The organism is Pseudohaliea sp. (assembly GCF_040217025.1).
Classification (GTDB): Bacteria; Pseudomonadota; Gammaproteobacteria; order Pseudomonadales; family Halieaceae; genus Pseudohaliea.
The window spans coordinates 1-110,923 of record NZ_JAVJOA010000007.1 but is presented as its reverse complement, the minus strand read 5'-3'; the positions used below and the strand labels follow the sequence as shown (position 1 = coordinate 110,923).

106 protein-coding genes and 5 tRNA genes (1 of these 111 cut by a window edge) are annotated in these 110,923 nt (G+C 69.7%); 67 read left to right on the top strand and 44 right to left on the bottom strand.

Annotation, left to right across the window (positions count from 1 at the left end; all coding sequences use genetic code 11):
• The 8 genes in view from RKE50_RS04055 to RKE50_RS04020 are tightly spaced (at most 28 nt apart) and all read right to left on the bottom strand, a layout consistent with a single transcriptional unit that may run on beyond the window.
• Positions 1-363 carry the 5' end (the start) of a VWA domain-containing protein gene (locus tag RKE50_RS04055; RefSeq protein WP_350034605.1) on the bottom strand. The gene continues 729 nt to the left of window position 1, outside the view, so only the first 363 of its 1,092 coding nucleotides appear in the window; it begins with the start codon at positions 361-363; its stop codon lies beyond the left edge, outside the window.
• Between the two features lie 7 nt (positions 364-370).
• Complete coding sequence (locus RKE50_RS04050; RefSeq protein WP_350034603.1) at positions 371-1,675, bottom strand: hypothetical protein; 1,305 nt, start codon at positions 1,673-1,675, stop codon at positions 371-373.
• Positions 1,675-2,475, bottom strand: a complete 801-nt coding sequence (locus tag RKE50_RS04045) for a MotA/TolQ/ExbB proton channel family protein (protein WP_350034602.1) — start codon at positions 2,473-2,475, stop codon at positions 1,675-1,677. The genes RKE50_RS04050 and RKE50_RS04045 overlap by 1 nt, the downstream gene beginning before the upstream one ends.
• On the bottom strand, positions 2,476-2,739 hold the full coding sequence (locus RKE50_RS04040) for a hypothetical protein (protein WP_350034600.1): 264 nt from the start codon (positions 2,737-2,739) through the stop codon (positions 2,476-2,478).
• Between the two features lie 3 nt (positions 2,740-2,742).
• Positions 2,743-4,818, bottom strand: a complete 2,076-nt coding sequence (locus RKE50_RS04035; protein WP_350034598.1) for a PEGA domain-containing protein — start codon at positions 4,816-4,818, stop codon at positions 2,743-2,745.
• Positions 4,815-6,356, bottom strand: a complete 1,542-nt coding sequence (locus RKE50_RS04030; protein WP_350034596.1) for a hypothetical protein — start codon at positions 6,354-6,356, stop codon at positions 4,815-4,817. Before RKE50_RS04030 ends, RKE50_RS04035 begins: the two co-directional genes overlap by 4 nt.
• A 28-nt stretch (positions 6,357-6,384) precedes the next feature.
• The gene (locus RKE50_RS04025; RefSeq protein ID WP_350034594.1) at positions 6,385-7,620 is read right to left on the bottom strand and encodes a hypothetical protein; all 1,236 of its coding nucleotides are present in this window, start codon (positions 7,618-7,620) and stop codon (positions 6,385-6,387) included.
• Positions 7,617-8,387 carry a hypothetical protein gene (locus RKE50_RS04020; RefSeq protein ID WP_350034593.1) on the bottom strand — a complete coding sequence of 257 codons (771 nt, stop codon included), beginning with the start codon at positions 8,385-8,387 and terminating at the stop codon, positions 7,617-7,619. Before RKE50_RS04020 ends, RKE50_RS04025 begins: the two co-directional genes overlap by 4 nt.
• Between RKE50_RS04020 and RKE50_RS04015 the strand changes: the two genes are divergently transcribed.
• Positions 8,320-8,970, top strand: coding sequence for a hypothetical protein (locus tag RKE50_RS04015; protein ID WP_350034592.1), 651 nt, complete (start codon positions 8,320-8,322; stop codon positions 8,968-8,970). The genes RKE50_RS04020 and RKE50_RS04015 overlap by 68 nt on opposite strands.
• Here the strand turns inward: RKE50_RS04015 and RKE50_RS04010 are convergent.
• Positions 8,863-10,098, bottom strand: a complete 1,236-nt coding sequence (locus RKE50_RS04010; protein ID WP_350034591.1) for a hypothetical protein — start codon at positions 10,096-10,098, stop codon at positions 8,863-8,865. The two genes, RKE50_RS04015 and RKE50_RS04010, sit on opposite strands and share 108 nt — an antisense overlap.
• Before the next feature lie 116 nt (positions 10,099-10,214).
• Here RKE50_RS04010 and RKE50_RS04005 point away from each other — a divergent pair, with 116 nt between their 5' ends.
• The 3 genes from RKE50_RS04005 (at position 10,215) to RKE50_RS03995 (ending at position 11,723) form a co-directional block, all read left to right on the top strand.
• Positions 10,215-10,517 (top strand): hypothetical protein, encoded by a 303-nt coding sequence (locus RKE50_RS04005; RefSeq protein WP_350034590.1) that lies wholly within the window; start codon positions 10,215-10,217, stop codon positions 10,515-10,517.
• Between the two features lie 101 nt (positions 10,518-10,618).
• Positions 10,619-11,257 carry a pyridoxamine 5'-phosphate oxidase gene (gene pdxH / locus RKE50_RS04000; protein WP_350034589.1) on the top strand — a complete coding sequence of 213 codons (639 nt, stop codon included), beginning with the start codon at positions 10,619-10,621 and terminating at the stop codon, positions 11,255-11,257.
• Between the two features lie 22 nt (positions 11,258-11,279).
• Entirely contained in the window at positions 11,280-11,723 is a 444-nt protein-coding gene (locus RKE50_RS03995; RefSeq protein WP_350034588.1) for a lipocalin-like domain-containing protein, read from the top strand.
• On the opposite strand, the gene RKE50_RS03990 is transcribed toward RKE50_RS03995, so the two are convergent.
• The gene (locus RKE50_RS03990) at positions 11,720-13,042 is read right to left on the bottom strand and encodes a CinA family nicotinamide mononucleotide deamidase-related protein (RefSeq protein ID WP_350034587.1); all 1,323 of its coding nucleotides are present in this window, start codon (positions 13,040-13,042) and stop codon (positions 11,720-11,722) included. The two genes, RKE50_RS03995 and RKE50_RS03990, sit on opposite strands and share 4 nt — an antisense overlap.
• Before the next feature lie 119 nt (positions 13,043-13,161).
• On the opposite strand from RKE50_RS03990, the gene RKE50_RS03985 reads away from it, so the two are divergent.
• The 4 genes from RKE50_RS03985 (at position 13,162) to asnS (ending at position 16,720) form a co-directional block, all read left to right on the top strand.
• Positions 13,162-13,953 carry a ParA family protein gene (locus RKE50_RS03985; protein WP_350034585.1) on the top strand — a complete coding sequence of 264 codons (792 nt, stop codon included), beginning with the start codon at positions 13,162-13,164 and terminating at the stop codon, positions 13,951-13,953.
• Positions 13,954-14,063: 110 nt separating this feature from the next.
• Positions 14,064-14,690: a phosphoadenosine phosphosulfate reductase domain-containing protein gene (locus RKE50_RS03980; RefSeq protein WP_350034584.1), complete on the top strand. Its 627-nt coding sequence runs from the start codon at positions 14,064-14,066 to the stop codon at positions 14,688-14,690.
• Positions 14,691-14,777: 87 nt separating this feature from the next.
• Complete coding sequence (gene msrC / locus RKE50_RS03975; protein WP_350034583.1) at positions 14,778-15,254, top strand: free L-methionine (R)-S-oxide reductase MsrC; 477 nt, start codon at positions 14,778-14,780, stop codon at positions 15,252-15,254.
• A gap of 68 nt (positions 15,255-15,322) precedes the next feature.
• Complete coding sequence (asnS, locus tag RKE50_RS03970; RefSeq protein ID WP_350034582.1) at positions 15,323-16,720, top strand: asparagine--tRNA ligase; 1,398 nt, start codon at positions 15,323-15,325, stop codon at positions 16,718-16,720.
• A gap of 33 nt (positions 16,721-16,753) precedes the next feature.
• Here the strand turns inward: asnS and RKE50_RS03965 are convergent, their stop codons facing one another.
• Positions 16,754-18,751 (bottom strand): RNB domain-containing ribonuclease, encoded by a 1,998-nt coding sequence (locus RKE50_RS03965; protein ID WP_350034581.1) that lies wholly within the window; start codon positions 18,749-18,751, stop codon positions 16,754-16,756.
• 373 nt (positions 18,752-19,124) lie between these two features.
• On the opposite strand from RKE50_RS03965, the gene RKE50_RS03960 reads away from it, so the two are divergent.
• Positions 19,125-20,573, top strand: a complete 1,449-nt coding sequence (locus RKE50_RS03960) for a PhoH family protein (RefSeq protein ID WP_350034579.1) — start codon at positions 19,125-19,127, stop codon at positions 20,571-20,573.
• Between the two features lie 56 nt (positions 20,574-20,629).
• Here the strand turns inward: RKE50_RS03960 and RKE50_RS03955 are convergent, their stop codons facing one another.
• From RKE50_RS03955 to RKE50_RS03945, 3 genes are all read right to left on the bottom strand, one after another.
• Entirely contained in the window at positions 20,630-22,078 is a 1,449-nt protein-coding gene (locus tag RKE50_RS03955) for a sulfotransferase family protein (RefSeq protein WP_350034578.1), read from the bottom strand.
• A 29-nt stretch (positions 22,079-22,107) separates the two neighbouring features.
• On the bottom strand, positions 22,108-23,913 hold the full coding sequence (locus tag RKE50_RS03950; protein WP_350034576.1) for a DUF5666 domain-containing protein: 1,806 nt from the start codon (positions 23,911-23,913) through the stop codon (positions 22,108-22,110).
• Positions 23,914-24,167: 254 nt separating this feature from the next.
• Positions 24,168-25,214, bottom strand: coding sequence for a hypothetical protein (locus RKE50_RS03945; RefSeq protein ID WP_350034575.1), 1,047 nt, complete (start codon positions 25,212-25,214; stop codon positions 24,168-24,170).
• Between RKE50_RS03945 and asd the strand changes: the two genes are divergently transcribed.
• Complete coding sequence (gene asd / locus RKE50_RS03940; RefSeq protein WP_350034573.1) at positions 25,213-26,064, top strand: archaetidylserine decarboxylase; 852 nt, start codon at positions 25,213-25,215, stop codon at positions 26,062-26,064. The two genes, RKE50_RS03945 and asd, sit on opposite strands and share 2 nt — an antisense overlap.
• Before the next feature lie 47 nt (positions 26,065-26,111).
• On the opposite strand, the gene rsgA is transcribed toward asd, so the two are convergent.
• Complete coding sequence (gene rsgA / locus RKE50_RS03935; protein ID WP_350034572.1) at positions 26,112-27,107, bottom strand: small ribosomal subunit biogenesis GTPase RsgA; 996 nt, start codon at positions 27,105-27,107, stop codon at positions 26,112-26,114.
• A gap of 86 nt (positions 27,108-27,193) precedes the next feature.
• Here rsgA and orn point away from each other — a divergent pair, with 86 nt between their 5' ends.
• A complete protein-coding gene (orn, locus tag RKE50_RS03930) occupies positions 27,194-27,745 on the top strand; it encodes an oligoribonuclease (RefSeq protein WP_350034570.1) in 552 nt (183 codons plus the stop codon).
• A gap of 32 nt (positions 27,746-27,777) precedes the next feature.
• Here orn and queG read toward each other — a convergent pair whose 3' ends face one another.
• Positions 27,778-28,848 carry a tRNA epoxyqueuosine(34) reductase QueG gene (queG, locus tag RKE50_RS03925; protein ID WP_350034569.1) on the bottom strand — a complete coding sequence of 357 codons (1,071 nt, stop codon included), beginning with the start codon at positions 28,846-28,848 and terminating at the stop codon, positions 27,778-27,780.
• A 97-nt stretch (positions 28,849-28,945) separates the two neighbouring features.
• Between queG and RKE50_RS03920 the strand changes: the two genes are divergently transcribed.
• The 12 genes from RKE50_RS03920 (at position 28,946) to RKE50_RS03865 (ending at position 41,820) form a co-directional block, all read left to right on the top strand.
• Entirely contained in the window at positions 28,946-30,436 is a 1,491-nt protein-coding gene (locus RKE50_RS03920) for an NAD(P)H-hydrate dehydratase (RefSeq protein WP_350034567.1), read from the top strand.
• Positions 30,436-30,900, top strand: coding sequence for a tRNA (adenosine(37)-N6)-threonylcarbamoyltransferase complex ATPase subunit type 1 TsaE (gene tsaE, locus RKE50_RS03915; RefSeq protein ID WP_350034565.1), 465 nt, complete (start codon positions 30,436-30,438; stop codon positions 30,898-30,900). Before RKE50_RS03920 ends, tsaE begins: the two co-directional genes overlap by 1 nt.
• Before the next feature lie 55 nt (positions 30,901-30,955).
• Positions 30,956-32,245 (top strand): N-acetylmuramoyl-L-alanine amidase, encoded by a 1,290-nt coding sequence (locus RKE50_RS03910; RefSeq protein ID WP_350034681.1) that lies wholly within the window; start codon positions 30,956-30,958, stop codon positions 32,243-32,245.
• Positions 32,246-32,279: 34 nt separating this feature from the next.
• Positions 32,280-34,100 carry a DNA mismatch repair endonuclease MutL gene (gene mutL, locus RKE50_RS03905; RefSeq protein WP_350034563.1) on the top strand — a complete coding sequence of 607 codons (1,821 nt, stop codon included), beginning with the start codon at positions 32,280-32,282 and terminating at the stop codon, positions 34,098-34,100.
• On the top strand, positions 34,100-35,071 hold the full coding sequence (gene miaA / locus RKE50_RS03900; RefSeq protein WP_350034561.1) for a tRNA (adenosine(37)-N6)-dimethylallyltransferase MiaA: 972 nt from the start codon (positions 34,100-34,102) through the stop codon (positions 35,069-35,071). The genes mutL and miaA overlap by 1 nt, the downstream gene beginning before the upstream one ends.
• Before the next feature lie 170 nt (positions 35,072-35,241).
• Complete coding sequence (hfq, locus tag RKE50_RS03895) at positions 35,242-35,496, top strand: RNA chaperone Hfq (RefSeq protein ID WP_350034559.1); 255 nt, start codon at positions 35,242-35,244, stop codon at positions 35,494-35,496.
• Between the two features lie 44 nt (positions 35,497-35,540).
• Entirely contained in the window at positions 35,541-36,806 is a 1,266-nt protein-coding gene (gene hflX / locus RKE50_RS03890) for a ribosome rescue GTPase HflX (protein ID WP_350034557.1), read from the top strand.
• A 150-nt stretch (positions 36,807-36,956) separates the two neighbouring features.
• Positions 36,957-38,117, top strand: a complete 1,161-nt coding sequence (gene hflK, locus RKE50_RS03885) for an FtsH protease activity modulator HflK (RefSeq protein WP_350034555.1) — start codon at positions 36,957-36,959, stop codon at positions 38,115-38,117.
• A gap of 1 nt (position 38,118) precedes the next feature.
• Positions 38,119-38,994: a protease modulator HflC gene (hflC, locus tag RKE50_RS03880; protein WP_350034553.1), complete on the top strand. Its 876-nt coding sequence runs from the start codon at positions 38,119-38,121 to the stop codon at positions 38,992-38,994.
• A gap of 134 nt (positions 38,995-39,128) precedes the next feature.
• A complete protein-coding gene (locus RKE50_RS03875; protein ID WP_350034551.1) occupies positions 39,129-39,320 on the top strand; it encodes a DUF2065 domain-containing protein in 192 nt (63 codons plus the stop codon).
• An 8-nt stretch (positions 39,321-39,328) separates the two neighbouring features.
• A complete protein-coding gene (locus RKE50_RS03870; protein ID WP_350034550.1) occupies positions 39,329-40,531 on the top strand; it encodes an ATP phosphoribosyltransferase regulatory subunit in 1,203 nt (400 codons plus the stop codon).
• Positions 40,528-41,820: an adenylosuccinate synthase gene (locus RKE50_RS03865; protein WP_350034549.1), complete on the top strand. Its 1,293-nt coding sequence runs from the start codon at positions 40,528-40,530 to the stop codon at positions 41,818-41,820. The genes RKE50_RS03870 and RKE50_RS03865 overlap by 4 nt, the downstream gene beginning before the upstream one ends.
• 288 nt (positions 41,821-42,108) lie before the next feature.
• On the opposite strand, the gene RKE50_RS03860 is transcribed toward RKE50_RS03865, so the two are convergent.
• From RKE50_RS03860 to RKE50_RS03845, 4 genes are all read right to left on the bottom strand, one after another.
• Positions 42,109-42,552 (bottom strand): helix-turn-helix domain-containing protein, encoded by a 444-nt coding sequence (locus RKE50_RS03860; RefSeq protein ID WP_350034548.1) that lies wholly within the window; start codon positions 42,550-42,552, stop codon positions 42,109-42,111.
• Between the two features lie 207 nt (positions 42,553-42,759).
• Positions 42,760-44,745 carry a M48 family metallopeptidase gene (locus RKE50_RS03855; protein ID WP_350034547.1) on the bottom strand — a complete coding sequence of 662 codons (1,986 nt, stop codon included), beginning with the start codon at positions 44,743-44,745 and terminating at the stop codon, positions 42,760-42,762.
• A 35-nt stretch (positions 44,746-44,780) separates the two neighbouring features.
• Entirely contained in the window at positions 44,781-45,377 is a 597-nt protein-coding gene (locus RKE50_RS03850; protein ID WP_350034545.1) for a LemA family protein, read from the bottom strand.
• Between the two features lie 40 nt (positions 45,378-45,417).
• Complete coding sequence (locus RKE50_RS03845) at positions 45,418-47,535, bottom strand: molybdopterin oxidoreductase family protein (RefSeq protein WP_350034543.1); 2,118 nt, start codon at positions 47,533-47,535, stop codon at positions 45,418-45,420.
• 193 nt (positions 47,536-47,728) lie between these two features.
• Here RKE50_RS03845 and RKE50_RS03840 point away from each other — a divergent pair, with 193 nt between their 5' ends.
• From RKE50_RS03840 to RKE50_RS03830, 3 genes are read left to right on the top strand one after another with little or no spacing between them, the layout of a single operon-like run.
• The gene (locus tag RKE50_RS03840) at positions 47,729-49,177 is read left to right on the top strand and encodes a circularly permuted type 2 ATP-grasp protein (RefSeq protein ID WP_350034542.1); all 1,449 of its coding nucleotides are present in this window, start codon (positions 47,729-47,731) and stop codon (positions 49,175-49,177) included.
• Positions 49,174-50,112, top strand: a complete 939-nt coding sequence (locus RKE50_RS03835) for an alpha-E domain-containing protein (protein ID WP_350034541.1) — start codon at positions 49,174-49,176, stop codon at positions 50,110-50,112. The genes RKE50_RS03840 and RKE50_RS03835 overlap by 4 nt, the downstream gene beginning before the upstream one ends.
• The gene (locus tag RKE50_RS03830) at positions 50,109-51,128 is read left to right on the top strand and encodes a zinc-binding metallopeptidase family protein (protein ID WP_350034540.1); all 1,020 of its coding nucleotides are present in this window, start codon (positions 50,109-50,111) and stop codon (positions 51,126-51,128) included. The genes RKE50_RS03835 and RKE50_RS03830 overlap by 4 nt, the downstream gene beginning before the upstream one ends.
• On the opposite strand, the gene RKE50_RS03825 is transcribed toward RKE50_RS03830, so the two are convergent.
• Positions 51,106-51,858 (bottom strand): proteasome-type protease, encoded by a 753-nt coding sequence (locus RKE50_RS03825; protein WP_350034539.1) that lies wholly within the window; start codon positions 51,856-51,858, stop codon positions 51,106-51,108. The two genes, RKE50_RS03830 and RKE50_RS03825, sit on opposite strands and share 23 nt — an antisense overlap.
• Before the next feature lie 190 nt (positions 51,859-52,048).
• On the opposite strand from RKE50_RS03825, the gene RKE50_RS03820 reads away from it, so the two are divergent.
• Positions 52,049-52,639 (top strand): carboxymuconolactone decarboxylase family protein, encoded by a 591-nt coding sequence (locus RKE50_RS03820; RefSeq protein WP_350034538.1) that lies wholly within the window; start codon positions 52,049-52,051, stop codon positions 52,637-52,639.
• A gap of 28 nt (positions 52,640-52,667) precedes the next feature.
• Positions 52,668-53,117, top strand: coding sequence for a hypothetical protein (locus RKE50_RS03815; RefSeq protein ID WP_350034537.1), 450 nt, complete (start codon positions 52,668-52,670; stop codon positions 53,115-53,117).
• Here RKE50_RS03815 and RKE50_RS03810 read toward each other — a convergent pair.
• Positions 53,096-53,182, bottom strand: a tRNA-Leu gene (locus RKE50_RS03810). The two genes, RKE50_RS03815 and RKE50_RS03810, sit on opposite strands and share 22 nt — an antisense overlap.
• Before the next feature lie 116 nt (positions 53,183-53,298).
• Here RKE50_RS03810 and rnr point away from each other — a divergent pair.
• From rnr to dnaB, 7 genes are all read left to right on the top strand, one after another.
• On the top strand, positions 53,299-55,893 hold the full coding sequence (rnr, locus tag RKE50_RS03805; protein ID WP_350034536.1) for a ribonuclease R: 2,595 nt from the start codon (positions 53,299-53,301) through the stop codon (positions 55,891-55,893).
• A 33-nt stretch (positions 55,894-55,926) separates the two neighbouring features.
• Positions 55,927-56,688 carry a 23S rRNA (guanosine(2251)-2'-O)-methyltransferase RlmB gene (gene rlmB, locus RKE50_RS03800; protein WP_350034535.1) on the top strand — a complete coding sequence of 254 codons (762 nt, stop codon included), beginning with the start codon at positions 55,927-55,929 and terminating at the stop codon, positions 56,686-56,688.
• A 192-nt stretch (positions 56,689-56,880) separates the two neighbouring features.
• Positions 56,881-57,351 (top strand): 30S ribosomal protein S6, encoded by a 471-nt coding sequence (gene rpsF, locus RKE50_RS03795; RefSeq protein ID WP_350034534.1) that lies wholly within the window; start codon positions 56,881-56,883, stop codon positions 57,349-57,351.
• Positions 57,352-57,384: 33 nt separating this feature from the next.
• Positions 57,385-57,612: a 30S ribosomal protein S18 gene (rpsR, locus tag RKE50_RS03790; protein ID WP_350034533.1), complete on the top strand. Its 228-nt coding sequence runs from the start codon at positions 57,385-57,387 to the stop codon at positions 57,610-57,612.
• A 31-nt stretch (positions 57,613-57,643) separates the two neighbouring features.
• On the top strand, positions 57,644-58,513 hold the full coding sequence (locus tag RKE50_RS03785) for a hypothetical protein (RefSeq protein WP_350034531.1): 870 nt from the start codon (positions 57,644-57,646) through the stop codon (positions 58,511-58,513).
• A 70-nt stretch (positions 58,514-58,583) separates the two neighbouring features.
• The gene (gene rplI / locus RKE50_RS03780; protein WP_350034529.1) at positions 58,584-59,033 is read left to right on the top strand and encodes a 50S ribosomal protein L9; all 450 of its coding nucleotides are present in this window, start codon (positions 58,584-58,586) and stop codon (positions 59,031-59,033) included.
• Positions 59,034-59,219: 186 nt separating this feature from the next.
• Positions 59,220-60,620 carry a replicative DNA helicase gene (gene dnaB, locus RKE50_RS03775; protein WP_350034528.1) on the top strand — a complete coding sequence of 467 codons (1,401 nt, stop codon included), beginning with the start codon at positions 59,220-59,222 and terminating at the stop codon, positions 60,618-60,620.
• A gap of 10 nt (positions 60,621-60,630) precedes the next feature.
• Here dnaB and RKE50_RS03770 read toward each other — a convergent pair whose 3' ends face one another.
• Complete coding sequence (locus tag RKE50_RS03770; RefSeq protein ID WP_350034526.1) at positions 60,631-61,311, bottom strand: replication protein P; 681 nt, start codon at positions 61,309-61,311, stop codon at positions 60,631-60,633.
• Positions 61,223-62,539, bottom strand: a complete 1,317-nt coding sequence (locus RKE50_RS03765) for a DnaT-like ssDNA-binding domain-containing protein (RefSeq protein ID WP_350034524.1) — start codon at positions 62,537-62,539, stop codon at positions 61,223-61,225. Before RKE50_RS03765 ends, RKE50_RS03770 begins: the two co-directional genes overlap by 89 nt.
• Positions 62,540-62,564: 25 nt before the next feature.
• Here RKE50_RS03765 and radA point away from each other — a divergent pair, with 25 nt between their 5' ends.
• Positions 62,565-63,941 (top strand): DNA repair protein RadA, encoded by a 1,377-nt coding sequence (gene radA / locus RKE50_RS03760; protein WP_350034523.1) that lies wholly within the window; start codon positions 62,565-62,567, stop codon positions 63,939-63,941.
• A gap of 54 nt (positions 63,942-63,995) precedes the next feature.
• Entirely contained in the window at positions 63,996-65,339 is a 1,344-nt protein-coding gene (gene gdhA, locus RKE50_RS03755) for an NADP-specific glutamate dehydrogenase (RefSeq protein WP_350034522.1), read from the top strand.
• Between the two features lie 25 nt (positions 65,340-65,364).
• Here the strand turns inward: gdhA and RKE50_RS03750 are convergent, their stop codons facing one another.
• Positions 65,365-65,739 (bottom strand): PilZ domain-containing protein, encoded by a 375-nt coding sequence (locus RKE50_RS03750; RefSeq protein ID WP_350034521.1) that lies wholly within the window; start codon positions 65,737-65,739, stop codon positions 65,365-65,367.
• A 68-nt stretch (positions 65,740-65,807) separates the two neighbouring features.
• Between RKE50_RS03750 and RKE50_RS03745 the strand changes: the two genes are divergently transcribed.
• Positions 65,808-67,052 (top strand): MFS transporter, encoded by a 1,245-nt coding sequence (locus RKE50_RS03745; RefSeq protein WP_350034519.1) that lies wholly within the window; start codon positions 65,808-65,810, stop codon positions 67,050-67,052.
• A complete protein-coding gene (locus RKE50_RS03740) occupies positions 67,049-67,909 on the top strand; it encodes a 2OG-Fe(II) oxygenase family protein (protein WP_350034517.1) in 861 nt (286 codons plus the stop codon). The genes RKE50_RS03745 and RKE50_RS03740 overlap by 4 nt, the downstream gene beginning before the upstream one ends.
• Before the next feature lie 26 nt (positions 67,910-67,935).
• On the opposite strand, the gene RKE50_RS03735 is transcribed toward RKE50_RS03740, so the two are convergent.
• Both RKE50_RS03735 and ettA read right to left on the bottom strand, forming a co-directional pair.
• Positions 67,936-68,898: a nucleoside hydrolase gene (locus RKE50_RS03735; RefSeq protein ID WP_350034515.1), complete on the bottom strand. Its 963-nt coding sequence runs from the start codon at positions 68,896-68,898 to the stop codon at positions 67,936-67,938.
• Between the two features lie 4 nt (positions 68,899-68,902).
• Positions 68,903-70,567, bottom strand: coding sequence for an energy-dependent translational throttle protein EttA (ettA, locus tag RKE50_RS03730; RefSeq protein ID WP_350034514.1), 1,665 nt, complete (start codon positions 70,565-70,567; stop codon positions 68,903-68,905).
• Between the two features lie 508 nt (positions 70,568-71,075).
• Between ettA and glyA the strand changes: the two genes are divergently transcribed.
• The 11 genes from glyA to ribA all read left to right on the top strand — a co-directional run bounded on the left by glyA (position 71,076) and on the right by ribA (position 79,553).
• A complete protein-coding gene (glyA, locus tag RKE50_RS03725; RefSeq protein WP_350034512.1) occupies positions 71,076-72,368 on the top strand; it encodes a serine hydroxymethyltransferase in 1,293 nt (430 codons plus the stop codon).
• Between the two features lie 21 nt (positions 72,369-72,389).
• Complete coding sequence (gene nrdR / locus RKE50_RS03720) at positions 72,390-72,866, top strand: transcriptional regulator NrdR (RefSeq protein ID WP_350034511.1); 477 nt, start codon at positions 72,390-72,392, stop codon at positions 72,864-72,866.
• A 16-nt stretch (positions 72,867-72,882) separates the two neighbouring features.
• Positions 72,883-74,010 (top strand): bifunctional diaminohydroxyphosphoribosylaminopyrimidine deaminase/5-amino-6-(5-phosphoribosylamino)uracil reductase RibD, encoded by a 1,128-nt coding sequence (ribD, locus tag RKE50_RS03715; RefSeq protein ID WP_350034510.1) that lies wholly within the window; start codon positions 72,883-72,885, stop codon positions 74,008-74,010.
• Positions 74,011-74,017: 7 nt separating this feature from the next.
• Complete coding sequence (locus tag RKE50_RS03710) at positions 74,018-74,680, top strand: riboflavin synthase (RefSeq protein ID WP_350034509.1); 663 nt, start codon at positions 74,018-74,020, stop codon at positions 74,678-74,680.
• A 12-nt stretch (positions 74,681-74,692) separates the two neighbouring features.
• The gene (gene ribB, locus RKE50_RS03705) at positions 74,693-75,829 is read left to right on the top strand and encodes a 3,4-dihydroxy-2-butanone-4-phosphate synthase (protein ID WP_350034508.1); all 1,137 of its coding nucleotides are present in this window, start codon (positions 74,693-74,695) and stop codon (positions 75,827-75,829) included.
• Between the two features lie 21 nt (positions 75,830-75,850).
• Entirely contained in the window at positions 75,851-76,321 is a 471-nt protein-coding gene (ribH, locus tag RKE50_RS03700; RefSeq protein WP_350034507.1) for a 6,7-dimethyl-8-ribityllumazine synthase, read from the top strand.
• Between the two features lie 2 nt (positions 76,322-76,323).
• Positions 76,324-76,776: a transcription antitermination factor NusB gene (gene nusB, locus RKE50_RS03695; RefSeq protein ID WP_350034505.1), complete on the top strand. Its 453-nt coding sequence runs from the start codon at positions 76,324-76,326 to the stop codon at positions 76,774-76,776.
• A 14-nt stretch (positions 76,777-76,790) separates the two neighbouring features.
• Positions 76,791-77,708, top strand: a complete 918-nt coding sequence (gene thiL / locus RKE50_RS03690) for a thiamine-phosphate kinase (RefSeq protein WP_350034503.1) — start codon at positions 76,791-76,793, stop codon at positions 77,706-77,708.
• A 41-nt stretch (positions 77,709-77,749) separates the two neighbouring features.
• The gene (locus RKE50_RS03685; RefSeq protein WP_350034502.1) at positions 77,750-78,256 is read left to right on the top strand and encodes a phosphatidylglycerophosphatase A family protein; all 507 of its coding nucleotides are present in this window, start codon (positions 77,750-77,752) and stop codon (positions 78,254-78,256) included.
• Positions 78,253-78,897 carry a retropepsin-like aspartic protease family protein gene (locus RKE50_RS03680; RefSeq protein WP_350034501.1) on the top strand — a complete coding sequence of 215 codons (645 nt, stop codon included), beginning with the start codon at positions 78,253-78,255 and terminating at the stop codon, positions 78,895-78,897. Before RKE50_RS03685 ends, RKE50_RS03680 begins: the two co-directional genes overlap by 4 nt.
• A 65-nt stretch (positions 78,898-78,962) precedes the next feature.
• Entirely contained in the window at positions 78,963-79,553 is a 591-nt protein-coding gene (gene ribA, locus RKE50_RS03675; protein ID WP_350034500.1) for a GTP cyclohydrolase II, read from the top strand.
• A gap of 41 nt (positions 79,554-79,594) precedes the next feature.
• Here the strand turns inward: ribA and RKE50_RS03670 are convergent, their stop codons facing one another.
• Positions 79,595-80,470: a polyprenyl synthetase family protein gene (locus tag RKE50_RS03670; RefSeq protein ID WP_350034499.1), complete on the bottom strand. Its 876-nt coding sequence runs from the start codon at positions 80,468-80,470 to the stop codon at positions 79,595-79,597.
• Positions 80,471-80,473: 3 nt separating this feature from the next.
• Positions 80,474-80,737, bottom strand: a complete 264-nt coding sequence (xseB, locus tag RKE50_RS03665) for an exodeoxyribonuclease VII small subunit (RefSeq protein ID WP_350034498.1) — start codon at positions 80,735-80,737, stop codon at positions 80,474-80,476.
• A gap of 192 nt (positions 80,738-80,929) precedes the next feature.
• Here xseB and RKE50_RS03660 point away from each other — a divergent pair, with 192 nt between their 5' ends.
• The 6 genes from RKE50_RS03660 to RKE50_RS03635 all read left to right on the top strand — a co-directional run bounded on the left by RKE50_RS03660 (position 80,930) and on the right by RKE50_RS03635 (position 87,308).
• Positions 80,930-81,571: a class II aldolase/adducin family protein gene (locus RKE50_RS03660; protein WP_350034497.1), complete on the top strand. Its 642-nt coding sequence runs from the start codon at positions 80,930-80,932 to the stop codon at positions 81,569-81,571.
• A 7-nt stretch (positions 81,572-81,578) separates the two neighbouring features.
• The gene (mtnA, locus tag RKE50_RS03655; RefSeq protein ID WP_350034680.1) at positions 81,579-82,667 is read left to right on the top strand and encodes an S-methyl-5-thioribose-1-phosphate isomerase; all 1,089 of its coding nucleotides are present in this window, start codon (positions 81,579-81,581) and stop codon (positions 82,665-82,667) included.
• A gap of 6 nt (positions 82,668-82,673) precedes the next feature.
• Positions 82,674-83,786 carry a hypothetical protein gene (locus RKE50_RS03650; protein WP_350034495.1) on the top strand — a complete coding sequence of 371 codons (1,113 nt, stop codon included), beginning with the start codon at positions 82,674-82,676 and terminating at the stop codon, positions 83,784-83,786.
• Positions 83,786-84,643, top strand: a complete 858-nt coding sequence (locus RKE50_RS03645) for a glycosyltransferase family 2 protein (RefSeq protein WP_350034494.1) — start codon at positions 83,786-83,788, stop codon at positions 84,641-84,643. Before RKE50_RS03650 ends, RKE50_RS03645 begins: the two co-directional genes overlap by 1 nt.
• Positions 84,644-84,741: 98 nt before the next feature.
• On the top strand, positions 84,742-86,055 hold the full coding sequence (locus RKE50_RS03640; RefSeq protein ID WP_350034493.1) for a flippase: 1,314 nt from the start codon (positions 84,742-84,744) through the stop codon (positions 86,053-86,055).
• Positions 86,052-87,308: a glycosyltransferase family 4 protein gene (locus tag RKE50_RS03635; protein WP_350034492.1), complete on the top strand. Its 1,257-nt coding sequence runs from the start codon at positions 86,052-86,054 to the stop codon at positions 87,306-87,308. The genes RKE50_RS03640 and RKE50_RS03635 overlap by 4 nt, the downstream gene beginning before the upstream one ends.
• A 36-nt stretch (positions 87,309-87,344) precedes the next feature.
• Here the strand turns inward: RKE50_RS03635 and RKE50_RS03630 are convergent, their stop codons facing one another.
• The 5 genes from RKE50_RS03630 to RKE50_RS03610 form a co-directional block, all read right to left on the bottom strand.
• Complete coding sequence (locus RKE50_RS03630; protein ID WP_350034491.1) at positions 87,345-88,430, bottom strand: helix-turn-helix transcriptional regulator; 1,086 nt, start codon at positions 88,428-88,430, stop codon at positions 87,345-87,347.
• Positions 88,431-88,692: 262 nt separating this feature from the next.
• Positions 88,693-89,760, bottom strand: coding sequence for a helix-turn-helix domain-containing protein (locus RKE50_RS03625; RefSeq protein WP_350034489.1), 1,068 nt, complete (start codon positions 89,758-89,760; stop codon positions 88,693-88,695).
• 193 nt (positions 89,761-89,953) lie between these two features.
• Entirely contained in the window at positions 89,954-90,385 is a 432-nt protein-coding gene (locus RKE50_RS03620) for an H-NS histone family protein (RefSeq protein ID WP_350034488.1), read from the bottom strand.
• Positions 90,386-90,798: 413 nt separating this feature from the next.
• Positions 90,799-92,739, bottom strand: a complete 1,941-nt coding sequence (gene dxs / locus RKE50_RS03615) for a 1-deoxy-D-xylulose-5-phosphate synthase (RefSeq protein WP_350034679.1) — start codon at positions 92,737-92,739, stop codon at positions 90,799-90,801.
• Positions 92,740-92,838: 99 nt separating this feature from the next.
• Positions 92,839-93,549 (bottom strand): GDSL-type esterase/lipase family protein, encoded by a 711-nt coding sequence (locus RKE50_RS03610; RefSeq protein WP_350034486.1) that lies wholly within the window; start codon positions 93,547-93,549, stop codon positions 92,839-92,841.
• Between the two features lie 147 nt (positions 93,550-93,696).
• Between RKE50_RS03610 and RKE50_RS03605 the strand changes: the two genes are divergently transcribed.
• A complete protein-coding gene (locus tag RKE50_RS03605; RefSeq protein ID WP_350034484.1) occupies positions 93,697-94,896 on the top strand; it encodes a GGDEF domain-containing protein in 1,200 nt (399 codons plus the stop codon).
• A 26-nt stretch (positions 94,897-94,922) separates the two neighbouring features.
• Here the strand turns inward: RKE50_RS03605 and RKE50_RS03600 are convergent, their stop codons facing one another.
• Positions 94,923-95,333, bottom strand: coding sequence for an RNA-binding S4 domain-containing protein (locus RKE50_RS03600; RefSeq protein ID WP_350034483.1), 411 nt, complete (start codon positions 95,331-95,333; stop codon positions 94,923-94,925).
• Complete coding sequence (gene yrfG, locus RKE50_RS03595; RefSeq protein WP_350034482.1) at positions 95,330-95,992, bottom strand: GMP/IMP nucleotidase; 663 nt, start codon at positions 95,990-95,992, stop codon at positions 95,330-95,332. Before yrfG ends, RKE50_RS03600 begins: the two co-directional genes overlap by 4 nt.
• A gap of 116 nt (positions 95,993-96,108) precedes the next feature.
• Between yrfG and cysQ the strand changes: the two genes are divergently transcribed.
• The 3 genes from cysQ (at position 96,109) to RKE50_RS03580 (ending at position 98,574) form a co-directional block, all read left to right on the top strand.
• Positions 96,109-96,948 carry a 3'(2'),5'-bisphosphate nucleotidase CysQ gene (gene cysQ / locus RKE50_RS03590; RefSeq protein ID WP_350034480.1) on the top strand — a complete coding sequence of 280 codons (840 nt, stop codon included), beginning with the start codon at positions 96,109-96,111 and terminating at the stop codon, positions 96,946-96,948.
• Between the two features lie 141 nt (positions 96,949-97,089).
• Positions 97,090-97,335 carry a YdcH family protein gene (locus RKE50_RS03585; protein ID WP_350034678.1) on the top strand — a complete coding sequence of 82 codons (246 nt, stop codon included), beginning with the start codon at positions 97,090-97,092 and terminating at the stop codon, positions 97,333-97,335.
• A 3-nt stretch (positions 97,336-97,338) separates the two neighbouring features.
• Positions 97,339-98,574 (top strand): sterol desaturase family protein, encoded by a 1,236-nt coding sequence (locus RKE50_RS03580; protein ID WP_350034479.1) that lies wholly within the window; start codon positions 97,339-97,341, stop codon positions 98,572-98,574.
• Here RKE50_RS03580 and RKE50_RS03575 read toward each other — a convergent pair.
• From RKE50_RS03575 to RKE50_RS03540, 8 genes are all read right to left on the bottom strand, one after another.
• A complete protein-coding gene (locus RKE50_RS03575; protein WP_350034477.1) occupies positions 98,564-100,141 on the bottom strand; it encodes a cation:proton antiporter domain-containing protein in 1,578 nt (525 codons plus the stop codon). The genes RKE50_RS03580 and RKE50_RS03575 overlap by 11 nt on opposite strands.
• Positions 100,138-100,503, bottom strand: a complete 366-nt coding sequence (locus RKE50_RS03570; RefSeq protein ID WP_350034476.1) for a hypothetical protein — start codon at positions 100,501-100,503, stop codon at positions 100,138-100,140. Before RKE50_RS03570 ends, RKE50_RS03575 begins: the two co-directional genes overlap by 4 nt.
• A gap of 89 nt (positions 100,504-100,592) precedes the next feature.
• Positions 100,593-101,489: a hydroxymethylglutaryl-CoA lyase gene (locus tag RKE50_RS03565; protein ID WP_350034474.1), complete on the bottom strand. Its 897-nt coding sequence runs from the start codon at positions 101,487-101,489 to the stop codon at positions 100,593-100,595.
• A complete protein-coding gene (locus RKE50_RS03560; protein WP_350034472.1) occupies positions 101,486-103,576 on the bottom strand; it encodes an acetyl-CoA carboxylase biotin carboxylase subunit in 2,091 nt (696 codons plus the stop codon). The genes RKE50_RS03565 and RKE50_RS03560 overlap by 4 nt, the downstream gene beginning before the upstream one ends.
• A gap of 1 nt (position 103,577) precedes the next feature.
• The gene (locus tag RKE50_RS03555; RefSeq protein WP_350034471.1) at positions 103,578-104,384 is read right to left on the bottom strand and encodes an enoyl-CoA hydratase/isomerase family protein; all 807 of its coding nucleotides are present in this window, start codon (positions 104,382-104,384) and stop codon (positions 103,578-103,580) included.
• Positions 104,385-104,875: 491 nt separating this feature from the next.
• Positions 104,876-106,483, bottom strand: a complete 1,608-nt coding sequence (locus RKE50_RS03550; RefSeq protein WP_350034469.1) for a carboxyl transferase domain-containing protein — start codon at positions 106,481-106,483, stop codon at positions 104,876-104,878.
• A 10-nt stretch (positions 106,484-106,493) separates the two neighbouring features.
• Positions 106,494-107,663, bottom strand: coding sequence for an isovaleryl-CoA dehydrogenase (locus RKE50_RS03545; protein ID WP_350034468.1), 1,170 nt, complete (start codon positions 107,661-107,663; stop codon positions 106,494-106,496).
• Positions 107,660-108,094 carry a MerR family transcriptional regulator gene (locus RKE50_RS03540; RefSeq protein WP_350034466.1) on the bottom strand — a complete coding sequence of 145 codons (435 nt, stop codon included), beginning with the start codon at positions 108,092-108,094 and terminating at the stop codon, positions 107,660-107,662. The genes RKE50_RS03545 and RKE50_RS03540 overlap by 4 nt, the downstream gene beginning before the upstream one ends.
• A gap of 132 nt (positions 108,095-108,226) precedes the next feature.
• Between RKE50_RS03540 and birA the strand changes: the two genes are divergently transcribed.
• The 7 genes from birA to RKE50_RS03505 all read left to right on the top strand — a co-directional run.
• Positions 108,227-109,201: a bifunctional biotin--[acetyl-CoA-carboxylase] ligase/biotin operon repressor BirA gene (gene birA, locus RKE50_RS03535; RefSeq protein WP_350034464.1), complete on the top strand. Its 975-nt coding sequence runs from the start codon at positions 108,227-108,229 to the stop codon at positions 109,199-109,201.
• On the top strand, positions 109,201-109,953 hold the full coding sequence (locus tag RKE50_RS03530; protein ID WP_350034462.1) for a type III pantothenate kinase: 753 nt from the start codon (positions 109,201-109,203) through the stop codon (positions 109,951-109,953). The genes birA and RKE50_RS03530 overlap by 1 nt, the downstream gene beginning before the upstream one ends.
• A 36-nt stretch (positions 109,954-109,989) precedes the next feature.
• Positions 109,990-110,065 (top strand) — tRNA-Thr (locus tag RKE50_RS03525).
• Between the two features lie 111 nt (positions 110,066-110,176).
• Positions 110,177-110,260: transfer RNA gene (locus RKE50_RS03520), tRNA-Tyr, on the top strand.
• 253 nt (positions 110,261-110,513) lie between these two features.
• A tRNA-Gly gene (locus RKE50_RS03515) sits at positions 110,514-110,587 on the top strand.
• A 16-nt stretch (positions 110,588-110,603) separates the two neighbouring features.
• Positions 110,604-110,679 (top strand) — tRNA-Thr (locus tag RKE50_RS03510).
• A 102-nt stretch (positions 110,680-110,781) separates the two neighbouring features.
• Positions 110,782-110,923 (top strand): GTP-binding protein (locus RKE50_RS03505; protein WP_350034460.1); only part of this gene is annotated, 142 nt, incomplete at its 3' end.

Below are 110,923 nucleotides of genomic sequence, written 5' to 3'. Positions count from 1 at the left end.
CTCGGACTTCAGCTTCTCGATGGCCTCGTCGTCCGTGTAGCCGTCTTCGGCGAGGTCGCGGATCAGGGCCTCGTAGCGGTCGATTTCCTCGGTGACGCGGGTGGCCCGGCCCTCGGCCTCGACGATGGCGAGGTCGGTGTCGTCGAGGGCATTGCGCAGGGCAACGAGTCCCTCCTCACCCTCGCGGATATCCTCCTCGAGCATGTTCACCTCGGAGAGGAGGTCGGCGTTCAGCTCCTTCGACTGCACCTCGATACTGTGGTCGATGATCAGGAAGACCAAGACGACCGCGCCGAAGCCGCAGGACATGATGTCCAGGAAGCTCAGGTTGAAGGTATTGAAGCTGCGCTTGCGCCTGGCCATGGGGACGCTACCCGCTGACCTCGATCAGCTGCCAGTGTCCGCCGCCGACGGCGACCCGGTCCCCGGCGGCCAGTGCCGTGCCGTTCCAGGGGCCCTCGTTCACGGTGGCCGTGCCGCGCCCCGGGGCGAGGCGCCAGCCGCCGTCGCCGTGCACCAGGGACCAGCCATCGGCCAGCGGCATGTTGTAGGCCAGGGGCTGGGCCCGGCCGCCTTCGAGCAGGTGGGTGGGCTCGGACCCGGCGGGCGCCGGCCGGCTTTCGGCCTGGGCGTTACCCGACCCCTGGGCGGCGGCGGGCGGCGCGTCCGCCTGCCGGCGGGCCGCGGCACTGCCGGGCGCTGAAGCCGGTGCAGCCGCGGGCAGCGCCCGCACCAGGTGCAGCGCCTCCCCGGGCTGGACGATGCGGTCGCCGTGGGCGGCGAGCGCCTCGGGCAGGTCCCGGCTGCTCGCCACCCGCGCGCCGGGGAACCCCTGGGTGAAACCTGGGAGCAGGTCCGCCAGCGGGTCCACGAGCAGGAGCGGCGCATCGCCACCCCGGCCCAGCTCCCGCGCGACGCCGTCGTGCAGGCTCCGGCCCGCCTCGCGGAGTGCGTCGTAGCCGATGCGCGAGCGGTAGCCGCCGACCTCCATCGTCGTGTCATCGGCATCGCGCAGCGCGGCCAGCGCGCCGCCGAGGCTGTCGTAAAGCTGCTGTTCCGTCTCTGCCTGGCGCCGCGGGTCGAAGCGGGTGTTCTCGATGAAGCTGCGCGCAATCGCCTCTACCAGGCTCTCCTGCAGTGCCAGCAGGCCGCAGCCGGGCAGAACCTGCTCGCCGGTAACGCGCAGCTCCTGCTCCTCGACCGCGAGGCGGGTGAGCAGGGCCTGGTGCAGCTGCAGCTCCAGGTGGCAGACGGGGCCGCTGGCGCCGTGGGCTGCGGCCACCAGCAGGCTGCGATTGGCGATGCCCACGGCGTCGAAGGGGCAGGCGCGGATGATGCCGAGGAGCAGCGACAGCTGTTCCTTGTGCAGGCTTTCCGGTACCGCGAGCACGAGTTCGCCGGGCTTGCCGGCTTCCTCGTGCAACGCCAGCAGGTGGCCGTGCACCAGGTCGGCGGTGTGCCGGGCCGGACCCAGCGCCGGCTGCAGCGGCCGGGTGCCGAGCTGCCACCAGTAGCGCGTGTTGACGTTGCGCGGCTGGCGCCGGGCGTTGCCCCGGGCGTCCTCCCCGTAGCGGTAGCTGTCGCCGTCGAGGAGCGCGTAGCCCGGGCTGCGCACGGCGCGGCCGTCGTGCCAGAGCCGGAGCTCGCTGTCGAGGATATCGAGGAGCGCCGCCATCAGTCCGGCGCCACCAGGTGGCGCATGAGCCGCTTGTCGGTATAGCGCTGCGCGTCGAGCACCAGGCGCTCCTGGGCCAGCTGCAACTGGTGCAGGCAGAACATGATGATGATCGACAGCACCAGGGCCACGAAGGTGCTGTTGAAGGCCACGCCGAGGCTGGCCGTGACCCCCGAGATGTCGCCTTCCACGGCCTCGTAGGCCTGGCCCAGGGCGTCACCGATACCGCGCACGGTGCCGATGAAGCCGATGGAGGGGATGGCCCAGGCGATGTAGCGCACCATGGAGAGTTCCGAGTCGAGGCGGTCCGATTCCACCTCCACCTGCTCGCGGATAGTGTCGGAGACCGCCTGGATCGAGCCCGTGGTGGCAAAGCGCTGCAGCGCGGCGAGGAGGGTCCGGGGCAACAGGTAGTCCTGCTGTTCGCCGGGCAGGGCCTCGATGCTGCGGCTGTATTCACGGGCATCGGGCGGCAGCACGCTGGTGCCTTCGGGAATGTCGATCAGCGATGCCTCGAGCAGGCGCCGCTCCTTCAGGTTCTGGCGGCCCTTGTAGCCCATGATGGCCAGCGCCCAGATCAGCAGGATGAAGCAGGCCTCCTGCTCGAAGTCGCGGATCACCACGGCGAGGGAGCGCTCGGGCACGGCCTCGGCGCCGGCGGCAATCGCCGCTGCCTGCTCCCGGAGCTGCGCATCGGCCACGGGCCGGATGGCGCCGACGTAGGCGCCGTGGACGACGATAATCGCCAGCAGGAGCGCCGCGACCTGGAAGAGGAATTCGCCGGAGAGCTGGTTCTTCATCTAGATATCCACCGGGAAGGAAACGGACAGGTCCTCGGAGATCTCCTCCGAGGACTGGTAATCGAAGGGGGAGCTGTCATCTGCTTCCGGAGGTGCGTCGGCGGCGCTGTCGTCCCCGTCCTCCGCGCCCGCCGCCGTATCCGCGGCAGCGGGCGCAGCGGGGTCGGCGTCAGCCTCCGCGGGCGGCTGTGCGGCGGCCGGGGGCGCGCCGAGCAGCAGCGACAGCAGCAGGGATGGCAGCAGGGATGCCAGCGCTTCCCTCATGGCTCACTCCGCATAACGTGCGATCCGGAATCCTACGTCATCGCGCCCGCGCTGCCCATAATCCCGGAAGGTAAGGCGCAGTTCGGCCAGCTTCGACAGCGCCCAGCTGGCGCCGCGGATCGTGTAGTTGTCACCCTCCGGTGTGCCGAGCGGGTCGGTCTTCACGATGGTGTTGGCCGGGGGGATGACGTAGACGTCGTTGACCCACTCGGCAGCGTTGCCGCCGAGGTCGTAGAGGCCGTTATGGTTCGGCGGGAAGCTGGCCACCGGGGCGCTGACCACGAAGCCGTCCTCGTAGCCGCCGAGGACCCGCCCGGTGACATAGGCGGACGTGTTGTCGGCGAGGTTCTCGACGGGCGTCTCCGGCGGGAAGTTGTCGCCCCAGGCGAAGCGCTGCAGCGCCTCGCCGTTGACGCGGCTCACCCACGCCCACTCCGCCTCGGTGGGCAGCCGGTAGCCGGTGGCAGAGGGGCGGAAACCGGTGATGATGCCCTGCTCCTCTGTGTAGAAGGGCGGCAGGCCCTCCTTGCGGCTGAGCCAGTTGCAGAATGCGGCGGCCTGCTGCCAGCTCACCTGCACCGCCGGCTGCTGTTCCCGGTTCAGGCTGTTGCCCTGCACCTGGCCGGAGTTGTGGCTCGCCTGGAACAGGCGGAACTGGGCGTTGGTGACTTCCGTGGTCTGCAGGTAGAACGGCCGCTCCAGGCGCACCGGGTGCAGCACCTCGTTGGCGCGCCGCCCCGGGTCGCGGCGCGATGCGCCCATGTCGAATTCATTGCGCGGGGCGAGCTTCGGGTCGAACAGGCGCAGGGTCTGGCCGAGGGCCGTGGTGATCTCGGCCGGCAGCCGTGCCTTGCGCGCCTCCGCCTCGGTCTTGAGCTCCAGCTTGACCAGCTGGCGCAGGCCCTCGCGCGGGGTCACGCGTCGGCGCAGGGTCTCGTAGCCGGCCAGGGTGGCGACGATCTCGTGTTCCACTTCGGGCAGGGAAACGCTCCGCGACCCGGTGCCGACCAGCTCGCCGTCGATGCGCAGCTCCGCGGCCGGCGGGTCGACTTCGAGCACCACCTCGCCCAGTCGCGGCTCCAGGCGCAGATCGCGCTGCTCGGACGCGCCCGCCGCCAGGGTCACGTTGGCCCGGTAGCGGCGGTAGCCGGGACGGGACAGGGCGATCTCGTGCGCGCGGTCCGGCGCCAGTTCCACGGTGAGCGGCGTCTGACCGCGGAACTCGCCGTCAACGGTGACGTTGGCGCCGCTCGGCCGGCTGACGAGCTCGAGCACGCCGGCTGCCGGCGTGAGGGTGATGGTGCCGAGGTCCCGGGGCTCGCCGGCCACCACATCGAGGGTGGTCCGGTACTCGGCGAAGCCGGGGGCGCGCAGGCTCAGCGTCTGCTCACCCTGCAAGACCTCCACGGTCGCCGGCGTCTCGCCGAGAGCGGCGTCGCCGATGGTGATCGTGGCGCCCGCGGGCGCCGAGGCGACGGTGATGTCCGCCCAGGCGGGCTCGAGCTCGAGGCTGATGGTCTGGGCGATGGCGCGGCCGGTGACCTCGATGGTCCTTTCCAGGGGCAGGTAGCGCGCCGCTTCCACGGCCAGGCGATGCTCCCCGGCGGCGATAGCGGTGGCGTCCAGCGGTGCCGTGCCGAGGGGTTCGCCGTCGAGGCGCAGCGCCGCGCCCTCCGGCAGACCGGCGAAGCTGACGCGCCCGGGCAGGGGCTGGAGGGTGACCTCGTAGCGCTGGGTCTCGGCGCTGCCGACCTCGAGTGTGCCGCGGTGCGGCTCGTACCCCTCGGCGCTGACCACCAGCGGGTAGCTGCCGGGACGGAGCAGGAAGCGCTGGCCGAAGGGCACGGCGAAGCCATCGATGTCGATAGTTGCCGGCGCCTCGGCGACCACGGCGACCTCCACGGAGCGCGCGGTAAGCAGGAACACCAGGGCCAGCAGGAAGACCGCGGCCGCGGCGGCGCCGGCGATGGCCGCGGGGCGCAGCCGTCGCTTCGGCGCCGCGCGCTCGTCGGCGAGGGGCTGGAAAGCCGCCGCCTCGATCCGCTCCGCGGGGCCGTTGCCGCGCTCCGGCTCGCTCATCGTATGGCCTCGGTGCAGGCGACGGTAACGGTCAGCGGCGGGTCCTCCGGCGCCACGCGGAAGGTCTCGCGCACGTCCCGGTAGCCCGGCCGTGTGCCCACCGCGGTGTACTCGCCGGGGCGCAGTTCGAGGGTGTGCCTTTCGAAGCTGCCGAGGCGGGCCACGCGATAGACGGTGACGCTGGTCTCGCCGTCGGAGCGCAGCGTGACGGGGACCTCCGTGTTGGCGCGGACGAGCAGTGCCGCCAGCCGCTCGGTCTGGCCAGCGAGGCGGGGCTGTTCCGCTTCGCTCTCCGCGAGTGCGGCCCGCGCCCGCTCGAGGAGCGCGGCGGCGTCACCGGCCACGGCCGGGTCCGCGAGGCGGTCCGGGTCGTCGATGACCTTGCCCAGGGCCTTGTCGAGGGCCGCGCGGGGTTCGGCGGTCTCGAGGCCGCGCTGGGCGAAGAACACGGTGGGGTCGAGGGCGAGGGCGGCCTCGTAGCGGCGCACCGCCTCATCCCAGTCCTCGGCCGCGCCGGCGGCCTCAGCGGCCCGGCGCAGGTCGCGGAGCTTCGAGGCGGTCTCGACCACGGTAACTTCCTGCAGGGCCGCGGTCGCTTCCGGGCTGCCGGGAACCAGGCGCTCTGCGCGGCGGAAGGCGCTGCGGGCGTCCTCGAAGGCTTCCTCTTCCAGGGCTGCGTAGCCCTCGGACATGGCCGCGGTGAAGCGTTTGCGCGTGAGCGCTTCCGACACGCGCGCAAGTTCCCGCGCGGCGCGCTGGTGCGCCGGGTCCGCGGCCGCAGCCTCGGCGAGCGCCTCCCGTGCGGCGGCGAGGTCGCCCGCCGCCTCGGCCTCGGCGGCGCGGTCGAGGCCGGCGATGACCGTGGGCAGGGCCTCGACCCGCTGGCGCAGGGTGGCGGTGCGGGCAAAGCCGGGTTCGATCTGTTCGGCCGTGGCGACCGCGGCCTCGGCGGCAGGCAGGTCGCCGGCCTCGATCGCCGCCTCGGCGGCGGCGAGCTGGGCATCGCGCTCCTCCGGGAGGCGCGCCTCCAGCGCCAGCGCCCCCTCCAGGGCCTCCCGGTAGCGGGCGATGGCGTCCTCGAAGGCCCGTTCCCGGTAGCGCTCGTCGCCGCTTGCCGCGCTCGCTTCCACCGCGGCGATGGCGTCGGCGCCCCACTCGGCGACGGCGCGGCTCTCGAGGTTCTCGCGCACGTCCAGCAGCTCGGCCAGGATGTCCTGCGCCTCGGCGCGCTGCCGCGCGGCCTGGGCCTCGGCAAAGGGTGAGCGCTCCTGGCCCGCTGCGGCCTCCTTCGGGGTTGGGGCCGGGGCCGGCGCTTCAGCGCCGGTCTGCGCTGGGGGTGTCGTCGGGGCCTCCTGCGTCGCAGGGGGGGCGACCCGGCCGGGAAGCCAGAACACCACCAGCACCGCCAGCAGGGCGAGGCCGCCCAGGGCCGGCAGAACCCAGCGCGGGGTGCCGCCGGCGCCCGCCGGCGTTTCCTCCGCCGCTACCGGTGCGGCGTCGAACGGTGCCGGTTCAACGCGCTCGAAATCCTGCGCCATGGTGTCCCCTGTCCATCCCTGGTGGTGGTCAGCCTTCGCTGTTCCCGCCGCTGCCGTCAGTGCCGCTGGCGTCCTCTGCCCCGGGCGGTGCGAGCGCGCCGACCTCGTTGCGGTAGATCTCGGCAAGCAGGTCCCGCCACTGGTGATACTGGTCCTCGACGTTGCCGGAGAGCATCACCGTGCGGTCTTCGAGCTCGATGACCCGCGGCGTGATCTCCGCCTCCAGGGAAAGGCCCAGCTCCGCCAGGGCCTCGACGTGGATCTTGGCCTCGGCGCGGGTCTCGAGCCCCGTCTTCAACAGGTAGCCGCCGCCGATGATGGCGACGTTGCCGGCCGCGCGGGTCGTCCGTGAATCGCCGCCGCCCGCTGCGGCGATGCCGGCGAGGATTGCGGCGCCGCCGGCGATGAGCTGGCGGCGGCTCTCGGCCTCCAGTTGCTGCATCGCCACCACTTCCTCGTAGCTGAGCTTGCGCCACTCCTGGTAGGGGCCCTGCATGTCGCCGCGGAACCCCGTGTAGTAACCCTGCAGCGTGTCGATGAACAGGTTGTCCCGCTCGCGGATACCCCGCACCCGCTCGAGCATCGGATCGCCTTCTGCCGGCAGGCGCGCGATGCGCAGTTCACCGTCCCGGTCCTCGCGCAGGTAACCGTCAAAGGCCTCCGGTGCGAAGCTCCGGGCGAAGCGCAGCTCGCTCACGGTGCGGATGTCCCCGGCCTCACCCTCGTCGAGCGCGAGCTGGTGCTGGAGCAGGTCGTTGGCGATGCGGTGGTAGACCGCCTGGAAAGGGTCGTACTGGCGCCGCGTCCGGTTGTCGTAGGCGTAGCGGCTGGCGTGGCCCTCGTAGGTGTTGTCGAGCCAGACCTTGCCGCGGGCGTCCACGGCGCGCACCGCGAGCTTCAGTTCCTCCCCGTCGGAGTGGAGGATAGTGCCGTCGATGCGCAGGTCCGTGATCCGCTCGTTGTCCGGCACAACGCGCACGGCGCCCCAGGCGCCCGTGTCCTGCATGGTCGTGGCCAGCAACTGCGGGATGAAGCGGGCCTCGGCGCGGCGCACTTCCGGGTAGACGCGCTGCTCGTCGTCCTCCTCGAGATCATCGAGGCCCGGGTCGAAGATGGCGACGCCGACGTCGAGCAGTTCCGCCTCGGGTATCGGCGCCTGCGGGTAGGCGAGCGGCGGCACGGACGTCGTCTTAACCGTCTGGCTCACGCAGCCGGCGAGGAGCAGCCCGCAGGCCGCGAGCAGCGGCAGCAGCAGGCGCGTCACGGCTGCTCGATACCCTTGTACTTGCGGTATTCGGCCCAGAGTTTCTCGCGCACGGCCGGATCGGGCTCGCGCATGGCGGCCTCGCGCAGCTGCCGCGCGACCACGTCATCGTCGTTGCCGTCCGGAATGTCCGGGGGCGGAGGATACTTGGCGGTGTTGTCCGGGATGCCGCCGCCGCGGCTCGCACCGCCCATGCCGCCGCCGCTGGCGTAGCCGCCGCCGTCGGCAATCACGCGGCCGTAGCTTCCGCCGGGCCCGCCGCTGCCGGCGCCCTCGTCGGTCTTACCGGTTTCGTCGCTGCCGCCCGCCCGCTCGCGTTCGGCGGCGCGCTGGGCGGCCTGCTCTTCAAGGATCATGGCGTCGAACTCGCCGGCGCCGCGCTCGAGTTCGGCGTCGAGGATTGCAACCTGTTCCGCCGTGGTGAGCGGTCCGCCGCCGCTGCCGCTGCCGGTCATCGTGCCGTTGCCGGTGGCCGTGCCTGCGGTGCCGGTGCTCCCGGAGCCTGAGCCCGTGGCACCGGTGCCGTCCCCGGCGCTGCCCGCCGGGCCGCCACCCGCGCGGCTGCCGCTTCCGGTGCTGCTGCCGGTACCGGCAACCGTGCCCGTGCCGCCGGCAGTGCCCTCCGCGCCGCTGGCGCCGCCGCTCTGTGCACCGGTGCCGCTGGCACTGCCCGACCCGGCCGCGGGTTCTTCGTCGGTCATGGTCGGCAGGGCGTCGGAGCCGGCGCCGCTACCGCTCTCGAAGCCGGGCTCGCCGGCGTCGGCCACGGTCTCGCCTCCGCCGTCGCCGGCCTCGCCGCTGTCACCGCTGCCGCCGGCGCCCGGGGTCAGGTCGCCGTCCGGGCTGCCGCTGGCGCCGCTGTCCGAGCCGGCGGGCGACGCCGCGCCGCCGGCCTGGGGCGCGCCGCCTTCGGTGCTGGCGGTGGAGCCTGCGCTGCCGGCACTCGAGGCCGGGCTGGAGCTGCCGGGCGAGCCGGCGCTGCCCGGGGAGCCGGAAGAGCCGGAACTGGAAGAGCTGGAACTGGAAGAGCTGGAAGAGCTGGAAGAGCTCGAACTCGAACTCGACGAGCTCGAGCTGGATGAACTCGAGGAACTCGAGGAATTCGAGCTGCTCGAGGGGCTGCTCGGCGACGGCGGTGTGGGCATGGAAACGGTCGGCGTGGTCGGCGTGCTCGCACTCGGACAACCCGCCAGCGCGAGGCAGGCGATCACGGTGGCAGCGGCGCCCAGGCGCGCTGCGCGGTTATTGCCAGTTGCTGGTGTCATAAGCCCATTGGATCCCGGTCGTCGGCACCGGCTGACCGTCGGCAAAGCGCGGCCGGAACTGCGTCCGGCGCAGCTTGCGCAATAGCCGGTTGGCGATGCCCTCATTGTCATTCGCCTCGTCGACGCGATCGAGATCGCGCACCCGACCGCGCTCGTCTACCGTGAATTCTACCAGCAAATTCGCCTGCTCCGCCGGCACGGGCTCGGGCAGGGGGCGGATGCCCTCCAGCGCCGGCAGCGCGACGGGTGCGCCGAAAATGTCGGCCGTTGCAGTTTCGGCATCATCGAGGGCCGCAAGTTCCGCGAGGGCATCGGCGTAGGCCTGGGCCGCATCGTCGGCCTTGTCGTGCCAGAGCCGCCAGTCGCCGAGGAGCACCAGCGCTTGCGCGTGTTCCCGGGGGCCGGCGCCGGGCTGCGCCTGCTGCACATCGTAGATGGCGCGGATCACCGAGCCCCCCTGCTTGTAGCTCTGGCTGCGGAACGCCACGAAGCGCCCCTCGTCCACCCGCGGGTCGAACGGGTCGGGGCTGAGGCCCGTGGGGTCGGTGCCGTCGAAGCCGCTGATCAGGTACTGGGCGCGGAGCATGCCGTAGAGCGGCGGCAGAAGGTTCGGCGACGTGTCGCCCTCGCTCTCGGCGATCTCCGAGAGGGCCAGGCGGTACAGGTTCCACATGCGCAGCAGGCGCTCGAAACCGTTCTCGTCGAGGCCGAGTTCGTAGGCACGGCGCTGCCAGCGCGCCTGGCGCATGAGCGCGAGGCTGCGGCCCGCATCGGTGAGCGTGCGCTGCTGCACGCGATAGAGGTAGCGGTGCCGGTCGTCGGCGGCCTGGAAGTCCCCGAGCGCCATGTGGCTGCGGATCTCCGCCTCGATGAGGGCGAGCTGCTGCTCACTGTAGAGGCCCTCGTTGACCCGTGCCAGGTGTACGCCCCGCTTGAGGATGCGGATGGCCTCGGCATGCTGGCCGGCCTGCTGCAGGGCGAGGCCGAGCTCGAGCAGGGGCTCGGTGAGCCCGGTACTGTAGGCGCCGCCGGCCTGCTCGAGGGCACTGATCTCGTCGCGGTAGCGGCGGATCGTGTCGCTGCGCACGGCCTCAAGGGCCGCTGCCTCGTCGTCGAGGGCGTCGTGCTCATTGGCTGCCGGCTCCGGCTGCGCCGCGGCGAGGGCGGCGGCAAGGGCAGCGCAGGCAGCAATCGTTGTGCGGCGAAAGTTCATCGGGCTAACGCGCTCATTGCAGCGGTTGGGCGGCTTACAGCAGTATAACCACATCTACTTACGCCGGCGGGGCGCGGGCGGCTCAAAGCGCCCCGCCGGCCACCGAGGGATGTGCCATGGACCCGATCCGCGAAGAGCTGGAACGCCGCTGGCAGCAGATGCTTGAGCGCGCCGCCGCCGGCGACGACCTGCCGCCGGCGCTGCGCCTGCGCACCGAGGGGCTCATGGAGGCCCTGGTCCTCGCCGGCGCGGTGGAGCCGGCAGCGCTGTCCGCTGCCATGGCCGAGGCCTGGCGGCAGGCCATGGGAGAACCGCTGGCCGCCACCCTTGGTGACGACTGGGAATCGGTGCACCCTTTCCCCGCAATTCCCTTTTACCAGGCGCGGGCACCGGTGGTTCCCAGCACCGGCGATGACTGAAGCTGGCCGGCGTGGCGGGGCCCCGGCCCGCACGCGTGTAATGCCCTTTATAATGGCGGTCCCACAGCTGACGACCGGAAGCGGCAGGATGCCCTGACAGCGTGAAATTCGAAGCTTTTCGACGCGAGTACACCGCCGGCGGCCTGGCCCGCGGGGACCTGGACCCGTGCCCCGTGCGCCAGTTCGAACAGTGGCTGAAGCAGGCGGTCGACGCGGGCCTCTCCGACCCTACGGGCATGGTGCTGGCCACCGTCGACGCCGACGGCAACCCCTGGCAGCGCATCGTGCTGCTCAAGGGCGCCTCCAGCGACGGCTTTGTCTTCTACACTAACTACGGCAGCGCCAAGGCGCGCGCCATCGAGGGCGAACCGCGGGTCTCGCTGCTGTTCCCCTGGAACGAGCTGGACCGGCAGGTCATCGTCGGCGGGGCGGCCGAAAAGATGCCCTTTGCCGAGTCGGCGCGCTATTTCCTGAGCCGGCCGCGGGAGAGCCAGGTTGCTGCCTGGGCGTCGCGGCAGAGCCGCCCCGTGCCGGCACGGGCGGCGCTCGAGGCCGAGTTCAAGCGGCTGATGCAGCAGTTCGGTCGCGGCGAGGTGCCGGTGCCGGACTTCTGGGGCGGCTACCGGGTCCGGCCCACCCGCGTGGAATTCTGGCAGGGCGGGGCACACCGCCTGCACGACCGCTTCCTGTACACCCGGCAGGAAGACGATACCTGGACCATCGAGCAGCTGCAGCCGTGACGGCCGCGGCGGGGGAGGACGCATGATCAGCAAGCAGGATCTCATCGGTACCTGGCAACTGGAATCCTGGACCGTGGGCTACTCGGACCGGGAGGATTTCACCACCCCTTTCGGCGAGGACCCGAAGGGCCTGCTCCTGTACACCGAGGACGACTGGATGAGTGCCTCCATCGCCCGCAGCGACCGCCAGACGCTGCCCCAGGACATCCCGTTCCGCAAGATTCCCGAAGAGAAGCTCGCCCAGGCCTACCTGAGCTACTTTCACTACGCCGGCCGCTACCGGGTGGTGGAGGGCGATGTGGTGCACTACGTCACCCAGAGCCTGAACCCGAACTTCGTCGGCACGGAGCAGCTGCGCCACGCCGAACTCGACGGACAGACCCTCGTGCTCTCCGGCCGCGACGAAGCCGGCGGCGTCAGCCGCCTGCACTCGCTGGTCTGGCATCGGCTGTCGGGCGTCGGCTAGCCGGCGCGCCGCTGGCGGGCATAGTGCGGCAGCGGCGGCAGGCCGAGGAGCCGCCGCCGCAGAAGGTCCAGGGCCAGCGCGGTGACCATGGTCTGGAACAGCGTGCGTTCCACCGGCCAGTGCAGGCAAACGGTGTCGAGCCGTTCCCGGTCGCCCCAGGCCAGCCATACCGTGCCCACGGGCTTTGCCGGGGTGCCGCCGTCCGGGCCGGCCACGCCGGACACGGACACGGCGAGGTCCGCGCCGGAGCGATCAAGCGCCCCCAGGGCCATCTCCCGCACGACCGCCTCACTCACCGCGCCATGGGCTGCAAGCGATGCCTCGCGCACGCCCAGGGTGCGGGTCTTGATAGCGTTCGAATAGGTGACATAGCCGGCCTCGAAGCCGGCGGAGGAGCCGGGGATCCGGGTCAGGGCGGCGGCGATGGCGCCGCCGGTGCAGGACTCGGCCGTGGTGACGGTGAGGCCGCGCTCGCGGAGCAGGTCGAGCAGTACACCGGCGAGGGTCGCGTCGCCGCGACCGATGATGTGGTCACCGAAAAGCGCCTCGAGGCGGGCCAGGCAGGCGTCGCGGGCCGCGCCGGCGGCCGGGTCCGTGACCGCGAGCTTGATTTCCAGCTGCGGGGCTCCGGCGCGAAAGCCGAGGCTGACCGCCGCCGGCCAGGACGCAGCCCCCTTTTCAGCACCATCGTCAGCGCCATCGTCGGCGATGAGTTGCTGTGCCGTCGACTCGCCGAGGCCGAAGGTCTGCAGGCGCAGGATGTCCACGGCCTCGAGGCCGGGCCAGCGCGCGGTCAGGTCTTCGCAGACCGGCTCCAGCATCGTGGTGAGCTCTCCCGGTACGCCGGGGGTGCAGTAGACCCGGCAGCTGCCATGGTCTACCGAAAGGTCCACGGCGAAGCCCACGGCGCTGCCGCGCTCATTGGGCAGGATGGCGCAGCCCGCCGGCAGCAGGGCCTGCTTGCGGTTGGCACCGTCCAGGGGCAGGCCGCGTCCGGCGCACCAGCGCTCGAGGTGAGCGAGCGCCTGCGGATGCTCCGCGAGCGGCAGCCCCGCCACGTCGGCGACCACGGCCGCCGTGAGGTCGTCCACCGTGGGGCCGAGGCCGCCGTTGACGATAATCACCTCGGCGGCTCCGGCCATGGCGGTGAGCTCGGCCACCAGCGCTTCCGGGTCGTCGCCGAGGGTTGTCTTGCGGACCACGGCGAGGCCGAGAACGGCGAGCCGGCGGGCGATGGTCGCCGAGTTGGAATCGACCGTATCGCCGCTCATGAGTTCGTTGCCGGTGAGCAGGAGCTGGACCCGGGGTGCCTGGGGCATGGTTCTCGCTTAGCGTGGCGAATCGAGGCGGGTACTATACACCGGGGCCGGCGACGCGCCGGCACGCGGCGCGGGTTACAGCGGTACGGGAACGACGGACAGCGGCAAGGGAGTCAGCGATGAAGCGGGTCGTGTTCAACCAGAAAGGCGGGGTCGGCAAGACCAGTATCACCTGCAACCTCGCGGCCATCGACGCCGCGACCGGGTACCGGACGCTGGTGGTGGACCTCGACGTGCAGGGCAACAGCACCCTCTACCTGGTCGGCGAAATCGACGCCGAGGCCTTCCCGGCCGAGGCCCAGGGCGTGGCGGGGCTTTTCCGGCAGACCGTGGGGCCCCGGCGCATGCGCCAGAACCCGGATTCCTTCGTCTGGGAAACGCCCTGGGAAAACCTTTACCTGATGCCCTCGAGCCCGGCGCTCGCCGAACTCGAGGGCGCCCTGGAGGCGCGCTACAAGATCTACAAGCTGCGCGATGCCCTGGCGAAGCTGGAGGGCGAGTACGACCGCGTCTACATCGACACGCCGCCAAGCTTCAACTTCTTCTCCAAGGCGGCGCTCATTGCCGCCGACAGCGTTCTCGTGCCCTTCGACTGCGACAGTTTTGCCCGCCAGAGTCTCTATTCGCTGCTCGAGAACATCACCGAACTGCAGGAGGACCACAACCCGGACCTTGCCATCGAAGGCATCGTTATCAACCAGTTCAATCCCCAGGCGCGCCTGCCCGGCGAGCTGGTGGCCGAGCTCGAGGCGGAGGGTTTCCCGGTGCTCGAGACCTGGCTCGGCTCCTCGGTAAAAATGAAAGAGTCGCACCACAGCCACCGGCCGCTCATCGACCTCGCCCCGAGCCACAAGCTGACGCAGCAGTACCGGGCCCTGCACGCCGCGCTGGAGGCCGCGCTCGTCGAGTAGGATCGGGGCTGTGAGCCCGATGTAATAACCATAGAGAAACTGGTTATTTCACAGCGCTTTCCTTATTCCCTAGAGTCGGTCCCTGCACCGTCGCCGCGAGGGGAAAACAGGTGGGGCTGGACCTCGACAAGACCAACGCTGAACTGCGCCACGCCGCGCCCGAGGCCATTGTCCGCTGGGCACTGGCCCAGGGCCTGCCGGCGATCGCCAGTAGCAGCATGGGCCCCGGCGCCGGCGTGATGCTGCACCTCGTCAGCCGCCTGGCGCCGTCCCTGCCCGTGGTCTGGGTGGACACCGGCTACAACCTGCCCGAGACCTACCGTACCGCCGAGGCCCTGCGCGAGCGCCTGGACCTGAACCTGCACGTGTACACGCCGGCCATGACTGCCGAGCGTCGCCAGGCCCTCTACGGCCCCATTCCGAGCATCGAGGAACGCGAGCGCCACGAACTGTTCACCCGCCAGGTGAAGCTCGAGCCCTTCGAGCGGGCCCTCGCCGAGCACCGGCCGGCGCTGTGGCTCACGGGGATCCGCCGGGAAGAGACCGATTTCCGTCGCGGCCTCGACGTGGTCACCCGCGATGCGCGGGGCCTGTACAAGGTGGCGCCGCTGTTCCACTGGACCCAGGCTCAGCTCGACGCCTACCTGGCCGAGCACGGGCTCCCGGACAGCGAGCGCTACTTCGACCCGACCAAGGTCCACGCCGGGCGCGAGTGCGGCCTGCACAGCGCCGCCTGACGCGGCCCGGCCTGACGCGGCCCGGCCTCGCGCCTTGCTGGCCCGCAGACCGGTCTGCATAATGCGCGCCCCCGACCGGAGGCGCCCATGTTCGAACCGACCGACAGCCCGCTCCCTGCCGACGAAGCCGCCGCCCAGCTGCGCGGCCTGCTCGCCGGCGAGACCGACCCTCTTGCCAACGCCGCCAACTTCGTTGCCTTTCTCGCCCTGCAGCTGCCGGACATCAACTGGCTGGGCCTCTACCGGCTTGCCGGCGACGAGCTGGTGCTCGGACCTTTCCAGGGCAAGCCGGCCTGCGTTCGTATTCCCGTTGGCCGGGGTGTCTGCGGCGTCGCCGCGGCCAGCGGCGAGACCCAGCGCGTGGCCGATGTCGATGCCTTTCCCGGGCACATCGCCTGCGATGCCGCCTCCCGCGCCGAACTGGTCGTCCCGCTCTGCCGGGAGGGCGCGGTCGTCGGCGTGGTGGACGTGGACAGCCCGCGGCCGGACCGCTTCAGCGTCGCCGACCAGGCCCTGGTCGAAGCCCTGGCCGCCGCCTACCTGGACACCGCCACTCCCCTGTAACCCGCCGCTGGCGGCCGTCCACGGCCCTGGGGTATGCTCCGCGCCTTTCTTTTTCCGCGGAGGTTTCCATGGCCGATATCCACCCCGTGCGCGCGCTGCTGGGCGGCGCCGTGGCCCCGGGAGCGCCGGTGACGGTGCGCGGCTGGCTGCGCAGCAAGCGTGATTCCAAGGCCGGCATTTCCTTTCTCGCCGTGCACGACGGCTCCTGCTTCGACCCGATCCAGGCGGTGGTTCCAAGCACCCTCGCCAACTACGAGGACGAGGTGCTGGCGCTGGGTACCGGCGCTGCGGTCATCGTCACCGGGGAACTGGTGGAGTCCCAGGGCAAGGGGCAGGCGGTCGAGATCCAGGCGAACCGGGTAGAGGTGGTCGGCCCGGTGCTGGACCCGGAGCATTACCCCATTGCCAAGAAGCGCCACAGCTTCGAGTACCTGCGCACCCAGGCCCATCTGCGCCCGCGCACGAACACCTTCGGAGCCATCACCCGTGTCCGCCACGCGCTCGCCAATGCGATCCACGGCTTTTTCCACGAGCGCGGCTTCTACTGGGTGAACACGCCGATCATCACCGGCTCGGACTGCGAGGGCGCGGGCGAGCTGTTCCGGGTCTCCACCCTGGACTTCGCCAACCTGCCGCGGCGGGCCGACGGCGCCGTGGACTTCGCCGAGGACTTCTTCGCCGGCGAGGCCTTTCTCACCGTGAGCGGCCAGCTCGAGGTCGAGTCCTTCTGCCTGGCCATGAGCAAGGTCTACACCTTCGGCCCGACCTTCCGCGCCGAGAACTCCAACACCAGCCGGCACCTCGCCGAGTTCTGGATGGTCGAGCCGGAGATCGCCTTCGCGGACCTCGACGACAACGCCGAGCTCGCCGAGGCGCTGCTGCGGCACGTGTTCCTCCGGGTGCTGGAGGACTGCGAGGACGACATGGCCTTCTTCCAGCAGCGCATCGACGACACGGTGCTGGCGCGGCTGCGGGCGGTGATCGACAACCGCTTCGAGCGCATGGACTACGCCGAGGCGATCCGCATCCTCGAGGGCTGCGGCGAAAGCTTCGAGTTCCCCGTGAGCTGGGGCGTGGACCTCGCCAGCGAACACGAGCGCTACCTCTGCGAGAAGCACGTGGGGCGGCCGGTGGTGATCGCGAACTACCCGAGGGACATCAAGGCCTTCTACATGCGACTCAACGACGACGGCGAGACGGTCGCGGCGATGGACGTGCTCGCGCCCGGCATCGGCGAGATCATCGGCGGCAGCCAGCGCGAGGAGCGCCTCGACGTGCTCGAGGCGCGCATGGAGCCGGCGCTCCGCGAGGAACTCTGGTGGTACCGGGACCTGCGCCGCTACGGCACCGTGCCCCACGCCGGCTTCGGCCTCGGCTTTGAGCGGCTGCTCAACTATGTCACCGGCATGGACAACGTCCGCGACGCCATTCCCTTCCCCCGAACGCCGGGGAACGCGCACTTCTGACCGCCCGGTGCCCCCCCGGGCCCCCGGGGGCGCTTACACCAGGCCTTCGCCCGGGGCGGGCTCGAAGTGAGCGAGGTGGTCCCCCTCCCGGTCGATGTCGGCGAGCGTCACCGCCACCGGCGCCTCGAGCTGGAAGCGCCGGGTCTTGCTGGTCAGCGTGGCCTGCCACTTGTCGAAGCTGAACTTCTCCGGGTCCTTGCGCAGGTCGACGAAGCCCTCCAGGCCCCAGGCGTCGATGCGCGCCATGAAACCGCTGGAGCTCAGGTGCACGATGCGCGCCGGCCAGGGTGCCGGGTCGGCGGCCGCCCGGCGCTCCAGGAAGTTGGCGGCAAGCCAGCGCTCCGCCTCGCTGGTGGCGGCCCGCATGGCGCGCAGGCCAGCGCTCACCTGCTCGAGCATGGGGCCGTCGACGAGGTCGGGCTTGCGCTCGTGGAGGATAGCCTTGAGCTGGAGGTGGGCGAGGAAATCGACGGCCCGGCGCAGCGGCGAGGTGCAGGTCGTGTAAACGGGCAGCACCATGCCCATGTGCGGCGACGGCTTCGTGCTCAGCGTCGCCCGGGTCAGCAGCCGGTTGACCATCGCCCGCAGGGGCAGGTCGCCTGCGGGCTCGGCCAGGGCCCGGAAGATAGCGCGATAGCCAGCGAGGTCCTGCGGGTCCACGTCCTTCTGCGCCGGGAGGTTGCGCTCGAGGAACTGGCGGATCTCGTCCGCGCGGTCGCGGCGGAAGCCCGGGTGGCTGATGAAGGGCCCGCTGGCGCTGTGCTCGGCGAGTAAGCGGGCGGCGCAGCGGTTGGCGGCGACCATGCAGGCCTCCACCAGGCGCTGCGAGGTCAGCTTCTCGCCGGGCTCGATCGCCTCGATCTGTCCCTTGTCGTCCAGCTGCCAGCGGTACTCCCGGCGCTCCTCCATGGCGAGGCCGTGGGCCTCGCGGTCGCCGGCGAGCGCGCGGTAGGCAGCGTACAGCGCCTCGAGCGGGCTGGCGTAGCTCATGAGGCTGTCCTGCTCCCCGGAGAGGTACTTGTCGACGGCAAAGTAGGACAGCTTGGCCCGCGAGCGCACGGCGGCCTCGTGGAACTCGAAATCGCGCAGCTCGCCGCTGTCGGCGATGGCCATCTTGCAGACGAGCGCCGGGCGGGTCTTGTCCTCCGTGAGTGCGCAGCTCTCCTGGGCGAGGACCTCGGGCAGCATGGGTACCACGTCGCCGTGGAAATAGGCGGAACAGGCGCGCGCGGTAACCAGCGGCAGGAGCGGCGAGTCCGCCCCGATGTAGGCCGTGGGATCGGCGATGGCGACGTAGAGAATCCAGCCGTCGGTGGTGGTCTCGGCGTAGAGGGCGTCGTCGATGTCCTGGGTGCGCGCCGAATCGATGGAGACGAAGGCGAGGTCCGTGAGGTCCAGCCGGTGGCTGTCGGCCAGGGGGTCGCTGGCCTTGATGTGCTCGGCGAGTTCGCGCTCCCGGGCGCTGTCCCAGCCGACCCTGAGGCCGTGCCGGGCCATGGCGTAGGCGTTCTCCAGCCCCGGCGTTCCCGCCGGGCCGAAGACCCTGAGCACCTTGGCCTGGGGCCGGCCGTCGCGGATCGGGTGGCGCAGCACGGCGCAGCGGACGTAGTCGCCTTCCTTGACACCGTTGCGCGCGTGCGGCGGCAGGAACAGCCAGCGCTGCAGCGAGGCCAGCTGCGGGCGGACGAAGAGCGCCTTGCCCTTGCGCACGCACTGGCCGTTGAACTCGTCGAGGGGGCTGTCGACGAGGCGCTCGATCTCCGCCACCGGTCGGTCGTCGGAGCCGGGCCGGATGCAGACCCGTACCCGGTCACCTGAGAAGGCCTTGAGCATTTCATCGGGCGGGACGAAGACCTCGCGGCCGTCGTCGAGGACCGCGAAGCCATAGCGTGCCTGCGTGCCCTTGATGACGGCTTCCGCCCGCTCCTTGGCGGATTCCATCTCTTTCTTGAGGCCCTGGAGCTGGGACAGGGCGTCGCGGTCTAGCATGGTGGTCTTGTTGGCATCGGCGTCAGCGTGAGCGCGGGGCACGGAGCGCCGCGGTGGCAAGGGCAAAGGGGCGTATGCTAGCTGAAAAGGCCACGGGTGTCAGTGTGATGGCCCGCCCTCACGCGCTCGCGCCGGCGCGAGCGGCCGCGTTGCGCTTTGATTGACACCCCCGTGATGCGCGCTCAATAATCGAGGCGAGTCAGGGCAACGCACGGGATCGGGCCATTCGACCGACTTGCTCCAGGGTTTCCCCCGCCGGCCAGCGCAGCCTAGCCTGCCTGCGATGTAGCGCCGCCCCTGGCTCAGACTTACCTCGCGCCTTACCTCCTCTCGCTACCGCGGCCCGCCGCGGCACGGCTCGGCCGTGCCGGGACGCCGTCGTGGCGGTTTTCTGACCCCGTCCCGGAGAGTCCGCATGGAAAGCAGCCTCGCCCTGCATACCCCCCTAACCCGTGATCTTGCCAAAGAGGAGGCCGCCGGCCCGAAAACCTACGTACTCGATACCAACGTGCTCCTGCACGACCCGACGGCGATTACCGCCTTCAACGAGCACCACGTGGTCATCCCGATGACCGTGCTCGAAGAGCTGGATCACATCAAGGACCGGCGCGACAAGACCGTGAGCCGGGAGGCGCGCATCGCCATCCAGCTCATCGACAAGATCGTCGACGTGGCCACGCCGTCCGAGATCCAGGAAGGGGTGGGTGTGCCCGGCAGCACGCTGCAGGGCCCGCCGGGGACGCTCGCGATCTACCCGGACCAGCTGATCACCGACGACAGCGACATCCCCTACCTCGACGGCACCCCGGACCAGGCCAACGACAACCGCATCATCAACGTCGCCATCAAGCTCCAGGCGGAACACCCGGAGCGCTTTGTCTGCCTGGTGACCAAAGACATCAATATGCGCATCAAGGCCAAGGGCTCCGGGCTGCTGCACGTGGAGGATTACCGCCGGGACCGGGTGCTGGACGACATCGACCTGCTCACAAAAGGTTACGAGCACGTTCCGGGCGACTTCTGGGACGGGGTCGACGAGGTGGATACCGTGCGCGAGGACGACCTCACGCTGCACCGGGTGCCGCGGGCGGCGCTGCCGCAGGCCTACCCGAACCAGTTCCTGTTCGATGATCACGACTTCCTCGCCTTCGTGGTGCGCATCGACGGACAGCACGTCTACCTGCGCTGCGACAGCCGGGACGGGCTGATGAACCAGCGCTTCTGGGGCCTGGCGCCGCGCAACCTCGACCAGGCCATGGCCATGCGGCTGCTGGCGGACGACGACGTCGACATGACCGTGCTGACCGGCCCCGCGGGCTCCGGCAAGACGCTGCTGGCCCTCGCCTACGGGCTCCAGGGCATCCTGGAGGAGGGGCGCTACAGCAAGCTCATCGTCGCCCGCTCGACGCCGCCCATTGCCGAGGACATCGGCTTCCTCCCGGGGACGGAAGAGGAGAAAATGGCGCCGTGGCTGGCAGCCTTCGATGACAACCTGGAGATCCTCCACGGCACCGACGAGTCCTGCGCCGGCAGCATCGAGTACGTCAAGGAACGCGCGAACATCCAGTTCAAGTCGCTGAACTTCATGCGCGGGCGCTCCTTCAACAACGCCTACATCATCATCGACGAGGCCCAGGGGCTGTCCCAGTTCCAGCTTAAGTCGGTGATCAGCCGGGTGGGGGAGGGCTCGAAGATCGTGGTCCTCGGCAACCTTGCCCAGATCGACAACAAGTACATCTCGCCGCTCACCTCCGGTCTCACCTACCTGGTGGAGAAGAGCAAGCACTACGAGCACGCCGGGGTCATGCACATCGGCGGCATCCTGCGTTCGCGGCTGGCGGCCTTCGCCGAGGAAGAGCTGTAGTCCCCGGACCGGAGGAGCCTCTCGGTCGCGGCAACGCCGCGCCTTGCACCGCAGCGCTAGCGCCGCTCCGCGTCGTAGGCCGCGACCAGCGGTTTCAACTCGTCCGCGAAACGCTCGGCGAAGCCCAGCAGTGACGGGTCGGGGGCGCTGCCGGCCCCCGGGGACTTGCTCGGGAACAGGCGCCAGTCCGCCGCCGTTTGCGCTCGCTGTTCGCCGGGTCGATCGCCCGCCGTGGCCGCGGGCACCGGTGGTGGCGAGAGCTCCAGGTGCGCGAACAGTCTTGCCCGCATGGCGGCGGGCTCGGTGACCAGCGCCTCGTAATCCACGACCAGCACCGGGTTCGGCAGTACCGCTTGCCAGTGGGCGATGAGCTGCTCGACGCGCGCGATCGCACGCCCCGCCGCGGCGAGGTCGTAGCTGTAGCCGTGGCCGCTGCGGAACTTCTTGAAGTACAGGGCGAGTCCGAGGTCCGCGGCCCGGCGTCGGCAGAGCACCACCGGCACCTCCGGGTGCAACAGGCCGAAGTAGCCGAGCCGCGGCAGGTTCGCGGGCGAGCTGTCCACGAGCCAGCGCTGCTGCGCGTCGCTGCCCGGGGCATTGTCCTCATCGAAGAAACCGGCCGCGAGCGGATGCTCCCGGTAGGCCGCCACGAAGGGTGAGCGGCCGCCGGCCGCCGCGGCGCCGAGACGGGCGCTGAGATCGCCCGGTCGGGTGTCGGCGACCGCGCGGCGCAGGCCGGCGAACTCACCGCCGGCTGTCACGGCCGGGTGTTCCGCCAGCAGGCTCTCGACGAGACTCTTGCCGGAGCGGGGCAGCCCTGTCACCACGAGAGCGGGACAGGGCGGCAGCGATGGCGCCGCTGCCGCGAAGGTCCCGCGGTCCATGCGCAGCAGCCGCTCCGGGACGAGGTACTCCCGCTTGCGTTCCTCGATAGCGTCCGCGGTGAGCCGGTTGCCCGCGGCGTAGTAGACGAAACCCATGCGGTCGCGGCCGGCTTCCACCTGGAGCTGGCCGAGCAGGAACAGGGCGCGGGCGCGGGCCGCAGCGTCGCGCCCGGGATCGAGGGCCCGGGCGAGGATGCGCGCCGCCTCCGGCCCGTCCGGCGCCAGGGGTATCAGGTGCAGGAGCGCGGCGTAGCAGTCGAGGCTGTCGGGGTTCAGCGCCCGCGTCCGCTCCAGGGCCGCGAGGGCCGCGTGCCGGTCGCCCTGGCGCAGCGCGAGCTGACCGAGGGCGAGGTGCAGCGATGCGGACTCCGGCCAGCGCTGCAGCCCCTCGCGGTAACAGTCCGCCGCCGCCTCCAGCCGCAGCAGGCCCTCGAGGGCCTTGCCGCGGTAGAGCCAGCGTTCCGCGGGTGCCTTTGCATCGCGCGCCCCGGTGGCGCGCAGCAGCGCGGGAAAGTCCCGCGCTGCCAGCAGGGCCTTGAGGGCCCGGGTGTCACCAGGGGGGGCGGTGCTGCTCGCTCCGTCCACGGTCGTCTCCATCGCGATCGCCTGCGGCGCTATCATCGGTCACGGCCTCCCGCCTGTCGACGTTCCTAGCTGTCCTCGTCGTCGGGCGTATCGATGCCGTCGCCGTCGCTGAGGTCGTCCTCGTCGTCGGGCGTGTCGATGCCGTCGCCGTCGGTGAGGTCGTCCTCGTCATCGGGCGTGTCGATACCGTCGTCGTCGGTGAGGTCATCCTCGTCGTCGGGTGTATCGACGTCGTCGTCGTCGGTGAAGTCGTCGTCCTCCGTGGTGTCGATGCCGTCATCGTCGGTGATCGTGTCGTCCCCGATCAGATCGTCGTCGTCGCAGCTGGTGCCGTCGTCGTCGAAGCCGCAGCCGAACTCGCGCTCGCCGTCGAGGCGGTCCCGGTCCTCGAACTCGATCTCGTCGGCAATGCCGTCCGCCAGCTCGTCGTCCTCTACCTTGACCAGGTCGCCGAGCTGCAGGTTGGCAAAGAAGACCTCCGCGCTGATAGCGTCGTCGCGGAGGTCCTCGTAGTCCGTGTCGCCGACGGAGAACGTCACGCCGAGCAGGGTAAGGTCGCTGCCGGCGTTGAAGCTTTCCACCGGCGCCTGCACCACCTCGTCGTCCGGGTCTTCGCGATCGACCACCGTAGCGACGAGGCGGTCACCCTCCTGGTACGCCTCGATCTCGAGGAAATCGCCGGGGACGATATCGGCGAGCGTGAAGCGCTCGATGTCGTCGCGGTCGTCCTCGAGGCGGGTACCCTGGTCGGTGGCGACGCTGATCGTGCCTGCAGCCAGGGCGATGTCGATCACGCCGCTCTCCGCGTCCACCGCGCCCACGGGCCCCTCGATCTCGATCCGCCCGCGGCGGCTCACGATGCGCTCGGCAATAAGGCGCTCGCCGTCCCAGGTCCCGCTTACCCGCACGATGGTACCGTTGGCGAGGGCGAGGCCGGCCGGCGAACGGCTGGCGCTGCTGGCATCCACCGGCAGGCCGCGGACGCGGAAGTTGCCGTCGTCCACGTAGGCACTGACGGCGCTCTCGATGGTGACGGCATCGCCCTCGCTGAGGCCACCGTCGGGGCCGTCCTCGGTGTCGACCTCGCTGGCGGTGAGGACGCCGTCTGACAGCGTGCCGTAGACCTCTACGCGGGCACCGTCCGCGAGCGCACCGTCGTCCTCGTCGATGAATGCGCCGCTGGTATCCACCGTGACCGCACCGATGGTAAAGCTGTCCGCCGTCACGTTGCGCGCGATGCCTCTGAGTTCGACCTCGGTGCTGCCGGGCACGAAGTCGTCCTTGCGCTCGATCCGGGTGGCGCGCAGGCGGTTGCCTTCCTGCGGGAAGCCGGAAACCTCCACGACGTCGCCGGCGGCGAGGGTATCGAACGTCACGTCGTCGAAGACCGTGCCCGTGCGCTCGACGATGACGTTGAAGCCGAGGACCACCAGGAGCAGGGCGTCGCCGTCGGCAGAGGGCTCGATGCTCTCGATCGGCCCGGTGAGCTCGTCGTCGTAAACGATACGCGTGGCGGTGCCTGTGCTGCCGTCGTCGTTGACGGTGCCGTCGAGGAGCACAACCATGCCCACCGCCAGGTCCCGCTCGCTGGCCGGCTCGCCGTCGATGATGATCTCGGCGTCGTCGGTCTCGAACTTCACCCCGCCCACGAACACGCTGCCGAAGCCGGTGATGCTGCCGCTCAGGCGACGCTCCGGCGCCTCGGTAGTCGTGCCGTCACCGCTGCCGTCCTCCGTCGGCGCCGGCGCCGGCGTAGCCGGCGTGCTGGCGGTACCGCCGCCGCCACCGCCGCCACCGCAGGCGGTCAGGACGAGGGCGAGGGCGCTGGCCGTGGCCAGGGTTTTGGGTCGGAACAGGAGCTCGTCGTTCACGGGTCACACCTCCGGTGCGGGTTCGATGGAGAGATCGGCAACAGCCTTGCATGGGAATTTAATCCCAATTTTAGTGCTCGTCAAGAAGAATGGGAAAATATTCCCTTTATCTCTCCTGTGAGGGAGGCCCGCGGGGGAGAAGGTAGGGCAAGAAAAAGAGATGCCGCGGGCCGCTGTCGCTCGCCGCTACCGGCCAGATCCGCGGTCATTCCTGTGGTGAAGGTTTCGGGGAGTGGTGCTCGGTTAGCGCAGCTTCAGCTTCCCGGAGCGCTGCGGTCCGCCCGGCTTTCGGAATCCTGCGCCGGTGGCCGGGCGAGATCGCGCTGCAGGGCGAACTCGAGGCGCAGGACGACGCCGAGCACGCCCTTGCGGCGGATGTCGTCCGGCTGCAGGCGCCAGTTGTAGCTGGGTTCGACCTCTACGAAGAGGTAGGGCCGCCAGAGCTGGCGGCGCAGGACAAAGCCGAGACGGTAATTGCGTATCTCGGTCTCCGGGTCCGTCACCCCGTCTACCGAGCCGAAGTACTCGATGGCCACGGGCCGGGACGATGCGGCGTGGAGGCGCCGGCGCATGGCCAGGCGGGAGCGCCACTCGGCGCCTTCCGTCTCCTCGCCGTAGCTGGCGCGCTGGGTCCAGCGCCAGATGGCGTTGTCGCCCTGGCGGTAGTTGATGTCGAATTGCGAGGTGGCGTAGAACCCCTCGTCGTTCTCGTGCTGCACGCGCTGGATGAAGCGGTAGTTGAGATCCTCCGCCCAGGGCCCCTGGTTGCGGTACTTCACGCCGGGCTTGAAGCCGCCGGTGTTGGCGCTCAGGGTGAAGTCGAAGCGGTTGCGCCCCTTGTCGCTGACCCGGTACTGCAGCCCCACCTCCTCGCCGAGTTCGTCGTCACCGGGAAGCTGCGCGTCTTCGTCCTCGTCGGAGAACACGAGGTCGAGGCGCCGGGAGATGCGCGGCAACTGGAGCTTGCCACGGACCCGTGGCTTCGGGTCATGGCCGTCGGCGCTGTTCCAGTCATCGACCAGCTGCAGGCGCAGGAGGGACTCGGCCTGCTCGAGGTTGTAGTTGGGATCGCCGAAGAACTGGTCCATCCACTGGGTCAGCGCCTCCGCCTGGTGGGTGACATAGGCGTGGCCGCTGTCGACCCAGTTGCTGCTGACGGCGTTCGGGTCCGGCGGTACGGGCGCAGTCCACCCGACCAGCGACTCGTTGCTGTCTGCCTGCGCCCCGCCGGCGAGGGCGAGGAGCACGGCGGCCACCGGCGCGCTGACCGCCCGCGGCTTTGCCAGTACACTACGCGGCATGAACGCACCCTTCCTCTGGCTGCAGCATAGCGTACCGCAGCACGCACTGTCGCGGCTCACCGGCCGGCTCGCCGATCTCGAGCGGCCGCGCTGGCTGAAGCACGCGGTCATCCGTGCTTTCGTGCGCCACTACGGGGTGGAGCTCGGCGAGGCAGAGCGGCCGTTCCCGGAGGCCTACGCGAGCTTCAACGACTTCTTTACCCGCGCCCTGAAGCCCGGCGCCCGGCCGCTTGCCGGGGCAGACGTGATCAGCCCGGTGGACGGCGCCGTCAGCCAGGGCGGTGTCATCGACGGCGAACGCATCTTCCAGGCCAAGGGCCGCGACTTCTCCCTCACCGCGCTGCTCGGTGGCGACGGGGCGCGGGCGGCGAGCTACCGGGGCGGCGCCTTTGCCACGCTGTACCTGTCGCCGCGGGACTATCACCGGGTACACATGCCCTGCGACGGCCGCCTCACGGCCATGCGCTACCTGCCCGGCCGCCTGTTCTCGGTGAACGCCGCGACCGCCGCGGGCGTGGACCGGCTCTTCGCCCGCAACGAGCGCCTGGTCTGCCATTTCGAGGGGCCCCTCGGGCCGTTCGCCATGGTCCTCGTGGGTGCCATGATCGTCGCCGGCATCGAGACGACCTGGGCGGGCCGGGTCGCGCCGCCGCCGCGGCGCAACACGCTCACGGACTACGCTGCGCCGCCGGATCCCGTGTCCCTCGCACGGGGCGAGGAACTGGGCCGCTTCTGCCTGGGCTCCACGGTGATCCTGCTCTTCCCGCCGGACACGATCCGCTGGGACGACGCCTGTGCCCCGGGTGCACGCGTCCGCCTCGGCATGCCGCTGGGCCACCGCAAGCGGTAGCCGCGGGCGCCCGCCGTTCGAAGCGTTGTTCCCGCGTTGCGGGCCGCCTAGTCGTCGTCGACGATGTGCCGGTAGCTCGCGAGGCGCGCGCTGCTCACCTTACCCGCCGCAACGGCTTCGAGCAGTGCGCAGCCGGGCTCGTCGCGGTGCCGGCAGTCGCGGAAGCGACAGTGGCCGAGGAAGGGCCGGAACTCCCTGAAACCCGCGGCGACCTCCTCCCGCGGCAGGTGGTCCAGGCCGAACTCGCGGATCCCCGGCGAGTCGATCAGGTCGCCGCCCGTCGCCAGATGGTGCAGCTCCGCGGTCGTCGTGGTGTGCCGGCCCTTGCGGCCGGGGCCCGAGAGCTCGCCGGTGCGCCGGCCCAGGCCGGGCAGCAGGGCGTTCACGAGGGAGGTCTTGCCGACCCCCGACTGGCCGACGAGCACGCTGGTGTGGCCCGCGAGCGCCGCGCCCAGGGTTTCCGCTGCCGTTGCCTGGCTGGTCTCGATCACGCGGTAGCCGAGCGCTTCGTAGGGCGTGAGCAGGGCCGCCATGGATGCGGCCGCGGCGGTGTCTGCCAGCAGGTCTGCCTTGTTCAGGACCAGCAGCGCCTCGGCGCCCATGGCCTCCGTGGCCACCAGGTAGCGGTCGATGAGGTTGGCATGCGGCGCCGGCTCCGGCGCGATGACGATGGCGACCCGGTCGATGTTGGCGGCGACCGGACGAGGTACGCCGCGCGCATCCGGCCTGGACAGCAGCGACCGCCGCGGCAGTCGCGCGACCACCACGCCCGTCGGCTCACCGGCGCGGAACACGACCCGGTCGCCGGTGACCAGCCCCTCGAGATTCGCGCGCAGGTGGCAGCGCAGGCTGCTGCCCGGGTTCTCGGCGGCCTCCACGTCGAGCTGGCTGCCGTAGTGCGCGATGACCACGCCCTCGGTCTCGGGGCCGAGGCCCCCGTCCTCGCCGGCAGCCTCTTCGCGGCGCCGGGCCCGCCGGGCGCGCTCGGCCTGGATCTTCTCGATGCGCCAGGCCTGCTGGCGGGTCAGTCTGCGCTTGGTCATCGCCCGGATTATCGGGGGGGTGCCGGGGCCTGTCGAGCATGGGCCCGGCGAGCTACACTCGGGAAAGGACCTTGGGAGACAGCAGCATGCGCGACGCGAGCCACCTGGCGTGGGTGGATATGGAGATGACCGGGCTGGACCCGGACCGGGACCGGGTGATCGAGATCGCCACCATCGTCACCGACAGCGACCTCAACACGCTCGCGGAGGGACCGGTGCTCGCCATTCACCAGGACGAGGCGGTACTGGCGGCCATGGACGAGTGGAATACCACCCATCACACGCGCTCCGGGCTGGTCGACCGGGTCCGTTCCAGCGTCATCGACGAGAGCGCCGCCGCCGAGCAGACCATCGACTTTCTCGGCGCATGGGTGCCCGAGGGCGCCTCCCCCATGTGCGGCAACTCGATCTGCCAGGACCGGCGCTTCATGGCCCGGCACATGCCCGCGCTGGAAGGCTTCTTCCACTACCGCAATCTCGACGTGTCCGCGCTCAAGATCCTCGTCCAGCGCTGGCGTCCCGATATCGCCGCGGGGGTCAGCAAGAAGGGGGCTCATCTTGCCCTCGACGACATCCGCGATTCGATTGCCGAGCTGCGCTACTACCGCGACAACTTCCTGCTCATCGACGACGCCTGAGGGCCAGCGAGGCCTTTCCCGGCGGTGCCTCGCTACAGCGCGCCGTGCCGCCCCAGCGCCCACTCGACATGCTCCCGGACCAGCGCCGAGGGGTCGTCGCGCCGCGCCCGCAGTGCCTCCACCACCGCCTGCGAGGTCGGCGCATTGCCGAGGCCCACGGCGAGGTTGCGCAGCCAGCGCTCGAAGCCCACGCGGCGGATCGGCGAGCCGGCGGTGCGCTCGAGGAAGGTGGCCTCGTCCCAGGCGAACAGCTCGGCCAGCGCCGGGGCATCGAGCCCGTGCCTGGGGCGGAAGTCGTCCTCGGCGGTGGGCGAGGCGAACTTGTTCCAGGGGCAGACCAGCTGGCAGTCGTCGCAGCCGAACACCCGGTTGCCCATGAGCGGCCGCAGGGCCTCGTCGATGGACCCCTTGTGCTCGATCGTGAGGTAGGAGATGCAGCGCCGGGCATCGAGTTCGAAGGGGCCCGGGAAAGCGTCCGTGGGACAGATATCCAAACAGGCGCGGCAGCTGCCGCAGTGCTTCTGCGTCCGCGGCGCATCGGCGGGCAGCGGCAGATCCGTGTAGATCTCGCCGAGAAAGAACCACGACCCCGCCTGCTCGTTGATGAGCATGGTGTTCTTGGCGATCCAGCCCAGGCCCGCGTTCTCGGCGATGGCCCGTTCCAGCACCGGCGCGGAGTCGACGAAAGCACGGTACTGGCCGCCGCCGGCCTCGGCCTCGATGCGCTTCGCGAGCTTCGCCAGGCGCCGGCGCAGGACCTTGTGATAGTCGCGGCCGAGCGCGTAGCGGGCGATGTAGGCGCGCTCGCCGTCGGCGAGAGTGGCGTCCGGGTCGTCCCCCGGCGGCAGGTAGTCCATGCGCACGGAGAGTACCCGGCAGGTGCCCGGCACCAGTTCCCCGGGGCGGCTGCGCCGCGTGCCGTGGGCCGCCATGAAGTCCATGCCCCCGTGGTAGCCGGCGTCCAGCCATTTCTGCAGGTAGCCCTCGTGCGCCGCGAGGTCGACGTCGCTGATGCCCAGCTGCTGGAAGCCGAGCTCGCGGGCCCAGCCGCGGATGCGCGCGGCCAGCGCGGCCGGGTTGTCGCTCGCGATGGTGGTGGTCACGGGTGCGCCTGCTGCGTGCGGGGAGCCATGCCGGGTACGGTATCATGCTGCCGGAAAGCGACGCCCCGCCGGGGCGATGCATGCAAGCGGAGGACCCATGCCGGAAGCGGCACCGTTACTGTACAGCGCGGCACAGACCCGCGCCCTCGACGCGGCCGCCATCGGGCACGGCGGCCTTCGCGGCATGACCCTGATGGCCCGCGCCGCCGAGGCCGCCTTCGCGCGCCTGTCCCGGCGCTGGCCGGCGCCCGCGGGTATCGCGGTGGTCTGCGGCGGCGGCAACAACGGCGGCGACGGGTACCTGGTGGCGGCCCTTGCCCACAAGCGCGGCCTCCCTGTCACGGTCTATACCGTCGGCGACCCGGCGCGGCTCAGTGGCGATGCCGCCAGGGCGCGGCAGCACGCCCTCGACGAGGGCGTGGCCGTGGTGCCCTGGAAAGCGGGCTGCCTGCCCGCCGACCCCGGCGTCGTCATCGTCGATGCACTCCTCGGCACGGGCCTCGGTGGCCCCGTGCGCCCCGATGCCGCCGGCGTCATCGAGGCCGTCAACGACAGCGGCCTGCCGGTGCTGGCGGTGGATATTCCCTCGGGCCTCTGCGCGGATACCGGGCGGATCCTCGGCTCGGCGGTCCGCGCGACCGCGACCGTGACCTTCATCGGCCGCAAGCGCGGGCTGTATACCGCCGACGGTCCGGCGCTGGCCGGCGACGTGGATTTCGACGACCTCGCGGTGCCGGCGGAGAGCTTTGCCGCCGTGCCGCGAGCCGAGGCCTGGGAGCTCCTGTCCCTGGTGGCGGAGCGCGGGGCCCTGCCCCCGCGAGCGCCGCAGGCGCACAAGGGACATTTCGGCAACGTGCTGGTGATCGGCGGTGACCACGGCATGGGCGGTGCCGCGCTGCTCGCCGCCGAGGCGGCGCTGCGTGCGGGCGCGGGCCTGGTGCGGGTGGCGACCCGGGGCGAGCATGTGCCGGCCGGCCTCGCGCGGCTGCCCGAGGCGATGCTGCGTGCGGTGGCGGATGTGCACGAACTCGAGCCGCTGCTCGCGGCGAGCGATCTGCTGGTGCTCGGCCCCGGCCTCGGCCGCGGCCCCTGGGGTGAGCAGCTGTTCGCCCGTGCGCGGGCCTCGGGTCTCCCCGCCGTGATCGACGCCGATGGCCTCGCGTTGCTCGGCGCCGGCACGGGGCCCTGGCCCGCGCCGGCCGTGCTCACACCGCACCCCGGGGAAGCCGGCGGACTCCTCGGCACTGACAGCAGGGCGGTGCAGGCCGATCGTTTCGCCAGTGCGCAGGCCCTTGCCGAGCGCTATGCCGCCACGGTCGTGCTCAAGGGTAACGGCAGCCTGGTGGTGGCCGAGGACGGCAGCGGCGGTCTCTGCGCGGGCGGCAACCCCGGCATGGCCACCGGCGGCATGGGCGATGTGCTGGCCGGGCTCACCGGTGGCCTCCTCGCCCAGGGCCTGTCGCCGGCGAGCGCAGCGCGCCTCGCCGTCACGGCGCACGCAGCCGCCGCGGATCTCGCTGCCGCGGACGGCCAGCGCGGCCTCCTTCCCTCGGACCTGTATGCGCCGCTCCGGCGCCTGCTCGGCTGATGCGCTCCCTGGCCTTCACGCTGCGCGACGAGGCGGCGACGGTCTCCCTCGGGGAGCGGCTGGCGGCGCAGCTGGTGCCGGGCCTGCTGGTCACGCTCAGCGGCGACCTCGGCGCGGGCAAGACGACCCTGTCCCGCGGCATCGTCCAGGGCCTGGGCCACCGGGGCGCCGTGAAGAGCCCGACCTACACGCTGGTGGAGCCCTATGAGCACACCCGCTTCCCCGTGTACCACTTCGACCTCTACCGCCTCGCGGACCCGGAAGAACTCGAGCTGCTGGGCTTCCGCGACTATATCGGGGGAGACTGCCTGTGCCTGGTGGAGTGGCCGGAACGCGGCGGCGGCTTTTTGCCCGCCGCTGACTTAGCGATTACCATGATCGCGCAGGGCGATGGCCGCAGGGTCACGCTGGAGGCGGCAACCCCGGTAGCAGGAGATGTGCTTGCAGCAATCGACGACGGCTGAGCACCGCCAGCGCCGCGGCGCCGCGGCCCGCTGCCTTGCCGCCCTCGCTACCGCGATCAGCACGCTGGCTGCCTCGCTCCTGGTTGCGGCCGGCGCCGCTGCCGCCACGGTACAGGACGTGCGCCTCTGGCGCGCCCCGGATCACACGCGCATCGTGCTCGACCTCGACGCTCCGGCCGAGCACCGGGTGATCGTGCTCGACAGCCCGCGCCGGGTCGTACTGGATGTCACCGACGTGGTGCTGCGTGCCAGCGTCGACGAACTGCCGCTGGCGGACACACCGATCGCCCGGGTCCGCGCCGGCGTGCGCGAGGGCGATGACCTGCGCCTGGTTTTCGACCTCAAGGCATTGGTCACCCCGCGCAGCTTTTCCCTGCGCGCCAACGCCCAGGCCGGTGACCGGGTCGTCCTCGACCTCTACGACGACGCGCCGCCCGCGGACGCGCCCCGCAAGGTCGCGCAAAGCGACGGGCGCCGTGACGTCATCGTCGCCATCGACGCGGGCCACGGCGGCGAGGACCCCGGGGCTCTCGGCCCCGGGCGCCTGCGGGAGAAGGACGTGGTGCTCGCCATCGCCCGGGAACTGCACGACCACTTCGAGCGGGAGCCCGGCTTCAGCCCGACGCTGGTCCGCAGCGGCGACTACTATGTCAGCCTCCGCGGCCGCCGGGACCTCGCCCGCAAGCGCCAGGCCGACCTGTTCGTATCGATCCACGCCGACGCCTTCACCCGCAAGGAGGCGAACGGTGCGTCCGTCTACGCCCTGTCTACCCGCGGTGCCACCAGTACCACCGCCCGCTACCTCGCCGAGAAGGAAAACGCCGCCGACCTCATCGGCGGTGTGCGCCTCGCCGACAAGGACGAGATGCTCGCCGAGGTGCTCGCGGACCTGTCCATGACCTCGACCCTGGATGCCAGCCTGAACATGGGCGCGAGCGTGCTCGGCGAGATGGACAGCGTGGCCCGGCTGCACAAGCGCCAGGTGGAGCAGGCCGCCTTCGCCGTACTCAAGTCGCCGGATATCCCGTCGATCCTGGTCGAGACGGGTTTCATCTCGAACCCGGCCGAGGCGCGCAAGCTCGCCACCGCGAGCTACCGCCGGCAGATGGCGGCGGCAATCTTCCGCGGCCTGCGCCGCTGGTGGCGGGACCACCCGCCGCCGGGCACGCTGCTCGCCTGGCAGAAAGAGAACGGCGTCGGTCGTCAGTACACCATCGCCCGCGGCGATACGCTCTCGGGCATCGCCCAGCGCTTCAACGTCTCCGTGGCGGACCTGAAGAGCTACAACGGCCTGCGCGGCGACCGCATCATGGTCGGCAAGACCCTGAAGATCCCGGCCAGCTGATGGCCCCGGTAACGGTCGAGGGAGGACACGCCGCGTGGGATTGATCCATCGCCTGTCGCCGCGGCTGGCGAACCAGATCGCCGCCGGGGAGGTCGTCGAGCGGCCGGCCTCGGTGGTCAAGGAGCTGCTCGAGAACGCCCTCGATGCCGGCGCGGACCGGCTCGAGATCGAGATCGAGGGCGCCGGTTCGCGACTCATCCGCGTCCGCGACAACGGCTGCGGCATCGGCGCGGAGGACCTGCCCCTGGCCCTGGCCCGGCACGCCACCAGCAAGATCGACAGCCTCGACGACCTAGAGGCGGTGCGCACCCTCGGCTTTCGCGGCGAGGCCCTGGCGAGCATCGGCTCCGTGTCCCGCCTCAGCATCACCAGCAACGACTCGGACGCGGGGCCGGGGCACCGCGCCGCCAGCGAGGGCCGGGACCAGGCGGTCACCGTATCGCCGGCGCCCCACCCGCGCGGTACCACCGTCGAGGTGCGGGACCTGTTCTTCAACACGCCGGCCCGGCGCAAGTTCCTGCGCACGGAGAAGACCGAGTTCGGCCACCTTGAGGAGGTGGTCAAGCGCCTCGCCCTGGCCCGCTTCGATGTCGCCTTCGACCTGCGCCACAACGGCCGCTCCGTGCACCGGCTGCGGCCCGCGGAGACCGAGGCGGAGCAGCGCCGGCGTGTGGCCTCGGTCTGCGGCCCCGCTTTCCTCGACCAGTCCCTGCCGCTGTCGCGCGAGGCGCCGGGGCTGTGTCTCGCGGGCTGGATCGGCCTGCCGACCTTCTCCCGCAGCCAGGCGGACCTGCAGTACTTTTTCGTCAACGGTCGCATCGTGCGCGACAAGGTCGTGGCGCACGCGGTGCGCCAGGCCTACCGGGACGTGCTCTACCACGGCCGCCACCCGGCCTACCTCCTGTACCTCGAGGTGGACCCGGCGCAGGTGGACGTGAACGTGCACCCGACCAAGCACGAGGTGCGCTTCCGCGAGTCGCGCGCCGTGCACAATCTCATCTACGGCACCCTGCACCGGGCGCTGGCGGAGCTGCGCCCCGGGGACAGCCCGGCGGCGGCGCCCGCGGCAGAGCTGGCCGGGGCACCGGCGCCGTCCCAGGGCGGCCTGGGTCTTGCCGGTGCGACCGCGCCCGCGGGGGCCGCCCCCGGTTCCTCGGCGCCACCGTCCCCGGGGGACCGCGGCCCGGCGCCGGCGGCGGCTTTCGAGAGCTACGGGCGGCTCTACGGCGCGACCGCCGGTGCGGCGGTCGCCGAGATGGATGGCGAGGAGGTCCCGCCCCTGGGTTACGCCATCGCCCAGCTCAAGGGTGTTTACGTGCTCGCCGAGAACGCCGAGGGGTTGGTCCTGGTCGACATGCATGCCGCCCACGAGCGCATTACCTACGAGCGGCTCAAGCGCGCGCGGGACAGCGAGGGCATCCGCAGCCAGCCGCTGCTGGTGCCCGAGTCCGTGGCCGTGAGCGCCCGGGAGGCGGCGCTCGCAGAGACGCACGGGGACTGGTTCGCGAGCCTCGGTTTCACCGTGGAGCGGGTCGCTGAGGAGTCGCTGCTGGTGCGCGAGGTGCCGGTAAGCCTGCGCGATTCGGACGTGCCCCAGCTTCTGCGCGATGTGCTCGCCGACCTCGGTGAGCACGGCAGCTCCGAGCGCATCGCCGCCCACGAGGACGAGATCCTGTCCACCATGGCCTGCCACGGTTCCGTGCGCGCCAATCGGCGGCTGACGATCCCGGAGATGAACGCACTGCTCCGGGACATGGAGGCCACGGAGCGCTCTGGGCAGTGCAACCACGGCCGGCCGACCTGGACCCGGCTGACCCTGGCGGAGCTCGATCGCCTGTTCCTGCGGGGTCGTTAGTGCCCGCCAAGCCGCCGGTGCTGTGCATCCTGGGGCCCACGGCATCGGGCAAGACGGCGCTCGCCGAGGCGCTGGTCAATGCGCTGCCCGGAGAGCTGGTGAGTGTCGACTCCACCCTGGTCTACCGGGGCCTCGACATCGGCGCGGCGCGCCCGGCAAGTTCCCATCACCTGCTGGACCTGCGCGATCCGGCCGAGCCCTACTCAGCCGCGGCGTTCCTCGACGATCTTGCCGACCTGCTGCCGGCGATCGTCGCCCGCGGCCGGGTGCCGGTGCTGGTCGGGGGCACGATGCTCTACTTCCGGGCCTTTCTCGAGGGGCTTTCGCCGATGCCGCCGGCGGACCCGGCGGCGCGTGCCAGCATCGCCGCCGAGGCCGCCGCGCGCGGGTGGCCGGCGCTGCATGCGGAGCTGGCCGCGGTGGACCCGGCGAGCGCGGCGCGGATCCACCCGAACCACGCGCAGCGCCTGGCCCGGGCGCTAGAGGTCTACCGCAGCAGCGGACGGCCGCTTTCCGCCTGGCACGGCACTGCCGGCGAGCCGCTCGCCGCCGGCTACCGGGTGCTGCAGGTGGCGCTCTGCCCGGCGGACCGGGCCGTGCTGCACGCGCGGATCGCGGCGCGCTTCGACGCCATGCTCGCGGCGGGTTTCCTGGAGGAAGTGGCGGCACTGCGGGCCCGGGGCGACCTCGACCCGGCGCTTCCGGCCCTGCGCAGCGTCGGCTACCGGCAGCTCTGGGCCCACCTCGCGGGGGAGGCGGACTTCGCCACCGCCCGCGAGCGGGCCATCGCCGCCACCCGCCAGCTGGCCAAGCGGCAGCTCACCTGGTTGCGCAAGTGGCCGGACCTCTACTGGCTGCTCACGGACGACGGCGGCCGGGTGGTCGAGCACACGCTGCCGGAGCCCCGGCTGCCGGTTGCCGGCAATCCGGCCGATCTGCTCTTGAACTATCTCGCGTATCACCCCATATAGTAGAATCGGACGTGGGAACGTTTGCTGTTACCAGCAGTCTCACTGTTCCACGGGGCCTCGCGGGGCGCTCGCAAGGGCGGGCGCGCCGCGCGGCCCCTTCGGTTTTTTTTGGCCCGGTTGGGGCCCACACAGCCGGCTCCCGCGGGAGCCCATGAAATGGAGAAAGCGTCATGTCAAAAGGGCACACGCTACAAGACCCTTACCTGAACATCCTGCGCAAGGAACGGGTCCCGGTATCGATCTACCTGGTCAACGGCATCAAGCTGCAGGGCCAGATCGAGTCTTTTGACCAGTTCGTCGTTCTGCTCAAGAACACGGTCAGCCAGATGGTCTATAAGCACGCCATCTCCACGGTCGTGCCCGGGCGCGTGGTGCGCATGCCCATGCAGAACCCCCCCGAGGAAAATGGCAACGGCCAGGACTGAACGCAGCGCCGGCCCCCGCCGGCGCATGATGAGGGAACGCCCACTTGTTCTTTGACCGGCCCGCGTCCGGCGAGGTCGCCGTGCTCGTGCACATGGAAATGGGGCGCGAGCGCGAGGCCGACGACCCGAGGGAATTCGAGGAGCTCGTGCTTTCGGCGGGCGGCGACCCGGTGGCCTACATCATGGGCCGTCGCGACGCCCCGCACGCCGGGACCTTCGCCGGCTCCGGGAAGCTGGAGGAGATCGCCGCGGCCGTGCGCGAGCACGACGCCCAGGTGGTGATCTTCAACCACACGCTGAGCCCGAGCCAGGAGCGTAACCTCGAGCGCGCGCTCAAGTGCCGCGTGCTCGACCGCACCGGTCTGATCCTGGATATCTTCGCCCAGCGCGCTCGAACCCACGAGGGCAAGCTGCAGGTGGAGCTCGCGCAGCTTCGGCACATGAGCACGCGGCTCGTCCGCGGCTGGACTCACCTGGAGCGGCAGAAGGGCGGTATCGGCCTGCGCGGCCCGGGTGAGACGCAGCTGGAAACGGACCGGCGGCTCCTGCGAGCACGCATCAAGTCGATCGTCGGCCGCCTCGAGAAGGTGCGCCGCCAGCGCGAACAGGGGCGCCGTTCGCGTCGCCGCGCGGAGGTGCCGACGGTCGCACTGGTCGGCTATACCAATGCCGGCAAGTCGACGCTGTTCAACGGCCTCACCACCGCGGGCGTGTACGCCGCGGACCAGCTCTTCGCGACCCTTGACCCGACCCTGCGCCGGCTGGAAATGCCGGAAGTGGGCCCGGTGATCCTCGCCGATACCGTCGGCTTCATCTCGCACCTGCCGCACCGGCTCGTGGAGGCCTTCAAGGCGACGCTGGAGGAGACGCGCAACGCCGACCTGCTGTTGCACGTGGTCGACGCCGCCAGCGAGGACCGCGCCGAGCACGCCCTGCAGGTGCGCGAGGTGCTGCGGGAGATCGGTGCCGAGGACGTGCCGCAGCTGGAGGTCTACAACAAGATCGACCTGCTGGAGACGGCGCCGCGCATCGACCGCGACGACGCCGGCTGCCCCGTGCGGGCCTGGGTGAGCGCGCGGGACGGCAGCGGCCTCGACGCGCTCCTGGGCGCCATCGGCGAGCTGGTGGGCGACGACATGGTGGCCCGCGAGCTGGTGCTGGCCCCGGAGCAGGGCCGCCTCCGTGCGGCCCTGTACCGCCTCGGCGCCGTGCGCGACGAGCACTACGGCAGTGACGGTGCCGCCCACGTTTCCGTGCGCCTGCCGCGAGCGGACTGGGAGCGGCTCGTGGCCAGCGAGGGCGCCCCCTGAGTCGGTCGGTGCGTGTCCGTCCCGTGTGCATCGCGGGCGAGGTGTGCGCGAGCCGCGTGAAGCTTGCGCCGAGGAATTGCAGGGTCGAACAGTAATGGGGCACCCTCCCTTTTTGCTAGAATGATTCGCTTTAACGATCAGGAGATGGCTATGGCCTGGAACGAGCCGGGTGGCGGCAACAAACCGAACGACCCGTGGGGCGGCGGTGACCAGGGACCGCCGGACCTCGATGAGGCCCTGCGCAAACTGCAGCAGCGCCTCGGTGGCCTGTTCGGCGGGCGCCGCGGTGGCTCCGGGGGCGGCGGCGGGGGCGGCAGCCTCTCCGGCGCGATGCTCGGGCTGGTGGCGGCGGGTCTCTTCGTGGTCTGGGCCCTCATGGGCTTCTACCAGGTCGACGAGCAGGAGCGGGCCGTGGTGCTGCGCTTCGGCAGCTACCAGAGCACGGCGATGCCGGGGCTGCACTGGAACCCGCCGCTCATCGACGAGGTCATCAAGGTCAACACCACCAAGGTCCGTTCCGCCAGCTTCCGCGAGGTGATGCTTACGCAGGACGAGAACATCGTCGAGGTACGGACTTCCGTGCAGTACGTGGTCGACGACGTCAAGAGCTACGTGCTCGAGGTCCGCGCCCCGGAGAACTCCCTGGAGCAGGCCGCGCAGAGTGCCCTGCGCCACGTGGTCGGCGGCATGACCATGGACCTGGTGCTCACCGAGGGCCGGGCGCAGATCGCCCAGGAGATGCGCGACCGGCTTCAGGCCTACACCAGCGCCTACGGCACGGGTATCCGCATCAGCACCGTCAATGTCGACGAGTCGAAGCCGCCGAGCCAGGTGCAGGCGGCCTTCGACGACGTGATCAAGGCGCGCGAGGACGAGGAGCGGGTCAAGAACGAGGCCCAGTCCTACGCCAACGGCATCGTCCCCGAGGCCCGCGGCCGTGCCCAGCGCACGATCGAGGAGGCCTCGGCCTACCGCGACCAGGTCATCGCCCGGGCCGAAGGTGAGGCGGAGCGTTTCCGCCAGCTCCTCGCGGAATACCGCAAGGCGCCGGAGGTCACCCGCGAGCGCCTGTACATCGACGCCATGCAGGGCGTCCTCGGCAAGACCAACAAGGTCATGGTCGACGTGGAGGGCGGCAACAACGTCATGTACCTGCCGCTGGACAAGATGGCCGAACGCGCCGCCACTATGCCGCGGGGCCGGGAGATCTCCCTGGACAGCGCCACGATCCGGGAGCTTACGGACGCGGTGACCGAGCAGCTGCGGCGCGACGCCGCCGCACAGCAGAACCGCCGCGGAGGAGGACGCTGAGATGTCGGGACGCAACCTAACGCTGACGCTGCTGGCGGTCATCGCCCTGTTCGTCGCAAGCAATTCGCTGTTTATCATCAAGGAAACGGAGCGCGGCGTGCTGCTGCGCTTCGGTGAGGTGGTGAACACTGATCTCAAGCCGGGTCTGCACGTGAAGGTTCCCTTCGTGAACAACGTGCGCAAGTTCGACGGCCGCGTGCTCACCGTGGACTCCCAGCCCGAACGCTACTTCACGCAGGAGCAGAAGGCGCTGATTGTCGATTCCTACGCCAAGTACCGCGTGGATGACACGGCCAAGTTCTACACGGCGACCAACGGTGAGGAGTCGCGGGCCTCCGGCCTGCTGGCCCAGCGGATCAACGACGGCCTGCGCAACGAGGTCGCGGCGAGGACGATCCAGGAGGTGGTGTCCGGTGAGCGCGACGAGCTCATGGAAGTCATCACCCGGGACCTTGACGAGGTGGCCCGCACCGAGCTCGGTGTGGAGGTCATCGACGTGCGCGTGAAGCAGATCGATCTGCCGCCGGATGTCTCCGAGTCGGTCTACCGGCGTATGAACGCGGAGCGGGAGAAAGAAGCCCGCGAGCACCGTGCTCAGGGTAACGAGCTCGCCGAGGGGATCCGCGCCGCCGCGGACCGCGAGGTCACGGTGATCGAGGCCAACGCCTTCCGCGAGGCGGAGGAGATCCGCGGTGAGGGCGACGCCCGCGCCACGGCGATCTATGCCAACGCCTTCGGCCAGGACCCGGAGTTCTACAGCTTCACCCGCAGTCTCCGGGCCTACGGCGAGGCCTTCCAGTCGCAGGGTGACATCATGCTCCTGCAACCGGACAGCGAGTTCTTCCGCTACCTGAAGGACGCCGGCGCCGGCAACTGAGTGACCGCGCCGGCTGGCGCCCTGCGCGCCGGCACTGTGGTACCATTCGCCAACCGTGAGGATCGGTGGGGCCCGCGCCCCGCGGGTCCCGCGGTTTTTTGTTGACCCCTGTTACTGGCCCGTTACGGAGCCCTATGGATTTCTGGCAGGTCTTCCCGGTCGCGGTTGCCCTCGTGCTGGTGCTCGAGGGCTTTTTGCCGTTCCTGTCCCCGGCGCGCTGGCGAAGCATGGTAGTGCTTGTGGCGCAGCTGGATGACAGGACGATCCGGCGCTTCGGCCTCGGCAGCATGCTCGTGGGCCTGGGCCTCCTCTACCTGGTGAATTGAGTACGGCGATGGACACGGTGGACCGCTGGCAGCTGCCCGACGGCGTCGACGAACTGCTGCCCGAGCGCGCGGCGCGGCTGGAAACGCTGCGCCGCCGGGTGCTCGATCTCTACGCGAGCTGGGGCTACCGCCTCGTGGTGCCGCCGCTGGTGGAGTTCACCGAGTCCCTCCTCGAGGGTGTCGGCGCAGACTTGGACATTCTCACCTTCAAGGTTCCGGACCAGCCCAGCGGGCGCACGCTCGGTATCCGCGCCGACATCACGCCGCAGGTCGCGCGTATCGACGCCCACGCGCTCGCCGACGATGGCGTCAGCCGCCTGTGCTACGCCGGCTCCACGCTGCACGCGCGGCAGAAGACGCCGCTCGCCTCCCGCGCCCCGGTGCAGGCCGGAGCGGAGCTGTTCGGCGCCGCCACCCTCGCGGCCGACGTGGAGATCATCAACCTGATGCTGGCGACGCTCGGCGCGGCCGGCCTCGACGACGCCGTGACCCTCGATCTCGGTCACGGTGATGTCTGCGGCGCACTGCTCGCGCAGCTGGCGTTGCCGCCGGCGGTGGAGGCGGCGGTCTTCGATGCGCTGCAGCGCAAGTCCCGCCCGGACCTGGAGGCCGTGCTCGCCGGGGCCGACGCGCGCGCGCGGGACTCGCTGTCGGCGCTCCTCAACCTGCACGGTGACGCCGCGGTCCTCGACCGTGCGGCGGCCGTGCTCGCGCCGGTGGCGCCGGCGGTCAGCGATGCCCTGGAAACCCTGCGCGCCGTGGCGGCGCAGGTGAGCGCGCACCACCCCGGGGTCGATGTCTACTTCGACCTCGCGGAACTGCGCGGCTACCACTACCACACGGGTATCGTGTTCGCCGCCTACCTGCCCGGCCACGGCGAAGCCGTGGCCAACGGCGGGCGCTACGACAACGTCGGCCGCGCCTACGGCCGCGCACGGCCGGCGACCGGCTTTGCCACGGACCTGAAAACCCTGGTGCAGCTGCAGGCGGCCCGGGTCGGGAACGGCGGGGAAAGCGCCGGTGCCATCGCCGCCCCCGCCGGGGACGACCCGGCGCTGGTGGCGGCTATCAATGAACTGCGTGCCGCGGGCGAGGTGGTGATCGTATCCCTCGCCGGCGAGACGGACCCGCGCTGTGACCGGGAACTGGCCGCCGGTGGCGGCAGCTGGGTGGTGCGTCCGCGCCGCGGCAAAACGAGACAGGAATCATGAGAAAGAACATCGTGGTCCTCGGCACCCAGTGGGGTGACGAGGGCAAGGGCAAGATCGTCGACCTGCTCACGGACCGGGCCGACGCCGTGGTCCGTTTCCAGGGCGGGCACAATGCCGGCCACACGCTGGTCTGCGACGGCCAGAAGACGGTGCTGCACCTGATTCCCTCGGGCGTCCTGCGCGCCGACGTGCAGTGCCTTATCGGCAACGGCGTGGTGCTGGCCCCGGACGCGCTGCTCACGGAGCTGCGTGAGCTCGAGGAGCGCGGCGTGCCGGTGCGCGAGCGCCTGCGCCTGTCCCCGGCCTGCCCGCTGATCCTCCCCTACCACGTGGAACTCGACAAGGCGCGCGAGCTGCGTCGCGGCGACGCCAAGATCGGTACCACCGGCCGCGGCATCGGCCCGGCCTACGAGGACAAGGTCGCCCGCCGCGGCCTGCGCCTCGGCGACCTCGCGCAGCCGGCGCGCTTCCGGCGCCGCCTCGAGGAGGTGCTCGAATACCACAATTTCCAGCTCGAGCACTTCTACCACGTCGCGCCGCTGGACGTGAACGCGGTCGCGGATGCGGCCCTCGCCCAGGGCGAGGAGCTGCTGCCGATGATGGCCGACGTCACGGCGCTGCTCCACGAGCTGCGGCGCAAGGGCGCGCGTATTCTCTTCGAGGGCGCGCAGGGCTCGCTGCTCGACATCGACCACGGCACCTATCCCTTCGTCACCAGCTCGAACACGACCGCCGGCGGCACGGCCACCGGCTCCGGCGTGGGCCCCCTGTACCTCGACTACGTGCTCGGTATCACCAAGGCGTACACGACCCGCGTGGGGTCAGGGCCGTTCCCGACGGAGCTGTTCGACGACACCGGCGCTCATCTCGCCTCCCGGGGCCACGAGTTCGGCGCCACGACGGGCCGCCCGCGGCGCTGCGGCTGGTTCGACGCCGTTGCCCTCCGCAACGCCGTGGCCATCAACTCGGTGAGCGGCCTCTGCCTGACCAAGCTCGACGTGCTCGACGGCCTGGAATCGATCCAGCTCTGCGTCGGCTATGCCGATGCGGACGGCAACCCGGTGCCGAGCCCCATCGACTCTGACGACTATGCGGGCCTGGTCCCGGTCTACGAGACGGTACCGGGCTGGCAGGAAACCACCCTCGGCGCCCGCAGCCTGGACGACCTGCCGCAGGCTGCCCGCGACTACATTGCCCGCATCGAGGTGGTGGTCGGCGCGCCCATCGACATCATCTCCACCGGGCCGGACCGGGTCGAGACGATCATCCTGCGGCATCCCTTCGACTGAACCGCTTTCGGTGGTACTTCGTAGCCCGGCGGCGCCGGGGGCGAAGGGCCGGTAACGGCCGCAGGGTCGAGCCGCGGGCCGGCCGCTGCGGAACTCGACCAAAATTCGCTGCGCGAATTTTCGGGACTCGGACAGTCCTCGCGGAAAGCCCCGGCCCGCGGCTCGACCCTGGGCGCGGCCTGAAGGTTACCGGCCCTTCGCCCCCGCCTGCCCCGTACCAGAGCCCGGGAGCCCGCCCGGGCCTGACGGCGGGAGCGGCGTTTCGAAAGCACCTTGTCGACGCGGACATTAGCGTCCGCTCTCCTGCCGGTACTGGGCAAAGCCCTGCCCGGTCCAGCGGCGGAAGGCGCGGTAGAAGCTGTTGACCTCGTTGTAGCCCAGGGCGTCAGCCAGGCATTTGCCGGGCAGGCGGCGCTCGGCGAGGAGGCGTTCACAGCGGTACTGGCGGGCGCGGTCGAGCAGGAACTGGTAGTTGGTGTGGTCCGCCCGCAGGCGCCGGCGCAGCGTGGTGCCGCTGATGCCGAGGCTCTCGGCGACGCTGTCGGCGCGCATGCGCGACAGGTCGCCCTCCAGCAGCATGCGCAGGACCTGTTCCGTGGTCCGCGACAGCGGGAAGTGCCTCGGTTTGTCCAGCGCCGGGTCCGGCCGTACGGGCAGCGGCGGCATCGGGGCGAGCTGGCGGCTGAGGGGGAATTCGACGTGGGCGCGCGACGGCGCGGGCGTGATTCGCATAACCGTACCTCCATGTGCGGTATGAGCGGTGAGTCGTCTGTACCGGCAGCGCCGCGGCGGAGCGTTCCCTGCTCCCGACCCGTCGGCGTCGTCGATCCGGCACCATCAAAACCATAGCAAAGCCCGGCCGTTTTGAAAGGCCGGGACCGGTAACGAAGGAATCTTGCGGTTGCGCAGCGCCTCGAGCCGGCGCAGGGCTGCTTGCCGTTACAGCGGCGGGGCCTTGAGATCCTCCGGCAGCGGACAGTCGATCACCGCGGCGATGCTGGCGAGGATCTCGTATTCGACCGGGCAGATCTCGCCGTTCTCGCTCGCGGCCTCGCCCATGGCTTTCAGGATCCGCGGTTTCAGCAGCGGGTAGCAGTCGGCGAGGGTGTGCACCGCCTCGCTGAAGGCACGCACCGAGAGGGCCTCGCGGGGCCTGAGCCTGAGCTTCGGCAGGGCCAGCTCGTCGCGGGCCCGGGTGAAGGCCGCTTCCGCCTCGCCGCTGCCCTCGTGGGCGAGCACCGACAGCACCTCCGTAAGCGGGGCGGTCACCTTGCCGAGGCGGGCGTAGCGGGGCCGGCTCGGCGTGACCTGCACGAACTCCGGGTCGAGATAGTGGCGCACCAGCTGGTACAGGCACCACTCCAGCAGTTCCGTGTGCTGGTCCGCGCGGATCACCGCGAGCAGCGTCTCCTTGAAGGTGCGGTACTGCGGCGCGCTCATGGCGCGCAGCGCCGGCAGGCAGCGGTTGACCAGCGGCAGGCGCAGGCCGGCCGGGAGCGCGGCGAGGCCCGGCGCCACGGTGTTGACCAGCGTCGCCTGGCCGGGCACCTCGCGCTCGGCGATGAGCGCCAGCTGGCGGTCGCGGTGCGCGGGGTCGTCGCTGATCAGCAGCCCGAGCACCAGGCTGGAGGCGCCCAGCGGGTCATCCACGTGCGCGAGGAGCCCCGGGGGAATCGCGGGTGCCGGTGGCTCCTCCGTTTCGGGGCCGGCGCCGGGGCCGGCCGGGGGGTGCTCCGTCAGCGGCGCCAAGGGCCGGGTGCGGATACCGCGGGTGGCCTCCACGGCCGCCACCGCCGCCACCAGTGCCTCGCGGCCCGGGCGGAACTCCACGTCCGCGCTCTCGATGCGGGTGTTCGGGTAGTGGCGCACCCTGCGCGAGATGTATTCGCCGTCCCAGCGTGGCTGGATGCGCCGGATGCGCGCGTCCAGCGGCGGGTGCGTGGCGAAGCCCTGCCACAGGCGATGGGTGACGGCGCCGAAGAACATGTGCGAGAGCTCCGCGGCCCGGGCCCGGTGCACGAAGGTGCCGGGCACGTAGCCGCCGATGACCTTGAGCGCGTCGGCGATGCCATCCGGGTCGCGGGTGAACTGCACGGCGCCGGCGTCAGCCAGGAACTCCTTCTGCCGGCTGATGGCGGCCTTGATGAAGCCGGCGCAGGTGCCGCCGATCCAGCCGATCACCAGCAGGCCGAGGCCGAGCACGGGCAGGGCGGCGCCGCTGTTGTTGCTGTTGCCGCCCCCGCGGACGCCGGTGCGCACCCGGCCCCGGTGGGTGCCGGCCCGGAGCAAGATATAGCCGACGTCACCGATGAAGGTGATCCCCTTGAGCAGGGCGGCCAGGCGGACGTTGAGGCGCATGTCGCCGTTCAGGATGTGGCTGAACTCGTGGCCGATGACGCCCTGGAGCTCGTGGCGCTTGAGGTGATGCAGGGCGCCGGTGGTCACCGCGATCACCGCATCGGCCTGGGTCACGCCGGCGGCGAAGGCGTTGATGCCGCGCTCGTCCCTGAGCAGGTAGAGATCCGGCACCGGCATGCTGGCGGCTAGGGCGATTTCCTGCACGATGTTGAGGGCGCGGCGCTCGTCGGCATCGCGCGTTTGCGGCAGCACTTTCTCCGCGCCGAGGGACTCGGCTATGGCCTTGCCGCCGGCGGCGAGCTGCAGCCACTTCACCAGGGAGACGAGGAAGACGCTACCGATCACCACCAGGCTGATGGTCCCGAAGCGATCCCAGGAGAGCTGCTGCAGGAAGCCCATCCAGCCACCGCGGCTGCCGGCATAGACGTTGTAGTCCTCGGAGAAGAACAGGAAGCCGGCGACCAGCACGTTGGTGAGCAGCACCAGGCCGATGACGGCCAGGGTGAAGAGGATCACCAGCACACGCGTATTGCGCCGGGCCAGGTCCTGCTGGGCGAAGAAGTCCACCCGCGTCGGCGCCCCCGCTCGCTAGGCCGGGTGCGCTAGAAGGAGACGCGCGGCGCCGCCTGGATCTGCGGGCTGTCGTCGAACTCCAGCAGTTCCGCGTCGCTCGGGTGACCGAACGTCGCCGCCAGCACCACCGGCGGGAAGCTCTGCCGGTAGGTGTTGTAGGCCATGACGGCATCGTTGTAACCCTGGCGGGCGAAGGCCACGCGGTTCTCGGTGCTGGTCAGCTCCTCGGAGAGCTGCTGCATGTTCTCGCTGGCCTTGAGGTCCGGGTAGGCCTCCATGGTCACGTTGAGCTTGCCGAGAGCGCCCTGCAGGGCGTTTTCCGCGCCGGCGAGGTCGGCAAGCGCGGGGGCGCTGCCGCCGCCCTCGCCGATGGCCTTGAGCAATGCGGCCGCCTCGTTGCGGGCAGTGGTGACCGCGTCCAGCGTCTCGCGCTCGTGAGCCATGTAGCCCTTGGCGGTCTCGACCAGGTTGGGGATCAGGTCGTAGCGCCGCTTGAGCTGCACTTCGATCTGGGCGAAGGCGTTCTGGTAGCGGTTCTTCAGCTTGACCAGGGTGTTGTAGATGGCGATGACATAGATCACCAGGGCCAGGATCACCAGCCAGAACACGATACTCGTCACTTCCATGGCGTTTCCCTCGGGACGCGGTGGGTGCTGCGACCGCCGCTCAGGAGGCCGCGGCGAGGGTGACCGGCACCCCGTTCACGGCGGCATTGCCCGAGAGGGCGTCGAGCCAGCGGTCGTCGGTAATATCATTGCACGATACTCCCGCCTTCGCACGGGCCGTGCCGAGGCGCACGCCCTCGCGATCGTGTCCGTAACCGTGAGGCAGGCTCACCACCCCGGGCATGACGCTGTCCGAGGCTTCCACGGTCACCGTGAGCTCCCCCGTGCGCGAGGCCAGCCGGGCGCTGTCGCCGTCCTTCAGTCCGTGCCGGTCGAGGTCCGCCGGATGCACGAGGAGCGTGCAGCGGTCCCGGCCCTTAACGAGGCGGTGATAGTTGTGCATCCAGCTGTTGTTGTCACGCACGTGGCGCCGGCCGATGAGGCGCAGGCCGCTGCCGGCTTCCGCCCCCTCGAGTTCGCCGCGCAGCCGCTCGAGGTCAGCGAGGAGCAGGGGTACGGCGCAGTCGATGCGCTTGTTCGCCGTGAACAGGCGCTCCGGCAGCTGGGGCATGAGCGGGCCGAGGTCTACGCCGGAGGGGTTGGCCTTCAGGGTCGCGAGGTCGAGCCCGTGCTCGCTTTCCTTGCCATAGGGGCCGAATTGCAGGCCCAGGTCGACCATTTCATGCGGCGCCATGGGCTTCCGCGGCTCCTCGCCGAGGGCGGCCGCGACGCGTTCGCCCAGCGCCGTGAAGATCTCCCAGTCGTGCAGCCTGCCCTCGGGCTTGTCGAACACCGCTTCGCTGTAGCGCGCGGTGTTGCGGATGGCGTTGATATGGAAGCCGATGTCGTAGTGGTCGTGCTCGAGCGGCGAGGTGGGCGGCAGGATGATATCGGCGTGCCGCGTGGTCTCGTTGAGGTACGGGTCCAGGCTGACCATGAACTCGAGCTGTTCGAAGGCGGCGTCCAGGGCCCGGCCGTTCGGTGTCGACAGCACCGGGTTGCCGGCGCCGGTGAACAGCGCGCGCACCCGGCCCTCACCGGGGGTTGTGATCTCCTCGGCCATCACCGCCGCCGGCAGCTCCCGGTCGAACTCCGGCAGGCCGCGCACGCGGCTCTGGTGGCGATTGAAGCCGCCGGGGCCGATAGTGCTGACCTGGTCCATGGCCGGCAGGGTGAACAGGGAGCCGCCGGGCCGGTCGAGGTTGCCGGTGGCGATGTTCATCACCTGGATCAGCCACTGGCAGAGGGCGCCGAAGGCCTGCGTCGACACGCCCATGCGGCCGTAGCAGATGGCCGCGCCCGCTGCCGCAAAATCGCGGGCGATGCCGCGCGTCGTGGCCGCCGCGATCCCCGTGGCCTCGGCGACGGCCTCCGCGGTGAAGGGTGCGAGGGCCCTGGCCACCGTGTCCAGGCCGTCGACGAAGGGCGCGAGCTGGCGCGGGTCGGCGAGGCCCTCGTCGAAGAGCGTGTTCAGGAGCGCGGCCAGGAACAGGGCGTCGCTCCCCGGGCGGATGAAATGGTGCTCGCTGGCAAGCTGAGCGGTCTCCGTCCGCCGCGGGTCGATGACTACCAGGCGGCCGCCGCGGGCGGTGAGGTCCTTGATGCGCCGGCGCACGTCCGGGACCGTCCAGATGCTGCCGTTGGAGGCCACCGGGTTGGCGCCGAGCATGAGAAAGTAGTCCGTGCGGTCGATGTCCGGGATCGGGAACAGCGACTTGTGGCCGAACAGCCACAGGGAGGCGAGGTGATGCGGCAACTGGTCCACGGAGGTGGCGGAGAACCGGTTTTTCGTGCGGAAGAAACGGAAAAGGTTGTTCTGGTGGGTCATCATCCCATAGTTGTGGACCGTGGGATTGCCCATGTAGATGCCGATGGCGTCGACGCCGTGCTCCCGGTAGATCGCCAGCAGCCGCTCCGCGGTGGTATCAAGGGCCTCTTGCCAGCTGATCTCCTCCCAGCGCACCGCATCGCCGTCGCGCACTTTCTTCACCGGCCTCCGCAGCCGGTCCGGGTCCTCGTGGATATCGCGCAGGGCGATGGCCTTGGGGCAGATGTGGCCGCGGCTCAGCGGGTCCTCCGGGTCGCCCTTGATGGAGACCACGCGATGGTCCTCGGTCTCGATGAGCAGTCCGCAGATGGCCTCGCAGAGGTGGCAGGCGCGGAAGTGAGTCTGGCGCATGGTTGTTATCGCTCCCTGCAGCGGTTGGTCCCGGGGTGCGGGCAGTGTAGCGCGACCACGGGGCTTTTTGGTTAGATAGGGTCGAAGGCCCGGGAAGAGATCGGCCCGTCGGGCCGCCCGCCTGTCTCGCAGGCCGGCCTGCACAACAGTGTTGCACGCCGGGCCCGGGCTGGGCCCGTGCCAGGGAGAACCCATGGACGACAGCTGGAAGAGGTACCGCTCGGCGCCCTACTACGACGAGCTGATCACGGCGAAGGGCCATCCCCGCACCGCCGCCCGGGGCGCGGTGAACCTGCTGCGCCGCCTGCCTGCCGGGGAACTGGCCGCCCGCCGCGCCGCGGCTGCCGCGGCGATTCGCGAGATGGGCATTTCCTTCACGGTGTACACGGAGGGCGGCAATATCGACCGCGCCTGGCCCTTCGACATCATTCCCCGGATCATCACCGCCCGGGAGTGGAACGACGTGCGCGAGGGGCTGGTCCAGCGCAGCCGCGCCCTCAACTGCTTCATCGATGACATCTACAACAAGCAGAAGATTCTCGCCGATGGTGTTATCCCGGCGGATATCGTGCTCGAGTCGAGCAACTACAAGCCGCAGTGTACCGGCGCTTCCCCGCGCTTCGGGGTCTGGGCCCACGTCTGCGGCTCGGACCTGATCCGCGACGCCGACGGTCACCTCTATGTCCTTGAGGACAACCTGCGCGTGCCCTCGGGGGTGTCCTACATGGTGGAGAACCGGGAAATCACCAAGCGCGTGCTGCCGGAGCTGTTCGAGAACTACAGCATCCTGCCCGTGGACGACTACCCGTCGCAGCTCTACCAGATGCTGGCCTCTCTCTCCCCGCGGGAGCGCAAGCGGCCCTGCGTGGTGGTGCTTACCCCCGGCATCTACAATTCCGCCTACTTCGAGCACGCTTTCCTCGCCCAGGGCATGGGCGCGGAGCTGGTCGAGGGTGCGGATCTGCTCGTCGATGATGATGACTGCGTCTACATGCGCACCGTGGACGGGCCGGTCCGGGTCGACGTGATCTATCGCCGCATCGACGAGGACTTCATGGACCCGGAGGCCTTCCGCGAGGACTCCATGCTCGGCGTGCCCGGGCTCATGCGCGCCTGGCGGGCAGGCAAGGTCGCCATCGCCAACGCGCCGGGCTCCGGGGTCGCCGACGACAAGGTCGTGTACGCCTACGTGCCGGAGATGATCCGCTACTACCTCGGCGAGAAGCCGAAGGTGCGCTCCGTGCCCACCTATCTCTGCCACCGCGAGGAAGATCGCGAGTACGTGCTGAAAAACCTCGACAAGCTGGTGGTGAAGCCGGCCAACGAGTCCGGCGGCTACGGCATCATGGTCGGACCACACGTCGATGCGGCCACGCGCAGGAAGTTCGCCGGGCTCATCGAGAAGAACCCGCGGAACTACATCGCGCAACCGACGCTGAAGCTGTCCACGGCACCTACCTGCGTCGACGCCGGCATCGAGCCACGGCACCTCGACCTGCGCCCCTTCATCCTCCAGGGCCGCGAAGCCTGGGTCACGCCCGGGGGGCTGACCCGGGTCGCCATGGTGAAGGGTTCGCTGGTGGTGAATTCCTCCCAGGGCGGTGGCAGCAAGGACACCTGGATCGTGGAGGGGCGCGCATGACCATGTTGTCGCGGGTGGCCGAGCGGGTCTACTGGATGGGGCGCTACCTCGAGCGCGCCGAGTGCACGGCGCGGCTGGTCGATGCCTACCACCACATGGTCATGGACATCCCGCGCGGCTCGCAGCCGGGCTGGGACATCCTGGTGCGCATTCTCGATGCCGAACCGCTGGCCGACGAGCACTTCCGCGTCGCCAACGAGGCGAACGTGCTGCGCCTGCTGGTCAGCGAGGACGAAGCCGCCTGCAGTATTCCCTTTGCCGTGCGCTCGGCCCGGGAGAACGTGCGCACCACCCGTGACGTGCTGCCGGAGGAGGTCTGGGAGCTGGTCAACGAGCTGCACCTTTACACCCGCGAGCAGGCGGAGAAGTCCGTCGGCCGCCGACACCGCCAGGCCTTCCTGCAGGAAGTGGTCAGCCGTACCCAGGTGATCAACGGGGTCTGGCGCAACACCCTGTGCCGGGACCACAGCTACCGCTTCATCAAGCTGGGCCAGCTCCTCGAGCGCGCCGACATGGCTACCCGCATCATCGACGTGGGTGCCGCGGATATCCTCGGCCGCGAGGGAACCCAGCAAGCCCTGGACCACCTGCTCTGGGGGACCCTGCTCAAGTCCCTCTGCGCGCTCGGTCCCTACCGGCGGCAGGTGGGCCCGCTGGTGGAGCCGGAGGGCGTGGTCGACTTCGTGTTCATGGAGCCGTCCTTCCCGCGCTCTGTGCGCTTCTGCCTGAGCGGGATACGCGAGGAGCTCGGGCCGCTAAAGGGCAACGAGGAGGCGCTGCGCGTCATCGAACGCGCCCGGCGGAAGCTGCGCCGCTTCTTCCGCACGGAATGGGAGCGCGACGAGCTGCACGCCTTCATCGACGACCTGCAGCTGGTTCTCAACAGCCTGGACAACGCCATCAGTGATCGCTGGTTCCGGTTCGAGCACCGATGAAGCGCTTCCGCTGTGACTGCGGCAGCCAGGTCTTCTTCGACAACGACCACTGCCTCTCCTGTGGCGCCCGCCTCGGCTTCGACCCGGCGGTGCGCGAAGTGCGGACGCTGGCGGCGGCCGGTGACGGCGTGTACACCGATCGCAACGGCCGCGCCTTCCGTTTCTGCGGCAACGGCGAGGACTTCGGGGTCTGCAACTGGCTGCGCCCTGCCGAGCAGGCGCCCCCGTTGTGCTTTGCCTGCCAGTTCAACCGCACCGTGCCGAACCAGTCCCTGCCCGGCAACGACCGCCGCTGGCGGGTGCTCGAGGAGGGCAAGAAGCGGCTGTTCTTCACGCTCATGCAGCTCGGCCTGCCCCTGGTCAGCGGCTGGACCGACGAGCGCCTCGGCCTGCTCTTCGACTTTATCGAGGACGGCCGCTCCCGGGAGGTGTTCGCCGAGACCTTTGCCTCCACCGGCTACCTGGGCGGTGTGATTACCATCAACACGCTGGAGGCAGACGACGTGGCGCGCACGGTGGTGCGCAGCCAGATGAACGAGGAGTACCGCACGGTGCTCGGTCACCTGCGCCACGAGAGCGGGCACTACTACTGGAGCCTTCTCGACCCGGACGCGGCGACCCGCGCCCAGTTCGCCGCGCTGTTCGGTGACGAGCAGGCAGATTACGCGGCCGCGCTTGCGAAGCACTACGACACGGGGCCGGTGCCGGACTGGCACGAGCGCTACATCAGCGCCTACGCCAGTGCCCATCCCTCGGAGGACTGGGCCGAGTGCTGGGGGCACTACCTGCATATCCACGACGCGCTGGAGACCGCCGCGGCCCAGGGCCTGCTCGGCCGATCGCCGGACGCCATGAGCATCGAGCAGCGCATCGACGACTGGCGGGGACTGTCCACGACGCTGAACGAGCTCAATCGCAGCGTCGGTCTCGGCGACGCCTACCCGTTCGTGATCAACGACGTGGTGGCCGGGAAACTCGCCTTCGTCGACAGCGTCATCCGTCGCCTTCGAACATAGCGGAGAGTGACGGCAGCTCCTCGAAGGCGCTGCGGATGTTGTCGTCCCAGCTCTGGCGCAGCTGCGCCAGGTAGGGGTGGTTCTCCTCGAGCTTGAAGTAGCGCTCCTGCGGTTCGAGGCTGCCACGGCGGTAGAACAGGCATTCCAGCGGCGGGCCCACGGTGGCGTTCGAGCGCATGGTCGAGTCGATGGAGACCAGGGCGCAGCGCATGGCCGTTTCCACCGGCGTGTCCGGGCGGATGATGCGGTCGAGGATGGGCTTGCCGTACTTGGTTTCGCCGATCTGCAGGTAGGGGTACAGGTCCGAGGCCGTGATGTGGTTGCCCTCGGGGTAGACCATGTACAGCTCCTGCTCGTGACCCTTGATCTGCCCGCCGATGATGAACGTCGCCGAGGCGTTGAAGCTGCCCGCGATGGGGCCGCCCTTCTTGGCGTACTTTTCCTGCTCCGCAAGGCTCAGCGTGCCCAGGTAGTCGGCGACGTCGCTGACGTAGCGGGCATTGAAAATGTTGAACTCGGCGTTCTCCTCGAGATCGCGCTGGATCTGCGCGATGACGGCCTGGCTGGTCGCGAGGTTGCCGGCGGTGAGGATGACCAGGGAGCGGTCCCCGGGTACGGCGAAGCGGTGCATCTTGCTGTAGGTGCTGACGCGGTCGGGGCCGGCATTGGTGCGTGAATCCGAGCAGAACACCAGGCCCTCGTCCAGGGCGATCGCGAGGCAATAGGTCATCGGTGGGGTGGTTTCCTCGGGGAGTCGCTCCGGTGTGACTCGCGGACTATAAAGCCAGCGCGAGACCGGGGGCAACGTCCCCTTCGCTTGACTTGTGTCCCGCGGCGGCGTACGCCAGCATGGTCCTCGACAACGTTTCTTTGTCCGACCAGCCGAGTACAGCGATGAAGCCGATAACAAGGAGAGCACCATGAGCCGCCTCAGCAAGCTGCCCCCCGAACAGTGGGACCCGGAACTTCGCGCCATGACCCAGGCCGACACTGCGTCGGTCATTGAGCAGGGCATTACCCGCATGCTCGCCCTGTCACCGGCCATGGCCAGGGCGGCGATCGGCTTCGGCGCCGGGGTGACCCTGAACCGCACGCTGCCGGAACGTCTCATCGAGCTGGTACGCCTGCGCGTGGCTTTCCACAACCAGTGCCGCAGCTGCATGGCCATCCGCTACCGGGCCGCGGCCGACAGCGTCGACGAGGGTCTCGTCTGCTCGCTGGAAACGCCCGAGGAGGCGCCGGACCTGTCGCCCGCGGAGAAGGCGGCCATTGCCTTCGCCGATCGCTTCGCCACGGACCACCTGTCGATCACCGACCAGCGCTTCGATGCCCTCCGGGAGCACTTCAGCGAGGCGGAGATCGTGGAGTTAATGGTCCACTGCGCGCTCTACGTCGGCATGGGCCGGCTGGCCGCGGTGCTGGACATGACGGAGGAGTTGCCCGAGGGCTATCGCAAGCCCTTCGGCGAGACCGTGACGCCCTGGGCCGATGCGCCCGTGTCCGTGCGCTGACCTCTGCCGGCAGAAAGAGGCTTGCTCGATGACGATAGCGGAATGGGTCGCGCTCGGCGGCTTCGCGGTGGCCGCCACGGCCATGCTGCTGGTGACGCAGACCAAGGAGCGTGTGGCCTGGCCCGCCTGGCTCGTGCCGGCCGGCCTGGTTGTCCCCTTTGCGGCGCTGACGGCCTATGCGGTTTTCACGCAAGAGCTGTTCGGCTTCTGGCCCCTGCTGACGCGATCACCCTGGGGTCTGCAGGCGTGGTTCGACCTGCTCATCTGCCTGACGGCGGCTTTCTTCCTTCTGCAGAACCGTGCTCGGGCCGCGGGCATGAAGTCCGAAGTCTGGGTGCTCGTGGTCATGACGACGGGCGGCATCGGCCTGCTGCTGATGCTGGCGCGAACGGTCTACCTGGAACGACAGCAGGCACCCGACGGTGACGTTCATGGTGGGGAAGCTGGCGGGGAAGATGGTGCCCAGGAGAGGACTTGAACCTCCACGGCCTTGCGGCCACTAGCACCTGAAGCTAGCGTGTCTACCAATTTCACCACCTGGGCACGGGGGTGAGGGTGCAGCACTCTAGTCGCCGGTCCGGTGTTTGTCAACGATCACGTATAATGGGCGATCGCGTGGGCCTCCCGGCCTGCAAACGCACTGGATCAAAGGCCACCCTATGGCACGAAAAGGCAGAAAAGCCGACCCCCACGCCGCCCGCGAGGCGGCCAACTACAGCAATCCGATTCCCTCCCGGGAGTTCATCCTGGAGCAGCTGCGCACCGCCGACCGGCCCCTGGATCACGGCCAGGTAGCCGAGCTGCTCGGCCTGACCGACGAACGGGACCTCGACGCGCTGCGCAACCGCCTCCGCGCCATGCAGCGCGACGGCCAGCTGCTGGTGGACCGGCGCGGCGCCTACGGCGTCGTCGATGCCATGAACCTCCTGCGCTGCCGGGTGCAGGGCCACCGCGACGGCTATGGCTTTGCCATGCCGGTGTCCGGGGGCGACGACGTCTACCTGAGCGCGAGGCAGATGCGCAGCCTCTTCGACGGCGACACGGTGCTGGTCACGGTGACCGGCATCGACCGCCGGGGCCGGGCCGAGGGCAAGGTGGTGGAGATCCTCGAACGCGGCGTCGACCGCGTGGTGGGGCGCTACCAGGAAGAGAGCGGCATCGGCGTCGTCATCCCGGACAACGCCCGCCTCACTCAGGAGGTGCTCATCCCGCCGAAGGCCAAGGGCGGGGCGCAGCACGGACAGATCGTCACCGCCGAGATCACCGACTACCCTACGGGCCGGCTCGGCGCGAAGGGGCGGGTGATCGAGGTGCTCGGTGACCACCTGGACCCGGGCCTCGAGATCGATATCGCCATCCGTGCCCACGGCATCCCCTACGAATGGCCCGAAGCCGTGGTCGATGAGGCCGGCCACCTGCGCGAAGAGGTCGAGGAGGCCGACAAGGGCGCCCGCATCGACCTGCGCGACCTGCCCTTCGTCACCATCGACGGCGAGGACGCGAAGGACTTCGACGATGCCGTCTACTGCCGCAAGAAGCGCCTCGGCGGCTGGAAGCTCTGGGTCGCCATCGCCGACGTCTCCCATTACGTGCACCCGGGCTCGGCGCTGGACGGCGAGGCGGCCCGGCGGGGCAACTCCGTCTATTTCCCCGAGCGGGTGGTGCCGATGCTGCCGGAGGTGCTCTCCAACGGGCTCTGCTCCCTCAAGCCCGAGGTGGACCGGCTGGCGATGGTCGTGGAGATGGACCTGGGTCGCGACGGCCAGCTCGGCAAATTCCAGTTCTACGAAGCCGTGATCCACAGCCACGCGCGGCTGACCTACACCCAGGTGGGCCGGGTGCTGGCCGGCGAGAAGGAGCCGGCGGTGTCGAAAGCCCGCATCCCGGACCTGAAGCGCCTGCACGACCTGTACAAGGTGCTGCGTCTCGCCCGGGAGGAGCGCGGCGCCATCGACTTCGAGACCGTGGAAACGCGCATCATCTTCGACGAGCAGCGCAAGATCAGCGAGATCGTGCCGGTGGTGCGCAACGACGCCCACAAGCTCATCGAGGAGTGCATGCTCTGCGCCAACGTCGCCACGGCCCGTTTCTTCGAGAAGCACCCGCTGCCCACGCTGTTCCGCGTGCACGAGGGCCCCGGCGAAGAGAAGCTCGAGAACCTGCGCGCCTTCCTCGGTGAGCTCGGCCTCGGCCTGCGCGGCGGGGCGGACCCCAGCCCCCGGGACTACCAGGCGCTCATGGAGGAGATCCAGGACCGGCCGGACGCCCATGTCATCCAGACCATGCTCCTGCGCTCCCTCCGCCAGGCCGTCTACCAGCCCGAGAACAAGGGCCATTTCGGCCTCAACTACGAAGGCTACGCCCATTTCACGTCGCCGATCCGCCGCTACCCGGACCTCATCGTCCACCGGGGCATCCGCTCGGTGATCCGCTCGAAGCAGCGCAGCCGCCTGGTGCGCCGCGCCGACGGTACGAAAGTGCTGCCGCTGGAAAAGAGCTACCCCTACGACGAGCGGGCCATGGTGGTGCTCGGCGAGCAGTGCTCCATGACCGAGCGCCGGGCCGATGACGCCACCCGTGACGTCAACGCGTGGCTCAAGTGCGAGTACCTGCAGGACCGCGTGGGCGAGGAGTTTGCCGGCGTGGTCGCAGCCGTGACCAGCTTCGGCCTCTTCGTGGAGCTGTCGGACCTGTACATAGAAGGCCTGGTGCACGTCACGGCCCTGCCGGGGGACTACTACCGCTTCGATCCGGCCCACCAGCGCCTGGTCGGCGAGCGCAGTGGCCGCAGCTTCCAGCTCGGTGACAAGCTGTCGGTGCAGGTCGCCCGGGTGGACCTCGACGACAAGAAGATCGACCTGGAGCCGGTGGAGCTGCCGACGACGGGCAAGAGCGCGCGCAGCCGCCGAGGCGGCCAGGGTGGCGTCAGAGACAGCGGCAAAGCCGGCGGGAAAGCGGGCGCGAAAGACAGCGGCAACCGCGGCGGCCGTCGCGGCGAGGACGCCGCTCCCGCAGGCGCTAAGCCCGCGCGCAAAGCGAAGGGCTCCCGCTCAGCGGAGGGCGCGTCCTCGCGCCGACAGAAGGCTGGCAAGAGCAGCGAAGGTAAGCCCGGTGACCCGGCCGGGAAGACCGCCAAGGCAGGTCAGACAGGCAAGGCAGGTCAGACAGGAAAGAAAAGCAGCAACAAGCAAGCCGCCGGCAAGGAGCCCGCCGGCAAGAAGAGCAGCGGTCAGCGCCGCCGGCGCCGCCGTTAGGGTCGGCGAGGTCAGCGGACGGGACATCAGCGGATGGGCGAACCGGTCTACGGCATCCACGCCGTCGAGGCACTGCTGGCCCGGGACCCCGGCAGCATCGTGCGCCTGCAGGTGCAGCGCGGCCGCGAAGACCGGCGGATCGCCGCGCTGCTGGCAGCGGCGGAAGATGCCGGCGTCGCCATCCACCGCGTGCCCCGATCGGCCCTGGACCGGCTCGTGCAGGGCCGCCACCAGGGTGTGGTCGCCGAGCTCGCGGGCGGCCCGGCCGCAGGCGACAACACCCTCGCCCGGGAGGCCGAGCTCTGGGCTCACCTCGAGGCGCTGGACCACCCGCCCCTGGTGCTCGTGCTCGACGGCGTGACCGACCCGCACAATCTCGGCGCTTGCCTGCGCAGCGCCGACGCCGCGGGGGTGGATGCGGTCATCCTGCCGAAGGACAAGTCCGCCTCTGTGACCCCGGTCGTGCGCAAGGTGGCCTGCGGCGCGGCGGAGACGGTCCCCCTGCACGCGGCCACCAACCTCGCCCGCGTGCTGAAGGGCCTCAAGGAACGCGGTATCTGGCTCTACGGCGCCGCCGGCGAGGCCCAGAGCAGCCTCTATGCGCAGGATCTCACGGGCCCCGCCGCCCTGCTGCTCGGCAGCGAAGGCGCCGGGCTGCGCCGGCTCACCCGGGAGCACTGCGATTTTCTCGTCCACCTGCCCATGGCCGGGGCGGTGTCCAGCCTGAACGTGTCCGTGGCCACCGGCGTCTGCCTGTTCGAGGTGGTGCGCCAGCGCACTGCCGACCCCCGGTAGGAGCGGCCCGCCCGGAACGGGGGGCCCGTCGCGACCCCGGCCGCAGGGCGGCAACGCGTCGTTGAACGGCGCTTGCAAGGCGGCCCCCGCGCGGCTAAACTCCGCGCTCCAAAATTTGCGGGCCGCCTTCGGCTGCCCATTCTCCTTGCCACACCGCCGTGACGGGTGGCATTAACCCGTAAGGAGCCTTCGATGCGACATTACGAGATCGTGTTCCTGGTCCATCCGGACCAGTCAGAGCAAGTGCCGGCCATGGTCGAGCGCTACACCGCCATGGTGACCCGGGACGGTGGCCAGGTGCACCGCCTGGAAGACTGGGGCCGCCGTCAGCTCGCCTTCCCGATCAACAAGGTTCACAAGGCCCACTACGTGCTCATGAACGTAGAGGCCAGCAACGATGCCATGGAAGAGCTGACCACGACCTTCCGCTTCAACGACGCGGTGATCCGCAACCTGGTCATCCGCCGCGACGAGGCCGTGACCAGCGAGTCCCCGATCATGAAGGCCGAGAAAGAGAGCCGCGAGCGCAAGAGCCGCTTCGACGACCGCAAGGGCGATGACAGGGGCCCCCGCGGTGACCGCGGCGACCGGTCCGGCGATGACGCCGACGACCAGGGCGCTGACAGGGGCGCCGAGAAGGACGCCGAGAAAGCCGAGGCCTGAGGCCGTCGTTAACCGAATCCAGGAGTATTAGCCATGGCACGTTTTTTCCGTCGCCGTAAGTTCTGCCGCTTCACCGCCGAGGGCGTGAAGGAAATCGACTACAAGGATCTCGACACGCTCAAGGCCTACGTCTCCGAGACCGGCAAGATCGTCCCGAGCCGCATCACGGGCACCAAGGCCCGGTACCAGCGCCAGCTGTCCACCGCCGTCAAGCGCGCGCGTTTCCTGGCCCTGCTGCCGTACTCGGACGCCCACCGCTAGGCAGCGGTCCCGCCTTTGGGCGGGTGCCTTTATGAAAGCGCTTGCCGATTTCGCCATGCGCGGCCCCTACCGGGCCCTGTTGCTGGCCGTCGCAAGCTCCGGCAGCGTTCTGTTCTGCTGGATCGGCGCCGCCGTTGCGGCGCTGGTGACCCTGCGTCGCGGGGTCGGCCCCGGGGCGTGGATCGTCCTCTGGGCGTCCCTGCCGGCACTGCTGCTGACGCGGATGGCCGGCGACAGCACGCCGCTGGCGCTGCTCCTGGGCACCTTCGTGCTCGCCCTGGTGCTGCGCCTGTCGGTGAACCTGGCCCTCGCGGTGCTCGCGAGCGCCGCGGTCGGCGTCCTGACGGGCCTGGCCACGCTGGTGCTGGCCCGTCGCCTGCTGGAGCAGCTCGCGGCCGTCTTCGGCCAGCTGCTGGAGCAGGTGCAGCAGTCCGCCGGGCAGGGGACGGAAGTGGTGATGCAGGTGCCGACGCAGCTGCAACTCGCGGGCATGATGGGCGCCGCGAACGCGATCCTGGCGGTACTCTGCCTGGCGCTGGCGCGCTACTGGCAGGCCGCCCTGTACAACCCGGGGGGCTTCGGCAGCGAGTTCCGCGCCCTGCGCCTCCCGGTCGGCGTGACCGCCGCGCTGGCCCTGGGGGCAGCGGGGCTCACGGCGCTGGGTCTCGAGTACCGGAGCTGGGCCGCCTGCCTGCTGGTGCCGGTGACCGTGGTGGGTTTCGCGCTGGTCCATGCCCGGGCGGCGCAGCGGGGCTCCGGCCGGGGCTGGCTGACGGCGTTCTACGCGCTGTGGCTGCTGTTCGACGCGGCCAAGCTGCTGCTCGTGGGCTTCGCGGTACTGGATGCCTGGGTGGATTTCCGCGCGCGCTGGCAGCGCGCCGGTAAAGACGACCGGGACTGAACGAACATTCGACACAGGGCGCCACGGGCGCCGGACGGGAGCCCGCTCCCGAAGCGAGAGGATAGGAACCATGCAAGTCATTCTGCTGGAGAACATTGGCAACCTGGGCGGCCTCGGCGACACCGTCGAAGTGAAGCCCGGCTACGGCCGTAACTTCCTGATTCCCCAGGGCAAGGCCGTACCGGCCACGAAGGAGAACGTGGCCGAGTTCGAGGCGCGCCGCGCCGACCTCGAGAAGGCCGCCGCGGAGGCCCTGGCCGCCGCCCAGGCCCGGGGTGAGAAACTCGCCGAGGTGGGCGTGGTCACCATTACCGCCAACGCCGGCGACGAGGGCAAGCTGTTCGGCTCCATCGGCACCCGCGATATCGCCGACGCGGTCACCGCCGCCGGCTGCGAGATCGACAAGTCCGAGGTCCGCCTGCCCGAGGGGGCCCTGCGCGAAACCGGCGAGTACGTGGTCGCCGTGCAGGTTCACCCGGAGGTAATGATCGACGTGACCCTGGCGGTCGTTCCCGAGTAAGGAATCACAAACCGACCGGGTCGCGGCGAGACGCCGCTCCCGAAGCCCTCCCACGGGACCCATGCGCCGTGGGAGGCGCGCCCCCAGCCGACCGCGGCGGGGATTTTGCCCCCGGGGCCGCCAGCCTCTTCAGCGGCCACGCCGAATCGGCTAACCTGTGCGGCCGCGAGCAGCCCTGACCCCGCCATGGCCGACCCCGAAAGCGCCGATTTCCCCCCGGACCCCCCGCCCGACCATGACGGCGACGTGTCCCGCATCAAGATGCAACCCCATTCCATCGAGGCGGAGCAGTCCGTACTCGGCGGCCTGCTGTTGTCCGCCGATGGCTGGGACGGTGTGGCCGAGGTCGTCGCCGCCGAGGACTTCTACCGGCCGGATCACCGGATGATCTTCCGCCACGTGGCGCGCCTGGCCGAGGCCAGTGAGCCCGTGGACGTGATCACGGTCGCCGACAAGCTGCAGGCCAGCGGCGAGCTCGAGGCCGCCGGCGGCCTCGCCTACCTGACGGAGCTCGCCGAGGGCACGCCCAGCGCCTCCAACATCCGCGCCTACGCGCAGGTGGTGAGCGAGCGCGCCAACGTGCGCCGGCTCATCCAGGCCGCCCAGGAGATCGCCGACAGCGGCTTCAATCCGGAGGGGCGCAGCGCCGAGGAACTCATCGACGCCGCGGAGCGGCGCATCATGCAGATCGCCGAGCAGGGGCCGAAGGCCGGCGGGCCGCAGACGGTCAACCCGCTGCTGCAGGGGGCGCTGTCGCGCATCGAGGAGCTGTTCCAGAGCGGCGGCGATATCACCGGCCTGTCCACCGGCTACGTGGACCTCGACCGCTTCACCTCCGGCCTGCAGCGCTCGGACCTGGTGATCGTGGCGGGCCGGCCCTCCATGGGCAAGACCAGCTTCGCCATGAACCTCGTCGAGCACGCCGTCCTCGCCCAGGAAAAGCCCGTGCTGGTGTTCAGCATGGAGATGCCCGCGGAGCAGCTGATCATGCGCATGCTCTCCTCCATCGGCCGCATCGACCAGACCAGGGTACGCAACGGCAAGCTGGAGCAGGAGGACTGGCCCAAGCTCTCCGGCGCCGTCGGCAAGCTCAAGGACGTGCCCCTCTACATCGACGATACCCCGGCACTCACGCCCACGGAGCTGCGCAGCCGCGCGCGGCGGGTGGTGCGCGAGCACGGCGACCTGGCGATGGTCATGATCGACTACCTGCAGCTCATGCAGGTGGCGGGCAGCTCCGAGGGGCGCACGGCGGAAATTTCCGAGATCTCGCGGAACCTCAAGGCCATCGCCAAGGAATTCGGCTGCCCGGTGGTGGCCCTGTCACAGCTCAACCGCTCCCTGGAGCAGCGCCCGAACAAGCGGCCGGTGAACTCGGACCTGCGCGAATCCGGCGCGATCGAACAGGACGCGGACGTGATCCTGTTCATCTACCGCGACGAGGTCTACAACGAGGATTCCCCCGACAAGGGCGTGGCCGAGCTCATCATCGGCAAACAGCGTAACGGCCCTATCGGCACCGTCCGCCTCGCTTTCATCGGCGAATACACCCGCTTCGAGAACCTGGCCCGGCAGGCAGCCCCCTGAGCAGGGCGGCCTAGAGGTCCAGTTCCCGCCGCAGCTGCCGCAGCTGCGCCAGCTGCTCCTCGGCGCTGAGGGGCGTGCCCCGGTCCTGTTCCAGCGCCGGCACCGGCGGCAGTTCCAGCGTCTCGCCGGCCAGCACGCGGGCGCAGTAGCCCTCGTAGTGTTCCCGGAACAGGGGCCAGGCGACGGTTTCAGGCTTGCTGGCGAGCGTGAACCAGCCGCTGTCGCGCCCGGCGAGGTACACCGCCGCGTGCGACCAGGGCTGGGCGGCTTTGGGGGAGGGCGCCGTGCAGGCCTCCTCGTAGGCGGCGCGGGCCGACGGCAGGCCGAGGTCCGCCGCCGCCTCGCGGCAGCACAGGTGCATGCGGTGCAGCGTCGGCAGGTACTCGCTGCTCTCGATGGCCCGCTTCGCGCCGCCGAGCAGCTGGCTCACGCCGTAGTCGGCGAGGGAGTCGAGCCAGAGCTTCTTGATCTGCCGCAGCTGCTCGGCATCCGGGAAGGCGGCGTAGTACTGGTTGTGGTAGTTCAGGCGGAACAGGGCAAAGACCTGGTTGATCGCCTCGACGCGCTCCGGGGCCGCGCGGCCGGAGGACTCCCCGCCGGGCTCAGTCTGCCCAGGAGGTGTCGTGGAGGTCCTGTTCGAGGCTTCGATCGCGCGTTCTGCCCGCTCCACCAGTTCCCTGCTGCCCGTCATGGCTGCCGCTCCGTGCCGTGAATTGGTTGTGCCGCGCCCAGTGATATTTTACATGCTGCAGGAATTTCGAATTCCAGGAGCTGTGCAGCTGGTTGCTGTCGCGCCAGTAGAGCACGAACTCCGGCACCATTGCCCGGGCGAAATCGGCATCGATGTGGGAGAGCGCCAGGATGTCGAAGACATCGGCGCTCGGTTGCCAGTCCGGCGCAATGCGCACGGGCTCCGTGCTGTGCTCCCGGCTCGACCGGTAGCGCGCCCACTGCCGCCGGATGTGCTGAACGAAACGGGTGTTCAGCGTCTCCGGGGTGCTGCCGCGTTCGCGCCAGTAGAGCACGAACTCGGGGATTGAATCTTCGATGAAATCCCGGGCGACGCCGGCCCGCAGGAGGATCTCCAGCGCGTCCGCATTCGGCCGCCAGTTGCCGTCCAGGGGCGCCGGGGGGCTGCGGAAGGCCTCCGCGGCGTCCTGCTGCCGGCGGCGCCAGCAGGAGAGCACGTGCTGGCGGAACTTGTTCTCCCAGGCGTGGCTGCTCTCACCGCGCTCGCGCCAGTAGAAGACGAAATCCTCGAGTTGTTCGAGGGCGAAGGCGCGGGGTATGTTGTGGTTCAGCGCGAGCAGTTGCAGCAGGTCCTCGCTCGGCTGCCAGCCGGCCGGCAGCAGGCCGGCCCGCGGGCGGTGTGCGATGCCGTCGCCGGGGTCGCCCGCTGCCGGAGCGACCCGCAGCGCCCGGGGGTCGCGGCGCGACAGGTCACCGGGTGGCGCCCCCTTTCTCTCGGGATAGCGGTCGGCCTGGGTGCCCTGGGCGACGCGGGTGCTCCCGGAGGGGCCGGCGGCAGCGGCGGGCCCGTGGTCCAGCGCGAAGGAAAGCGCATCGCTCCCGGGCCCGTGCCGCAGCTGCAGCACGCCGAGGTCTGCCAGGTGCTGGCAGAGCCGGGTGAGGTCCCCGTCGTTCCAGAAGGGCAGGGCGCCGAGCAGCTGGCCGCGGGAGACGGTCACCCAGCCCCGCTGCCCGTGGTGCTCCGCCGGCAGGTGCCGGAGGAGCCCGTGCAGGTACTGCAGCAGGATCGCCTCCTCCAGGCCGATGGTTGCCGCCAGGCCGGGGGAGAAAAGTAGCTGCTGCTCGGGGATGAGGGACGATTCCGACATCAACGCTTCCGGGTCGTGGGCGCGGCCGGCTAGGATAGCCGCCTGCCCGAAGACGATACAGCCCCGGGCGGCGTTTTTCACGGGAGGCTCACTTCACGGGAGGCTCATGGCGAAGCAGAAAACCGCGTTCGTGTGCACAGAGTGCGGCTCGGACTATAGCAAGTGGCAGGGACAGTGCAGCGACTGCGGCGCCTGGAATACGGTCACCGAGGTACGCCTCGGTCCCGCCGGCAGGCGCGGCGCCGCGATCAGCGCCGGCAACCGGGCGGGCTTTGCCGGCGCCCGGCCGGAGGCGAAGCTGCTGTCGGACATCGCCACCGAGGAGGTCGCCCGCATCGCCTCCGGCGCCGGCGAGTTCGACCGGGTACTGGGCGGCGGGCTCGTGCCCGGCTCGGCGATCCTCGTCGGCGGCAGTCCGGGGGCGGGCAAGAGCACACTGCTCCTGCAGACGCTCTGCCATCTGGCCCGCGCCCGCCCCTGCCTGTACATCACCGGTGAGGAGAGCCTGCAGCAGGTCGCCCTGCGCGCCCGCCGGCTGGGCCTGCCCATGGACCAGCTGCGGCTCATGGCCGAGACCAACGTGGAGAGCATCCTCGCCGCCCTCGAGGGCGACCGGCCCGACGTCGTGGTGGTCGACTCCATTCAGGTGGTGCACTCGGACGACATCGCCTCGGCCCCGGGGAGCGTCTCCCAGGTGCGCGAGTGTGCCGCGGCGCTCACCCGTCACGCCAAGCAGTCCGGCTCCGTACTGCTGCTGGTCGGCCACGTCACCAAGGACGGCAGCCTCGCGGGGCCGAAGGTCCTCGAGCACATGATCGACTGCTCGATCCTCCTCGAGGGCTCGGACGACTCGCGTTTTCGCACCCTGCGCGGGCAGAAGAACCGCTTCGGCGCGGTAAACGAGCTGGGCATCTTCGCCATGACCGACGGCGGCCTGCGCGAGGTGAAAAACCCCTCCGCGATCTTCCTCGACCGCAGCGAGGAGGCGTCCTCGGGCAGCGCCGTCATGGTGGTCTGGGAGGGCACCCGGCCCCTGCTGGTGGAGATCCAGGCGCTGGTGGACGACAGCGCCCTCGGCAACCCGCGGCGGGTAGCGGTGGGCCTGGAGCAGAACCGCCTGGCCATGCTCCTCGCCGTGCTGCACCGGCACGGGGGCCTGCACCTGGGTGACCAGGACGTGTTCGCCAACGTGGTCGGCGGTGTCAAGGTACTGGAGACCAGCGCGGACCTCGCCCTGTTGCTCGCCATCGTCTCCAGCTTCCGCGATCACCCGCTGCCGCGGGACCTGGTGATCTTCGGCGAGGTGGGCCTCTCAGGGGAGATCCGCCCGGTGCCGAGCGGCCAGGAGCGTCTCGCCGAGGCCGCCAAGCACGGCTTCCGCCGCGCGATCGTGCCGAAGGCCAATGCGCCCAAGTCCGCCATCCCCGGCATGGAGGTGGTCCCGGTGCGCAAGCTGCAGGAGGCGCTGGCTGCGTTCGCCTGATCGCACGCGGCCGTGCACGCTGCCATAATCCGCCTTTCCCCACAGGAGTCCCCCATGTACCAGGACCTCTCCCTCGACCGTTTCATGCAGGGCCTGATCAAGCGCAACCCCGGTGAGACGGAGTTCCACCAGGCCGTGCACGAGGTGGCCGAGTCGGTGATTCCCTTCATCCTCGACAACGTGCGCTACCGCGAGGCCGGCATCCTTGAGCGCATGACCGAGCCGGACCGCACCGTGATCTTCCGGGTCGTCTGGGAGGACGACGAGGGCAACATCCGTGTCAACCGCGGCTTCCGGGTGCAGTTCAACAACGCCATCGGCCCCTACAAGGGCGGGTTGCGCTTCCACCCGACGGTAAACCTGTCGATTCTCAAGTTCCTGGGCTTCGAGCAGACCTTCAAGAACAGCCTCACCACCCTGCCCATCGGAGCCGGCAAGGGCGGTTCAGACTTCAACCCCAAGGGCAAGTCGGACCGGGAGATCATGCGCTTCTGCCAGGCCTTCATGACCGAGCTGTTCCACCACATCGGCCCGAACACGGACGTGCCCGCGGGCGACATCGGCGTCGGCGCGCGTGAAATCAGCTATCTCTTCGGCCAGTACAAGCGGCTGACCGGCGAGTTCACGGGGGCGCTCACGGGCAAGGGCATCGAGTTCGGCGGCAGCCTCATCCGCACGGAGGCCACGGGCTGGGGGGCGGCCTTCTTCATGCAGGCGATGCTCGCGCACCGCGGCGACAGCGTCGAGGGCAAGACCTGCGTGCTCTCCGGCTCCGGCAACGTGGCGCTCTACTGTGCGCAGAAGCTGATCCAGCTCGGCGCGAAGGTGGTGACGCTGTCCGACTCCTCCGGCTTCATCCACGATGCCGACGGCCTCGACGACGACAAGCTGCACTGGCTCATCGACCTGAAGACCCGCCGTCGCGGGCGGGTCAGCGAGTACGCCGAGCAGTTCGGCTGCCAGTACCACGAGGGCACCCGCCCCTGGGGCGTGGCCTGCGACCTCGCCTTTCCCTGCGCCGTGCAGAACGAACTGGACCAGCAGGATGCGCGCACCCTCGCGGTGAACGGCTGCCAGGCGGTCGCCGAGGGCGCCAACATGCCGACCACGGTGGAAGCGATCAAGGTGCTGCACGACGCCGGCGTGCTGTTCGGCCCGGGCAAGGCCGCCAACGCCGGCGGTGTGGCCGTTTCCGGGCTGGAGATGAGCCAGAACAGCATCCGCATGGCCTGGGCGGCCGAGGAACTGGAGCGGCGCCTGCGCGACATCATGAACGGCATCCACGACCAGTGTGTGCACTACGGTCAGAACGGCGACCAGGTGAACTACGTGCGCGGGGCGAACGTCGCCGGTTTCCGCAAGGTGGCGGACGCGATGCTGGCTTACGGTGCGATCTGAGCCCGGCCGCCGGCCGGTGCCGCGCTTACTCCTCGTCCTGCCGCAGCCGCTCAATCTCGGCGTCCAGCGCCGCTTCGTCCTCCACGCGGGTGGCGAGCAGCGCGCGCAGCGGCTCGATGTTGGCCTGGTCCACGTGCTGCACGGAGAAGCCGAGGCGGCCGCTCTCGACGTGCTGCAGGTAGGCGTGGAGCTCGAGCACCTTGCCGTCCCCGAGGTGAATCATGAGCGTGAAGGGCTCGTTGTACTGGGCGTCCCAGACGTCGGGCTGGTCCGTGGCCACGCCGGCGAGGGAGAGGTCGACGAGGCGCTGCTTCCAGACGCTGCCTCCCTGGTGAACCTCGACCGGGAGGTCGAGGCCCGCGCGGAGGTTTTCACGTCGATCGTTCGGGTAATCGCTCATGGCGGGTTCGTTCCTGCCCCTGATTGCGGGCAATATAACGTCTCCCCTGCGGCAATGCGATACACCCCGTGACCCAGCAGGCCAGTACACGCAACCGGGTGGGCGTCACCCTCGCCTGTTTCCTCGCCTACTGCGTGATGTCGGGCATGCTCGCCCCCATCGGCGTGGTGCTGCCGCCGCTCGCGGAGCAGCTCGACATCCCCGTGCCGGCCGCCGGCGCGCTGTTCAGCTGGCTGACGGTGGGTATCCTGGTCGGTTCCGGCCTCGCCCTGGTGGTCTTCGACCTGCTCAGCCTGCGGGCGGCCATGCTGCTGATCTACCTCGCCATCGCCGGCAGCCTCCTGCTGCTGCGGTTCACGGAAAGCGCCTGGCTGCTGCGCCTCGCCCTCGGTCTGGTCGGGGCCGGCTGCGGCATCGGCCTCGCCGGCGCCGCCAGTGGCATCGCGCTGCTGTTCGCAGGCGAGCGCCGTGCCTCCATGCTGGTGGTCACCGACGGCTTCTTCAGCGGCGCCGGCGCAGCCACTTCCGCCGTGGCGGTGCTCTTCGTCGCGGCGGGGCTGCACTGGGCGAGCAGCTACCTGCTCGTGGGCGGAGTGGCGGTGATCATCGTGCTCCTCGCCGCGGCGGTGCGCTTCCCGACCAGCGAGGCCGCGCGCGTCGCGCCGGTCACCGCGGAGACAGGCGGGGAGGGGGTGGCGCCGGCGCCCGCAGTGCGTTGGCCCGCCACGGTATGGCTGTGCATTGCCGCGCTCTTCCTCTATACGCTGGGCCAGAACAGCATGCTCTGGTGGCTGCCGAGCCACCTCGAGGCCACGCTGCCCATGACCCGCGAGGCCGCCGGCTCCGTGGTCTCCCGCTACTGGACCGGCATGTTCTGCGGCCAGCTGCTGGTGGCCTGGTGGGTGCTGCACCTCGGCGCCCGGCGCATGGTGCTGGCGAGCATCTTCGGTACGCTGCTCGGCAGCCTGCCGCTGTGGACCGTGACGGTGCCGGCCTGGCTGCCCTGGCTGGCCTTCGCCTGGGGCCTGGCGAACTTCGGCCTGCTCAAGGTGACCATCGCCTTTGCCAGCGAGGCGGTGCCCGTGCCGACGCCCCGGCTCATCGCCGCGCTGCTCTTCGGCGCCACCCTGGGCACGGCGGTGAGCCCGGTGGTCACCAGCGCCGTGGTCGCCGCGGGTGATGAGCTGACGGTGCTCCGCTTCAGCTCTTTCTGCTACCTTCTCCTCGCCGGGCTGGTGCTGCTCGCCCGGGGGCTCGCGACGCCTGCCGTCGTAACGCCTGCTCCCGCCATGACAGCGAGGGAGACCCAGTGACCGTCGCCATCGTCGATTTCTCCGCGCCCGAGCCCGACCGCGCCTTCGTCCAGGCCCTGCGCGAGAGCGGTTTTGCCGTGCTGCGCCGGCCGCCGCTGGACGCGGCGCGGCTCGCGCGCATGGAGGCGGGCTGGCGCGAGTTTTTCCTTCGCGATGAGGCGGGCAGCGAGGGCAAAGCGGCGTGGCTCGCCGAGGAGAACCCCGTCTCCGGTAACACCACCGGCTGGATTCCGCCCGAAGTCTCCGAAACCGCCGTCGGCCACGGCGTGAAGGACCTCAAGGAGTTCTACCACATCGCCCCGGGCGCGAAACTGCCGCCGGCGCTGGCCGCGGACGCCTTCGCCCACCTCGACGAGGCGCTCGCCCTCGGCGCCCGGTTGCTCGGCTGGATCGACGCGCACTGCCGCGAGGTGCTGCCCCGGGCACTGCACGGGCGGCTGGCCCGGAGCTTGTCGCGGGAGCACAGCCTGCTGCGCATCCTGCACTACCCGCCGCTGGCCGGCGGCGAGGCGCCCGGCGCCGTGCGCGCCGCGGCGCACGAGGATATCAACCTGCTCACGGTGCTGCCGGTGTCGCGGGAACCGGGGCTCGAGATCCGCGCCCGGGCAGGCGGCTGGGAGGCGGTTCCCGGCGAGCCCGGCGACGTGATCATCAACGCCGGCGATATGCTGCAGGAGGCGACGGGCGGGGCGCTGCCCTCGACCACGCACCGGGTGGTGAACCCCTCCGACCCGGCGATGAACGTCTCGCGCATCGCGATGCCCTACTTCCTCGCGCCGGACCTCGAGCTGCGGCTGTCTGCACGCTATACCGCCGGCAGCTACCTTCGCGAGCGGCTGGAGGCGCTGGCGCGCTGACCGGCCAGGCGGCCGCAAGCGATCCGCTAGGCTTTCAGGCGCGCCAGGCTCTCGAGATAGCGCTCGCGCATACCGCTGGCATCGACGGTGCGCGCAACGCGGCAGGCCGGCCGGTCGCGCCAGGCCGCCGACAGGTAGCGCTCCGGGTGTTCACCGAGAATCCCCTGGCCGAGGGCCACGCCCCCGGTGACCACGCGCACGGGCCCGGTGGCCGTCGTGTAGAGCCCGGGGTAGAGCAGGCAGGCGACGGCGGACGAATCGTGGATCGGGCACCGGCGGCCGTCGCCGAGGCCCTCGTAGAAGTCGAAGTAGTGGCGCGTGATCGCGTGGATGAAGGCGCCGGCCTCGCCGGCGCGGTCCACCAGTTCGTCGATGAAGGCCTCGTCCATGACCGTTTCCTGGGTCACGTCCAGGCCCACGACGGTGGTGGGGATGCCGGCGCCGAGGACCCGGTCCGCGGCCAGCGGGTCGCCGCCGAAGTTGGCCTCGGTCACCGGCGAGACGTTGCCCCGGTGGCCTCGGAAGCCGAAGACGCCGCCCATGACCACCAGCTCGCTGAGGAGCTCCGGCAGTGCGGGCTCGAGGGCCAGCGCATCGGCGAGGTTGGTGAGCCGGCCCACGGCGACGACGGACAGTTCCCCGGGGTGTCGGCGGGCGAGGTCGACTATGGCCTCGGCGCCGGGCAGTTCCTCTGCCCGGCGGCCGGGCTCGGGCAGCGGGATGTCACCGAGACCATTGCGGCCGTGGACGAAGTCCGGGTAGCCCTCGCCGAGGGCCTCGCCCAGCGGTCCTGCGGCGCCGCGGAATATCGGCGCGTCGATGCCGAAACGTTCCGCTACCACCAGCGCATTGCGGGTCACGTCGTCCAGGCTGGCGTTGCCGGCCACGGTGGTGATCGCCGCCAGCTCCGCCCCTGGCGCGCCGTGCAGGAACAGCAGTGCCATGGCATCGTCGATGCCGATATCCGTGTCGAAGATGACCCGCTTCACGGGCTTACTTCAGCCTGCGGTACTTGACCCGGTGCGGCTGCTCCGCCGCCGCGCCCAGGCGCGCCTTGCGGTCTTCCTCGTACTCGGTGAAGTTGCCCTCGTGGAAAACCACGCTGCCGTCATCCTCGTAGGCGAGGATGTGCGTGGCGACGCGGTCGAGGAACCAGCGGTCGTGCGAGATCACCAGCGCCGCGCCCGGAAACGCCAGCAGCGCCTCTTCCAGCGCCCGCAGCGTCTCCACGTCGAGGTCGTTGGTGGGCTCGTCGAGCAGCAGCACGTTGGCGCCCTGCTTGAGCAGCTTGGCCAGGTGCAGGCGGTTGCGCTCACCACCGGAGAGGTCCTTCACGAACTTCTGCTGGTCCGAGCCCTTGAAATTGAAGCGGCCCACGTAGGAGCGCGAGTTCACCTCGTAGCTGCCGATGCGGATGACGTCCTGGCCGTCGGAGACTTCTTCCCACACGGTCTTGCTGCCATTGAGGTCATCGCGGGACTGGTCCACGTAGGCGAGCTCGACCGTATCTCCCAGCTCGACGCTGCCGCCGTCCGGCTGCTCCGCCCCGGTGAGGATGCGGAACAGCGTCGACTTGCCCATGCCGTTGGCGCCGATGATGCCGACGATGCTGCCCTTGGGTACGGAGAAGGTCACGTCGTCAAACAGCAGCCGGTCGCCGAAGGCCTTCTTCAGGTTCTTCACCTCGATGACCTTGTCGCCGAGGCGGGGCCCCGGCGGGATGTAGATCTCGTTGGTCTCGTTGCGGCTCTGGAATTCCTGGCTCTGCAGTTCCTCGAAGCGCGCCAGGCGGGCCTTGTTCTTGGCCTGGCGGCCCTTCGGATTCGAGCGCACCCACTCCAGCTCGGCCTTGATCGCCTTCTGGTGCGAGGCCTCCTGGCGCTGCTCCTGCTCCAGGCGCTTTTCCTTGGTCTCGAGCCACGCCGAGTAGTTGCCCTCGTAGGGAATGCCGCGGCCGCGGTCCAGTTCGAGGATCCAGCCGGCGGCGTTGTCGAGGAAATAGCGATCGTGGGTGATGGCCACCACCGTGCCCGGGAAGTCGTGCAGGAAGCGCTCGAGCCAGGCGACGCTCTCGGCGTCGAGGTGGTTGGTGGGCTCGTCGAGCAGCAGCATGTCGGGCCCGGAGAGCAGCAGCCGGCACAGCGCCACCCGGCGCCGCTCGCCGCCGGAGAGGGTCTCGACGTCGGCGTCCCAGGGCGGCAGGCGAAGGGCGTCCGCGGCGATCTCGAGCTTGGTCTCGAGGTTGTGCGCGTCGGTGGCCTGGATGATGTCTTCCAGGCGCGCCTGCTCCTTCGCCAGCGCGTCGAAGTCCGCGTCGGGTTCGGCGTAGGCGGCGTAGACCCTCTCGAGGTCGGCGAGGGCGTCGATGGCGTCCTGCAGCCCTTCCTCCACGTTGCCGCGCACGTCTTTGTCGGGGTTCAGCTGCGGCTCCTGCGGCAGGTAGCCGATCTTGATCCCCGACTGCGGTCGCGCCTCGCCGAGGATCTCCGTATCGATGCCGGCCATGATCTTCAGCAGCGTGGACTTGCCGGCACCATTGAGGCCGAGGACGCCGATCTTGGCGCCCGGGAAGAAGGACAGGGAGATGTCCTTCAGAATCTCTTTCTTGGGCGGCACGACCTTGCCGACCCGGTTCATGGTGTAAACGTATTGCGCCATGTGTGGGCTCGCAGTGCGTTGGAAACTGGGGCGCGGAGTTTAGCAAATGCCCCGGGTTCTGGCATTTCGTACCGGTGCTTCTGAGCCGGGTGCGGCGGGGGTGTGTTCGCGGGGCGGCCGCTGGGGTTCGCCGCACCCTGACGCCGTACCGGATTCCTGAGTACGACCACAGCGGTGTTTCTTGGCACCACGGTCAGGAAGCAGGCCTGGAAGGTCCTCCGGCAACTTTCAGGTCACGTTTTGCCCCTCGCCCCGCGCCGGGGCTTTCCGCGAGGACTGTTCGAGTCCCAAGAATCGCGAAGCGATTCTGGTCGAGTTCCGCAGCGGCCGGCGCGGGGCGAGGGGCAGTGGCCGTTGCCGGAGGACCTTCCAGGCCTGCTTCCGGCTACTGGCACCATCTGATGACCCCGCTAACCGAGGAAAGCATCCACTTACCCGTCGCCCCCATTTCCGCTAGAATTGCGGGCCTTCACACAGCTACAAGTGCCCGCAGGGCAAGGATTTTTTAATGTTTGACCAGCGTATGAGCATCGAGGGCTTCGACGACGACGTGTTTGCCGCGATCCAGGCTGAAGAGCGGCGGCAGGAAGAGCACATCGAGCTCATCGCGTCCGAGAACTACGCGAGCCCCAGGGTGCTGCAGGCGCAGGGTTCCGTGCTGACCAACAAGTATGCCGAGGGCTACCCGGGCAAGCGCTACTACGGCGGCTGCGAGTACGTCGACGTGGTGGAAGCGCTGGCCGTGGAGCGGGCCAAGGCGCTGTTCGGGGCGGCCTACGCGAACGTGCAGCCGCACTCCGGCTCGCAGGCCAACGCGGCTGTATTCCAGGCGCTGTGCAAGCCGGGGGATACGATCCTCGGCATGAGCCTGGCGGATGGCGGCCACCTCACGCACGGCGCCAAGCCCAACTTTTCCGGCAAGACCTACAACGCCGTGCAGTACGGCCTCGATAACGACACAGGCGAAGTCGACTACGCGCAGGTCGAGGCGCTGGCGAAAGAGCACCGGCCGCGGATGATCATCGCCGGCTTCTCCGCCTACAGCCGGGTCATGGACTGGTCGCGCTTCCGCGCCATCGCCGACGACGTGGGTGCCTACCTGCTGGTGGACATGGCGCATATCGCCGGCCTCGTCGCCGCGGGGGTCTACCCGAACCCGGTCCCGCACGCCGACGTGGTCACCTCCACCACGCACAAGACCCTGCGCGGCCCCCGTGGCGGCATCATCCTGGCGCGGGCCAATGAGGAACTGGAGAAAAAATTCAACTCTGCCGTTTTCCCGGGCGGCCAGGGCGGCCCGCTGATGCACGTCATCGCCGCCAAGGCGGTGGCCTTTCTCGAGGCGCAGGCGCCGGAGTTCGTCACCTACCAGGAGCGGGTGGTCGCCAATGCCCGGGCCATGGCGTCGACCTTCATCGAGCGCGGCATCAACATCGTCTCCGGCGGCACCGACAACCACCTCATGCTGGTGGATCTCATCGGCAGGCCGTATACCGGCAAGGACGCCGACGAGGCCCTGGGCGCTGCGAACATCACCGTGAACAAGAATGCGGTGCCCAACGATCCCCGCTCGCCCTTCGTGACCTCGGGCCTGCGCGTGGGTACGCCGGCGATCACCACCCGCGGCTTCGGCGAGGTCGAGACCGTCGAGCTCACGCACTGGATGTGCGACGTCCTCGAGGCGCTGGAAGGCGGCGATGCCGCTGCCACCATCGCCGAGGTGAAGCAGAAGGTGCTCGCCATCTGCGGCCGCTTCCCGGTCTACGGAGAGCGCGCCTCCGCCGGAGCCGCGGCCGCCTAGGGCGGCCGGGTAGCGCGGGCCGTGCACTGCCCCTTCTGCGGCGCGGACGATACCAAGGTCATCGACTCGCGCCTGGTGGCCGAGGGCGGCCAGGTGCGCCGTCGCCGCGAGTGCCTGTCCTGTCACGAGCGCTTTACGACCTACGAATCGGCCGAGCTGGTGATGCCGCGCATCATCAAGCAGAACGGCAACCGTGAGCCCTTCGACGACGACAAGCTGCGCGCCGGCCTGCAGCGGGCCCTGGAAAAGCGGCCCGTGTCCGTGGAGGCCATCGAGGCCGTGCTGACGAACATCAAGGCCTCGCTGCGTGCCACGGGCGAGCGCGAAGTGGACTCGCGCACGGTTGGTGAGCTGGTGATGGACGAGCTGAAGCAGCTCGACCAGGTGGCCTACGTGCGCTTCGCCTCCGTGTACCGAAGCTTCCAGGACATCGCCGAGTTCCGCGACGCCATCGAGAGCCTGGAGGCAGAGCCGCGGCAGCCGGCCAAGGGCGCCTGAGGCGCTTCGCCACCCCGTGAGCGACCGCATCGACAGGGCGCACATGGCCCGGGCCCTGCAGCTCGCCGCCCGCGGACGTTTCCACGCCGCGCCCAACCCCCATGTCGGCTGCGTGCTGGTGAAAGACGGCGTGCTGATCGGCGAGGGCTTTTCACAGCCCGCCGGCGGTCCCCACGCCGAGATCGAGGCCCTGCGCGCCGCCGGCGACGACGCGCGGGGCGCCACCGCCTACGTCACCCTCGAGCCCTGCAACCACCACGGCCGCACCGGCCCCTGCAGCGAGGCGCTCATCGACGCCGGCGTGGCCCGGGTGGTGTTCGCCCTTGCCGACCCGCACCCGGCGGCGGGCGGCGGCGCGGCACGGCTGCGCGAGGCGGGTATCGCCGTGGACAGCGGGCTTCTCGAGGCCGAAGCTAAGGCGCTGGTGCGCGGCTTCTGGCTTCGCCACCGCCGCGGCTGGGGCCGGGTGCGGGCGAAGCTCGCCAGCTCCCTGGACGGGCGCACGGCGATGGCCTCCGGCGAGAGCCAGTGGATCACGGGGCCGGCTGCCCGTGCCGACGTGCAGCGCCTGCGCGCCGCCAGCGGGGCTATCGTCTGCGGCATCGGCACGGTGCTCGCGGACGACTGCTCGCTCACCGTGCGCGAGGCGGAGTTCGCCGGCAGCGTTGGCGAGGCCGCCCTGAACGGCCGCCAGCCGCTGCGGGTGGTGCTGGATTCCGAGCTGCGCACGCCGCCGGCGGCAAGGGTGCTGCGCGGCGGCGATACGCTGCTCCTACACCGGGAGGGCCTGGCCGCGGATGCCACCACCGCGGTTGCCCGGACCGACGGGGTGACCCTCGCGGCGCTGCCCGCGTCGCCCGCCGGCGGCCTCGACCTCCACGCCATGCTGAAGCTGCTCGCCGCGCGAGAGGTGAACGAGATTCTGGTAGAATCCGGCCCCCGGCTCGCCGGGGCACTGCTCGCGGCGGGGCTGCTGGACGAGCTCATCGTCTACCAGGCCCCCTGCCTCCTGGGCAGTGCAGGGCGGCCCCTGGTCGACCTGCCCCTCGAGCGCATGGCGGACAAGGTGCCGCTTGCTCTCGCGGACCAGCGCCGCGTCGGTGACGACTGGCGCCTGACCTTCACCGTCACGCAGGACCACTGAACGAGACATGTTTACCGGCATCATCCAGGCGGTCGGCGAGATCGCGGCCATGGAGCCCAGCGGCGGCGACCTGCGCCTGCGCATCCGCACCGGCAAGCTGCCGCTGCACGACGTGGCCATCGGTGACAGCATCGCCGCCAACGGCGTATGCCTCACGGTGACCGGTCTGCCCGGTGACGGCTACTGGGCCGACGTGTCCGTGGAGACGCTCGGCGCCACGACCCTCGGCGACCTGTCCGTGGGCGCCCGAGTGAACCTCGAGAAGGCGCTCACGCCGGCCAGCCGCCTCGGCGGGCATATCGTCAGCGGCCACGTCGACGGCGTCGGCGAGGTGGTGAGTCTCGCCGAGGACGCGCGCTCCTGGCGCTTCGTTTTCCGCGCGCCGGCAGCGCTCGCCCGCTACATCGCCCACAAGGGCAGCATCTGCGTCGACGGCACGAGCCTCACGGTGAATGCCGTGAACGGCGCCGAGTTCGACCTCAACATCATCCCGCAGACCATGGCCGAGACCATCTTCGGCGCCTATCGGCCGGGCACGAAGGTCAACCTGGAGGTGGACCTCATCGCCCGCTACCTCGAGCGCCTGGTGCTCGGCGACCGCGCGGCGGACCCGGGGCAAGGCGGGGTTACGCTCGCGACCCTCGCCGAGCACGGCTACCTGCGCGGCTGACTGGAGTACACCGTGAATGACCTCGTGATCGATCCCGTCGACGAGCTGCTGTCCGAGATCCGCCTCGGCCGCATGGTGGTGCTGCTCGACGATGACGACGCGACGCACAACGCCGGCGGCGTGATGGTTGCCGCGGAGCATTGCGAGGCGGAGCACATCACCTTCATGGCCCGCCGCGCCCGCGGCCTCGTGTGCCTCGCCCTGACCCGGGAACGCTGCGAGCAGCTCGACCTGCCGCCGATGGTCGAGGGCGGCGGCGAGCACGCCAACTTCACGCTCTCCATCGAGGCGGCGCGCGGCATCGACACGGGCATCTCGGCGGCGGACCGGGCGCACACGGTACGCGTGGCGGTGGCACCGCACGCGCAGCCTGCGGACATCGTGCAGCCGGGCCACATATTTCCCCTCGCCGCGACCCCCGGCGGAGTGCTTACCCGCGCGGGTCATACGGAGGCGGCGGTGGACTACGCGCGCCTCGCGGGGCTGACCCCGGCCGCGGTCCTCACCGACGTCCTCGGGGCCGACGGCGGCCTGGCGAGTGTCGCCGAGCTCGCGGCCTTCGCCCGGGAGCACGGCCTCAAGCTGGGCACCATCGCCGACCTCATCCACTACCGGCTCCTGCACGAACGCACCATCGAGCGGGTGCGCGAGGGCGAGGTGGCCACCGCCCACGGCTCCTTCCGGCTCACCGTCTACCGCGACAACAACGACGGCGAGCTGCACCTCGCCCTCTCCCGCGGGCACATCCAGGCGGACACCCCGACGCTGGTGCGGGTGCACACGCGCTCGACGCTCCGCGACCTGCTCGGCAGCCACCTGCGCGAGGGCAACTCCTGGGCGCTGCAGGATGCGCTGGCGCACATCGGCGCCGCGGGCAAGGGCGTGCTCGTGCTGCTCGCGCGGCCGGAGAGCGAAGAAGCGCTTCTGCACAGCATCGACCTCGCCCTGGGCGAGGACCGGCCCTCGCCGCCGGCACCGACGGATACCTACAACACCATCGGGCTCGGGTCGCAGATCCTTCGCGACCTCGGCGTCGGGCAGATCCACCTGCTCGGTGCGCCTATGAAGTACAATGCGATCTCCGGCTTCGGGCTGGAGGTGCTGGAAACGATACGCCCCGCGGCAAGCCAGTCGGGCGAACCGCGCTAGCGGGGCAGCAAGGAGATGACCATGGACGCGATCAGGACCCTCGAGGGCGACTTCACTGGCGGCGACGGCCGCTATGCGCTGGTGGTCGGCCGCTGGAACAGCTTTGTGGTCGAGCACCTCGTCGACGGCGCCGTGGATACGCTGCGCCGCCACGGTGTCAGGGATGAGCAGATGACCATCATCCGCGCCCCCGGGGCCTTCGAGATCCCCCTGGTCTGCGAGAAAGCCGCGGCCAGCGGCAACTACGACGCGATCATCGCCCTCGGCGCGGTGATCCGCGGCGGCACGCCGCATTTCGAGCACGTGGCCGGCGAGTGCACCAAGGGCATTGCCCAGGTCAGCCTGCAGCACGGCCTGCCGATTGCCTTTGGTGTGCTCACCGTCGACAGTATCGAGCAGGCGATCGAGCGCAGCGGCACCAAGGCCGGCAACAAGGGCGCGGAAGCCGCGTCCTCGGCGCTGGAAATGGTCAGCCTCCTCAAGCAACTCTGAGCGTGGCCGGCCACGCCCCCAATCTCCTCGCGGCGCGTCGGCGCCGGGCTCGCCACTATGCGATGCAGGCCCTGTACCAGTGGTACATGGCCGGCGCCGCACTCAATGTCATCGAGGCGGAATTCCGCAGCGACTACGATTTCGACAAGGTCGATGGCGACTACTTCCACGCCCTGCTGCACGGCGTGGCTGCCGACGCGGACGGCCTCGATGGCGCCTACGCACCGCTGCTCGACCGCGCCCTGGACGACCTCGACCCCATCGAGCACACGCTGCTGCGCATGGGCACCTGGGAGCTGCGCGAGCGCATCGATGTGCCCTACAAGGTCGTGATCAACGAGGCCGTCGCCCTGGCGAAAAAGTTCGGCGCCACGGACGGGCACAAGTACATCAACGGCGTGCTCGACAAGCTCGCGCGCGAGCTGCGCAAGGTCGAGGTCGGCGCCGGCGCCTGAGGCCGGGCCAGGTCATGTCCCCGAACGAGTTCGAGCTGATCCGCCGCTATTTCTGGGGCCTCGGCGGTGGCGCGGTTATCCGCCTCGGCATCGGCGACGATGCGGCGCTCCTCGACCTGCCTCCCGGAGAAGTGCTCGTCACCTCCGTCGATACGCTCGTCGAGGGTGTGCACTATCCCGAGGACACCTTCCCGGAGGACGTGGGCTACCGGGCGCTGGCCGTCGCCGCCTCCGACCTCGCCGCCATGGGCGCGAGCCCCCTGGCCTGTACCCTGGCGCTGACCCTGCCGGCGCCCGATGAGCTGTGGCTGCAGGCGTTCAGTGAGGGCCTGGCGCAGGCCTGCGCGGACTGCCGCCTGCCGCTGGCCGGCGGCGACACCACCCGCGGCCCCGCCACGGTCATCACCGTCCAGGTGTTTGGCGCCTGTCCTGCGAACGCTGTCCTGCGCCGGGACGGGGCGCGCCCCGGGGACCAGGTCTGCGTCTCCGGCACGGTGGGTGATGCAGCCGCGGCCCTGGCGATCCTGGAGGAGCGCTGGCACCCGGGGCCGGAGGCCGCCGCCGCGCTGCTCGAGCGGTTCCATCGGCCCGCGGCGCGCCTGGCGCTGGGGGAGCACCTGCGCGGCGTTGCTACTGCCGCCATCGATGTCTCCGACGGTCTGCTGGCAGACCTTGGTCATGTCGCCGCGGCGAGCGGGGTCGCCATCGCGCTCGCTAGCGAGTCCCTGCCGCTGTCCCCCGCCGTGGCCGCCGCCGGCGAGCGCGGCCGCGCCTGGGCGCTCGGTGGCGGCGACGACTACGAGCTGGCCTTCACGCTGCCGGCGGGCGCGGTACCTCCCGAGGGCTGCACCCGCATCGGTGAGGTTTGCGAGGGAGCGGGCCTCAGCGTCGATGGCGAGCCGGCGGATGCCAGCGGTTACCGGCACTTCTGATACGGTCTACACTGGCACACGTGACAACAGGGAGCGCACGCATGGATCGAGGCAGGCAGGAGCGTCCGCGACTGCTGCAAAGCCCCGTGCAGCTGGCCGCCTTCGGCTTCGGCAGCGGTCTCTCACCCTGGGCCCCGGGCACCGTCGGCACTGTGCTTGCGGCCGTCTTCTATTGGTTTCTTCTCAGCCCGCTGCCGCTCTGGGCTTACAGCGCCGTCGTGCTGGCCGCCTCCCTCGGCGGGATCTGGCTCTGCGGTGTCGCCAGCCGTCAGCTCGGTGTTCATGACCATCCCGGCATCGTCTGGGATGAATTCGCGGGGCTGTGGGTCGCCCTGTGGGCCGTGCCGGCTTCACCGCTCTGGCTCGCCATCGCCTTCATCGTCTTCCGTTTCCTCGACATCACCAAGCCCTGGCCGGTGAGCGCACTGGACAACAACGTCGGCGGCGGCGTGGGCATCATGGTCGACGATCTCGTCGCGGGGGTGATGACCTGTGTCACGCTGCACCTGGCGATCGCGGCGCTGAACGGCGCGGAGGCCCTGGTATGAGGTCCCTCCTCCTGTCCGCGGCGCTGCTCCCGGCCCTGGTCCTGGCCCTGCCGGCCGGCGCCCAGGACAGCGTCCAGGTCGAGGCGCTCATGCCCGGCATGGCGGTGCTCACCATCGACGGCCGTCGGCACACGCTGCGCGAGGGCGACAGCGAGGGCGGGGTGCGCCTGGTCAGCGCCAGCGGCAAGGAGGCCGTGCTGGAGATCAGGGGCGAGCGCCGTCGGGCCGGCGTGTCCGACCGTATCGCTGGTGCCTATAGCGCTCCGGAGAAGCGCTCCGTGACCGTGGTCAGGGACGAGCGCATGCAGTACCGGACCAGCGCCGCCATCAACGGTCGCCGGATGGAGGTGTTGATCGACACCGGGGCCAACGTCGTCGCCCTGAGCCGCCAGCACGCCGCCGCTCTCGGGATCAACGCGAACGACGGTCAGCCCACCCGGGTCGAGACCGCCGGCAGCACGGTGGCGGGTTTCGTCGTCACCCTGGACAGCGTCGACGTCGGCGGGATCCGTGTCGACAACGTGCAGGCGACGGTGGTCGATGGCGACTTCCCGCGTACGGTCCTTCTCGGAATGAGCTACCTGCGTCACGTGCAGCTGTCGGAACAGAACGGTGTCCTGTCCCTGACCAGCCGGTGGTGAGCGGTCGCTCGCCACGCCCCCCCCGCCCTGCTAGACTGGCGCCCCTTTCAAGCACGGACCAGAGCGTGACGGTACGGTACGTCGAGTCGTCCCGGCTTCCCACGGACTGGGGCGTCTTCACGATGCACGGTTTCGAGGATCCCGCGGCCAACAAGGAACACCTGGTGCTCACCATGGGCGACGTCGGCGACGGCGAGCCGGTGCTGGCGCGCGTGCACTCCGAGTGCCTCACCGGCGACGCACTCTTCAGCCTGCGCTGCGACTGCGGCAACCAGCTCGAGGCGGCGCTCAAGGCCATCGCCGAGGCGGGCCGCGGTGCGCTCTTCTACCTCCGCCAGGAGGGCAGGGGCATCGGCCTCCTGAACAAGATCCGCGCCTACAAGCTCCAGGACGAAGGCGCCGACACCGTGGAGGCCAACGAGCAGCTCGGCTTCGGTGCGGACATGCGTGACTATTCTCTGCTCGGACCCATGTTCGCCCACCTCGGCATCACCAGCGTCAACCTCATGACCAACAATCCACGCAAGGTCGCGGCCCTGCAGGAGCTGGGCATCGAGGTGCTGCACCGCCTGCCGCTGGAAACGCACAGCAACCCTCACAACGAGAAGTACCTCCGCACCAAGGGCGCCAAACTCGGCCATATGTTCGGGGAGTGATGCGCCGCCGGGGCGGTCCCTGGCGACAGCCCGGATGCCGGCTAGCGGTCCCGCTCGACAATGAACCGGGCGAGGTCGCGGAGGTCGTCGCCGCTGTCGTCGAAGGTGCGCAGGGATGCGAGGGCGGCTTCGAGAAGCCTTGCCGCCTCGCGGCGGGCTCCGTCGATGCCGAGAAGGCTCACGTAGGTGCTCTTGTTGGCGGCGGCGTCCTTGCCCTGGGTCTTGCCGAGGGTGGCGCTGTCACTTTCCACGTCGAGAATGTCGTCCACCACCTGGAACGCGAGACCGATATGCTCCCCGTAGCGGTCGAGCGCGTCGATTTCCTCCGTGCCGGCGCCGGCGGCGTGCCCGCCGAGGGCCAGCGCGGCGCGGATGAGGGCGCCGGTTTTCAGGTTGTGCATCGCCTTCAGCGCGTCGAGGGAGAGCGCGGCGCCGGTGGCGCTCACATCGAGATACTGCCCGCCGACCATGCCGGTAAACCCCGAGGCAGTGGCGAGCACGTCGACCATGGCCAGGCGCCGGTCCGCATCGAGGCCCGGTGCGGCCGCGAGCAGGCTGAAGGCCTGCACCTGCATGCCGTCGCCGACGAGAATCGCCGTGGCCTCGTCGTACGCCCGGTGCAGCGTGGGCTGGCCCCGGCGCAGTTCGTCATCATCCATCGCCGGCAGGTCGTCGTGGATGAGGGAATAGGTATGCACCAGCTCGATGGCGGCCGCAGCGTGCTCAAGCGCCGGCGCCTCCCCGCGGCCGAGGGCGCGGGCGGCCCGGTAGACGAGGATCGGTCGGATGCGCTTGCCACCGACGCTGAGGGCGTAGGCCACGGCGTCGCGCAGGGCAGGCGCTACGGTGGAAAGCTGCGCCTCCACCAGGGGGCGTGCGCTGTTTTCGAAGCGCTCCCGGTCGGTTCCCAGGGTCACGGATCAGGCGTCCGCGTCGTCGTCCAGCGGGCCGGCCGCGGGGCTGCCGTCGGCGTTCTCCGTGAGCCTCTGTACCTGCTGTTCCGCCTCGCGGAGCAGGGCCTGGGCCCGGCGCGTCAAGGTGATGCCGGCCTCGAAATCCTTGAGCGACTGCTCCAGCGGTTGCTCCTCACCCTCCATGCGCGCAAGGATGGTCTCGATCTCGGCGATGGTGGCTTCCAGGGTGGCGGGACTGGCGTCGGCGTCGGCTTTCTTGCGACTGGGCATGGGGCGAGCGTCCTCCTTCTGACGCGCCGAGTATATCAGCCGTTCGACCTCGCATGCCCCCGGGGCCGCCGCCCGAACCTTCGACGTGCGCGCCAGCCCGGTGTCGCCGTGGCGATCGTGACCCGCACCGCGCCGGGACGCTCCGATCCCGGTGGCGCTGTGGCATAATCGCCGCCGCTGGAGGGAACGTCCATGGATGACAGGCAAGCGCTTTGCGACGCCTATCGCTACCTTGCCGAGCGCGGGCTGAACCGCGGGAGCACGGGCAACCTGTCCTTGCGCCACGGCGATGGTTTCTGGATCACGCCGAGCGGTGCGAGTGCTGCCCGTCTGGCGCCGGCGACACTGGTTTCCCTGGATGCTGCGGGAGATGCGCTTTCTCCCGGTCGTCCGTCGAGCGAGTGGCGCTTCCACCGCGATATCTACGCCGCGCGCGCCGAGGTGGCGGCCATCGTGCATACCCATTCCCCGCACGCGACCGCACTCGCCTGCCTGCGGCGGGACCTGCCCCCCTTTCACTACATGGTCGCCATCGCCGGTGGCCGCGACGTGCGCTGTGCGCCCTATGCACTCTTTGGCACGGAGGCCCTCTCGGCCGCCGCGCTAGAGGCACTGGACGAGCGCAAGGCCTGCCTGCTCGCCAACCATGGGCTCATCGCGCTGGGCGCGGACCTCGAGGAGGCGGTCGCGATCGCCGAAGAGGTCGAGGCGCTCTGCGGCCAGTTCCTGGCTGCCTGCGAGACGGGTGAGCCGGTGCTCCTGACCGATGACGAGATGGCGGCGGTGATCGCGCGCTTCGAAACTTACGGCCGCGCTCCGGCCGCAGAGGAGTGAGCCCGTGATGCAGGAAGCCACGGCCGTCGAGACCCTGCGTCTCGCCGGCGACACCCTGGAACTCCTGGACCAGCGCCGGCTGCCCGCGGCTGTCGAATGGGTGCGCTGCACCCGCGCAGCGGACACCGCGGAGGCGATCCGCCTCATGGTCGTGCGCGGCGCGCCGGCAATCGGTGTCACGGCTGCCTACGGCATCGCGCTGGAGGCGCGTTGGCTGGCGACGTCGGCCGAGGAGTTCGGCAGCGGCCTCGAGGCGGCGTTCGCCGTGCTCGCCGCCAGCCGGCCGACGGCGGTCAACCTGTTCTGGGCCCTTGATCGTATGCGCCGGGTCTGGACCGGGGCCTGCGCGGCGGCGCCGGCTGCGGTTGCGGAGCGACTCCTGGTCGCTGCGCAGGCGGTGCACGCAGAGGACGTGGCCGCCAACCGCGCCCTCGGCAAGCACGGCGCCGCGCTGCTGCCCGACGGTGCCCGGGTGCTCACCCATTGCAACGCCGGCGCGCTCGCCACGGCGGGTCACGGAACGGCCCTGGGTGTCGTGCGCAGTGCCGTTGCAGCCGGCAGGCGCATCTCGGTGATCGCCGGCGAGACCCGGCCGTTCCTCCAGGGCGCGAGGCTCACCGCCTGGGAACTGCAGGCCGAGGGCATCCCGGTGACACTCATCACCGACAGCATGAGCGGGCACCTGATGGCGCAGGGGGAGATCGACGCGGTCATCGTCGGCGCCGACCGGGTCGCTGCCAACGGCGACGTGGCCAACAAGATCGGCACTTACATGGTCGCGGTGCTCGCGCGCCACCACGGGATTCCTTTTTTCGTGGCAGCCCCGCTGGCCACCATCGACCCCGCCGTGGCTGATGGCAGTGCCATACCCATCGAGGAGCGGGCGCCGGAGGAGGTGACGGGATTCGGTGCCGAGCAGTGGGCGCCGGCGGGCATTGCGGTCCGGCACCCCGCCTTTGATATCACGCCGGCGAACCTTGTGACCGCCCTCGTCACCGAAGCGGGGATCGTGCAGCGACCGGACGCCGCCGCGCTCGACGCCCTGCTGCAAGCGGTACGCCGGCGGCGCCCGTCCGGCTCGCCCGCCAGGGTCTGACCGTTCGTGCTCAGCGACGCAGACCTCGCACCGGCTGCTGATCGGCTGCTGCAGCTGGCGAGCCAGGCGTTGGCCTGGCAGCGGCGGGACGGCAGCTTTCCTGCCGGGCACAATGGCCCCCATGCCGAGCCGGAAACCCCGGTACGGGTAACCGCCGGCTGGCTCTACACCTTCGCTTACCTTGCCAGCCGGGGCGAAGGCGCGTTCAGTGATGCGGCCCACGGCGCGGCCGATTACCTGCTGTCCAGCGCAGCCCGGCCCATGGGTGCAGCGTTCTACTGCCGCCACGACCCGCACAAGAACCTCGGCAACGGGCTTGTCGGCCAGGCTTTTGTACTTGAGCCTCTGCTTTATGCCTCCTCTGTCCTCGGCCGGCCGGATTGCCGGGAAGCGGCGGCGGCGGTGCACGGCGCCCACTGCTGGAACGAGGCCCGCACGGCCTGGCACGACCTCAACGTGGACGGCAGCCACGGTGCGCTCAACCCGACCTTCAACCAGCAGCTCTGGTTCGCAGCGCTGGGCTGCAGGCTCGATGAGCGGGGGCGTGCCCGGGCAGAGCGTTTCGTCGACGATGTCGCCCGCCGGGTGCAACTCTACCGGGATGGCGTGATCTACCACGACAGTTTCGCCTTCCGTCCCGTGCCCCGCCCGGGCGACGGCCCGCGGGCGAGGCTGCGGGCTGCCCGGGTGCACTGGCGCAAGTGGCGTCGCAGGCCGCGACAGCGGGGCCGGTCGGTCGGCTACCACGCTTTCAACCTCGTCGCGATGACGATGCTCCGCGGTGCGCTTCCGAAGCACGCATTCTGGGACTCGGCGCGCTATCGCAGGCTCATGACCGCTGCCCGCCGCCCCGCCTTCCGCCAGGCCTGTGAAACCACGGCCTACGCCTATCCCTACAACCCCGTTGGCTTCGAGCTTGCTTTCGTCGAGCGGAGCACGGGCATCGACCAGGCGGCAGCAGGCCACTTCGCCCACCAACTCGCTCTGCTTGCACTCGACCCCGAACCCGCCGTTGCCGGGGCCGACGACCAGGCCACCGGGCTCGCGCGCAGCTACGAGCTGGCGCGGGTGCTGGCGACGCCGGCCGGAAAGGCCTGGCCGGAGGGGACAGGAGACTGATGCCGCTGGTCTCCGTCATCGTGCCCACCTACCGCCACTGGCCGGCGCTCGCAGCCTGCCTTGAGGCACTTGCGGCGCAGACGCTGCCGGCGGACGCGGTGGAGATCCTGATCGTCAACAATGATCCCTCGGATGCCGCGCCGACGTCACTGCGCCTGCCCGGCAACGCGAGGCTGCTGTGCGAGGCGGCACCGGGTTCCTACGCGGCGCGCAATCGCGCCCTCGGCGAGGCCCGGGGTGAACTGCTCGCGTTTACGGACGCGGACTGCCTGCCGGCGGCAGACTGGTTGGCCGCGGCGACCGCTGCGATCAGCGCTGACGTGCCGCGCATTGCCGGCGCGGTCGAACTGCTCTTCTCTTCCGCTCGCCTGAATGCGGCAGAGTGCTTCGAAAAGGCGTTTTCCTTCCAGCAGGAACGCTACGTGCGCCGCGGTACCGCGGTCACTGCGAATCTCATCGTTCACCGATCGGTGTTCGAGCGCGTGGGCCCGTTCGATGCGCGGTTGTTGTCAGGCGGCGATTTTGCCTGGAACCTCGCTGCCACGAGGGCCGGCGTACCGCTGGTCTATGTTCCCCAGTGCCGGGTCCGTCACCCGGCCCGGGCCAGCCGGGCCGCACTCTTCGAGAAACACCGTCGCATCGCCGGCGCGCAGGGGTTTTCCCCCGGTGAGCGCCAGAGCCGCCTGCTGCTGGGGTTCCTGCCCTCGCTTTACGCAGCGAGGCAGCTCCGCGAGGATCGCTCCATGGATCGGCGGGAGAAGCTGCTCGCATTCCTGATGCATTACCAGCTCAAGGCCTATCGCACGGCGGTAGACTGCTCGGTACGCCTGGGGTGGTCGCGTCCTGCCCGGCGCTAGTGCCCTGGGCTACACTGTGCCGATGCTTCCGGGAGAGGATCTGGGCTTGAGGAAACGCCTGCTGGCGACAAGCGACGGCGACGGCACGACCGTAGCGCATGCGCCGCGCAGTTAGCTGGCTCTGGTCCCGGGCCGCCGGTGGGCCGCACCGTGAGCGGATCCTGCGTAACGCCGGCTGGCTCACCGCGCAGCGGGGAACCCGGCTGGTGCTCGGGCTTCTCGTCGGGGCCTGGATGGCCCGCCACCTCGGCCCGGCTGCTTTCGGAATCCTCAGTTTTGCCCAGGCCCTCGTGCTGATCCTCGGGGCTGTAGCCGGTCTTGGCCTTCGCGAGGTGTCCATACGCGCGCTGGTCCGCGACAGTGAACGCCAGGCAACTATCCTCGGCTCCACCGCGGCGCTGCAACTGGCGGGTGGCGCATTGGCCTACGCGCTGCTCGCTGCCGTGGTGCCGCTGCTGCGCCCCGATGACGCCCTGGCGCGGTCGGTGATCCTGGTCGCCGGTATTGCTCTCCTGTTCCAGGCCAGCGAGGTCTCGAGCTACCTGTTCGATGCGACGGTGCGTGCCCGCTACGCGGTGATGGCGCGAGTAGTCACCATGCTGCTGCTGGCCGCCGTCCGGGTGATGCTGATCCTGCTCGAGGCGCCGTTGCTGGCGTTCGCCTGGGCCGCCGCGGCGGAGGCGGCGGTGCTAGCGCTCTCACTGGCTGTCGCCATGCAGTGGCGCGGCCTGCCGTTGCTTCGCCTGCGCGCTGGCAGTGAGCAGATGCTGCAGCACCTGCGCGATGGCTGGCCCCTGCTTCTTACCGCTGTCGCCGTGGTTCTTTCATTGCGGCTCGATCAGCTGATGCTCGAAGCCCTTGCCGGAGACTTCGCGGTCGGGCAGTACAGCGCCGCAGTGCGCATCGCCGAGCCCTGCCTGTTCCTCGGTGGGGCGCTCCTGCGCAGCGCGCTGCCCCGGCTGCTGAGCCTCGAGGGACCCGCCTTCGAGGCGCGCTACGTCGAGATCCTGCGCTACCCTTTCTACGGCCTGCTGGCGCTCGCGGTACTTGTCGCGGCAGCGTCCGGGCCTCTTGTGGCGCTGTTGTTCGGCGCCGCCTACACGCCGGCGGGCGGTGCGCTCATGGTGCTGGCCTTCAGCATCCCGCTCAGCTTTCTCAACGTCGCCTCGTCCCGCTACCTGCTGAAGCACCATGAACAGGGCGAGATCCTGCGCCGGCAGCTGCTGGGCCTGGTTACCAATGTCGGCCTGAACCTCCTGTTGATACCACGCCACGGGATCCTGGGTGCAGCGGCAGCCACGCTGGCTGCCGACCTCGCCATGGTCCTGCTGCCGGACCTGCGGCCTCGCTACTGGCCGCTGCTGCGGCTGAAGGTGCGCGCGCTGACCGGTGTCGGCGGGCGTCGGTCGTGAAGCTGCTTACCGCCGTCTGTACCCTCGACAAGGGCGGCACGCAGCGTGCCGCGCAGAATTTTGCCGAGGCCTACCGGGCCCTGGGCCACGATTCGCGCATCGTGTACACGATCGAGGGCGGGACCAGGGCCTCGGAGCTCGTCGATCGCGGCGTGCCGGTCTACGACCTGGGTAACGCCGGTGACCGTGCCAGGCTCGCCGCCTGGGACCCGGAGCTCCTGCACCTGCACTCGCACCGCGTCAGCGAGGAGGCCTTCCGGGCGCTGCGCAGCCTGGCTCCGCGGGCCCCGGTAGTCGAGACGAACGTGTTCTCGATACCCAGCCCCTGGGCGGGGGAACTGCGGGCGAGCTTTCAGCTCGCCGGCTGGTGCCAGTTTCTCTACCAGCAGCGGTGCCGGGGAGCCCACCCGTCGGTCGTCGTGCCCTACCCGGTGCGCTGCGACGGCTTTCACCCTGTGCCGGAACAGGAGCGCCTTGCCTTCCGCGAGCGTTGGGGCCTGGGCCGGGAACACCGCGTCCTTGGCCGCGTTGGCCAGGCCTTCAACAGCAAGTGGTCGCCCTGGCTGCTGGAGGTATTCGAGGAGCTGCGACGCGGCGATCCGCTGCTTCGCCTGATCATGATCAACCCGCCACCGGAGATGCTCGCCCGCCGCGAAGTGTCCCCCTACCGGGGTGATGTCGTCGTTATCGACGAACTGCGCGGTGACGCGGCCCTGTCTGCCTGTTACTCCGCCATGGACGTCTTCCTGCACATCTCGCGCTGGGGCGAGAGCTTCGGCATGGTGCTGGCGGAGTCGCTGCTCTGCGAGACGCCGGTGGTTACCCTGGCGACGCCCTGGGCGGACAATGCCCAGGGGGAGGTCGTGGGTGATGGCGTGGGTGGTCACGTTGCACGGCGTGTCTCCCAGCTGACGCCGCTGGTGCGGCAGCTGCTGGACAATCCGAAGCAGCGGGCTGCCATGGGGCAGCGGGGCCGGGAGCGGGTCCTGCAACGCTTCGACCACCTGGCAGTGGCCAGGGCTGCCCTCGCCCGGGCGATGGTCGGCACGCCCGGGAGGTCCGCAGTGCCCGCCGGACCAGCCGAACTCCCGGCGGCAAGCGGGTTCCCGTGGTATTGCTACCGACTACTGGCGCGGGTGCCGCAGGGGCTGCGCCTCCTGCAATACACGAGTGGCTTCAGGCCCTGGCGTCTCCTCCTTTCGGCTGCATGGCGGCGACTGCTGGGCCGCCTGCCGGCCGGGACGCAGCCGTAACGGGCACCGGGGGCCTTCATCCCCGTGCACGTCAGATCAACGCACCGAGACTGCAGGTGCCGGGAGGTCCTGGTTCGGCCCCTCGGGGCAGAATCCGCTGCCCTCGGAGATGGCCCGGTTGATCGCGTCGGCGTGCTGGAACTGAAGGCTGGTGCTCCCGCCGGGGGCGGCCTCCGCTGCCAGGCGGGCGGCGACCACGGTGCCCGCGGACAGACCATAGTGCGTCGCGAAGAGCCGCTCGAGGCGCGACGCCCCGCCGATGTGCCAGCGCCTGGCCAGTGCCTCGAGCGATGCCTCCGCGGGCCAGGGGCCGCTCGTGAGCTCGCGCAGGCAGCGCTGCAGCCGCTGCTGCAGGATGAAGGCCGCCACACCGCCGTCCCTCTCGAACAGGCGGTAGACCGTGGCGCGGGAGCAACCGAAGTGCTCGCAGAGCGTGGCGACGCCGAGCTCCGGGTCCCGGAGGCGCTCGTTGAGCAGCGACTTCATGGCGGCCAGGCGTGAGGTATTGGCGTACTGGGCGCGCAGGAGCAGCGGATGGTTGCCAAGCAGCCCGTCTAGGAAGCCCACCAAGCCGAGGGCGATGCCGTGGGCGCTGGCGGCGTCGAGGTTGGGCAGCTGGTGCCAGAGCAGTTCCACCATGGCTGCCAGCTGCGTGCCCTCGGCGGAGCTGCGCTCCCAGCTGAGAGCGGGAATCTTGCGGTTTAGCAGTTTGCTGGCCGGGAGCCGGCTGCGCGGTATGCCGATGGTGATCAGGTCGCAATCGCTACTGTTGCAGGCCCAGGGCAGGGACCAGTCCGTGAGCAGGAGCGTGTCGGTGGTAGCGGTTACGTGGTGGCGGTCTTCGATGCAAAGCGCCTGTCGGCCATGCTGAAGCATGCGTAGCAGAAGCCAATCGTTGCCGCCGCTGTCAGCCAGTGCCTTGCTGCGCTCATGGCGCGCAGCGGACATGCTCCAGCGGCTTAGCAGCAGGCCGTCGACGCGCCAGCTCTCAATGTCGCGCTGCAGGGACCAGGGTGTGGTGAGCGGCGAGACCTCGCAGTGACCATCGAGGGCGAGCCGGACAGCGGCCAGGTGCTGCGCTTGCGGCAGCTTGCCTGCCCGGACGCAGAGACGCTGTAGCACACGTTCGTTGCCTGATGCAGGCAAGGTCACCGGTACCTACCCCCGAGTGCTGCCCGCGCGTCCGCCGCGTCTTCTCCGAGCTTTCCCGCCATGGTCGCCAGCCCTGTTAACTGCTTTTCTTTGTTTACGAGAGCGCGACCTGAACAGGTCAGCGGCCGGGGACCCAGGGTGATTGTGAGGTGACGAAGTCGGGATAAAGCAGCAACTTAGCTGAGACATTTGCTCGCAATCCGTGCATGCGCTTCCGGTGATGCCGACGGCTTCAACGCCTCCTGCGGCTGGCGATCCATCCATTGAGCACCTCTGCGTACTGCCAGTAGTCCTGCTCGCTGCGCAATGCCGGCTGCTTCGGGCCCGGCGGCGCCTGTGCGCGCAGGGCCTCCTGCGGCGAGAGGCCGAACTGGGCCCGGAACAGGCGGCTGAACCGGTGCGGGTTGGTGAAACCCCAGGCCGAAGCCACCTGCTCCAGCACGCCCTTGGGCGGGCTCTTTATGCGGGTTAGTTCGCGCATGCAGGCGTGAAGCCGCTGGCGCTGGATGTAGGAGGCGACGCCCCCCTCGGACTCGAACAAGCGGTACACCGTTGCCCGGGAACAGTGGAATCGCTCGCAGAGCGTCTGTACGCCCAGGCTGGGATCGCGAAGGTGCTCGTTGACGAACTGCTTCATGGCGTCAGCGCGCGAGGTTTCGGCATAGCGATTGCGCAGCAGCTCGCCCTCGGCGAGCAGCAGGCCGCCGAGGAGGCCGGTGAAACCGGCAGCCAGGGCTGCGGCCGCGTCGCGGTCGAGCTGGGGCAACTGCGACAGGAGGTGCTCGAGCGCATTGCCCAGGATCTCCGCCTGCGCACTGCCCTGCGCCCAGGTGACCGCCGGCGTTCGAGAGCCCATGAGTTCTGCCGCCGGCACCTGGCTCCGCGGGAAGGCAACCGTGACCAGCTCGTAGTCGGTGGCGACAGCGACGTGCGGAACGCTCCAGTCCAGCGCGCAGAGAGATCCGGGCTCCAGGCGGACGTGGGTGCGATCGTCGAAGGCCGCGGACAAGCTGCCGCTGCGCAGGTACCAGAGCACGATCCAGGCATCGCCGCTGCGCTCGACGTGTCGGCTCGTGCGCTCGTAGCGGGTCGCACTCATGGCCTGGCGGGTAAGCAGGAGATCGCAAAGGGCGCAGGACTTGATGTCGTCCCGGAACAGCCAAGCTTCCGAGAGAGGTATGACCTCGCATTCGCCGGCGCAGACACGACGCCAGAGCGCCAGGTGGTGCTTTCGCGGGATTCGGTCGGCAGGAAACTCGCCGCAGATTACGCCATTGGCTGGCAAGCCATCCTTTGCCACGGGCCTCCCGGGCGGCTCTTCCGCTCCTGCTGCCGATAGGACGAAGTCTATCGACGCCCGCGGACAAGTACAGGTAGCTGAGCCCGGTTCCCTCAGGCCCCGGTGAGTTTTGTCTCAGGGTGCCGTCGAGCGCTGCCCTAGGGCGGGGAGGGACTGCGCGACGGCCGGGTCGGTGCCGCCGCGGCGGGGCGTATCAGCGCTTGCCGGCGGATTCGATGAGGCAGCTTTCCTTGCTGTTGCCGGCATCAAAGTGGGCCTGGAAAACCTTCGGCGCGCGGCCGCGGCCCGACCAGAGGTGCTCCTTGCCATCGACGACCAGCCGGTACTTGGGCTTGACCTTGGCACGCTTGCCGGCCTTGCCGCGGGCCTTCGTGGCCGCCTTGCGCTTGCCGGCCTTCCGTTTCTTCAGGTCTTCCGGGTCGAGACCCGTTTCCGCCAGCAGCTTGTTGATCTTGCGGATATTCGCCTCCCGGGCGGCTTCCTCTTTCTTCGCCGCTTTTGCTTTTTCGGCAGCGAGGACCTCGTTCAGGGCCTTGATGAGTTTTTCTAACTCATCGATGGCGAGCTTGCGTGCGTCGGCCTTTAGCGTGGTCTTGGAAGAGAGCAGGTCACGGAAGGTGGACATCGGTATATTCCTTTGCTTTGGTATAAGGCAAAGATTATACACTTTGAACTCCAAATTAGTATTCATCGAATCCTGCGCGCAGAAACTGTGGCTCCCGGCCAAAATAAGATCTGCAGCTGCCCGGAAAACTGATCAGTTCAGGGAAGGTCCAGAGTCTTTATACTATTTCTCTGCGCGCAAAGCCGTGCCTTTCCTCCGCGCTTATATTGCATCTTTTTTTGGAGCAGCCTCGCAATGCATTGAAACTCGTCTGCATTATTCAAGCAGGCCATCAAGGCCATTAACGGTCGATTAAAACTACCGGCGCTCTGCGTGGCGCGGGCCAATGCGGGGTCAGGGCCGGGGTTAGGGCAAAGGCGGGCAACTGTATAACGCGATGCCGGCACGTGGGTCCCCGGGTCCGCCTGGTCAGTTCAGGCCTGGACCCGGATGGAGGCGACAGATTCCGGTTCTTCCTGGCCGGTGGCTGGCGTTACCAGCCGTACCAGGTGTTCCGCCGTCAGGCCCTGCCGTTCGCGCTGCTGTCCCTGGGAGCCGTGCTCCACGAACTGATCACGGATGCCGGAGCGATGCACTGCAGCGACGATGCCTTCGCTGTCGAGGAACTCACTCACCGCGGACCCGGCTCCGCCGGCAATCGCGTTCTCCTCGACCGTCAGGAACACCTTGTGACCGGTGCTCAGTTCACGGAGCAGTGCCTCGTCAAGCGGCTTCACCCAGCGCATGTCGACAACGGTGGCGCCCAGCTGCTCGCCGGCCTCGAGGGCCTCTGGTAGCAGCGTGCCGAAATTCAGGATGGCGATGTCGGCGCCCGCGCGCACGACGACACCCTTACCGATGGGCAGGGCCGTCATGTCGTCTTCGATAAGCGCTCCCGGCCCGGTACCGCGCGGATAGCGCACGGCTGCGGGCCCGGGATACTGGTAGGCCGTGTACAGCATCTGCCGGCACTCATTCTCGTCCGATGGCGCGCCGACCACCAGGTTCGGGATACAGCGCATGTAGGAGAGGTCGAAGGCGCCCTGGTGCGTAGGGCCGTCCTGGCCGACGAGGCCTGCGCGGTCGATGGCATAGGTCACGTCGAGGTTCTGGATGGCGACGTCGTGAATGAACTGGTCGTAGGCCCGCTGCAGGAAAGTGGAGTAGATGGCGACCACCGGCTTCATGCCGTCGCAGGCCATGCCGGCGGCCAGCGTCACAGCGTGCTGCTCTGCGATGGCCACGTCGTAGAAGCGGTCCGGGAAGCGCCTGGCGAATTCCACCATGCCCGAGCCCTCGCACATGGCCGGGGTGATGCCGACCAGCTTGTCGTCCTTCTCGGCCATATCGCACAGCCAGCGCCCGAATACGTCCTGGTATTTGGGCAGCTTGGGTTTCGGCTTGGCCGGTACCGGCGTGGGCGCTGGCTTGTCTTCGGCCTTGGGCGCCTCGATCTTGTTGATCGCGTGAAAGCCCACCGGGTCCTGCTCCGCGGGCTCGTAGCCGCGACCCTTGCGGGTACAGATGTGCAGGAACTGCGGGCCCTTCAGATCACGCATGTTCTCGAGTGTCTGCACGAGCTGGGGCAGGTCGTGGCCGTCGATGGGGCCGATGTAGTGCCAGCCGAGCTCCTCAAACAGGGTGCCCGGAGCGACCATGCCCTTCATGTGCTCTTCCGTGCGCTTTGCAAGGTCCCAGGCCGGCCGCATCTTCTTGAGGACCTTTTTGCTGCCCTCGCGCATGGTGATGTAGGTCTTGCTGGCCCAGATCTTGGCGAAGTAGGTCGCCAGGCCCCCGGTGTTGTAGCCGATCGACATCTGGTTGTCGTTGAGGACGACCAGCATGTTGGGGCGCACGTCGCCGGCGTGGGCCAGGGCCTCGAAAGCCATGCCGCCCGTAATGGCGCCGTCACCGATAACGGCGACCACGCGGCGGTCGATACCCTGCTTTTCTGCGGCCAGGGCCATGCCCATGGCGGCGGAGATACTGGTGGACGAATGGCCGACGCCGAAGGTGTCGTACTTGCTCTCGCTGCGCTTGGGGAAGCCCGAGAGACCATCAGCCTGGCGCATGGTATGCATCCGCTGCATGCGCCCTGTGAGAATCTTGTGGGGATAGGCCTGGTGGCCGACGTCCCAGACGATGCGATCCTCCGGCGTGTTGAAGATGTGATGGAGCGCGATCGTCAGCTCGACCACCCCGAGGCCGGCACCGAAGTGCCCGCCGGACTGGCCCACGCTGTAGAGAAGGTAGGCACGCAGGTCGTGCGCGAGCTGGTTCAGCTCCTCCTCACTCAGGTCGCGGATGGAGCGCCCGGCGTCCACGGCATCGAGAAGCGGCGTGGCGGGGCGGACTGTCGGGATTTCTGCAAACATGGGTGAATAGTAGCGCATAATTCCAGCCCCTGTGACCCGTTATGCGTTCTGCCATTGATACGGATCAGTGATCCGCGACAGCGAGCTGGTCCGGGACCCCTAGGCGTTCCTGAGCGCCTCCCGCAGAACCATGGCCAACCGCAGGTAGCCGGCCTCGTTCAGGTTGATCCCGTCGCCGCGGTAGAGCGCGGGATTCGGACGCCCGTCCGGCCCTGCCAGGAGGTCGTTGGCATCGATGAGGACGACACCGCGCTCGCTGGCGGTCCAGGCGGCCAGGGCCTCACTCATGGCCTCGATGCGTTCATCGTCAGCCGGGTGCAGCGGCATTTTCAGCGGGGCGATCACGTACACCATGGCCGTTGCCAGGTGGCGTGCATTCAGTTCGACGAGGTCGCGGACGGCGGCAACGAGGTCGTCGGGCCGCTTGTCGTCCCGCAGGTGCAGGTCCGCGTAGCTCGGCAGCAGCACCAGAATATCGGGACGGTAGTAGCCGATCAGCCGGTCGTAGTAGTGGGTGATGTCCTCGATGGTCGCGTCGCCGAGGCCTCGCAGCAACGTAGGATGCGGTGCGAGCATGTCCGGCAGGTCGTCCCAGAGCGCAACGCGCCGTCCGCCGACGACGAGCACCGGGTTCTCCGGGAGGGTGAGCGTCTCGTCGGCGCGGACGATGGCCTGCATTTCCTCTGCCCAGGCCTTCGGCGACGGGTCCAGGTAGGCGCGAAACTCGCCGGACACCAGCCACGCGAGATGAAGCAGCGGCAGGCAAAGCAGGATGCCGAAGAACATGCGTATGTTCTGCCACTCGAACATCGGCTGTCGCCCGGCCCCCTTCGTCCCCCCAGTCCGCTCCGGAGTGTCGCCCAATCACCGGGTCCGGGCAACGGCCGCCCTGTGACCCGCGTCGCAGCCCTGTAAAACCGCGCTGGCGCATCGACGGGGTGGGGGTAGACTGTACGGATGATCTACCAGCCTCACATCGGAGACGACGAGCTCTTCGCCGCACAGCTGGAGATGCTCATGCAGAATGGCCGCGTGGCCAGCATGAGCTCGAACTTCATCGCGGCGCTGGCCGTCGTGGCGCTGCTATGGCCCTACTTCGAGCTCACGCAGCTGCTGCTGTGGGCGTCGATGGTATTGATCCTGCTGCTTCTGCGTTCCCTCCACATGAGCAATGCGCTGGCCGAACGGGCCTACCAGCGGGACCCGAGGCGCCTTTTCTGGCGCCTGATCTTCGGTGCGCTGGTGACCGGCGCGATCTGGTCGGTCACCTACATCGGCGTTGCGCCGCGGGTGCCGCTCACCATCCAGTACGTCCTCCTGCTGATCATCGTGCTGATCACCACCATCTCGCTCGCCGTGATGGTCGTGGTCCGGGAGTATTTCCTGGTTTTTCTCTTCACTTCGCTATTCCCCATCGGCTGGTGGAGCCTGGTGCATGTCTGGGAGCAGCCCCACAACCTGCTCGTCGGGCTGGTACTGCTATCCGTCTGCACGCTGTTGCTCGTAGTGAGCAACTGGATTCACGGGTCCTTCCGCTCGATGATCTCCCTGAGCTGGGAACGGGAGGCCATGGCCCGGGAACTGGGCGAACTCACCGGCTCCCTGCGCGACCGCAACCGCCAGCTGAAGGAGGCCCGGCGCCAGCTGACGGATCTCGCCAACATCGACGAGCTCACCGGGCTCGGCAATCGTCGCCTGGTGAACCACGTGCTGCGCCAGGAGATCAACCGGGCCCGACGGAACGGCGGCGAGCTCTCGCTGATCCTCATCGACGTGGACTACTTCAAGCTTTACAACGACACCTACGGCCACCCTGCAGGTGACGACGTACTGCGGCGCCTGGGCGATATTCTCGCCAAGGCCACGAGCCGGGCAGGGGAGGTGGCGGGCCGTTACGGTGGCGAGGAGTTCATCCTCATCCTGCCGGGGGCCGGCGCCGCGATCGCCCGGCGCACGGCCGAGCGCCTGGCGGAGCTGGTACACGAGGAGAACATCCCGCATCGCAGCTCCGGCAATAGCGACCGGGTGACCGTCAGCCAGGGGATTCTCACCGTGGCGCCGGACGGCGATATCGACCCGATCAATCTCATCGATGCGGCGGATGCGGCGCTCTACCAGGCCAAGGCCGAGGGGCGGAACCGGATCGTGGCGGTGTAGACGGCCCGCCTGCCCCGGGGAATGGCTCAGCTCCCGGAGACATCCTTGAACCGGTGGATCAGCCGCCGCTCGCGCTTGCTCGGGCGGCGGTTGGGGTTCGGCGTGATGCCGCCGGCAGCGCGGCGGGCTTCGGCCTCGGCCTCGCGGCGGGCGATGCTCTCGGCGCTTTCCGCGTACAGCAACCGTGCCTCCGGCGCGCCGCGGCGCTGATCCGAAACGGCGAGCACGGTAACCTCGCGGTCGTCCCAGCCCTGGCGGATGCGCAGTACATCACCGGGGCCGATTTCCCTGGAAACCTTCACCCGCTGGCCGTTCATCTGCACCTTGCCGCCCTCGATAGCCGCCTTGGCGAGACTGCGGGTCTTGAAGAAGCGCGCGGCCCATAGCCACTTGTCCACGCGCAGCCGGGTGAGGCCCGAAGCGCTGTCGCCGCTCATGCCGCGACTCCGGGCATGATCTCATCGAAGTGGTGGATACCGGGGAAGCGCGTAGCCAGCCGTTTCTGTCGCTGGCTGTCGGGCTGCAGGAGTGTCAGGAGGTGGGCGATACCGTACACCCGGGCGGCCTCGAGCACGCTTTCCGTATCATCGATGAACAGGGTGCGGGCCGGGTCGAAGGGATGCTGTGCCTGCAGCCGCTCCCAGAAGCGCTGTTCTTCCTTCGCGGCTTCGAACTGGTGCGATACCACCACGTCGTCGAACCAGGGACGGATGTCGATCTCCGCCATCTTGATATCCAGGGTGACGGGATGCGCGTTGGTCACGAGTACCACCTGCTTCGGGCTCACGTGCAGCCGGCGCAGGAACTCCAGCGCGTGCGGGCGAATGCGGATCATGTGGCGGATCTCCCGCTTGAGTGCAGGAATGTCCAGGTCCAGGAGCTTCGACCAGTGGTCCAGGCAATACCAGGCCAGCGTGCCGTGCAATGCGTCGAAATGGCCGCGCATCTGTTCCAGGGCCTCTTCCGGCGAGATGCCCTTGAGATCGGCATAGCGCTGCGGCAGGTATTCGAGCCAGAAGTGGTTGTCGTAATGCAGATCGAGGAGCGTGCCATCCATATCCAGGAGGACGGTGTCGATGCTGTCCCAGTCAATCACGGTTGCTTGCGGCCCTTCGCTGCGTTGGAGCTAGGGCTCCATTATGCGGGTTTCGGCCCGGCGCTGCAGGGTCCGTCGCCGGGCCGGTGGTATGCTGACGGGGTGAAGGTAAGCCCATGACAGCCGGCCTGCATCCCACGGCCACCGATGCCCTGCTCGACCTCTGTGTCGCCGCGGGCGATGCCATCTGCAGTGAGTATAGTTCCAGCCGGGCGGACGAATTCCGAGCCAAGGCCGACGATTCACCGCTTACGCGGGCGGATATCGCGTCCCACCGCATTCTCATCGAAGGGCTCGAACGGCTCTCCCCTGCGGTGCCTGTTCTCTCGGAGGAGTCGAAGCCCGCGGCGATCGCCGATCGGCGCAGCTGGGAGCGGCTCTGGGTCGTGGACCCGCTCGACGGCACCAAGGAGTTCCTCGGTCGAACCGGCGAGTTCACGATCAATATCGCCCTCGTGGACCGACAGCGGCCGGTGCTCGGCATTCTCTACCTGCCCCTGGAGCGCGCCGCCTGGGTCGGCGTGCCGGGAGAGGGCGCCTGGCGCTGTCTGCCCGACGGGGACGGCTGGGCCCGCTACCCGGTCAGCGCCACGCCGCCGGCGCACGAAGGGGTGGTGGTGCTGGCGAGCCGGCGCCACCGCAATGCCCGCCTCGAGCGTGCCATCGCCTATCTCGAGGCCGAGGCGGGGCCCGTGCAGCGCCGGAACAGCGGCAGTGCGCTCAAGTTCGTGCAGCTCGCTGCGGGGCAGGGCGATGTCTACCCCCGCTTCTCGCCTTGCAGCGAGTGGGACGTTGCGGCTGGACAGGCGTTGCTCGAGGCTGCCGGCGGAGCCGTGCTGGGGCTGGATGGGGAGCCGCTCCGCTACAACGCTCGGGACACGCTCCTGAGCCCCCACTTCCTCGCGGTGGCTGACCCGTCGCTGCCGCTCTGGCGGGAGCTGCTGGCGCAGCTGTGAGCGCGGGCGCCGATCAGCCTGCCCGGGTTGTCGGGTCGGGGTGCCCCCGCCGCGACATGCCTCCCCCTATTTCTGTCCCCCGGGCGGGGAGGTATAGTGGACGTCCCCAAGTGGCCGGATACAGCAACATGGTGCAGCATGATGAAATGGCCGCCCGGTAAGGGCGGACCGAATGGCGAGGCGGCGGCGAACGAGACGCTCACGCCGGCCATGCGCCTCATGCAGCTCCAGGCCCGGCACCGGGCGCTGGATAACAAGATTACGGAAATGCAGGGCTTCCCCTACCAGAACCAGATACTGCTGCAGCGCCTGAAGAAGGAAAAGCTGCGCCTCAAGGATGCCATCGCCCGCCTCAAGGACGAGATGATCCCCGACCTGGACGCGTGAAGCATGGACCTGGTCGTTTACGCCGTACCCCTGTTCATCGCCGCCATGCTGGTCGAGCTGGCCTGGGGGCTGCGCACGGGGCGCAATACCTACCGCGTCAACGACGCCGTCGGCAGCCTGTTCCTGGGCACGCTCAGCCAGGCCCGGCGTTTCGTCACCCTCGGCGTCGGCGGTCTCGTCTACCACTGGGTGGGCGAGAGCCTCGCCATCGCCCGGCTCGATGCGGGCCACTGGGTGACCTGGGTCTTCGCGTTCGTCCTTTACGACTTCTGCTACTACTGGCTGCACCGCCTGGGCCACGAGCGGACGATCCTCTGGGCGGCGCATGTCGCCCACCACCAGAGCGAGGACTACAACCTCTCCACGGCCCTTCGCCAGACCAGCACCGGCTTCCTCCTCGGCTGGATCTTCTACCTGCCGCTGTTCTTCGCCGGGGTGCCGGCCGAGGTGTTCGTCACCGTCGGCTCCCTGAACCTCATCTACCAGTTCTGGGTGCATACGCAGCACGTGGGCAAGCTCGGCTGGTACGAGTGGATTTTCGTAACGCCTTCCAACCACCGGGTGCACCACGCCCAGAACGACCGCTATGTCGACCGCAATTACGGTGGCGTGTTCATACTCTGGGACCGGCTCTTCGGCACCTTCCAGGAGGAGCTCGACGACGAGCCCTGCATCTACGGCATCCGCGGTCCGATTCACAGCTTCAACCCGGTGAAGGCGCTCACCCACATCTATGTCGATATGGTCCGCGACAGCTGGCGGGCAGAGCGCCGGGGCGACAAGCTCAAGGTCTGGGTGGCGCGCACGGGCTGGCGCCCCGCAGACGTGGAAGCATCGGACCCGCGGCCCAAGCCCGATCTCGCCCGCTTCCAGCGCTTCGACCCGGCGGTGGCTGCCGGCGTGCCCGCCTACGGGCTCTGCCAGCTGGTCGCCGTGGTGGCGCTGCTGGCCTACATGCAGTGGACGACCCTCGGCTACGCCCAGGGCGTTATCCTGTGGGCGGTGATGATCGCCACGACGGTCACCACGGCCTTCTGGCTGCAGGCCATGGCGCCGCACCGGGCCGTGGCCTGGGATGCGCTGCGGCTGTTCGCGGCCGCGCCGGCGCTCGCGTGGGCCGGTGCCGGGTCGCTGCCCTTCCTCACCGCGGCGGCGGCCTACCTGGCGGCGAATGCGCTCGCGCTGCCCTGGCTCTGGCGGCGGGCGCCGCTGCCTGCGACGATGACCCCTACCCCCTAGCCTCGGACCGGGCCGGCCGTTCCAGCACCCGCAGGGCGTGGGTACCGAAGCCGGCGCCCGCCTCGGCGAACAGGTTGAAGGTGGAAATACCCTTGCTCTCGAGCTCTTTCGCCTCTTCCGCGAAGCGCACCACCGCTGCCACGTCGCCCCGGTAGCCGAGGCCGTCCAGCAGGCGCACCACCAGCATGTTCTCCTGGTGGTTGGTGAGCGCGAGGAGGATTAACTCCACCTTGTCGAGGTCCAGGCGTGCCCAGAAGTCCGGGTCCGACGCGTCCGCCGCCTCGACCCGCCGATGCATGGCGCGGTGCACGGCCAGCTTGCGGTCGTTGTCGTCCACGCCCAGGACCTGCCAGCCATAGCGCTGGGCGAGCGTCTCGTAGGCGCCGGTGCCGATGTTGCCCATGCCGAGCACCAGCACTTTCACGTCGCGGGTATCGCCGTGGGTCGCCTGCACCCGGGTAGACTCGAAGCGGGCCAGCTGCTCCCGGTGTCGCCGGTAGAGGCTGTGCGAGAGACTGTTCAGCGGTGCGGCGAGGGTGAAGCTGACCGCGATGGCGATGGACAGCGCCGCACTCCAGGCCGGCTCCACCCAGCCGGCGCTGGCCGCGACGGCCACCACGATGAGGCCGAACTCCGAGTGGTTGGCCAGCGCATTGGCCGCAAGCAGCGCCGTGCGCGGCGGCGTGTGCAGCCAGGTGAGCAGCGGGAAGTAGAGCAGGGGTTTCAGGAGCGCCAGGGCACCGAGGACCGCCGCCAGCACCATGACCTCGGGCGCAGGCCAGCCGCCGAGGCCAATGGACAGGAAGAAGCCCACCAGGAACAGGTCCTTGAACAGCATCAGGTTGTAGGACAGTTCCTTTGCTTTCTGGTCCCCGGCGAGCAGGGCGCCGATGAGCAGGGCGCCCAGGTCGCCCTTGATGCCCACGGCCTCGCAGACGCTCGCGGTGCCGAAGGCGAGGGCGAGGCCGAAGAGGGTGAACAATTCACCGTGTCCCGCCAGGGCAAGCAGCCGCAGCAGCAACGGCCGCAGGGGAATGGCCAGCAGCAGGAGTAAGGCCGCGGGCTGCGGCACCTTGCCGGTGGTGAAGGCGAGGAAGAGCACCGCGGCCAGGTCCTGGATGATGAGGATGCCGACGGCGAGATTGGCGTGGCGGGAGGCCATCTCGCCGCGTTCCTGCATGATCTGGATGACGAAGACGGTACTCGAGAAGGTAAAAGCGAAGGCGATCACCAGCTTTGCGCCGAGGTCCAGCCCCAGCTGCGGGAACAGCTGCGCCACGCCCCAGAGCACGCCGAGAAAGAATCCCTGCGTGGCTGCCATGTGCAGCAGCGTCGTGCCCCAGATGTGGGTTTTCAGAAGGTCCCGCAATTGCAGCTTTAGGCCGATCGTGAACAGCAGCAGGGTCACGCCGAGGTCCGCGAGCGTCGCCAGGATCGCCCCGCCGTAGACGTCCAGTTCGTGCAGCACGAAGCCGGCGGCGAGGTAGCCCACCAGCGCCGGCAGGCCAATGGCCCGGGCCAGCATGCCCGTGGCGAGGGCGGTGAGAATAATGAGCGGATCGATCATGGTGCCGGCGCGTGGCGGGCCTGCCAGAGCAGGCCGAGGGCACAGACCGTGACCAGCAGGTCGGCCCCCGTGCGCAGCTGCTCCCAGCTGGGGACCGGGACCGGCGCAAAGGCCAGCCAGGCCCGGGCGCCACAGACGGCAGCCGCCAGGGCCAGGGCGAAGCGGGATACGCCGTACAGCCCAAGGCCGAGCAGCAGGTAGCAGCCTCCGGCCAGCGCCGTGAGCAGTACCGGCGCTCCGAGGTCGAAGACCCATAGCATGGCGACCTGCGCGAGCCCCGCCGCGGTCACGAAGGTGGCGGTGGCGATGCGCAGCGGTGGTGGCGTGGTCACGGGCATGGCCGGGAAGGTAGCACAGGCCATCGCGGCGGAGGAGTCCGTCCCGGGGTGGGCGGGGGTGGAGCGGGCTCGCTGCGTCCGGCGCCTAGCGGCGCCGCCGGCCGTTTCTCCGCTCAGCCGCTGCTCCGGGCCAGGGCGACTCGGGAACCGCTCGGCCGCCCGAGGAACCCGCTGATGCGGTTGCCGGCGGCGACAAGTCGATCGAGGTCCACGCCCGTGTCGAGGCCAAGACCCTCGAGGAGATAGACCACGTCCTCGGTGGCGACGTTGCCCGAGGCACCGGGCGCGTAGGGACAGCCGCCGAGGCCGGCCACGGAGGCATCGATGCGGCGGATGCCTCGGTCCACGGCGGCGAGGATGTTGGCGAGCGCCTGGCCATAGGTATCGTGGCAGTGCACGGCGAGCTGCGCCGTGCCGAAGGCGCCGAGCAGTTCCTCCAGCAGCGCGCGCATCCCGCCCGCGGTGCCGACACCGATGGTGTCGCCAAGGGACACCTCGTAGCAGCCGAGCTCGAGCAGGTCGCCGGTTACCGCGGCAACCGCGGCCGGGGCGATGGCTCCTTCGTACGGGCAGCCCAGCACGCAAGAGACGTACCCGCGCACGGGAATACCCGCGGCTTCCGCCGCGGCCATGACCGGGCGGAACCGGTCGATACTCTCGGCGATGCTGCAGTTGATGTTTTTCTGCGAGAAACTCTCCGAGGCCGCGGCGAACACCGCGACTTCATCCGCCCCGGCGGCCGCGGCCCGCTCGAAGCCGCGTAGGTTGGGCGTGAGCGCCGCATAGCGGACCCCTGGCCGGCGCGTGATGGCGGCAAACAGCATCTCGCTGTCGGCCATCTGCGGTATCCATTTCGGGTTCACGAAGCTGCCCGCCTCGATCACGGTGAGCCCCGCGTCCGCGAGGTCCTCGACGAGCCGCTGCTTCACCGCCAGCGGCAGCTCGCCCGGCTCGTTCTGCAGGCCGTCCCGCGGGCCGACCTCGATCAACGTGGCGCGGTCGTCACTCATGCCGCCGCCTCCGCCGGGCTGAAGTCCACGAGTGCCGCGCCGCCGTCCACCAGGTCGCCGGCGGCGAAGCGGAAGCTGTCCACGGTACCGTCAACCGGCGCTTTTACCGTGTGCTCCATTTTCATGGCCTCCAGGATCATGAGCGGCGTACCGGCGCGCACCGTGGCACCGGGCTCGGCGAGCAGGGCGATCACCCGGCCGTTCATGGGTGCCGTCAGGCCGGCCAGGGCGCCGGCACCCCCGCCCTCGCCGGTATCCGGCGCTACGACGTGGAAGGGACAGGCCCGGTCCGGGAAGAACAGGGTCCAGCCCGGGGACGCCTCGACCAGCAGGGCGCGCTGGCGGTGGCCGTCCAGGGTCAGGTCGAGTTCGAGGGTGCCGCCTGCAGCGGCTTGCGGCCAGGCCCTCCTCTTAGCAAGCGCCGCTCCCGCCGGGACTGCACCCACAGCCAGCGTTTCGCCGGCTCCCGGGGGCGCTGCGTCCTCGCGTTGAGCGCGGTTGGCGCCGTGAATGCGATACTGCCCGGCGCCGAGATGCTCGACGATCACGCTGTGGTCCGCCCCGTGGCAGTGCAGGATCATCGGCTGCCGGTGCAGGGCATTCATGCGCCAGCCGCCCACCGCCGCCCAGGGGCTGTGCGGGTCGCCGGCCGGGGCGCCGGTCGCCTCGGCCTGCCGGCAGGCCAGGGCGGCCGCGCAGGCCGCGATATCCCGGGCCACGGTGCCGGGCGCGTCGCGGAAAATCGCCTCCCGGTGGCGCTCGATGAAGCCCGTGTCGAGCTGCGCCTCGCGGAAGGCTGCCGTGGTAGCGAGGTTGTAGAGGAAGCCGAGGTTGGTGACCGTGCCGGCAGTGCGGTAGGCGCGCAGGGCGCCGGCGAGACGGTCCAGGGCCCGGTCCCGGTTTTCGTCCCAGACCACCAGTTTGGCGATCATCGGGTCATAGTGCATGGAGATCTCGTCGCCGCTGCGCACGCCGCTGTCCACGCGCACGTGCCGATCCTCGGCCGGGGGCGCGTGGTAGGTGAGGCGGCCGGTGGCGGGCAGGAAATCCTGCTCTGCATCCTCGGCGTACACGCGGGCCTCGATGGCGTGGCCGCGGATGGTGATCCCGTCCTGTGCCAGCGGCAGCGGCTGGCCGGCGGCCACGCGCAGCTGCCACTCGACGAGGTCCTGCCCGGTGATCAGCTCGGTCACCGGGTGTTCCACCTGCAGCCGGGTGTTCATTTCCATGAAGTAGAACTGCCCGTCCTCGTCGAGGAGAAACTCGACGGTACCCGCGCCGCGATAGTCGATGGCCTTCGCCGCGTCCACGGCTGCCTCGCCCATGCGTGCGCGCAGGGCGGCGTCCACCCCCGGTGCGGGCGCTTCTTCCAGTACCTTCTGGTGCCGGCGCTGCACGGAGCAGTCGCGCTCGGCGAGGTACACCGCGCCGCCGTGGCCGTCGCAGAACACCTGCACCTCCACGTGCCGCGGCCGGCCGAGGTATTTCTCCACCAGCATGCGCTCGTCGCCGAAGCTTGCCGTTGCCTCGCGCTTTGCCGCAGCCAGCGCATCGTCGAAGCCCGCGGCGTTTTCCACCACGCGCATGCCCTTGCCGCCACCGCCGGCGGTTGCCTTGAGCAACACCGGGTAACCCATGCCATCGGCGGCCGCCCGCAGCGTGGCCGCGTCCTGGTCGTCGCCGTGGTAGCCGGGAATCAGCGGCACGCCCGCCGTCTCCATGATCTGCTTGGCCGCAGACTTGCTGCCCATGGCGGCGATGGCGCTCGCCGGCGGGCCGATGAAGACGACGCCGGCGGCCTTGCAGGCCTCGGCGAACGCCGCGTTCTCCGACAGGAAACCGTAGCCCGGGTGAATCGCCTCGGCCCCGGTGCGCCGCGCCGCGGCGAGCACCGCGTCGCCGCGCAGGTAGGATTCCCGCGCCGGCGCCGGCCCCAGGTGCACGGCCTCGTCCGCCAGCTCCACGTGCAGGGCGCTCGCATCCGCGTCGGAATAGACGGCGACGGTGCCGATGCCAAGCTGCCGACAGGTGCGGATCACCCGGCAGGCGATCTCGCCGCGGTTGGCGATGAGTACCTTGCGGAACATCTCAGCTCTCCTCGCCGGTTGGTCCGCGCCAGGCGGGCGCGCGTTTTTCCAGGAAGGCCGACAGCCCCTCCTGCCCTTCCTCGGAGACGCGGATGTGAGCGATGCGTGCGCAGGTATCCTCGATGAGCGATGGTGTCAGCGCAGCCCCGGCCACGCTGCGCACCAGGTTCTTCGCCGCCCGCTGCGCCGCCGGCCCGCCCGCGAGCAGTTCGTCGACCAGCGCCGCGGCGCGAGCCTCCAGTTCGTCGTCTGCGCAGGTCTCGCTGACCAGCCCCAGCCGCAGCGCCGTGGCCGCGTCGAAGGCCTCCCCGGTCAGCATGTAGCGGCCTGCCGCGCGCTCGCCGATGGCCCTGACGACGTAGGGCCCGATGGTCGCGGGGATGAGACCGATACGGACCTCGGACAGCGCAAAGCGCGCCCGATTCCCGGCAAGCGCCATGTCGCAGCAGCTCACCAGTCCGACCGCCCCGCCGAACGCCGCCCCCTGCACGACCGCCACGGTGGGCATGGGCAGCCGGTACAGGTCCTGCAACATGCCCGCCAGCTGCTCGGCATCTTTCATGTTGTGCCCGTAGTCGTACTCGGCCATGCGCCGCATCCACGCAAGGTCACCCCCAGCCGAAAAGTGCTTGCCGGCCCCGCGCAGCACCACCACCCGCACGCTGGCGTTCTCGCGCAGGCTCCGGAATGCCTCCCGCAGTTCGCCGATCACCCCATCGTCAAAGGCATTGTGCTTTTCCTGCCGGTCGAGGGTGACCGTCGCTATGCCTCGTTCGTCGATGTTCGTCGTGACAGTCTGTTCAGTCATTCGAGAATTTCCGATTCAGTGCTTGCGTCGTAAGTGCGGTTCCCTTCGATGCCGGCGCCAGGCCTGGGAAAACCCCTTCGGGATACGCTACAAGCACATCCATGTGCGCTCGGCGCGAGCCATCCATGGCCCGCGACGATCCCGAAGGGGTTTTCCCAGCCCTGGCGCCTGTCGCGGTGCTATTCCCCAAACGCGAGCTGGAATCAAGAGGATCGGAGCTGTTGCTTTCGGTGTTGGCAGAGCCTGCCGAGGGAAGAGGAACGAAACTGCCGCGCTTTATGCTGGCAGGGCCTGCCGGCGGCGCGGGACAGGGTGTGTGGGACCGTCGCCGGCCATGGATGGCCGGCGCCGAGCGCACATGGATGTGCTTGTAGCGTGTCCCACACACCCTGTCCCGCGGCGACGGCATCACGGAGCACCGTATTTGCCCGACCAGATACTCATGCCGGTTCACAGAAGAGAAATCGGAACCTTCAGCCAATTGCATAGCGTCACATCCGAAACACCCCGAACCGCGACTCCGGTATCGGGGCGTTGAGGCTGGCGGAGAGGGCGAGGGCCAGGACCGTGCGGGTGTCCGCGGGGTCGATGACGCCGTCGTCCCAGAGACGGGCGGAGGCGTAGTAGGGGTGGCCCTGGGCCTCGTAGCGGTCGAGGATCGGCTGCTTGAAGGCCTGCTCTTCCTCCGGTGACATGGACTTACCCTCGCGGGCGAGCTGGTCCTGCTTCACCGTGGCGAGGACGCCGGCGGCCTGCTCGCCGCCCATCACCGAGATGCGGGCGTTGGGCCAGAGGAAAAGGAAGCGAGGATCGTAGGCGCGGCCGCACATTGCATAGTTGCCGGCGCCGAAAGAGCCGCCGATGACCACCGTGAACTTGGGGACGTCGGCGCAGGCCACTGCGTGGACCATCTTCGCGCCGTGGCGGGCGATGCCGCCGGCCTCGTACTGGCGCCCGACCATGAAGCCGGTGATGTTCTGCAGGAACACCAGCGGGATTTTGCGCTGGGTGCAGAGCTCGACGAAGTGCGCGCCCTTCACGGCGGACTCCGAGAAAAGGATGCCGTTGTTGGCCACGATGCCCACCGGGTAGCCGTGCAGGCGGGCGAAGCCGCAGACCAGGGTGTCGCCGTAGAGCGCCTTGAACTCGTCGAAATCCGAGCCGTCGACCACGCGGGCGATGACCTCGCGGACGTCGAAGGGACGGCGCGTGTCCGCGGGGATGAGGCGGTACAGGTCGTCGGCGGGGTAGGCCGGGTCGACGGGCTCGGCGACATCCAGGGTGACCTGCTTGCGCCAATTGAGGCGGGCGACGGCGCGGCGCACCAGCTCGACGGCGTGGGCATCGTTGTTGGCGTAGTGGTCCGTGACGCCCGACTCGCGGCAGTGCACGTCCGCGCCGCCGAGGGTTTCCGCGTCCACGACCTCGCCGGTGGCGGCCTTAACCAGCGGCGGGCCGCCGAGGAAGATCGTGCCCTGCTCGCGGACGATGATGGACTCGTCGGCCATGGCCGGCAGGTAGGCGCCGCCGGCGGTGCAGGAGCCGAGCACGGCGGCGATCTGCGGGATGCCGGCGGCGGACATGCGGGCCTGGTTGTAGAAGGCGCGGCCGAAGTGCTCCCGGTCCGGGAAGACCTGGTCCTGCAGGGGCAGGAAGGCGCCGCCGGAGTCGACGAGATACAGGCAGGGGAGGCGGTTCTCGGCGGCGATGCGCTGGGCCCGGTCCTGCTTCTTCACGGTGAGCGGGTAGTAGGTACCGCCCTTCACCGTGGCGTCGTTGACGAAGATCATGCACTCGACGCCCTCGACCCGGCCGATGCCGGTGATGAGACCCGCGCCGGGCACGTCGTCTTCGTAGACCTCGTACGCAGCGAGCTGGGACAGCTCGAGGAACGGCGTGCCGGGGTCGAGGAGGGCTTCGAGGCGCTGCCGCGGCAGCAGCTTGCCGCGCTCCACGTGGCGCGCCCGGGCGCGCTCGCCGCCACCTTCGGCGAGGCGGGCGACCAGGGTGCGCAGGTCTTCCACCTGGGCGCGCAGGGCCTCGGCGTTGGCCTCGGCCTGGGGGCTGTTGAGGTCGGCCTGGCTGGTGAGCTTCGGCATGGTGTCGTCCTCAGGCGGAGGCGTTGAACAGTTCGCGGCCGATGAGCATGCGGCGGATCTCCGAGGTGCCGGCGCCGATCTCGTAGAGCTTGGCGTCGCGCAGCAGGCGCCCGGCGTTCGACTCGTTGGTGTAGCCGAAGCCGCCCAGAGCCTGGATCGCCTCGAGAGCGAGCTGTGTGGCCTTTTCGGCGGTGTAGAGGATCACCGCGGCGCAGTCCTGGCGGGTCTCTTCGCCGCGGTCGCAGGCAGCGGCCACGGCGTAGAGGTAGGCGCGGCAGGCGTTGAGGTCCGCGTACATGTCGGCGAGCTTGCCCTGCATGAGCTGGAAGGTGCCGATGGGCTGGCCGAACTGCTCGCGGGTGTGCAGGTAGGGCAGCACCTCGTCGATACAGGCCTGCATGATGCCCACGGGACCGCCGGAGAGCACGGTACGCTCGTAGTCGAGGCCCGACATGAGAATCTTCACTCCCTCGCCCTCGCCGCGCATGACGTTCTCCGCCGGTACGCGGCAGTCCTCGAAGACCAGTTCGCAGGTGTTGGAGCCGCGCATGCCCAGCTTGTCGAGCTTCGGCGAGCGGGAAAAGCCGGGGAAGTCGCGCTCGACGATGAAGGCGGTGATGCCGCGGGCGCCGGCGGCCGGGTCGGTCTTTGCATAGATGACGTAGACATCGGCATCCGGCCCGTTGGTGATCCACATCTTGTTGCCGTTGAGGACGTACTCGTCGCCGTCGCGGCGGGCGGCCAGCTTCATGGAGACGACGTCCGAGCCGGCATTGGGCTCGGACATGGCCAGGGCTCCCACGTGCTCACCGGTGCAGAGTTTCGGCAGGTACTTCGCCTTCTGTGCCTCGCTGCCGTTCTTCTGGATCTGGTTCAGGCAGAGGTTGGACATGGCGCCATAGGACAGGCCCACGGAGCCGGAGGCGCGGCTGATCTCTTCCATGACGACGCTGTGCGCGAGGTAGCCCATGCCGCTGCCCCCGTAGGCCTCGTCCACGGTGATGCCCAGCAGGCCCAGCTCGCCGAACTTCGGCCAAAGGTCCCCCGGGAACTCGTTGTCGCGGTCGATCTGCGCGGCCCGCGGAGCGATTTCCTTCCGGCAGAACTGGTAGACCGACTGCCGCAGCATGTCGATCTCTTCGCCCAGGCCGAAGTTCAGGGTGGGGTAACCGGTGTTCATGCATGTCTCCTTGCGGGGCTGGCGGTAGCGGCGGCGCGCGCACTGTCCTCGGCGCGGCGGTCTTCGAGGGCGTCGCGGCAGAGGCCTTCGACCTCGTCGAGGCTTTCGAGCATGGCGTCGAGGTCCGCGCGCTGGCGGAGAAGCCGAGCCCGCCGCTCTGCGATGCGTTCGATCAGGGAGGCGAGCTGCGCGGCGTTGCTCGCGCCCGGCTCGTACATGTCGATGATCTCGACACTCTCGGCGAGCGACAGGCCGATGCGCTTGCCGCGGAGGATCAGCTTGATGCGCACCCGGTCCGCGGGGGTATAGCGGCGCTGGCCGCCCTGCCGGCGCGGGTGGACATAGCCCTTTTCCTCGTAGAAGCGGATAGTCCGGGTGGTGATGCCGAATTCCCGGGCCAACTCCGAGATGCTGTAGCTGCCTTCGCTCATGGCCCTGCCTGCGCCAGATCGTTACGCGGGAGTCTAGATCACGTTTACGTTAACGTAAAGCAAGCGGCGCGCGCGGATACAGGCCAGGGCCCCTTGCGGTACGATGCGCGCTCCAAGGCAAGGCGCGATTCCATGGCCCAGGCAGACCTGATCAGGCGGCTCGCGGACGGTGAGTTCCACTCCGGCGAGGTGCTCGCCGGGGAGCTCGGCGTCAGCCGCACTGCGGTGTGGAAGCAGCTCGCCCACCTCGAGGCCTTGGGTATCACGCTTGAGTCCGTGCGCGGCCGCGGCTACCGCATCCCGGGAGGGCTCGACCTGCTCGACGAGACCACCGTGCGCGCGGCCCTGCCCGCCGAAGCCCGATCGCTGCTGGCGGCGCTTTCGATCGTCGACAGCGTGGATTCCACTAACGCCGCGCTGCTGCGCGAGGCGCCGGACCCTGCGGGGCTCGCCCGGGTCTGCGCGGCAGAGCGCCAGCTCGCCGGACGGGGCCGGCGGGGCCGCAGCTGGGCGAGCCCCTTCGCCCGCAATCTCTATGTTTCCGTTGGCTGGACTTTCGCGCAGGGCGCTGCGGCGCTCGAGGGCCTGAGCCTTGCCGTGGGGGTCGCCCTCGCCGAGGCGCTGGCGGATCTCGGCCTCGGCGGGGTCGCCCTGAAGTGGCCGAACGATCTCCTGGCCGGTGACGCCAAGCTCGGGGGCGTGCTCATCGAAATGAGCGGTGACGCCGACGGCCCCTGCCGGGCGGTGGTAGGTATGGGTCTCAACGTGCGCATGCCCGAGGGCGCAGCAAGCACCATCGACCAGCCGTGGACGGATCTCGCAACGCTCTCAGGGGGTGTGCCGCCCTCGCGCAGCCTGCTGCTGGCGGCGGTGCTGGGGCGCGTGCTGCCCCTGCTCGGTGCCTTCGGCAGCCAGGGCTTCGAGCCCTGGCGGACACGCTGGGAAGCGCTGGACGCCTTTGCCGGTGCGCCGGTGCAGGTGCTCTCCGGTGAGACCCGGCTCGCGGGTGTTGCCCGCGGCGTGGACGAGCGCGGCGCCCTGCGCCTCGAGACCACCACCGGCCTGCGCCCGATCCACGGGGGCGAGGTGTCCCTGAGGCGGCGGTAATGAGCGGGCACGCCATCCTGCAACTGGACCTCGGCAACAGCCGCCTGAAGTGGCGCCTCATCGGGGGCGACGCGGGTTCGGGTGCTGAAGCGGTGCTGGGCCGCGGCGCCTGCGCGCCGACGGACGAGGCCTGGCTGGCGCAGCCAGCAACCGTTGTCGGCGTGCAGGTCGCCAGCGTGGCCAGCGAGGTGACGGAAGCCGCGCTCGCCGGGCGCGTCCGTGACCGCTTCGCTGTCGAGCCCTGGTTTGCCCGCGCCACCGCGCGTAGCGGCGACCTCGTCAACAGTTATGCGGACCCCCAGCGCATGGGTGTCGACCGCTGGCTGGCCATGGCCGCGGCCCGGGCCCGGTGCCGCGAGCGGCTCTGTGTCGTCGACGCGGGCTCGGCGCTGACCATCGACCTTGTCGCCGCTGACGGCCGCCATGAGGGCGGCTACATCATTCCCGGCGCGGCGCTCATGGCAAGAGCGCTCCTTGCAGATACCGATCGCGTGCGCTTCGAAGCGGGCGCGGCCGACTCGCTTGCCCCCGGATGCTCCACCGCCGACTGTGTGCACCGCGGGATCGCGCTGGCCCAGGCGGGTGCGCTTCAGCTGGCGCTGGCCGAAGCGGCTGCCGGCGGCGAGACGCCGATCGTCATCGCGAGCGGCGGCGGGGGCGAGGCGCTTCTCGCGCTGACGCCCGGGACCCGCGCCGAGTACCGGCAGGACCTGGTGTTCGAGGGCCTGGCTCTCGCGGCTCGGATTGCATGACGAGCCGCTTTCCGCCTACTATCGCGCTCTCACTTGGCTGGCGTAGCTCAGTAGGTAGAGCAGCTGATTTGTAATCAGCCGGTCGGGGGTTCGATTCCTCTCGCCAGCTCCACGTCCCGGCGGGTTTCGCGGCTCTACAGCAGCTGGGACGCCCGCGGCGCCTCATTGACCGTCAAAAGCGGTTGACAAGGCCATGCACCCTCTGGACAATGTGCCGCCTTCCGGAGGGGTTCCCGAGTGGCCAAAGGGATCAGACTGTAAATCTGACGCGAAAGCTTCGGTGGTTCGAATCCACCCCCCTCCACCATATGGACAGTGTTATCAACGGCTTGTCGCCACTCGAGAGTCGTTGACGGGAAGGTGTGGAACGGTGGATTCGGACCGGTTCGAGCGAGGCGCAGGGCGCCGAGCAGCGCCGCCGCAGGCGGTGACCCGGCGGGAGCGGGCCGAAGGTCCGAGTCATCCACCCCCTTCCACCAGAAAATGTTTGAAGATCAGCGGCTTGCGCGGTACCGGGGCGGCTGGTTTGCAGCTTGGGTTGCGAGGCGACGGTTTAACGGGCGGGTATAGTTCAATGGTAGAACCTCAGCCTTCCAAGCTGATGATGCGGGTTCGATTCCCGCTACCCGCTCCAGAAGGGCAAGGGTAAGGCTCATATAGCTCAGTCGGTAGAGCACTTCCTTGGTAAGGAAGAGGTCACCGGTTCAAGTCCGGTTATGAGCTCCATTCCCTGCTCTTTTTTTATGCAGCGGTAGCCGGTCGCCGGCGACCCGCCGGGATTGACGTACAGATCGTGGCGCCTGCCGCCGTGGAAAGGAGACTGTTGGAATGGGAAAGGAAACTTTTGAGCGCGCGAAGCCCCACGTCAACGTGGGCACCATCGGTCACGTTGACCACGGCAAGACGACGCTGACGGCGGCGCTGACGCGGGTATGCGCGGAAGTCTGGGGCGGTTCGGCGGTGGCGTTCG

What these genes read in the sequence shown, in the direction of transcription:
- RKE50_RS04050 (WP_350034603.1), bottom strand. Translation starts at nt 1,675, where the DNA reads ATGGCGGCGCTCCTCGATATCCTCGACAGCGAGCTCCGGCTCTGGCAC.
- RKE50_RS04045 (WP_350034602.1), bottom strand. Translation starts at nt 2,475, where the DNA reads ATGAAGAACCAGCTCTCCGGCGAATTCCTCTTCCAGGTCGCGGCGCTC.
- RKE50_RS04040 (WP_350034600.1), bottom strand. Translation starts at nt 2,739, where the DNA reads ATGAGGGAAGCGCTGGCATCCCTGCTGCCATCCCTGCTGCTGTCGCTG.
- RKE50_RS04035 (WP_350034598.1), bottom strand. Translation starts at nt 4,818, where the DNA reads ATGAGCGAGCCGGAGCGCGGCAACGGCCCCGCGGAGCGGATCGAGGCG.
- RKE50_RS04030 (WP_350034596.1), bottom strand. Translation starts at nt 6,356, where the DNA reads ATGGCGCAGGATTTCGAGCGCGTTGAACCGGCACCGTTCGACGCCGCA.
- RKE50_RS04015 (WP_350034592.1), top strand. Translation starts at nt 8,320, where the DNA reads ATGGTCGGCAGGGCGTCGGAGCCGGCGCCGCTACCGCTCTCGAAGCCG.
- RKE50_RS04010 (WP_350034591.1), bottom strand. Translation starts at nt 10,098, where the DNA reads ATGAACTTTCGCCGCACAACGATTGCTGCCTGCGCTGCCCTTGCCGCC.
- RKE50_RS04005 (WP_350034590.1), top strand. Translation starts at nt 10,215, where the DNA reads ATGGACCCGATCCGCGAAGAGCTGGAACGCCGCTGGCAGCAGATGCTT.
- RKE50_RS03995 (WP_350034588.1), top strand. Translation starts at nt 11,280, where the DNA reads ATGATCAGCAAGCAGGATCTCATCGGTACCTGGCAACTGGAATCCTGG.
- RKE50_RS03990 (WP_350034587.1), bottom strand. Translation starts at nt 13,042, where the DNA reads ATGCCCCAGGCACCCCGGGTCCAGCTCCTGCTCACCGGCAACGAACTC.
- RKE50_RS03985 (WP_350034585.1), top strand. Translation starts at nt 13,162, where the DNA reads ATGAAGCGGGTCGTGTTCAACCAGAAAGGCGGGGTCGGCAAGACCAGT.
- msrC (WP_350034583.1), top strand. Translation starts at nt 14,778, where the DNA reads ATGTTCGAACCGACCGACAGCCCGCTCCCTGCCGACGAAGCCGCCGCC.
- asnS (WP_350034582.1), top strand. Translation starts at nt 15,323, where the DNA reads ATGGCCGATATCCACCCCGTGCGCGCGCTGCTGGGCGGCGCCGTGGCC.
- RKE50_RS03960 (WP_350034579.1), top strand. Translation starts at nt 19,125, where the DNA reads ATGGAAAGCAGCCTCGCCCTGCATACCCCCCTAACCCGTGATCTTGCC.
- RKE50_RS03955 (WP_350034578.1), bottom strand. Translation starts at nt 22,078, where the DNA reads ATGATAGCGCCGCAGGCGATCGCGATGGAGACGACCGTGGACGGAGCG.
- asd (WP_350034573.1), top strand. Translation starts at nt 25,213, where the DNA reads ATGAACGCACCCTTCCTCTGGCTGCAGCATAGCGTACCGCAGCACGCA.
- RKE50_RS03945 (WP_350034575.1), bottom strand. Translation starts at nt 25,214, where the DNA reads ATGCCGCGTAGTGTACTGGCAAAGCCGCGGGCGGTCAGCGCGCCGGTG.
- rsgA (WP_350034572.1), bottom strand. Translation starts at nt 27,107, where the DNA reads ATGACCAAGCGCAGACTGACCCGCCAGCAGGCCTGGCGCATCGAGAAG.
- orn (WP_350034570.1), top strand. Translation starts at nt 27,194, where the DNA reads ATGCGCGACGCGAGCCACCTGGCGTGGGTGGATATGGAGATGACCGGG.
- RKE50_RS03920 (WP_350034567.1), top strand. Translation starts at nt 28,946, where the DNA reads ATGCCGGAAGCGGCACCGTTACTGTACAGCGCGGCACAGACCCGCGCC.
- tsaE (WP_350034565.1), top strand. Translation starts at nt 30,436, where the DNA reads ATGCGCTCCCTGGCCTTCACGCTGCGCGACGAGGCGGCGACGGTCTCC.
- hfq (WP_350034559.1), top strand. Translation starts at nt 35,242, where the DNA reads ATGTCAAAAGGGCACACGCTACAAGACCCTTACCTGAACATCCTGCGC.
- hflK (WP_350034555.1), top strand. Translation starts at nt 36,957, where the DNA reads ATGGCCTGGAACGAGCCGGGTGGCGGCAACAAACCGAACGACCCGTGG.
- hflC (WP_350034553.1), top strand. Translation starts at nt 38,119, where the DNA reads ATGTCGGGACGCAACCTAACGCTGACGCTGCTGGCGGTCATCGCCCTG.
- RKE50_RS03875 (WP_350034551.1), top strand. Translation starts at nt 39,129, where the DNA reads ATGGATTTCTGGCAGGTCTTCCCGGTCGCGGTTGCCCTCGTGCTGGTG.
- RKE50_RS03870 (WP_350034550.1), top strand. Translation starts at nt 39,329, where the DNA reads ATGGACACGGTGGACCGCTGGCAGCTGCCCGACGGCGTCGACGAACTG.
- RKE50_RS03865 (WP_350034549.1), top strand. Translation starts at nt 40,528, where the DNA reads ATGAGAAAGAACATCGTGGTCCTCGGCACCCAGTGGGGTGACGAGGGC.
- RKE50_RS03860 (WP_350034548.1), bottom strand. Translation starts at nt 42,552, where the DNA reads ATGCGAATCACGCCCGCGCCGTCGCGCGCCCACGTCGAATTCCCCCTC.
- RKE50_RS03850 (WP_350034545.1), bottom strand. Translation starts at nt 45,377, where the DNA reads ATGGAAGTGACGAGTATCGTGTTCTGGCTGGTGATCCTGGCCCTGGTG.
- RKE50_RS03845 (WP_350034543.1), bottom strand. Translation starts at nt 47,535, where the DNA reads ATGCGCCAGACTCACTTCCGCGCCTGCCACCTCTGCGAGGCCATCTGC.
- RKE50_RS03840 (WP_350034542.1), top strand. Translation starts at nt 47,729, where the DNA reads ATGGACGACAGCTGGAAGAGGTACCGCTCGGCGCCCTACTACGACGAG.
- RKE50_RS03835 (WP_350034541.1), top strand. Translation starts at nt 49,174, where the DNA reads ATGACCATGTTGTCGCGGGTGGCCGAGCGGGTCTACTGGATGGGGCGC.
- RKE50_RS03830 (WP_350034540.1), top strand. Translation starts at nt 50,109, where the DNA reads ATGAAGCGCTTCCGCTGTGACTGCGGCAGCCAGGTCTTCTTCGACAAC.
- RKE50_RS03825 (WP_350034539.1), bottom strand. Translation starts at nt 51,858, where the DNA reads ATGACCTATTGCCTCGCGATCGCCCTGGACGAGGGCCTGGTGTTCTGC.
- RKE50_RS03820 (WP_350034538.1), top strand. Translation starts at nt 52,049, where the DNA reads ATGAGCCGCCTCAGCAAGCTGCCCCCCGAACAGTGGGACCCGGAACTT.
- RKE50_RS03815 (WP_350034537.1), top strand. Translation starts at nt 52,668, where the DNA reads ATGACGATAGCGGAATGGGTCGCGCTCGGCGGCTTCGCGGTGGCCGCC.
- rnr (WP_350034536.1), top strand. Translation starts at nt 53,299, where the DNA reads ATGGCACGAAAAGGCAGAAAAGCCGACCCCCACGCCGCCCGCGAGGCG.
- rlmB (WP_350034535.1), top strand. Translation starts at nt 55,927, where the DNA reads ATGGGCGAACCGGTCTACGGCATCCACGCCGTCGAGGCACTGCTGGCC.
- rpsF (WP_350034534.1), top strand. Translation starts at nt 56,881, where the DNA reads ATGCGACATTACGAGATCGTGTTCCTGGTCCATCCGGACCAGTCAGAG.
- rpsR (WP_350034533.1), top strand. Translation starts at nt 57,385, where the DNA reads ATGGCACGTTTTTTCCGTCGCCGTAAGTTCTGCCGCTTCACCGCCGAG.
- RKE50_RS03785 (WP_350034531.1), top strand. Translation starts at nt 57,644, where the DNA reads ATGAAAGCGCTTGCCGATTTCGCCATGCGCGGCCCCTACCGGGCCCTG.
- rplI (WP_350034529.1), top strand. Translation starts at nt 58,584, where the DNA reads ATGCAAGTCATTCTGCTGGAGAACATTGGCAACCTGGGCGGCCTCGGC.
- dnaB (WP_350034528.1), top strand. Translation starts at nt 59,220, where the DNA reads ATGGCCGACCCCGAAAGCGCCGATTTCCCCCCGGACCCCCCGCCCGAC.
- RKE50_RS03770 (WP_350034526.1), bottom strand. Translation starts at nt 61,311, where the DNA reads ATGACGGGCAGCAGGGAACTGGTGGAGCGGGCAGAACGCGCGATCGAA.
- radA (WP_350034523.1), top strand. Translation starts at nt 62,565, where the DNA reads ATGGCGAAGCAGAAAACCGCGTTCGTGTGCACAGAGTGCGGCTCGGAC.
- gdhA (WP_350034522.1), top strand. Translation starts at nt 63,996, where the DNA reads ATGTACCAGGACCTCTCCCTCGACCGTTTCATGCAGGGCCTGATCAAG.
- RKE50_RS03750 (WP_350034521.1), bottom strand. Translation starts at nt 65,739, where the DNA reads ATGAGCGATTACCCGAACGATCGACGTGAAAACCTCCGCGCGGGCCTC.
- ettA (WP_350034514.1), bottom strand. Translation starts at nt 70,567, where the DNA reads ATGGCGCAATACGTTTACACCATGAACCGGGTCGGCAAGGTCGTGCCG.
- glyA (WP_350034512.1), top strand. Translation starts at nt 71,076, where the DNA reads ATGTTTGACCAGCGTATGAGCATCGAGGGCTTCGACGACGACGTGTTT.
- RKE50_RS03710 (WP_350034509.1), top strand. Translation starts at nt 74,018, where the DNA reads ATGTTTACCGGCATCATCCAGGCGGTCGGCGAGATCGCGGCCATGGAG.
- ribH (WP_350034507.1), top strand. Translation starts at nt 75,851, where the DNA reads ATGGACGCGATCAGGACCCTCGAGGGCGACTTCACTGGCGGCGACGGC.
- thiL (WP_350034503.1), top strand. Translation starts at nt 76,791, where the DNA reads ATGTCCCCGAACGAGTTCGAGCTGATCCGCCGCTATTTCTGGGGCCTC.
- RKE50_RS03685 (WP_350034502.1), top strand. Translation starts at nt 77,750, where the DNA reads ATGGATCGAGGCAGGCAGGAGCGTCCGCGACTGCTGCAAAGCCCCGTG.
- RKE50_RS03680 (WP_350034501.1), top strand. Translation starts at nt 78,253, where the DNA reads ATGAGGTCCCTCCTCCTGTCCGCGGCGCTGCTCCCGGCCCTGGTCCTG.
- xseB (WP_350034498.1), bottom strand. Translation starts at nt 80,737, where the DNA reads ATGCCCAGTCGCAAGAAAGCCGACGCCGACGCCAGTCCCGCCACCCTG.
- RKE50_RS03660 (WP_350034497.1), top strand. Translation starts at nt 80,930, where the DNA reads ATGGATGACAGGCAAGCGCTTTGCGACGCCTATCGCTACCTTGCCGAG.
- mtnA (WP_350034680.1), top strand. Translation starts at nt 81,579, where the DNA reads ATGCAGGAAGCCACGGCCGTCGAGACCCTGCGTCTCGCCGGCGACACC.
- RKE50_RS03645 (WP_350034494.1), top strand. Translation starts at nt 83,786, where the DNA reads ATGCCGCTGGTCTCCGTCATCGTGCCCACCTACCGCCACTGGCCGGCG.
- RKE50_RS03640 (WP_350034493.1), top strand. Translation starts at nt 84,742, where the DNA reads ATGCGCCGCGCAGTTAGCTGGCTCTGGTCCCGGGCCGCCGGTGGGCCG.
- RKE50_RS03620 (WP_350034488.1), bottom strand. Translation starts at nt 90,385, where the DNA reads ATGTCCACCTTCCGTGACCTGCTCTCTTCCAAGACCACGCTAAAGGCC.
- dxs (WP_350034679.1), bottom strand. Translation starts at nt 92,739, where the DNA reads ATGTTTGCAGAAATCCCGACAGTCCGCCCCGCCACGCCGCTTCTCGAT.
- RKE50_RS03610 (WP_350034486.1), bottom strand. Translation starts at nt 93,549, where the DNA reads ATGTTCGAGTGGCAGAACATACGCATGTTCTTCGGCATCCTGCTTTGC.
- RKE50_RS03605 (WP_350034484.1), top strand. Translation starts at nt 93,697, where the DNA reads ATGATCTACCAGCCTCACATCGGAGACGACGAGCTCTTCGCCGCACAG.
- RKE50_RS03600 (WP_350034483.1), bottom strand. Translation starts at nt 95,333, where the DNA reads ATGAGCGGCGACAGCGCTTCGGGCCTCACCCGGCTGCGCGTGGACAAG.
- cysQ (WP_350034480.1), top strand. Translation starts at nt 96,109, where the DNA reads ATGACAGCCGGCCTGCATCCCACGGCCACCGATGCCCTGCTCGACCTC.
- RKE50_RS03585 (WP_350034678.1), top strand. Translation starts at nt 97,090, where the DNA reads ATGAAATGGCCGCCCGGTAAGGGCGGACCGAATGGCGAGGCGGCGGCG.
- RKE50_RS03580 (WP_350034479.1), top strand. Translation starts at nt 97,339, where the DNA reads ATGGACCTGGTCGTTTACGCCGTACCCCTGTTCATCGCCGCCATGCTG.
- RKE50_RS03575 (WP_350034477.1), bottom strand. Translation starts at nt 100,141, where the DNA reads ATGATCGATCCGCTCATTATTCTCACCGCCCTCGCCACGGGCATGCTG.
- RKE50_RS03570 (WP_350034476.1), bottom strand. Translation starts at nt 100,503, where the DNA reads ATGGCCTGTGCTACCTTCCCGGCCATGCCCGTGACCACGCCACCACCG.
- RKE50_RS03565 (WP_350034474.1), bottom strand. Translation starts at nt 101,489, where the DNA reads ATGAGTGACGACCGCGCCACGTTGATCGAGGTCGGCCCGCGGGACGGC.
- RKE50_RS03560 (WP_350034472.1), bottom strand. Translation starts at nt 103,576, where the DNA reads ATGTTCCGCAAGGTACTCATCGCCAACCGCGGCGAGATCGCCTGCCGG.
- RKE50_RS03555 (WP_350034471.1), bottom strand. Translation starts at nt 104,384, where the DNA reads ATGACTGAACAGACTGTCACGACGAACATCGACGAACGAGGCATAGCG.
- RKE50_RS03550 (WP_350034469.1), bottom strand. Translation starts at nt 106,483, where the DNA reads ATGCCGAAGCTCACCAGCCAGGCCGACCTCAACAGCCCCCAGGCCGAG.
- RKE50_RS03545 (WP_350034468.1), bottom strand. Translation starts at nt 107,663, where the DNA reads ATGAACACCGGTTACCCCACCCTGAACTTCGGCCTGGGCGAAGAGATC.
- RKE50_RS03540 (WP_350034466.1), bottom strand. Translation starts at nt 108,094, where the DNA reads ATGAGCGAAGGCAGCTACAGCATCTCGGAGTTGGCCCGGGAATTCGGC.
- birA (WP_350034464.1), top strand. Translation starts at nt 108,227, where the DNA reads ATGGCCCAGGCAGACCTGATCAGGCGGCTCGCGGACGGTGAGTTCCAC.
- RKE50_RS03530 (WP_350034462.1), top strand. Translation starts at nt 109,201, where the DNA reads ATGAGCGGGCACGCCATCCTGCAACTGGACCTCGGCAACAGCCGCCTG.